This window comes from Geminisphaera colitermitum TAV2 (genome assembly GCF_000171235.2).
GTDB classification, from domain to species: domain Bacteria; phylum Verrucomicrobiota; class Verrucomicrobiia; order Opitutales; family Opitutaceae; genus Geminisphaera; species Geminisphaera colitermitum.
In genome coordinates, this window is record NZ_ABEA03000099.1 from 1 (window position 1) to 115,343 (window position 115,343).

Genomic DNA, 115,343 nt, shown 5'->3' on the forward strand with positions numbered 1-115,343 from the left:
CACCGTCGTCGGCCAGCACCGCCCCGACAGCACAAACTGGAACTCCCACGCCTGCCGCTGCTGTGGCAGCACCGGACGCTCCCCATAATGACGTTCCCCAAAACCCAGATAACGAAGCATGACGCCCAGCAGCACGCCGCGCATGAGCGAAAGAGTCAAACACATGCCCGATCCAGTGCTGGCCTTCCCCCCCCTCCCCCCTGCTACATTCCACTCTGTGCCTCTGCATCTCTGCGTGAGACCATTCTGTTAATTCTGTCTAAAAATAGAACCATCCATATGAGCACCAGCACCACCCAGTCCGGCGGACACCCCCTCCGCTACGCCCTCGTCGGCACAGGCTCCCGCGCCTTCATGTTCCGAGACGCCCTCGCCGGCCCCCACGCCGCGCAAGGCCGGATCGTCGCCCTCTGCGACATCAACCCCCTCCGTGCCGACGCCTGGCAAACCGCGACCAACGCCTCCGCCCCTGCAACGGCGACCGCGACAAAAAAACTCCCCGTTTACGCCCCCGGTGACTTTGAGAAAATGCTCAAGGACGAACGCATTGACCGCGTCATCGTCACCACCATGGACCGCACCCATCACCACTACATTTGCGCCGCCATGCGCGCCGGGTGCGACGTCATCTCCGAAAAACCCATGACCACCGACGCCGACAAATGCGCCCAAATCCTCCGCACCATGCGCGAGACAGGCCGCCACCTCCGCGTCACCTTCAACTACCGCTACGCCCCCCGGAACAGCAAAGTCAAAGAACTCCTCGCCGCCGGAGCCATCGGCGACGTCCTCTCCGTCCACTTCGAATGGATGCTCGATACCAAACACGGCGCCGACTACTTCCGCCGCTGGCACCGCGACAAACGCAACAGCGGCGGCCTCCTCGTGCACAAAGCCACGCACCACTTTGACCTCGTCAACTGGTGGCTCAACACCGTCCCCGAGACCGTCTTTGCCATGGGCGGCCTCCGCTTCTACGGACGCGAAAACGCCGAAGCCCGCGGCCAGATCCACTTCTGCGAACGCTCCAAAGACCTCCCCCCCGCCGCCCTCGCCGCCGACCCCTTTGCCCTCGACCTCCGGGCCGAACCCCGCCTCAAAGCCCTCTACCTCGACGCCGAACCCGCCGACGGCTACGTGCGCGACCGCAACGTCTTTAACGACGGCATCTCCATCGAAGACGACATGGGCGTCATGGTCTCCTACCGAAACCGCGCCGTCATGACCTACCACCTCACCGCCTATTCCCCCTGGGAAGGCTACCGCGTCTCCTTCAACGGCACCAAAGGCCGCCTCGAATACGAAGTCGTTGAAAAAGCCTACGTCAGCGGCACCGACAAAGACCACAACCTCGCCCGCAACCTCAAAATCGGAGACACCACTGCTGCGGCCGTCCCCGAACCCGTGACCCTCCTCCTGCGCCCCCACTGGGCTCCCCCCGTGCGTATTCAAATCCCGGAGACCAACGAAGGCGGCCACGGCGGAGGCGACGCCCGCATGTTGCGCGACATCTTTGAGGACGGACCCGGTGCCGAGCCCGATCCCCTTGGTCGGGCCGCCGGTGTGCGTGACGGCCTTTATTCCGTCCTCTGCGGAGCCGCCGGCAACCATTCCCTGGCCACCGGCCAGCCCGTCCGCCTCGCCGACCTCGTCCCCGGCCTCCCCGAGTAACAACCACGGAGGGCGGGTCTCCCGACCCGCCAGACGCGGCCCCGCCGCGCCCATCCGTATCGCAGAAGTGCGAGCCTTGCGTTCACGCGCAAGGCTTCGTCGTCGGCTCGTCGAGAGAGACCCGCCCTCCGTCGTAAAATATGAATTCGCCGGGGCTCAGTCCGGCCTTGCGCGGATTGTCCCGGATGTAGGCTTCACAGTGGGATAGATGAGATTCGCTGCGTACAATCCGATCCCAATAATCCTCCTGCCAAAGTGGTCCGCTGCGACCAAGCGCCCGGTTTGCCATCGTGGCGGTATAACCCTTCCACGATTTCAGTAATCGCGACAAAGCGGTATCCTCCGTCGCGTGTCGGAGGTTAAACAGCACATGCACATGGTTGGGCATCACGACAAAAGTCCGCAGTCGATAGCGCTGCCCGTCGAAGTGGAGCAGCGCGTCACGAACGATCCCCGCCATCGCAGGATTACGCAGCACGCATTCGCCCGCGCCTGCGTCGAGCCACTGTTCGAGACGCTCCGGGAATCGTTCGTTGTAGTCGTTGAGTGTGCTGGCATCCCATGGTTCGGGGTGCGCGCTCATCCATTCTTCGCGCTCCGCCATCCACACGCGCAACCGGCCTGCTGGAAGGGCGTCATCCAAGCGCCATGTCACGAAATAACAGATACCGTCTCCTCGTTGTTCCCAGTGCGGCAAACGGTGTTCACGGTACAGGATGTAATCGCGTGGGTTAAATGGCTCGAACCATGTCTGCTCCATATCTGTCAAACATGCGTACAGTGTTCGTTGTGGAAAAGATTCAATTTGGAGGGCGGGTCTCCCGACCCGCCAGACGCGGCTCCGCCGCGCCCATCCGTATCCGGAAGTGCGAGCCTCGCGCTTACGCGCAAGGCTCGTCTGGCGGGTCGGGAGACCCGCCCTCCAAATTGAAATCACGCCGCCTCCACCAACTGCCGTTGCAACTCGCGGTGGTTGATCTTGCCGGTGCCGAGCTTGGGGATGGCGTGCACCACGCGCAGCTCGCGCGGACAGGCGAGGTTGCCCAGTCCCTTGTCGCGCAGCACGGCGCGGAGGTCGGCCAGTTGCAGGCGCGATTCGTTGGTCACGGCGACGAGCTTTTCGCCCTTGTCGGCGTCGGGCGTGGCGATGATCGCCACCTGACAGCGCAGTCCGTAGCGCGGGAAGGCCCCGGCCAGCGCGTCCTCCACGGCGGTGAGGCTCACCATCTCGCCGCTGATCTTGGCAAAGCGTTTCATGCGCCCGCGGATATGCACGTAACGCTCGTCGTCGATGTGCGCGATGTCGCCCGTGTCATACCAGCCGCCGCCGCGCTGGAACTCAGCGTTGGCCTCGGGATTGAGGTAGCCCTTCATGATGTTGGGGCCGCGCACGAAAAGGCGTCCGCCGTCGTCCACGCCGAGCACGGGTTCGAGTTTGTAGTCGATGCCCGGCAGAAGCCGCCCCGCGCTGCCAGTGCCGGGCTCCATGCGGTTGGCGAGGCTGAGGATGGGGCTGCACTCGGTGGCGCCGTAACCTTCGAGGATGCGCACGCCAAACTTGCGCGCCCAGGTTTCGTAAGTCGCGGCCTGCACTTTTTCCGCGCCGGCAATGAGGAAGCGTAGCGTGTTGAAATCGTAGGCGTGGGCCTTGCGCGCGTAGCCGTTGAGGAACGTGTTTGTACCGAAAAGCACGGTACAGCAGCGGTCGTAAACGAGCGCGGGCACGATGCGGTAGTGCAGAGGCGTGGGGTAGAGAAAGGTGTAACAGCCGCGCACGAGCGGGAACAGAAGACCGGCGGTGAGGCCGAAACTGTGGAAGAGCGGGAGCGCGTTGAAAATGCGGTCGTGGTCGGTGATGTCGATCGTGGCGATGGCCTGGCGGAGATTGGCAAGGAGGTTGCGGTGCGTGAGTTCCACGCCCTTGGGCACGCCTTCGGAACCGCTGGTGAAGAGGATGGCGGCGGTGGTCTGAACCGTGACGGGGGAGCGGCGCAGGCGGCGTCCGCAGGTGAGTCGGTTGCGCAGGACGGCGGCGAGTCTGGCGGCGGGGCGGATGCGCGGGCGCAGGTCCTCCAGGTGGAGCAGCGCAATGCCGGCGTCGGTCAGCGGAGCGAGGTCGAGGCGGGCTTTTTCGAGGAACCGGCGCGAGGTAATGATTTGTCGGATACCGGCGAGTTGCGCACACTGGAGCATCGTGGCCGCGCCGCTGGTGAAGTTGAGGATCGCGGGTGTGCGCCCCGCCGTCCAGAGGCTGAGCAGGACGACGGGCATGGCGTTGATGTTAGGCAGAATGATGCCGATGGGGGAGGGGGGGGAGGGGAGGATGCGCGGCCACAGCGTGGCCAGCGCGTCGCTGGCGGTCATGAGGCGGCGGTAGGTGAGTTCGGCGTGGGTGGCGTCTTCGAGGGCGATGTGGCCGGGGATTTGGGCGGCGGTTTCGGCGATGGCGGCGGGCAGGGTTTGGGGACCGTGGGCGAGGTCGGCCTCGAATTGCTGGCGCACGAGTTGGTCGCGGAGCCAGAGGGTGGTCTTGTCGCGGGCGATGGTGTTGGCGTAGTGCTCGAAGCCGGGCGCGGTGAGCGCGGGGCTGAAGTGCGCGGTGATGCGCGGGAACCATTTTGTCCAGCCGGTGTGGCGCACGAAGGGCAGGCGGGTCGCGCCGCGCAGGTAGCAGGTGATGACGCGGGCGCGGGTCTTGTGGACGAGGAATCCGGTGCCGTCGTAGATCTTCATGAGCGAGCCGGTGCGCGTGATGCGTCCCTCGGCAAAGAGCACAAGGCGTCCGCCGGTGTTGAGGTAGTCGATCATCTCGCGGACGGCGTAGGGGGAGGTTGTATCCACGGGGAAGGTACGGCGGTTGACCATGAGGCGGCGGTGGAGCCGGCTGGTCTGCGCGGTGGTCGAGGAGGTGACGATGCGCCAGTCGTCGTCGAGTGTGGCGTAGAGAAACAGCCAGTCGAGCCACGAGGCGTGATTGGGGATGAGGAGCACCGGGCCGGGCGTGGCGAGCGATTCGGCGCCGTGGGCGCGAAAGCCGAAGAGCAGGCGGAGAAGGAGGCGGACGAGTGTTTGCATGGGAACGTCAGATCGAAGGTCGGTTCAGTTCATTGGCCGGAGGGGGGGGGAGGGGGCTGGCGGCGCGTGCGCATGAGCAGCGACACCGTTGCGATGGCGAGCGCGAGCCCGATAAAAATGCCGCTGGCGGAGAGTCCGCATTTCACGCCGGCGAAGACATAGGCCCCGGCGAGGCACATGCCGATGTTGTCGAAGAGATTTTGCACGGCGATGGTCTTGCCCAGTTTGGTCGGGTCGGACTCGGCTTGGAGGGCGGCGTTGAGCGGAATCAAAAAGAGTCCGGCGACGATTCCGGTCGCGATGAGCAACGCAGTCACGGGCAGGATGAGGTTGAGCGTGGCGAGGTGAATGACCGGGCCGCGCCAGAAGTCCAAGTGTTCAACGCTGAAGAGGAGCGCGAGCATGACCGCGAGACCGAGGCCGTAGCCGGGCGCGGCGCGCAAGTCGCCGACCTTGTGTAGTTGACCGGCCATGACACTGCCAACCATCACGCCGACACTGAGCCAGAGTCCGAGCAGGGCGATTTGGGTGTTGGTTTCGAGTCCGAGGACGCCGATACCCCAGGGCTGGAAGTTGATTTTCATCGTGGCTCCGCACACCCAGAAGAGCGCCGTGCCGATAAGCATTTTGCGGAGGCGGGGGGCGGTGCAGAGGTCGCACGTGTGGCGCGCAAATGTGCCGACGCTGGCCGAGAGGCGGATGGAGGGATTGGACGGCGTGGGCGTCATGCAGAGGCTGAAGGCGAGCGCGCCGCCGTAGAGCCCGGCGAGGATGAGAAAGGAGACGAGTATGTTGTTTCTGAATACGTCGGACAAGCACGCCCCGGCGATGGCTCCGGAGAGAATGGCAACGAGGGTGAGGAGTTCCACCGTGCCGTTGGCTTTGACGAGGCGTTCGCGCGGGAGGATTTCGGGCAGGATGCCGTATTTGGCCGGTCCATACACGCAGGCCCCGATGCCCACGATGAGGTAGCCCGCGCCTTGCCAGAATGCGGCGGAGCCGCCTGTGGAGGCCGTGGACGGAGCCGCCAGCACGACGCCGGCGGCGCAGAGGAGGGTGCCGGCGATCTTGAGGGCGTTGCCACCGGCGAGCCAGCGGGTCTTGGCGTGGCGGTCGTTGAGGTGTCCGGCGAGCGGGGCGAGGAGGACGTAGGGAATAAAAAGCAGGCTGGTGTAGAGCGTGCTGGCGGTGCGCAACCCGGCGTCGGAGAGGGTGCCGGCGTGGTTGAGGTAGGTGAGCTGCCCGACGATGACGGCGAGGATGGCGTTGTCGCCAAAGGCCCCGAGAAACTGGCCTGCCAGCAGGAGCGGGTAATTGCGCGAGGAGGTCTTCATGTGAATGTGAGCAGGTGTGGGAATGCGGAGGCCGCGAGATTACGCGAACGGGGGGGGGAGGGGGTAATTGATAAAAGCGATGCCGGTTATCCCGACAACTCGTGGTTGAGCACGCTCAACGCGTACGTCGCCGCCGTGTCGCAGCGCAACACGAGCGCGCCCAGCGTCACCGCTTGGAAACCTGCTGCGAGCGCCGCGTCGATCTCCTCCGCCGTCAGATCGCCCTCCGGCCCCACCAGCCAGATCGCGCTCTTGATAGTGCGGGTGGGGTTGGCCGCACGCGCCTCCGCCACCACCTCGCGCACATGCCGCGCTCCCGGATGCAGGCTCGCCACCAGCCGCAGTTCCGCCGCGCCGACCTCGCGCAAAAACTCGGCCAGCCCGCGCACCGGGGCGATTTCCGGCAGCCACGGGTTGCCGCATTGCTTGCAGGCTTCGAGCGCACCCGCCCGCCACTTTTCGAGCTTCTTGTCCGACCGTCCGCCGTCGAGGTGGACTTGGGTGCGCGCCGATTCGAGCGGCACGATACGCGTGACTCCGAGTTCCGTCGCGTGGCGCACAATATCGTCCATCACTCCGCCCTTGGGCAACGCCTGCGCCAGCGTCACTGCGCACGGCAGCGACGGCGCGAGTCGCCCGGCCTGCGCATCCGTTCCGACTGCAATCACGGCGGCACGCTTGTTCGCCTCGGCCAGCGTCCCGGTCCATTCGCGGCCCCGCCCGTCAAACACCACCACCGGATCACCGGCGCGCGCCCGGTTGACCACGACGAGGTGATGCGACTCGGCGGCATCCAACAAAAACCGCAGTGCCTGCGCCGAGGTATGGGCATCGGATGCGGGAGCGGAGCAGAAAACTCGAAAGTCAGGCATGCGCATCACCCTGGGGACTGTCTTAAAAATAAGCGAGTTAGGATAGGAGCCAGAGGAGGATGGAGACGAGGGAGAGCATGGCGGAGAAGGAATCGTGGAGTTTTTCGTAGCGAGTGGAGATGCGGTCCACCTTCTGAACGAAGTATAGACGCTCGTCCTTGCAGCCTCAGGGAAACATGCCAGATGCAATCAGTGATGATTTCGAACAGATTCATCGCTTTTACTGCGGTTGGTGATCTGGTGCGGTTGCCAGTTCCTTGCAGCCTTTGAGGTCGAGCTTGCCGGAGCCGAGCGTGGGGAGGGGGGAGGGGACGTGCACGATGGTCCGCGGTATCCAAAGATTGGGGACACCGGCGGCGGTGAGTTTTTCACGGACGGCGTCGGGCGTGAGCGGTTGCGTGGTGAGGAGAACCAGCGCCTCGCCTTTGGCAGCGTCCGGCACGCCAACGATGGCCACGGGCGGACCGTTGGCCGGATCGAGGTCGAAGAGTTCAATGAGCTTTTGCTCCAGCGTGCCGTGCGGCACCATCTCGCCGCCGATCTTGGAAAATCGGGACAGGCGGCCCTCGATGGACAAAAATCCGTCGTCATCAAAATGGCCGAGGTCACCGGTCACGAACCAGCCGTCGTGAAACATCTCCGCCGTCTTCTCCGGTGCTCCGAGGTAGCCGCCAAAGACATTGGCTCCGCGCAGGCAGACGAGCCCCGTGCGGGTGAGCGGGAGCGGGTCGCGTGTATCGGGGTTCAGAATACGCGCGGTCATGCCCGGCATGAGGCGACCCACGGTGCCGGTGCGGCGGCCGTCCTGGGGCTCGGCGGTGGCGGTGGTCCGGGGCGGGTCGGGCTGGTTGACGCTGGCGATGGGGGACGTCTCGGTGAGGCCGTAGCCTTGGAGAAGTTCGATGTGGAATTTTTCGAGAAAGGCGGCGTGAAGATCGTCGGGAAGTTTTTCGGCTCCGGAGATGACAACCCGCAGGCTGCGCAGGTCGCCCGACTCGGCGCGCTTGAGCAGGGGACGCAGAAAGGTGGGCGCGCCGACCATGACGGAGACTTCCTCGTCACGAATGGTTTCGGTGATTTTTTTGGTGTCGAGGGGGCCGGGCACCGTGACCGCGCGGCAGCCGCGCAACATGGGATACCAGAGGGTGACGGTGAACCCGAAGCTGTGAAACAGGGGCAGGCTGGCGAGGAGTCGCGTGGAGTCGGGGAGGACGGAGAGCGACGAAATCTGCCAGCAGTTGGCGAGGATGTTACGGTGGCTGTAAATAACGCACTTGGGCTCGCCCGAACTGCCGCTGGTGAACAGCAACCCGGCCTCGGCGTTGTTGCCGTGGCGAGGGAGGCCGAGAAGGAGTGCGATCCATTTGTTGGGTGCGATCCACGCGGCGACGAGCCAGGGAAGGATGGCGCGGGCGCCGCCGGACGATTTTATCAGCGCAACGAAATCGAGCGTATTGTTCGTCCAGGGAAATTTTGGCAAACGCGCGCGCATCGCGTCCGCTGTAATGATCGTTCGGATACCAGCGAGGCGGAGGCTGGCCTCGACGGCGGCGGGGCCGGCGGTGAAGTTGAGGTTGACGGGCGTTTTGCCGGCGCAGAGGACGGCGAGGTTGGCGATGCTGGCGGCGGCGCCGGGCGGGAGGACGATGCCGACGCGGGCGTCGTCGCGCAGGGTGCGGCGAAGGTGGCGTGAGAGGGCGGCGGAGGCGGCAAGGATTTTCGCGGAGGACCAGACGCGGCGTTCGGCGGCGGTGCGGTCCACGAGTTCCACGGCCCAGGGACGACGCGCGAGGCCGCGCACGATCTCGCGGCCGAGGTGACGCTTGAGTTGCGGGCGTTCGTCAAACGCCTCGCGTCCGAGATCAATCAGCGCCTGTCGCACACGCAGCGTGTCCGCTTCCGCCGCCGGGATGGGTTGTCCCCAGGAAACGAATACATGCGTGCGCATGATTCGCGGGGATTTGAAGAGATAGCGGTTTTCGGAAAATGAGAAGACGGAGCCCCAAAGTCCGTCGTGCGCCACGGGCACGACGGGGACGCCGGCCTTGCGCGCCATGAGTTCGAAGCCGCGCTGGAGCTTCATGAGCTGGCCGGTGCGCGAGATGGCGCCTTCGGGGAAAAGCAAAACGAGTTCGCCGGCCTGGAGCGCGCGCGTGACGCGGCGGATGGTTTCGAGGGCGTTGGCCGGGGAGACGGGGATGGAGCCGGCGAGCCAGTTGATGACGGCGAACACGGGGGAGGTTTTCGCCATGTCCTCGTGCGTGATGAAGCGGATGGGGCGCGGGCACGCGAGTTGGAGCACGAGCGCATCCACATAGGAGAGGTGATTGGCGAGCAGCAGCGCGCCGCCGTCCGGGATGTGTTCCGCGCCGCGTGTGCGCACGCGGTAGAGCAGCCGGGCGAGCCAGAAAACAGGTCGCGTCAACAGCCACGGCGCGTGGGAACGCGTGAAGAGCGGCGCCGGGCGGGAGGGTGCGGAGGCGGCGGGAGTGGCGGGGGAGGGGGGGGGAGGCATTCGTTCAGGTTTCACGGATAAATTTTTTCGTCGAGCCAGAGGTGCTTGATTTGCAGGCGGTGATTCTGGCTCACGGCGGCTTCGACTTCGAGCTTGTCGAAACGGGGCGTGCCTTTGCCTTCGGGCACGAAGTATTTTTCGATGTCGTATTCGAGCCGGAAGTGGAGTTGTTCGCTGTTCGAGCCGGTCGTGATGATCGTGGCTTGGGCGCGGACCCAGAGACGGTGGTCGTTGCGATAGGGCGGGGTGAGGCGCACTTCGTCGATAACGTGGTATTTGGCGTCGTCGGGATCGGGCTTGAGCACAACGTAAACCTCGGCGTGGCGGCGTGGTTTTCCCTCCGTGCCGTCGCCGGGTGGGAGCGCGTTCCCGTTGTCCTGAGTGTGGCGGCTGATTTCGTAGTTGAGGATCATGTAGTCGCCGCGCAGCAGGTCGCGTGGATCGACGGGCAGCGTTTTGAGCCACACGGTGCGCCCGTTGCTGCGGACGTGCTCATGGTAGCCCGCCCAGATGAGCAGAAACAACACTTGCGCGGCCACCACGAGCCAGACCCAGCGGGCGGTTCTGGCGGATGAGGCGTTTGAGGTTTTTTGTAGTGTTGTTCTCATGACGCAGCCTCCGTGTGCGTTGCGGTTTGTTCCTGTTTATGCGAGCGGACGACGGCGATCCAGACGCGGCGTTTTCGTTCCAGAAAAATGCCGAGTCCGATGACAAGCGCGCCAGTGACGATAAAAAACAATCCGCCATGCAGCATCGTGCCGAAGAGGTCGATGTAGCGGGTGACGATATTGAGGGCGATGAAGCCGATGCCGAGATTGACCCACCCCGCGCGTCCGCCGGCGAGGCCGGCGCGAATCATAAGGATGTTGAGCCCGAACAACATCACCGACGCGATCACGCTCAGCCACCAGAGCCACGGGCCGCCATGAAAAAACCCAACGGCCATGACCCCGGCAACGAGCACGGCGGGGAGCAACCCGGGCGCGAGGGAAAACAGTGTGCGGCGTTCATGAGAAACCCGCCAGGCACTCCAGCCGGCAAGGAGCAGGAGCACGGCGGCCACGAGCATGGGAACCGGAGAGGTGTGGACGATGAAGTCGTCGTCGCTTTGCCAGCTGCGCCAAGCATGGCGCGCAAAGCCAAAGGCATAAAGCGCGGAGCACACCAGCAGCGCGCCCCACTTCTCATGCATCCCCGCAAAATCCGCCCGTCGCGTGCCGCGCAACGCGAGTCCCGCCAGCCAGATCGCCGCTCCCAGCAGAAGATAAATGGCGGTAAAAACAAAGAAGACCCGCTCATCGTGGCGGGAGTCCACGTTTATGATTGCGAGCCATGAATCGGGCTGCGCCATCTCCATGCCCAGCCACAGGAGCCCTGCGACGAGACTCAAAAACTGCGCCCCCACCGAACGCACCAGCCACGGCACGGCGGCGATGCCCAGCCACCATACCAACACGCCGTTGGAGGGGCGTGAGTTGAGGTGAAAAATCTGGCTCACGAGCGCAATGCCCGCGAGCAGCAACCCTGCGCCCATCATGAAGCACGCATCACCCGTGCGTGGAAAATTCCCCGGCGCGATGGCGAGTCGCCAGCCCGCCGCGTAGGCACCCGCGAGCAACGCCACGAGTCCGCCGATCTTGGTCCAGTCGCTGATCGCCTCCCAGTTGGAGCTGATGACCAGGCACACGCCCGTGAGCAGCAACGCCCCGCCGATCATCCCGAGGATGGCGACGAACCGGTTTCCACTCCGAGCCGGCTCCGCAAGCGTGGCTGTCACAGGTTGCATTACAGGTGCATCCGCCGACTCGGGATGCCGCGCGAGCAATGCATCTCGCTGTGCGCCGGTGATGATCCCATCCGCGACCCACCCGTCGGACTCTTGCCGAAGGCGATGTTCAAAGGAATGTGTATTCATTTTTTAAAGACATTTTTTAAACCACAAGGACTCAGAACCACAGAGCACAGATCCACAAAGCGTCCCTCCCCCCCCCCCCCCCTCCCCACCACACACACACACACGTGGACACGTTTGTTCTCCGTGATTTGTCCCTTTGTGCCTCAGTGTCTCTGTGGTTCATTCTGATTCGGTTTTATCGGTTCCGTTGCCGGTTTTGTTCTCAGGTCTTTCCTCGACGATCAAGTGCCGGAATTTGTGATACGAGAATCCAACCCACAGCAACACCAGCCCCAGCACCACGAAGGCCGCGATGCGATACAGCGCCGAGTGCAGATCGACAAAAAACATCCTTGGCACACACAACGCCAGTCCCGCCAGTCCGAGCAACCGGTAGGGCCGCACGCGCGCCAGCAACCCGCACATGAAAAGCGAAATCGCCGCCAGCCCCCAGATCACCGTGACGTAGGGCGCAAACGTGTCGTGCTGTTTCCACGCCGCGAAAAACACGAGCGACAACCCCGCCGCGCCTGCCAGCCAGCGTAGCCGGTTTTTCACTACAAACGACAGTGGTTTCGGCCCTTCCCCGGCGAGCCACGGCAACGCCGCGACCAAGACCGCCAGCAACACCACCATGCCCGACTCTGGCGACATGCCTTGCACCCATCCCGCCGCCACCCGCGTAAGCGCGTGCCACCAAGCGCCCGCGCCAAGGACAAGCATGGCGGGACGCGCTGCGGTCAGTCTCCACTGGCGCAGCACTTGCGCGATGAAGAGTATCGCAAAAATAAATACGACATGCGTCCCGGTTCCCTCAAAAAACCGCGTTGCCAGAAACCACGCCGCCACCACGCCCAATCCTGCCTGCACCGGGCCGATCAGCGCCAGCCAGCGTTTTGACGGGAACGACAACCGCGTGCTCCACCACGCCGGAGTCCACACGATGAGAGTCATGATGCAGAACGAGATGTATTCAAAAAGTGTGACACTCTCTGCTGTCCGCTGCTTGTGGAACACGATTGGAAACAGCGCCGCCAACCACGCCAACCACGACGCGGCGAGCGCCGGGATCACGCCCGGTCTCCATGCGAGAAACGCCACGGCCAGCGCCACCGCGCCATACGCCAGTGTGCACAAAGGCCATACGCCGACATGTCCATGAATCGCGATGGACCATGCGATGGCCCACGCGGCGCAAAGTGTGACAACGAGTGCGCAACCCGCCTGCAACCACTCCTGCGCCGCCGCCAACGGCGCCGCCTCACGAGCAGCGCGATGCCGTGGCAACGCCGTCAGTCGCAACACCACCGGCGTCAGCCACAACAACACTGCCGCGCCTGCCGTCCACCCTGTTGCATTCCACGGAAAAAGCCTGCCCGCTGCCAGCCAGCAAACCACGCCGAGCAACGCCGCCCACGTGGCGAGCGAAGTCAACCGCCACCGCGCCGACGCCCACGGTGCGGCGACGGCCAGCGCGAACGCGAGGCCTGCCATGACCACGATAGACACGCGCGCACCGCACACTTCAAACAACACCTGCGCTCCGCTGAAAATGGCGAGCGCCCACAACCCCGGCGCGATCCGCGCCAGCCAACCCTGCGTCCGGCACGCAAGCATGATCCCCGCCGCGATGGTTGGCGCCAGCACAACCAGCGCGTTGACCACCAACCGATGCCCGTCCCCTCCCCCCCCCCCCGCCCATGCGTCGGCGCACAAAAAACCGTGCGCCGCCAGCGTGAGCACTCCGCCCATGACGACCGGCCCCGGTGTGCGAAAAACCCGCGCCGCCAGCACGCCCGCGCCTGCAAACACCATCAACGCCGCCGGTTCCCAGCCACGCGGTGACGCATGCATGACCGCCGTCACCGCGGCCACCACAGCGAGTGTTGCCCCGATAAACTCCAGCAGGCGGCCGATCTCATCCACCTCGCGCCATGCTCCGCAGCGTCGTCCGAGTCCCGCGGCGAGTAGTGAAAAACCCGTTACAAACAAAACCGCCACCGCCGCCGGAAACGACGCGACGGCGATGCCCTCAAACACATGCCAGATAAAGTAACCGTATGCCGCCAGAGCGATCAGCCCCGTCCACGCCACGAGGAACCGGGATCGCATCCGCCGCGCAATGAACAGCATCACTCCCGCCTGCACCAAAAGCTGGATCGCCATCATGCGTCCCTCGCCGACTTCGATCAACCCGAGCGCAAAAACCCCCGTGGCCTTGGCCGCAAAAACCGCCGCCACCACATCGCCCGGCATCCGCCACTGTCGCAACACCACGAGCGCGCCCATGACCACCGCCGCCGAGAAATAAAACACCGCCAGATGTTCGCGTTGCAACGACACCGCCGTCGCGAACCCGAGCGTCAGTGCGAGGCTGGAATTGAGCCCTTGGAAAAACCGTTCGCCGTATCCAAATTCCGAACCCTCACTCCGCGTTCCGCGCCAGTCGCGCGCGAAGTGCAACAAAAGCATTCCTGTCAAAAACACCCACGGCCACGCGCCCGCCGCCACCGCCGCCACCTCGCCTGTCATGCGCAACTCGCGCAACCACGACCCATGCCACACCAGCGCGTAAACCGCATACGCGCCCGGCATCGCCACCACCGACGGACCTTCCCACCGCTTCCAGCGGTGAAACACCACACCGCCCACCGCGAGCAATGCCACCGTGACAAGCGCGAATCCCGGCATCCCGCGCGTGTGCGCAAACACCGCCGACGCCACTGCAAGCGCCGTTGCCATCGTGGCGATGACAGGCGACCTGCGCCACAACGCCGCCCCGCCCATGAGCAACGCAGCCGCCAGTTGCCAGCCTGTTGCCGCCACCGGATTTTCGATGACCCTCATCGCTGGAATTGCGTGCGCCGCGAACGCACAAAAATAAAGCAAGGCCAGCCCGCCGCCAAACACCACCGCGCCAAACTTCGGGATTTTGCGCTCCAGCCACAATCCGCCCGCCGCGACGCCGACCGACACCGCCAGCAACTCCGTGAACTTAACGACCGGGTTGGCGTTGACCGAAAAGTAAACCCCCAGGAACACGATGCCGATGACGAGCAGCGCCATGCCGATGCGCGTCGTCCACCACGCTGCGAGCCGCACCTCCGTATTACTTTCGCCCGCCCGTCCGCCGGCACCCTCCGCGTCGCCGGCATAGGCGGCGGACGGCGGCCAGAGGTGGATTTTTTGCAACCACGGCTTCCAAGCCGGCGGTTCGTCGGTCTGGAGTGGCGCGGGCGTCCCGCCCGCTTTGGGAATTGAGGGTGGCGCAGGCGTCTCGCCTGCTGTTTGGAATAAAGCGGGCGGGACGCCCGCGCCACTTCCATCAGCAGCGACCACCGCCGCCTGCACTGGCAACGGCGGCGGTTCAACCACGGGAAATTCCGTCACCACCACAGGCGGCCTGACATTGGGGATTTGTGCCGTGAGATTTGGGCGCTCTTGCTCCGTCTCGCACGATGCCTCAAGCCTGGCGATGCGCTGTTTCACCTCCGCCATATTTTCTTCGAGGTAACTGAGCCGCTTTTTGAGAAGGTCGATGTCGTAGCGCAGATTCATGGCGGAAGCAGATGAGGCAGGGCAGGGGAGTTGCCCGCATTTGTCGAGTGCGGTCGTTGCGTGTCGCGTATTGGGACACTGGCTGACTGGATTCCAGGTGGCACGGTGCTGGAGAATACCTGTTCCGCCCGCATTCCAGGTAATCGATAAAATCAATCTGGCCCATTCGACACGACGAATGCCCGCTCTTCGGCCCGTCCTCCGTGTCCAATCATTTACCAATCATCGTGTCGTCCGCACCGTCGGCCCCGGCACCCATGAACTCTCGATCAACGTCCCTTGCTGAAACGGCGGCACGCCCGTCTCGTGACGGAGGATTTGACCGATCACCACATCAATCGCAGCCATGCCCGTCCACTCCAGCCGCTGCTCCATGCCAGCCACTTTGCCTCGCAACGCCTTCGGCAAATAGAGCAAGGCCACCCCAAGATCATCAGGCAGGCGCAAACCCAGGTGCCTGGCCCAGTCAAAAATGTGACCGTTCACAGCCAGGCACGCATCCAGCCGGTGCCTGCCAAGCCAGGCGGCAAAAGCCTCCGAATCCTCCCTCAAAAACGGAAGCGGATCACTGCCCGGATGTCCGATGTAGAGCACTGGCGGCGATTTTATTTTTTCCTGCTCCAGACGCGCCCGGTAACCCATTACAAACCGATGCTCCACCGTGTCGTCCACAGAGCGGGCCATGTAGAGGCCGATCCGCTTGTGGCCCAGCGCGAGAAGCTCTCCGCACGCCTGCATCGCGGTTGAGTATTGATCGTTGCTGACAAAATGAAGCGGCGGCGCCGATGGACGCGAACCAATGGTGACAAGGGGAAACTGACTCCATATCGGCTCGCTTTCATGCAACCGTGATTTCCCCGCGTCATCGAGCGAATGATACACCACGCCTTGCACATTACGTGTTCGAAAAATACTGGCCAGCCGTCCCGGACTCATCCCCTCCTCATGCAACCAGAAACGATCCAGCGTGTATCCCAATTTCCCGGCACGTGCCTCGGCCCCCGCATCCCAGCCCTCCACAATGCTCGATGGAGTCACCAGCCTGGGATCTTTCAGAGAGGCATTCACAAACGCCAGCGTGGCCACATGTCGCTGCTTTCGCGAAGAACGCAATTCGTTCATCAACCGTGCCAGCAGGGCATTCGTCTGGTAACCCATTTGTGTGGCGATTTTCCCGATACGTTCACGTTGCCTCGCCGAGATGCGTGTATGTCCGCGCAGGGCCATGGACACGGTCGATTTCGCCACACCCGCCCGTTGGGCGATTTCAGCAATGGAGGGCAACGGTGAATCGTGTGTCATGATGCGTGAATTCGGGATGGAAAATGCAGGAGGTATGTCGAACGGATCGACAACAGTGCGTTTGCCTGTGTTTCCCCGGCAAGCCTTAAGTCCCGAAGTAAATATCTCCACCCTTCGCAGTTTCCCGTATCAAGAAAGCAATCCCATGAACACGCTCCCGATCATGCATCAATCCACTGTTACATCCAATCCCCATGCCTCGCTCGTTGCAGCCCTTCGCTCCGGCGCCGTCATGACCACTGCCCTCCTTCTCTGCGCTTCCCTTGTTGCTCAGACATGGACGGGTGGAGGCGGTGACAACAATTGGGCCACGATGACGAATTGGAGCACAGGTGCCATTCCCAGCGCCTCCGACAACGCGATCCTTGGTGCTGCCGCCACAGTGCCGATTAGCATGAATACTAACCAATCTCTCAAGCGCATCACCTTTGATGCCACCGCGGTCAACGGCATCACGATCAAACTCAGCACTGCCTGGCGAATCAACGCCCCAACCGCGCCGGGGGCGTCCGACCCCGGAGGCATCGCGGTGCTGGCGGGCAACAGTTTTGACAACGTGCTCGATCTGAATGGCCGCAACATCACTCTTGGCGCTTCCGGCATGACAAACGCCCACGAACTGGCGTTTACCAACAACGGCTCGGGAGTCTTGCAAATCACCAATGTCACGGGATCAGGCTCACTGCCCATGACTTCCACCGGCGCGGCAGGTGGTTCTCTCGATCTCGTCTTCAATGGCACGGGGCGGACTGTTGTTGACGTGGCCATCGTCAAGTCATCCGGCACCAATCCCGCCACCTTCAATATCAGCCAGACCGGTTCCGGCGTCACCACGTTCAACAGAGCCAACACCTACAACGGCACAACGTCGGTGAGCGCGGGGAAACTCTGGGTCAACGGGACGCACACCGACGGCGCGGCCTACACCATCGCGGGCGGTCTTCTGGGTGGTTCCGGCACGATCACCACCGCTGGCAACGCCGGAGTGACGATCGGAACTGGCGGCAAACTTTCCGCCGGCTCTTCCGAGAACGCCATCGGCACACTGACCTTTAATCTTGGCACCGGCTCGCTCGATCTGAGCGCGGCCGTGGCGGGCGACAGCGCCTCGCTGCTGTTCCGGCTCGGCGCGACCGATGCCAGCGACAGGATCGTGCTGCAGGCAGATTCGATACTGAATCTCGGCACGGGCGTATTCGGTTTTTCTGACTTTGTTTTTTCCACGGATGAGGGGTTTGGCGCCGGAGTTTACACGTTGTTTGAAACCTCCACCTCCATTGTTGGCTCGCTGTCCGACGGTCAGCTTTCGGGCACCCTCGGAGGTTTCGAGGCCATCCTTTCCCTGGCCAATGACAACAAGTCCCTCCTGCTGACCGTCGCTGCCATTCCAGAACCTGCGACCACTGCCATCTTGCTTGGCGGTTTGGGTTGCCTTCTGGTTGCGGCGCTTCGCAGTCATCGCCGCACCTCCGTATGATTCTTCTCCGTCGCCCCCATATTCAATGTCCCCAATGTCCTCTCCTTGCCGCCCCCTTTGTCGTGGATTCACGCTGGTAGAACTGCTGGTGGTGATCGCCGTCATCGGCGTTCTGGCCGGACTGGTTCTCTCCGTGCTGCCCAAAGTAAGGCAGAGCGCGCATCGGGCCACTTGCGCGAGCCACCTTCGGCAACTCGGCGTATTGGTCATGAATTACGCGGCGGAAAACAAAGATCAGCTTCCCCGCAGTCGTGAAGGAGGCTCTTTCAGCTTTGTCAGCAACCTCCTGCCCGACATGAAATTCGGCAACAAAAAGGATCATCCGATGGGCAAACTACTTTACTGTCCGGCAGACAAATCGGGTGGCGTGGCCACCTATTCCATCACTGCTGGATACCCGGCGGACAACACCGGGGTCTATTTGCGCGACAACACAAATACGGTTGAATACGTGGTGGGCAGGCTGCCAATCCATGCCTTTCCCCGTCCGAGCCGGACCTTCCTGCTGGTCGAAGCTCCAAGCGCGGCAAGAGACTACATCACCAAGGGGAACGATTCGATCATGACGCCCAAAGGGCAATTCGACATCGGCGGCATTGGCATTCACGGGGGAAAAGGCGCCAACTATCTTTACCTTGATGGGCACGTCGCCTTCATGAACACGCCCCTTGCCTTGGGCCAGTCCTGGCCATCCACCAAACTGGAAACCTATGAAAAGTGGGACATGGGATACAAGGCCCAGTGAAATTTTGTCTGTAACCAATAATCAACTACACCAGAGGGCGTGTGCCCATCCTGCAGCCATGAACAAGAAAAACTTGAACCACCATCGCCTATATGCGGCCATATCTGTATTCGCAATTTTGATACTTGTCTTCTGTGGCGGCTTGAACCTTTCCGCAGCGGAAGAGATCGTGCTGCAGGACGATTTTTCGAAGGCGGAGCAGGAAGCGCAAACCGCGTCCATACGCAGCGAAACATTGTGGTATGGATTCTCCAGCGGCGGCGGCCGGCTTCCGGTTGTCAAGGAGGTGTCCTCGGATGCGTTTACCGGAAAGCTGCTGGAATTTTCCGCGCAAAGCCAGCATACCCTGATCGTTGGTGCGTTCCCGACAGTGGAACTGAAAAAAGAGGGGGACTTCATCCAGTTGAGTCTGGATTATCGCTACCTTTATCCCCTGAAAAGCCCGACCCCTGCGTTCATAATCGGGTTGCACGACTCTGCCGGTGCGCCGCTCGCGGCAGGAAATATCCGGAAGGGATTTGAGCCCGGGGCGGCTGGCGCCAACCATGTTGGGTACCGGCTGGCCAAGCTGCCTCTTGATGAGGCGGGAGACCTGCAAGTCGATCTGGCCTCCGGCCTGGGATCGCCGTTTCCCCAGAAAAAAATCTCAGCCGGTGACAGCGGCCAGACGTTGGGCTCGCGCGAGTTGCACACGCTGGTATTAAGAATCACACGGCAGGAAGATGGAAATCTGGCATTCGCTTGCAGTGTGAATGGAGTAACCCGGAAGTTCGTCACCACCGATCCCGCGCAGGTTGCCGCCACCCGTTTCGACGAAGTGTCCATTTGTCCGCTGGGGCGGGGTTTCGAACGAGGCCCGGGTCTCAACTACTACGTCCAGACTGCCAACGTGCGGGTGATACGCGGAACGAAATAGGTCTTTGTAGTCAAAATCCCTTACATTCTAGCTGGCCGCCCGCCTGCCTTTCGAGGCAAGACGAGTGAGCAGTATCCATTTTCAAATGACGATTATTCGAGCCCTCATGATCACCCTCCCTGTCGCCTTTGCGACGTCCATGCCTGCCGGCGCGCAAACCATGTCCGGTGACGGCCTGGTGTCCGTCAACCTGCTGACCAATGGCTCGTTCGAGCTGGGACTCGGCGCGGAGCCGTTTTATCCGGGCTGGCGGGTGACCAAGTCAGCTCTGGCGTCGAGCGACACGCCCGCGCTGCCCGTGCTGGACACGACCGTCGCGCACACGGGCAAGCAGTCGTTGAAGCTCTCCCGGGCCCAGGGAAAAAGCGTCGCCTATCTCGATTTTCAGTCGCCGCTGTTCGCGGAAAACACCGAGACTCATTTCTCGTTCTGGACCAAAGCGGGCCGGCCCGGTGTCAGGCTGCTATTCGGAGCCTGCCCGGATGACGGGAAGGGGCGGGTGCCAACCGCGCCGCGATTGTTGCAAGGCGCACTTTCGACCGGCTGGCAGTTGTGGCAATGCCCGCTGCCCGCCCGCTCCGGCATTGTCCCCCTGCGGATCGAGTTTTCCAGCGACAGCGAGGAGCCGTTTGAAGTCTGGATCGACGATGTGAGCTGGACGACGGACAAACCGCCCGGAGAAGCCGGCACACGGGCGCGGGCCGGGGCGGTCGAGGTGGTTTTGCTGCCGGCGGCGCGCAACGGTATCCATTTTGCGGACCGGCCCGTCACCCTGCGCTGGAGCGCAGACGCGGATGCGCAACGCGACGTGACCTTGACCCTGACCTTGCGCGACCTGACGCGCGGTGGAGAGGCCGGAATCGCGTGGCGGGGCTCCGCGTCCCTGTCGCCCTCCCCAAGGCAGGGCGACATCGTGCTGTCCGGCATCAAACGCGGCGCGTGGTGGGCCGAGTTGGAAGTGCGCGACGCCGCCTCGCAGACGCTGCTGGGCGTGGGGCGGGAGCGCTTCACCGTGATGGCGGACCTGCAAAAAATCCCCGCTCCCGTGGACTTTGGCGCAGGCTACCACGGCGGCACCGAGTTCGGCACCGAGATCAGTTTCAACTGGCGGGGCCATTGGACGCTGGGTGAGTTCTTCGCTACGAATTTCCAGACTGGCTTCCGCGTGCAGCGCGACATTTTTGACTGGAACAAACTTGAGCCGGAACGCGGCCGGTATGTCTGGGATTATCTGGACGCGCGTGTCGAGGTCGCCTCGAAAAACGGCTGCACGACGATCATTTGCGTGCCGCACAAACCGCTGAATCTTTCCCCGGCGGAATCTCAAAAGATTCTTGGAAATCCGGATCCCGGGTCGGGTCGCTGGCTTTACCAGACGGCTCGCGACATCAGCAGCCACGCTGTTCGTTCGGCACCCATGGGACCGTCCAGCAATCCCAACCGGCTCTTCGCGCCCGATCCCGAGGCGTTGGCGGAGTTCATGGCGACGCTGGCCGCGCGTTATCACGACAAGATCGACGCCATCGAATTCTTGAACGAGTCCAATCTCTACATCGATCCCAAGGGCCTGATCGAATACTACTACAAGCCCGGTTATCCCGCCATCAAGCGGGTGGCGCCCGACCTGCCGGTGCTCATGAATCAGACGATGGATTTCGCAGCGGACGGCAACGGCTACAGCGGACAGTTCCTGAAGCTGGGCGGACTCGACTACAGCGATGGCATTTTCCACCACCCCTACGGAGTTTCGCTTTTACAGGATAACGGCCTGGAGGGTGTCCGGACGCTGGAACGGCTCGTGAAAACCTATTCGAAGCCGGACAAAAAGATGCTGCTGGGCATGAGCGAGATCCACGGATTGGGAGGCGGTTCCCGGGCATTCATACGCGGAGAGATTGTGCAGAGGGCCTTGCTGGATTGGGCGGTCGAATGCCGCTGGAGCGCGGGCGCGCTGCTCACCCGGACCACCTTTTACGAGGGCAGCGGTCCCCGCCACTGGTTCCTGCGCGGCCCCTTCGCGCCCGGCGTCAGCGCAGTTCACATGAACGCGCTCTACGCGACTCTCGGTGGATACCGTTTTCTTCATCGGATCGAGTTGGACGACAACGTGCTCATCATGGCCTTCGAGAAACCTGATGCCGGACCGGAGGAGGCGCGCTACGCCGCAGCCATCACCGCAGCGCAATTCCCGTTGGTCGTTTCCCTGCTGAAAACAGACCTGAATGGAATCGCTTTCTCCGCCTTCGATTTCACGGGCGAACCGGTGGCGCTGCCCTCCCTCACGGATATTCAGGTCGAAATGGATGCGTTGTATCTGAAAAGTAGCGACAGGCGTTTGTTCGACCGGCTGAAATCCGGACGCATTTCCTGGGGACAGCGTGTTTCAGGAGAGATCGAGGACGTGGTCAGCGCAGAGGCGGAGAGTAACATTTACACCACCGGCGCGCCACCGCGCAGGACGCAGACATGTGGCGTCATTACCCGCTGGACGTTGCTGGACGGTATCCCCGACTCCGGCAGCACGCCCGATAAAAACTTACCTTTGGAAAAAAACCTCACCGCCGCAAATGGAGAACTCGTCTGGCCTGCAAACAAGACCCGGGTGGTCGATCATCCCCTGCCGTACGTGGTGTTGTCCGGGAAGAATGCTTCCGAGGTGGCCTGGCATCGCGCCTACACTTCCATTCAGTCCGGGCAGGCCGGGGAGATGACTTTGTATTTCAGTGCGACCGGGCCGGCGGCCATCTGGTTGAATGGGACAAACCGTATCGACTTTTCCGATCTGTCTTACGATCTGGTTGGACGCGCGTGGCGTTCGTTCACGGTGCCAATCAAGAAGGGGATGAACCATGTGCTGGTGCAGGTTGCTTCGCGAGGCGCGCCGTGCGCATTCGCCTTGAGCGCGAACAAGGAGGCGCTCAATGACTCTTCCATTGCGGTGGACGAGGAGGGTTTTGTTCGAAGGTGGAAGATGGTGGGACCGTGGAAAAACTGGCGCAACCGCGAGGGCAAATTCCAAGGCAACACCCGGGCGTTTCTCTCCGAACCGAATCCCGATTTCCTACTGCATGCCGAGGGATTGCGAAAGATGCCGCTGGTATGGTATCAGGCATCATTTGACACTCCTGTGATTCCCCATCCGTGGGTCGAGGGCGTGTCCTACGCTTACACCGTGGTGGAAGTGCCCGAAGACACGCCTTGCTTCGCTTCGCTGGGGTCGGACGACGGCTATGTCTTGTGGATCAACGGTGAATTGGCCGGGCGCAACGCCGCTTCGAGGAAGATCGAAGTCGATGCGGAGAAGTTACCTGTGCTCCTGAAAAAAGGACGTAATCGAGTGCTTTTCAAAATCGACGATACGGGGGGAGCGGGTGGATTTGTCCTGCGGTTCCTGCACGGAAATGGAAAGCCGGTGCGCCTGATTGTCCGTGATTAAACAATGAGCATCATTGATCTCCCGCTTCACTCCCGGTGGTCAGTCATTCGCAAGGTCGTCTTGCGTATGGCTGTGCTGTTGTCCGCTCCGGTCTGTCTCGCGTCCGCCGTGGGAATCACTTCGAACGGACTTGAGCTTTCGGTGGAGGCAGGTGCCATCGGCGGCGTGAGCTGGCCGGCGGCAACGGTGACGGCATTGTCCAAACGTTCGCAGGCCTTGGTGCTCAACTTGAAAACGCGCACCCTGCACACGCTTCCCCGCGCCATTGGTGATGGGGAAATCGGGCTGGCGCAGGTGGATGCTTCCGACTCCGGCATCACGCGCATCGAGGCGGTTGAGCCGGTGTTGCCGGCAACCCGCATTCCACGGGCTTTGGGAAAACTCGCTCGCGGCGAACCGCTGAAAGTGGCCGCGCTGGGAACTTCGTTGGTCGAAGGCGGCTGGGCGGCCGAGGGCTGGTTGCGGCTGCTTTTCGGGATGGGCACCGAGGAGACCCGTTATCTGGTCGGCAGAGGGAATGGCGTCACGCTGGCCCGTTACGCATTGGGTGGAAGCAACGCCCGTTACACCTTTGCCCTGCTGGGCGAGGCGGTGGCGGACGAAAATGGCGCGCGGCTGACGTCCCCGGTTTACGATAGTGATTTGGTCATCGTCGCCCTGCTGCCCAACGATGGAGTGGACCGGCTGCCGGTCTTCGAGGGCGCAGTGCGCCGGCTGCGGGCGCGGGGGATCGAGGTTTTGCTGCTCACAGATCATGCGTTTGCCAGGAAAGGCGAGGCCGACCGGCTTTGGCGTGATGGAGTTTTTGTCCGTGCCATGGCGGATCGCTATGGTTGCGCGCTCGCCGATACCGCCGCCTATGTCCGCGAGGGGGAACTGCGCGGACTGACGCTTTACAAGGATCCGATTCACTCCAGCCCGGACGGGTACCGCGTCTGGGCGCAGGCCATCGCGGGAGTTTTGTCTCCCGGAGTTCCGCTTGCGTCCGCCGTCAGTCTGGGAGCTTCGATGGAGGCGTCCAAAGGTCCCACGCTTGAAGATGCCTCCAGGGTGCCGGATGGGGCCTTGGTTGATTTCCTGCCGTCGCACACCGGCGAACTCGTTTCCCAAGCGCCTGACAACCGTCTTTTGCGAGCCTACAACGTATCCGCCGGCGGTATGCTGCGGCTTGGCGCGGGGACTTCTTTCGCACTGCGCAGTCAGTCGTTCATGGCGCTTGATTTGGTCATAGACAGTTCGTCTGTATTCGTTGCCGAAATACGCGACAAGGATCATGGCGTGGTCAAGGTCATCAATCGCCCTCCCGGGCGTCATGCCGGAACGCGCGCGCAGGTGTTGACGGCATTGTCCGCCTTCGAATCGAGAAAAAATACCAGCGCACCGGTCACGATATTTGTCACCGAAGGAGAACTACGACTCTACGCCGTAGTTTATCAGACCAAGGACAATCGGCGCTGATTTCATCTCTCTCCCGTCCCCCCCCCCCCCCCCCCCCAATTCATGAACAGAAAGATGGCAGTCAGTGTGGCCGCATTGTGTTGGATCCAATTGTTTGCGAGTACCGAGCATCATCCAAAGGAGACTCCAGAGTGGAGAACACCGTTTCCGATCAAACGCATGGCAGACACCTCCGGGCGTTTTTCGGACATCCTTTGGAAAGACGTGCCCGGCTTGCGAATTGGCGGAGAAAAAAACGATACGTTTTCAGGAACGGTTTCGCTGGCGTGGAACAACGACGGATTGTTGCTGCGCGTGCGCATGAAGGACGATTCGGTCCACGCTGCATCGTTGGCTGTCGTAAGCGATCCGGCAATCGATGCCGGTTGGGTGTTCAATCATTACGACGCGATCGAGATCAGCGTGGGAGGACGGACGTTTGCGTTTTGCCCGCTGGAAGACGGGCGGGTGGCATATTATTACGACTTTCTTGAACGAAACGAGGTGCGAGAGGCGAATGCACGTATCGTTTCAGCCGAGGACGATCACGAGCTGCTTGCGATCATTCCCTGGAGGGACATCGACGCGGAGCCGAAGGAGGGACTTTTCCTGCCGCTCATGATACGTATCCATGATTTGGATTCGGATGGGGCGGGGAAGCCGAAGAGCGCACGGCGCATCGTTCTGCCCAAAACGGCGGAGCCCGGCGTGCCGGTTTCCTATGGTGCTGCGTTTCTTGTCGGCGAGCGGCTCCCGGATGGACATGCGCCGCGCCTGGAGCCGTTGTTTGGCGTGCGGCTGGAGACGGGCGCGTACCATCGCCGGATCAGGTTGCTGCTTACCGCCGGCAAGGAGTTTGGCAGGCTGCGCGTCAGCTATGGCGGAACGTTGGACGGCGCGACGCTTTACCGAAGCTCCGTTTCTCTGGGCGAGCGGACGACGCTTGTTGATCTGCCCATCGGAAAGTCGCTTGGCGTTGTTCGTCTGCACATGACCGCACACTTGCCAGGAGGCGAGTTTGGTCCGGTCATCCTCGACTATTTTTCGCCCGGAGAAAAAGCGCTTGCAGATTACCGCGGAACCATGACGCCCCCGGAGGATTTCGATGCATTCTGGAACGGAAAACTGGCTGAGCTCGCCTCGATTCCCATGGAGACACGGATGGAAAAACTGCCAGAATCGGATGAACAAACCACTCTATGGAAAGTGCGACTGACGGGATGGCGTGGGATTCCATTCTTCGCATTTCTGGCGGTTCCGACCGACGCAGGCAGGCATCCGCTGAGGATGCGTGTGTACCCGCGTGTCCCGGTCACGACGGCAAAGCCGGAAAGGGGGAAAGTAGTGCTGGCGGTCAGTCCGCGTGGGCTGGGGCCGTCTTCGGAGTTTTCGCCGCCACCGCAGCCGGCATCCCAGCATCGTTCCGAATCGGGCAGTCCCGAGGATCTCTACATGCTCGCCAACATTTTGGATTGGATACGCGCAATCGACCATGCGCTGACCCTGCCACAAGTGGATGCGTCTCGTGTGCATGTCAGCGGAGGGAGCCGCGGTGGCTACCTCGCGCTGGCTTTGGCGGCGGTGGACTCTCGCATCACCTCCACCTATGCCGCCGTGCCGGCCTACGCCGACGTGGAGCTTTCGGCTAGCACGGGCAAGTTTCCCGATACCCGCCAGATCATTTACGGAGGATCGGCGGAGGATCGGATTCGGCAGCGTTTCGTTTGGTCTTACTTCGACGCGGTCAATCTTGCCCATCGCATCCGTTCCCGAATCCTCGTGGAGGCGGGCATGCAGGACAACATTTGTCCGGCTGCGGGGATCGTGGATGCGTTTAATCGCATGCCTTCACGCGAAAAAATTCTGCTCCTCAATCCCGAAGGCGGACATTCCTCCTCCCCCGCCAGTCTCCAGATGGAAGCGATCATCGCCGGTTGGTAAGCAGCGAAAAATGATTATTCTATCCTTATTTACCAATCATCATGCCGTTCGCACCGTCGGCCCCGGCACCCATGAACTCTCGATCAACGTCCCCTGCTGAAACGGCGGTACGCCCGCTTCCCGGCGCAGTATCTGGCCAATCACTACGTCAACTGCAGCCATGCCTTCCAACTCCGGGCGCGGCTGCATTCCGGCCACTCTGTCGCGCAGTTCCTTTGGCAGATCAAGCAAAGCCACGCCGAGGTCATGCGGCAGACGCAACCCCAGTCTGCGCGCCCAATCCAGAACATAGTTATGCACCGAAAGACAGGCATCCGGACGGTATTTCTTCACCCAAGTCTGAAACGCTCTCCCATCCTCTTCCTCGTGGCGCTTCATGGTGCCGTGCGGATGATGAAGCGTAAAAACAGGCAACTCCACTCCCTCTGCACCCTCTGCCGCCAATGACATCGCCTGCCGGTAACCGGCGACGAACCGGTGTTCCAGCACGTTGTCGAGCCAGCGTACCGTGCACAATCCGATGCGCCGGTAGCCCAGCGCCCGCAACGCATCGCAAGCGTGAAGAGCGGTGGTGTAGTGGTCGTTGCAGACAAAATGTAACGGAGGATTCCTTACACGTGTGCCGATGGACACACACGGAAATCCTTCCCAAACCGCTTCGCAGTTTTCCAGCTTCGAGTCGTTGTCGAGCGAGTAGAAAACGACGCCCTGCACATTGCGCGCATGCAGAATTCTCGCCAGCCGTTGCGGGCGCACATCCGGATCATGCAGCCGGAACGAATCCAGCGTGTAGCCAAGCTGGCTGGCACGTTCCCCGGCCCCGGCCTGCCAGTTTTCATCAATGCTGGAAGGCTGCGCCCGCGACGGTTCGAGCGGCGAGGCATTGATGAATGCGAGCGTGCCGATATACCGCTGCTTCCGTTCCGAACGCAGCTCGTGCATCAGGCGCGCGACAAGCGCGTTGGTCCGATACCCCATCTCCGTGGCGATACTGCGGATACGATCACGCTGTTGCGCCGAGATGCGCGGATGTCCGCGCAGGGCCAACGACACCGTTGACTTTGCCACGCCCGCGCGTTGCGCGATGCTCAACATTGAAGGCGGCTTTCCGGAGGATGGGGCTGAATTGCTGGGAATCATTGGATGCAAAATCGATCATGAATTGGACATATGCGCAACTGTTCGACAACACCATGTTTGTCGTCCTCTCAAAATCCACCACCCTCATTTTGTTTCCTCTCAAAAATCCATCTGTCTGCATTGCAATACGTCTCCCCTTCATCGCCCCATGAACACAACCCGCAACTCATCAACAAATCTTGCGAACCCTCTTTCACACCGCTTTTTTACGCTGCCTGCGCAGGCCTTTACATTGATCGAACTGCTGACCGTGATCGCCATCATTGGCATCCTTGCGGCGATCATCATCCCTACTGTTGGAAAAGTCCGCCAAAGCGCTCGCCAGACACAATGTGTCAGCAACCTGCGTCAAATCGCCACCGCCCTCTTGCTCTATACGGGCGATCATCGTGGATATTTTCCGCCAGGCTGGCAGATGGGACGTCCCACGGTCTGGCAGAAGGATGTCGCTCCTTATGCAGGACGCTCGGAAAACGCCTCGAGGGGAATCGATGCCTTGGGCACCATTTTTGAGTGCCCTTCTATTTCGGCTGCGGATCTGACTGTGACCGGAGCCACCAGCTATGCGGTCAATTCGCCGCTCCTCGGGAACAACGCCTCCAAAAAACCGCTTCACCAGATCGACCAACCCTCGCGCACCGTCCTTGCCGGGGATTGCAGGACTACAAACACCGATTTCCTATCGCCGACCAACATCTCCGGCGATGCAAGCACGCTTGTTTTTCGCCACCCTGATCCCAAACCGGGCGACCCGGCGGTTGTGGATCACGGAGGAGGTTTGAAAAGCAGAGGCAGTGGCCGCGCCAACGTCGCCTTTTGCGATGCTCACGTGAAAGCCTTCAAACCGTGTGAAATCGCCAAGGGTATCGACAACGGCGTCATCTGGGAACCCTGATTTATAGGAACAATCACTCTATGAAAATCCCCGCAATCCTCATGGCTGCTTGTATTGGAATTTCCATGCAGATCACCTGCGTGTCTGGAGCAAATGATTCCCCTGTCATCTTCTGGGCGCACTACATGCCCATGGTTCCGCACGGGCACATGCACGCGCATCCCCATGCCGCCGGCAATCACGACGCCTGGCCCTTCGACTCTCAGCACTCCGCCAGCAAGGACGACTACAAGGAGGACATGCTCCAGGCACTCGAAAGCGGCATCAACGGCTTTCAAATGCTCGGCTCCGTCAATCCCGCCATGTTTGACGCCGCCCGCGAAATCCACGCCGCCACCGGACGCCTCTTCTACATCGCCCCCCAATGGCTCTATCCGCGCGATTTCGACAAAAACATCGCCGCCATCGAAATCTTTGCCCGCACCTATGCCGGCAACCCGCATGTTTACACCCTTGGAGGCCGCCAAGTGCACTTCTTCTGGGAGTCCGTGAACGACGACCTCCTCGCCAAAATCCGCGACGCCTTCCTTGCCCGCGGCATCGACATTGCCCTCGTCCCCACACTCCGCGGACTCACTCCCTCCTCCCTCTCCGACACCACACTCCCGGCCATCGAATGGACCGCCGCCCAAGGCTGGAGCCACGGCGCTCTCGACCCCGCCCAAGCCGCCGCCCTCGTTGCGCGCCTCCGCCAGCACGCCCCAAAAAACTTCCTCTACATCCCCGCCATTGCCGCCGGTTACGACAGCTCCAACCGCACCGGCCAGGCCATACACGTTCCCTTCCACGGCATCGCCACCCTTCGCGACAACCTCAAAACCTGGGTCGGCCTCGGCATCCGCCAGACCATGCTCGTCACATGGAACGACCCCCAGGAATCCCTCGAAATTCCCTCCAGCCGCAACATCTGGGGCCACAACACCCTCCTCCGCTACTATCACGAAATCGCCGCCACCGGACGCAGCCCCTTTGCCACTCCGCAGCCCATTGTTTCCTATCCTGTCGAATGCATTCAGGGCGACGACCTCTTCTTTCAAATCGTCGGTATCCCAAGCACCGATACAGATATCGTCTGGCGCGCCCGCATCGCCCTCCATCCGATCCTCCCAACCACCACGCCCCTCCCTCCCCCCCCCTTCATTCTCACCGCCGACCTCCCCGCGCCCGGAAAAAACAAAGACGCCTTCCTCAACCTCGCCTGGAACACCCGCCCCGCGCTAGACCTCGCCGCCTCTGCCCTCCAACCCCGCATCACCATCGAATGCCGTCCCGCCGACGCCGCACCCCACGCCCCCTGGCAAACCCTTCACCGCGACCTGACTCTCCCTCCCGTCACCCTCCGCTACAACCTCGTCCAATACCCCGTCCCCTACGCCATCCAACTCTCGCGTATCGCGCCCAACGATACACTCACCCTCGACATCCGCCCCGCCGCCGGCATTCCCGGCAACGCCCTCTCCACCGCAACCGTCACCGCTGCCACGCCCGCGCCCATGCGCCGCCTCATCCTCAACGACGGCACCCGCAGCCTCGGAACCTTCCGCGACGCCGAACCCGCTGCCCCTGATCAACTCCGCAATCTCTATGTGCGCATCGAAGCCTCCGACCCCCTCCCCCTCTCCCTCCGCATCAACAAAGGCGCCCTCCACGACCTTTACAGTCCCTACGGCAAACTCGATCAGGCCGTGCAACCCCTCAATGCCGCCATGGCTACCTTCCCCGCCCGTCCCGCTGGCGGTGAATACCGCATGCGCGTCGTCCGCCTCACTGCCACCCCCGACGCCACCCTCACTCTCAACTACGCCCAACACCCCGACACCACCGCTCTCACCGCCACCCTCGATCAACTTGCCCGCGGCACCCTCACCCGCGCCGCCACCCTGGACGGACGCGAGCTCACCCTCGGCATGACCCTCACCACCGACGCCACCGACCCCAACATCGACTACCCCCTCCCCCCCCGTTCCACCGCCATTCGCACTCTCCCCCTTCACCCCTCCCGCGAAGGCGAACGCGTCCTCCACGCCATGGCCCTCCTTGCCGACGACACCGTTGCCATCTCTCCCGCAATCATCATCGGCGACCCCGCCCCTGAAGCCATCCAGCATGTCACCACTCAATGGATACAAACCAGCGGCACTTTTTCCGATTTCGTCCTCGGCACCTCCGAATCCTCCCTCAACCCATTCACCTCCGACCAAGTCCGGACCACTCCCCTGCGCCGCCGCGCCATCCCCTACTTCAACCTCAACTTCTCCGAAACCGCCGGGCTCCGCCTCAACGACACCGGCGCCAGCCAGCAAGCCGGACGCGGCTGGATCGAGATTGGAAAAGCCAAACGCGACGACGCCATTAGCGGCCCCCGTCCCACTGACCCTGCCAGTCGCTACCGCTGGCTTCCCGCTTCCGAAGGCCGCATTGGCTCCGCCCTCCAGCTTGGCCCCGACACCGGCATCCGCTTTCGATCCAAATCCAGTCCCGTCGGCCCCCAAACCCTCGCCCTCTGGGTTGACCTCGCGTTCCCCTCCCCCCCCCCCCCCGCCGACACTGCCGCGCCCAATCCTGCCGCGACCCTCCACGCCGGTCCCTTCCAACTCGAATTTCTTCCCCCAAAAGCCTCAACCCCCGACGCCCCCAACACCGCCCATCTCCGATTCAACCGCAGCGGACAACATTACGAACACCCATTCCCTCTCCCTCCCCTCTCCCCCGGCTGGCACCACCTCGCCTTTGTTTACGACCTCGCTGCCGTGCGCCTTTACATCGACGGCCGCGCCGCCGCCGAAATCGACGGCGTCCGCCCTCTTTACCAGCGCACACACCAATCTCCCCTCGTCCGCTTCCAGCCCGCCCCCTCCGGCACGTCCGCGCCCGCCATCGGCTTTACTGGCAAACTCGACGAACTCCAAGTCATCGGCACCGGTCTCCCCTCCGTTGATATCGCCCCTCTCGCCGCCGGCCACCCCTGGCGGCAACTCACCGATTAACCAAAATACACGCCATCTAAAAACGTATCCAAAAACATGCACAAACGAACAACCCAACGCCGCCTCCGCACCGTCCGTCGCCACCTCCTGCACATTTCAGCTGCGCTGCTCCTCCTCTGCTGCGCAACCGCGCTCAATGCCGAGGTGTTGTATCAGCAAAACTTCGACAACGGATTTAACCGCAACATTTCCCTCAGTCGCATCGCATGGCAAAGTTACTCCGCACCCGATGCCGCTGACATCACAGCCGACACACGTCTCGTCCTCATCCCGCCCAATCCAGGAAATTCAGCCGACTCTGGCGGCTTTCTTGCCTTCATCATTCCCCAAGGCACTTATGCCGCAACCGGCGTCTTTCCAAAAACCGACGCCACCGGAGCCACGATCACCTGGCGCATGGGCAATAGCCACCGCACCGCCACAGTTCGCCTCCTCGTTCGCATCGAAGACCAATGGTTTGTTTCCAGCACCACCCACAGCAATGCCGGATACGATGCCGCGAAATTTTCCGCCGCCAGTCCTGCCGCGATCACCCAAACCATCCCTGTCACGACCGACGCCAGGGCATGGCAACGCCTCACCCTTAAACCCGGTGAAACCCTTTCTCTTGGAGAACCCTCCGCCCTCCCCTCTGCCATCATTAACGGCATCGGCTTCCTTGTGGAGAACAGCGCAGGCCGCGCTATCGTCCGCCTCGATTCCCTCCTCATTGAAAAAACACACACTGATCACGCACCTTAGTCCGTATCCACCCGAAAAACACATCAATCCATAACGTCATAAAAAATGAATACACAAACTATCCGCTGTCTCCTCGCCTTGACCGCCGGATCCATATCGATCCTCGCCGCTCCACTCGGAGCCACCTCCAACGAACTGTATAAGCAAACTTTTGATGGTTTCTCGGCGCAGACCAACAAGGCCATAACCACCATTTCCGGCTGGAATGCCTATGCAGGTGCGACGGCCGGGACCGCTACGACAAGCAACGTCTATATCATTGGTGGCTACAAAGGTAATCCCAACGGGGACTACGGTTTCCTCGCCATCAACTCCGCTGGCATCACCACCCCTTACCTTGCGATTGGAACCATCACTCCAATCAACATCACTGACACCACCGTCACTTGGACGATGGGCAATGCCAGCACGGGCAGCAAAGTCCAGTTGATGGTCCAGTCCGGCGGCGAATGGTATGTCTCCTCTGGCACCTATTCCAATTCCAGCACCTACACCGCCGGCACATTTGCATCGGCTGAAACCGCCAGCGTTACACAAACCCTCAACTTCTCCACCGCCACTTGGAACGCCTTCGCACTGAACCCCGGCACCGCCATGAGTGTCGGTGCCACTGCCGCGCTCCCCTCTTCCAGCATCACGGGTATCGGTTTTTATGTTACGAATGCATCGGGTTTGGTGCGTCTCGACACTCTTACCGTTACCAGCGCTGCCGTTCCCGAACCAACCGCCGCCACCCTCCTGCTCGGCACACTCGCCCTCGTGGCTGCTGCCGCCGCCTGCAAACTCCGGCGCTAATTCCAATTTGCTCACATTCACCGGGCGGGTGTCGTTCACACGTGAGCGCTTGGAAGCGCCGGCATCCTGTCGGCATTCCGGGAGCGAGGTGCGCAGCATCCGTCCGTTCCACCATCGCGTTTTCCGCCCATCCATCTGCATGCATAAATGCGATACGCCCTCTCTTGCGCGCTGCATTTATCTGATAAAAAAGCCCGTCCCAAAGAACTGATTGTCAGCAGCATGGCTGTCCTGCCCTGCAAAAGACTCCTGTCGTCCTCTTCGCACGCGACTCCATAAGAGTTCCCCAATCGGAACGCCTTTTTCCTTCATGTCCACATCCTCCAATTCCCTCCCTGACGACATCTTTCTCTTTGGTGCATCGACTGCCCCCTACGCGCGCGGCGCCGACTGGCCCATGGAGGAGTGGGACTCCGACATGGCCACCATGCGCCGCCTCCACTTCAACACCATCCGCATCTTCGCCCCCTGGGACCGCATCGAACAAAAAGAAGGCGTATTTGATTTTTCACGACAAGATCACGCCCTCGACTGCGCCGCCCGTCACGACCTGCGCGTCATTGTCCACTTTGGCGGACTCTTCGGCTCCCTTTGCGGTTGCTTTCCCCCCCCCTGGCTCCGCGAGTCCGACCGCTGCCATGAACGCATGGCCCACCCCGAGTCACCCGCGCGCAACAACGACCTTATGAAGTCGTTTTGTCCCGACGATCCCGTTTATCGCGCCGCTGCGTTCGCTTTCATGGAGCGCACCATAAAACATCTCGCCCCCCGCGACAATCTCCTCGCCTGGATGACGTGGAACGAACCCGCCTCCCCCTTCTGTTACTGCCCGCATACACAACGAAAATTCCGCGTGTGGTTAAAAAACAAATACGCCGGAAACCTCGATCCCCTCAACGCTGCCTGGGGCGGACAATTCCCCGTCAACTACACCGCCTGGGATCAGGTCCGCGCTCCCGCCGCTCCCCTCGATCCCAACATCTGGACCGACTGGACCCGCTTCAACCAATGGCGGCTCCACGACACCCTGCGCGAGCTTCACGAACTCACCCATCGCCACGACCCGCGCCGCCGCCCCACCACCGCCAATCTCGTTTATCACCTCGCCGCCCTCGAAGGCGACGACGCCTCTCCCCGCTACGGCCTCGACGTCGGTGCCGCCGGTCAGGCCATGAGCATCATGGGCGTCTCCTGCTACACCGAGGAGCACATGCACGACGTCCGCCCCGCATGGGAAACCGCCTACAAACTCAGTCGCCTCCGCAGCACCTCCGCCGATCCGCACCGCCGCACCCTTGTTCTGGAAACCGGCGCAGGCCCCAACAAACGCACCATCACCGAAGACCGCCGTATCCAAACTTTCTGGCACCTCATCGCGCACAACGCCAAATCCATCGTCCTTTGGAACTATCGCAGCCGCATCGTCGATCTCCCGCTCGCCGCGCGTTTCAACCTCATGCAATGGGACGGCACCCCCAGCGCCCGCGCCCGTTACATCGCCGATTTCTCCAAAAACCTCCAACGCCACGCCCGCCTCCTCAACCGCGTTCACCCCACCCGCGAAGCCGCCATCCTCACACTCGAAGAAACCCAGCTCCGCACCGATCCCTATTGCGGCGCGTGGCACCCGACGACCTACCGCGACACGCACGACTCCCGTTTCGGTGCCTACAAACTTCTTTGGGACAACCAAATCCCCGCCGATTGCATCACCGAGCAAAATCTCGGCGAACTCCCCCGTTACCGTCTCCTCCTGCTCCCCATGTGCGAGCAAGTCGGCCCCGCCCTCGCCGCCCAACTCCGCGACTACGTGGTTGCCGGCGGCACGATCATTGCTGAAAGCCCCCTCGGCCTCACCGACGACGCCGGACGTCTCCAATACGCCGCCCCGTCCTTCGGACTCGACGAAGTTTTCGGCTGCCGCACCCGCGACCGCCAGACCCGCGAAACCGCCACACGTATCCAGTTTCTCAACACCGCTGTCAGTGCGGGCGACAAAGGAGAAACCGAATCCACCGTTCATCTCTTTTGGAGCGACTACGAACTCTGCGGCGGCGAACCCCTCGCCCGCTACGCCGGTTCTCCCTCCGGCACCGCCGCCGTTGTCCGCCATCGTTACGGGAAAGGCGTTGCGATCATTGCCGGCACGGAAGTTTTTCGCCAATACGCGCAATCCCCCCAGCCCGCAATGACCCGCCTCCTCCACGACGCCGTTCTTGCCTCCGGCGCCCGTCCCACTGCCACGCTCGAAGACGAGACCGACAACATCGAAGTCTCCCGCCTTACCAGCGAAGAGCACGATGCCACTCCCCCCTCCCACCCGCGTGACATCGTTTACATCATCACCAATCACAACGACACTCCGCGCCGTTTGCGTATCCATCTCAGAGATACGCACGTCGCGCCATCCCCTGAAGTCTGGCGTGATCTCCAAAGCGAAAGCGACGCCTTCATTGATTTTTCCACCGACATCACCTTGCACCCCCGCCAGGTTTTGGCCGTCAGCCGGCTTGTCACCGCAAGTTAACATTGCCTCAACATTGCCGTAACACGCTGCCGCCATACTTGCGGCATGACGTTGTTTCGCATCACCGATTTTTCCCGCGCCATCGCTCTCACCGCCGCGCTGGTCGCCGCCGCGCCCTCCGCGCTTCACTCCAACTCCCTCGGCTGGCACGCCGACGCCCTTGCCTCCCAACTCGCCTCGCAAGGCACGCTCCCCGTCGCACCCGAAGGCGTCGCCGAATTGCGTTTTGGCGACATCTATCAAACCCCCGCCGGACCGCGCGGACTCGAATTCACCGGACGCATCCAGTCGCTCGATGGCCGGCGCGTCCGTGTCATGGGATTTATGGTAAGGCAGGAGCACCCTGTGCCCCACCGTATCATCCTCGCGCCCTACGCCTTCACCACCAACGAAGCCGAATATGGCCTTTGCGACGATTTGCCTCCGGGCATCGTTTTCGTTGACGTGCCCGCCTCGCGCACCTCCGCCAGCCACGTGTCCGCCGCGCCGTTTGTTTCGCCGCTCTTCGCGCAGGCGGCCCAGTTTTGCTGCTCCACACTTCAGGGCGAAGCCGCGCGTGCCGCCGCCGTGCCCTATATGCCGGGACCGCTCTTGCTCACAGGCCGTCTCGAACTCGGACGGCGTGAGGAACCCGACGGACGCGTCTCCTATGTGCGCCTCGTCCTCGACCCAGTCCCCACCCCGGGCGACACGCTTCGCGTCGCCTCCGCCGCTCCGCCAACCCTTTCCGCGTCGGCTGTCGCACAGACCGCGGGCGTATCCGGAAAATAGAGACAAAAAATCGCATCCGTTATCGTCCACATGAAGAACACCACAACCACCACAATAACCACACCCGCCGCCGCCACCCTCTTGCGTGCGCTGGCAGGCGCGGCGCTGGTCGCCTCCGTCCTGACGCCCGCCGTCATTCAGGCCGCGCCTGTCGTGTCACGACTCACGCCGCCCAGCCTGTTGTTTAGCAACGCACTCTCCGGCTCCGACATCCCGCAGGTTTCCCGTTTCCTCGCCGGACAACGCTTCGATCTCCAGGCCACGGTGCAGCCGGACACGGGCAGCACCATCACCAAGGCCACCTTTGCCGTCGATGGCGTGGTGGTCGGCAGCACCGAGGCAGGCGAGGCCCCGGGTGGCGTTGCCAATGTCACGCTCATCCCGTGCGACGTCGTCGGCCTGCCCGACGGCACCGTGGCCCCCACACTGCGCGCCTACCAAAACACCAAGGCCGGCGTGCGCACGCTCACCGTCACCGCCGAGCAGAGCAATGGCGTCACCGTCACCGGCACGGTTACCGCCACCGGAACGTTTGAGATCATCGGCACCACCAGCAAAGGCCGCGTCGCCAAGAACATCATCTTCATGATTGGCGACGGCATGGGCATCGCGCATCGCTCCGCCGCCCGCATCATGTATCGCGGCGTGCTCTCCGGCAAAAGCCTCGCCCCGCTCGAAATGGACGACATGCCCTCGGTTGCGCTCGTGCGCACCGCCTCGCTCAACTCCATCATCACCGACTCCGCGCCCGGTGCCGCCTGTTACTCGACCGGCAACAAGGGCAACAATAACCAACAGGGCGTGTTTCCCGATGACACGACCGATGCGTTTGACAATCCCCGCATCGAACTCATTGGCGAATTCCTCGCCCGTACCCGCCAGAAGTCACTCGGCATTGTCACCACCGCCGACGTATTTGACGCCACGCCCGGCGCCTTCGGCAGTCATACTCAGAACCGCGCCGCCGGCACCGGCATTTGCGACGGCTATCTTGACGAACAAGTCGACAAGTCCGACCTCCGCGTGCTCCTCGGCGGCGGCCTCAAATGGTTCATTCCCTCCACCACCACAGGCTCCGGTCGCACCGCCGGCACCGGCGCAGTTATCGGGTCGGAACTCGCCACCGGCTGGAACATCCCGCAACGCGCGAGCGTGAACGCAATCCGCGATCTCATCGGGGATTTTGAGGACGCCGGTTTCACCTACGTGCCCACCAAAACCGACCTCGACAACACCTTCGCCGCAGGCACGCCCGACAAGCTCCTCGGCCTCTTCGCTCTCTCCAACATGAGCGTGGCCAAGGACAAGATCGACGGTCGCCGCGGCAACGCCACCGTGGTCAACACCCACGGGTATCCCGACCAGCCGCTGCTCGAAGAAATGACGGATGCCGCCCTCAAGGTATTGTCCAAAAACAGCAAGGGCTTCGTCCTCATGGTCGAGGGCGCCTCGATCGACAAGCAGGCGCACAACATGGACACCGAGCGTTGGATAACCGACACCATCGAATTCGACAAAGCCATCGGCGTCGCCAAACGCTTTGCCGAGCAAAATCCCGACACGCTCATCATCGTGACCGCCGACCATGAATGCGCCGGCGTCAACATCATCGGCGCCTCCACCGTGAGCAACGCCGAGCTTGTCGCCCGTTCGCAGAACGGCACCAGCTCCAACGCCATCGTTGGCACCTACGAGGCCGCCAAATTCCCCTGGTACGAAATGAACGAACTCGACGGGTATCCAGAAACTACTGACATCGACAACCGCATGCTCATCGGCTACGCCGCCAACTGCGACCGTTACGAGGACTGGCTGACCAACGCCTCGCCTGACACCACGCCCACCTCGCGCGACACCGCCGGCGGTTTCCTTATCACTGGCCAGGTGCCCGGCAGCCAGGCCGTGCACACCGGCTCCGACATCCCGCTCACCGCCACCGGACGCGCCTCCAGCCTCTTCCGGGGCGTGGTGGACAACACCGACGTCTTCTTCCTCGCAATGCAGGCCGCGCTCGGCGGCGCGACCAACTGAACCGACGTTCTCCGTTTCCATCCACATCGCATCCACAGAGACATCACCGATATGGAGTGCGGAACTTCAGTTCTGCTTTGGGCAGGGCGATTCATCGCCCTGCCTCTGCCGGAAGGCGGCGTGATAAATCCCGCCGTCCAAAGCGGCGATGAATCGCCGCACTCCATATGGGGCGTCGCAAAACTCCAACGATTTTTCATTCACTTCACATGACAACCACACAATTCCGCATCCTTGCCTCGGTATCCGCCATGGCATTACTTTCCGCCGCCGGAGCGATCACGTCCGCCAGCGCCCAGACCTACTCGTTGAATTTCGATTTCAACGCGTTGCCGACCGGCGTATTTTCTCCGGGCGCGCAGCCGGTTTCCGTTTCATTCAACAACGCGAAGAGCATCTACGAAACCATCTATGCCGACGAGGACGACGTGTTCGGCACCGAGGTCACCAAGTGGATCATCGACACCGAGATCGATGACGACTATCCCGTGTCGATCCTCGACGATGGCAACACGGCGGGCGGCAACGCACTTTTCGCCTATGATGGCCCGGTTATCATCTCGTTTGATCAGTTGTATGACCTGACGGCGTTTTCCACGACGCTCGATCTGGACGACAATTTTCTCTACGATGTCTCGGTTCTTTTCCTGCGCGATGGCGTGGTCGTTTCCACGCTGGCGCTCGACACCAACACGCCTGGTTATGTTGCTTCGCTGTCCAGTCCCGTGAACGGTATCAACGGTTTCGTGCTGCCCGGTTCGGAGTATTACGAAAAACTCTCGTTCACCCTGAGTGCCACTGTCGTCCCCGAGCCTGCCACCTGGGTCGCGATCATCGGTGGTCTGGCGTTGTCCGTGGCACTGGTTGTCCGACGCCGCTCTGCCCGCGTTTGTTAAGGTCTGAAGTTACACGGAGCGACGGTCTCAAAAACCGTCGCTTCGTCATTTGCATTGTCCACTATGCAGATTGGGCGATCTCGACGATGGAGCGGTCGGTGAGGATCAGCGGAGTGTTGCTGATCGGCAGGGGTTTGAAGACGCGGACGCCCTCGGCGTCAGGGTCGGGTTGCATCCACGTCTCGGCACAAGTGCGGCGGTCCATCTCGAAATGCGTGGAGTAAACCCGTTGCGTCAACGGATCAATGAGCACGGGGTTCTCAAGGTGCAGGCCGGCTTCGAGCCACCAGGTCATTTCCATTTGCTGAAGGACGGGGTCGTCCTCCACTGAGGTCGGCAGCCACCAGGCATGCACAGGGACGTTGCCGCGAATGAAGTTGACCTGCCAGGTCGCCACTTTGGTCGCGCGGGGATCATTCGTGTCGGAGAGGATGCTCATGTGGCAGGACGTCCGGCCATGGGCGACTTCGAGGGGATCGCACAGGAGCGTGGCAAGGGATTGCATCGCACGGTAGGCGGGCTTGGGCGTGCCGTCCTCAAGCCGGATGAGCCCGTAGTGGAAGGTCTCCTTGAACTCGGCGTAGTGGGCAAAATCGGCCATGTGAAAATAGCTGCTCATCGCGCAGTCGTTGCCCAGTTCGAGCAGGAAGCGGCGCAGCAACATGCGGGCCTGGATCGACTCGCTGGCTTTCATGGTCGAGAGCGCGCCCACGCCCTTCGCCCGCTCGGGCACGTGGGACTGCACGCCCGCTTCGCCCTGCCACGAGATGAGAGACGGTTTGTATTTATTCAGCAGATGCCGGAACGCCGGAAACTCCTGCGTGCTGTGACGCTCGGGAACGGATTTGTATCCGTGATAGCTTACAATGTCGATGTGCTCGGCCATGCCGTGCCTGAAGCAGTCTTCGAGGAACTTGATGCTCCACGGTGTCATGCCCCAGGCGATGGCGCCGCCAATGATTTTTGCAGCGGGTTGCTTTTCGCGGATGGCAAGGGCGGAGAGCCGGACGAAATCTGCGTATTCGGAGGCTTTGGCGAGGGGTTTCCAAAAGCTGAGGAGATCGGGTTCGTTCCAGATTTCGTAATGGGTGATGCGGTCGCGGAAGTGGGTGACGAGCGCGCGGATGTAATCCTGCCATGCGCGACGTTCGCGCGGCGTGCGGACCGGTGGGAAACCGACTCCGGCGGGATTCGTGGTTTCGGTGTAGAGCGGGTTGCCGTAGCTGAAACTGAGCCAGGGCGTGACGCCGCGCTCGATGAGTTTGTCCACGATGTCGTCGAGCCAGGCGAAGTCGTAGGAGCCGGGCTGTTTTTCGGTCTTGGCCCAGCCGGTCTGGACTCGCGCCCATTTGACGCCGAGGTCGTTGAGGACGGGCCACGCCTGATTGGCGTCCCACATGTCGCGGTCGAGGCATTCAAAGCCGACTCCGAGCCGGGAAGAACGGATTTCGGTGCTCTTTCTGTTCTTAAGTTTTCCGATGTAGTTTAGGTTTGGATACTCGTCTGGTTGCATTTCGTGGAGTGGCGTTCGGGCGGAGGGGGGGGAGGGGGAGGGGGGGGAGGGGCGGCGTTTATTCCGGGATCGTGGTGTGTGTGAGGGAGAAATCGGAGAGGCGCAGCCGGGATTGCACGTTGTCAGCGATGTTGACGGCGCGCATGACGTAGCGCAGTTGCCCGGCCAGGGGTGTGCCGGCCAGCGTCCAGGCTCCTTCGCGGGAGCCGTCCACCGACTGGGCCTTGGGGGTCAGGTTGAGCTTGTAGCCGGTGAGGGAAAGATACCAGTCGAGCGTTAGCGGGAAGCTGCCGAGTGGAAGCGTGGCCTCATAGAGTTTGTCGCCGTAACCGCCTTTGGCCTGACCGGTTTTGCGAAAGAGGTTGAGCGAGAGCGTGCCTCGATCGGTGTTGGCGGAAATCAAAAGGGTCAATGCGTCGGGCTCGCCGAAGGGGTCGGCAAAGGATGGGTTTTTCAAGGGAGCAGGGAGAAAAAAGAGGCGGGCCTCGGCGTTGGTTTTCCCTTCCGCGGCGTTGTCGAGTTGCTCGATGGTGAGGTGGAGACGCAGGGCCTGCGCTTCGCTGGCGGGAAGGGTTGGCGAGGTTTTGAGGAGTGTTTGCGCGCCGGCCCATTGTTTTGCGTTGGGGGCGGTGAGGATGAGTCCGCCTTGATTGATACTGCCGCTCCATTCCCAGTTTTCCCGACCGGCGTTGAAGCTGTCTTTGACGATGATTTTTTCGGCAACGGGTTCGGCTGCGCTTGCGGCAGGAACGGCGGCGGCGGTGAGGAGGCTGAGCAGGATGGCGGCGAGGCTGCCTGTTGTTCGGATGATTCTGGTTTTCATGTGTGCGTGGTGTTGGAGAGGAGAGCGTGGGCGGGGGGGGGGGGGGGAGGGATTGGAGACTACCAGTAGGTGAACAGGTAGGGGTCGAATATGCGGAAGGGGTCGGTGTAAAATTTGACGTTTGGCACGGCGTCCTGTCCGGGCGCGGCGGCGGCGGTAGGGGCGTCGTCGTCGGTCTGCAACTGGCACCAGAAGCCGAAACCGTTGGTGCCGGAGGCGACTTTGAGGGTGATGATGTTTTTCCCTTTTTTGAGAGGGACTTTGACTTTGAAGGCATTGGGAACGGGTGTGCCGTGGGCTTCGTCCACTTTGAGTATGGAGCGTCCGTTGACCCAGACTTGCATCCAGTAATCGACGCCGAGGAGGAGTGTCACGGTCTGGTCGCGGTCGCTGCTGATGGCGCGGGTCGCGTAGGCAACGTGGCCGTGTTTCGCGCCGCCGAGGGCTTCGGCAAGGTCAACAAAACCATCCTTGCGGGCTTCGATTGTGCGTCTCCAGTCGAGCGTCGCGCCATCGGCGCGTTTGTGAAGGGTGTTGGGGTTTTCGGCGCCCTGAATGGCGACCCACTCACCGGGAAATGTTTCGCCGAGGATTCGGGCGGCGCGGGTTTGCGCGGTGTGTTGCGGTCCCATCACGCGCCACGAGCCGAGCGTGCTCATGGAGGGGGCTTTGGGGGCAATGGCCAGACGGCTCGATATTGCAGGGGAGGGGGTGGCGCCGAGGTTGGTGAGGAGTTGCGCGATGAGACGGTGGAGGCGCTGGACGCTGAGTTGGGTGGCTTCGCGGCGATCGGAGTCGTTGGCGTGGCGGTTTTCCAACATGGAGGGGTGAACTTGAAGATAGATTTTGCGGCCTTGCCCGATGCGCCGTTCAAGGATGAGGCCGTCGGCCAGCACGCGGGTTTGGGCAGATGCGTTATCGTTATCGGGAGTGAAGGCGTTTACCTTCAGCGCGTCCTGCCAGCGGAGGAGGTTGGGGCCGATGCCGCGCAGGAGGGGCGCTGATGCATCCGGCACGGCGCGGTAAACGGTGCGGGTGGAGGTGCGGAGTCCGGCGGTGTTTAATTCCGTCGCGAGGCGGTCGAGGTGCAGGACGGTTCCGCCCGCGTTTGCAAACGCGTGGATGCGTTCTGCGGTGGCGGGTGTCGTGGTGGCGTCGCGTCCAACGATGAGGAGAGCGTTCGTGGCGGCGTCTTCGGATGTCGGGAATCCGTTGATGGCTTCGATGCCGAGTTTGTTGAGCAGCGTCTTATCCTCGTCACCAATGAGTGAATACACCGGACGGGTTGATGTCGCGTTTGCGGTTGTGGTGGCGGCAGTCTCGATCAGGTTGCGGGCGAGCAATGTAGCGGCGGGGTCGATACCGATGCGCTTGCTGAAATCGAGGGTGCTGAAATAAATGTGTCCCTTGCCGTCGCGCCATTGCAGGAGGGGCGAATAGGCGAGGTCGAACTCGGCTTCGGCGAGCGGGGTAAAGCCCGCCACTTGCGGCGTGCGCAGGGCGACGGAGGCCACGGCGTGGCGGTTGGTCCATTTGGGCGCGTGGGGCGCGTCGGAGGAAACGACTTGCTCGCCTTCGGGCAACAGATCGGGGGAGCCGCGCCAGTTGATGAGGTCGGCGGCTTCGAGGCCGTTGAAGAGGGGGCTGGTTTGGTCGCGGGCAAAAATGTGGCGGGGCATGGTTTCGATGGTGTCGAATCCGAGCGAGCGCCAGGCGAGCGGGTGTTGTTCGAGGACGAGAACGCGCAGGCCGTCGCGGATGTCGGCGGCGCGCCAAGGCAGCGGTTCGCCGGGGATGATCGCCTCGCGTCCGATGATGAGCAGGTCGATGTCGGGGGGGGGGGGGAGGGGGGAGGAGCCGGGTGTCCAGAGACGCGGGTTGATACCCAGTTTTTTCAGGTCGGCGGCGGATTTGCCGCGCGGGTCGTGGAGGGCGATACGGAGGGGGGGCGTGAGGGGCGCGGCAGGCGGAAAGACTTCGATGGTCAAGGTGTCTTGCGCGACGATTTTGCCGTCCTGCGCGGCGGTGAGTTCCAGCGACAACGGAGTGCGGCGGCTGATGTCTTTGGGAAGATCAATGCTGAAGGGAGTCAGGCGGATTTCGCCGGTGGCGAGAGTGATTTTTTCACTGCCGGTGGCGAGAATGCTCCCGCCCTGCGCGGTGTTTTTTAGTATCCATTTCGCGGTGACAGTCGTCGGGACGGCGCCATCCCAGATGGTGGCGATCTGCTTCTTCACGTTTTCCCCGGCGTGGAAGGCGTGGGTCTTGTCGGTGAAGACTGGCGCGCCCGCGAGATAAACGAGGAGGGGTTGGTTGGCCTGCTGGAAGATGTCGAAGTTGGCATTGGCCCACGAGGGTTTTTCGGTGAGGGGGGCGGTCAGGAAGTTGTAGTTGAGTTTTTCGTAGGCATCGACGTCCAGCGTGAGGTTTGGGTGCCCGTAGCGTTCGCCAATCAGCCAGTAGAGCCAGCCGGCGTTGATCCCCCAGGTGCGCCATGCGCGGTTGGTGTTGCGGACAAAGAAACCCAGAAAGTCATTGTATTTCGGATACAGGGAGAGGTCGATTTTTCCCCATTTGCCGAAGCCGTTCTGGTTGAGCAGGGCGTAGTCGATTGTGTTTTTGAGAGCGTCCTCCTTTTCGTCGAGGTAGGCTTGGTCGCCGAGATACATGGCGAGGTATTCGGTGAGGAGAAATTGTTTACCTTTCCAATAATTGGCGGAAAAGGGCGCGCCAAACTCGACCGCCGAATACGGCATGTCGCCCTGTGTTGCCCAGGCTTTGGGCCACTCTTCGCGTTCCTGGAGCGGGACAAAATTGAGATAGGTGTTGGCGGTGGAGATGTCGCCGGTGCTGCCGTCGGCATGGGCAAAGGCGAGGCGCGTGGAGTCCTGCTTGTGGAGAATGGCAACGGCGTCGTTGATGACCTTGGCCTGGCCGCGCGGGTTCGTTTCCCGAATGCCCATTTTTTCGGGTTCGATGGCGTTTTTGGGCACGTAGCTGTTGATCGCCACGACCCAGGCGAGGATCGAGGGGTGGTTGCGGTATTTTTTGAGGTGGTAGGCGGTTTCGCGTTCGTAGGCCTGGGCGACGCCTTCTTTGTGAAAATTTTCGCGCAGATAGGAGACGGACGGTACAGGCAGGGTGACGCCCATGCCGAGGCGGTCCATCTCGGAGAGCAGTTCTTCGTCAAAGATTGGTGTCTCCGACGCCCAGCGTCCGCACCACCAGAGGTCGCCGTGGGGCTGGATCTGGCCGACGTTGTAGCCAAGAAGTCGATACAGGGAGAGGCCGTGTTTGTTCGCGCCGTAGATTTCGGTGAGCCGCCAGCGGGAGGGATGGCCGTTCATGAGGAGTTGGTTGCCCTCGGTCCAGATTTCGCGGAATCCGAAGGTCACGGGCGGCGGCGCATCAATGGGGGTGCCGGCGGCTTCGAGGCGGATTTTTGCGGTGTAGAGAGTGGGCTGGTCGAGTTCCCAGGGAATGGGATCGGCCCAAGGGGCGGAAAGGGTGTGGACGGAGCGGCCCGGCGGCAGGGTCAGCGGGTCACTGGAGAGTGTGAGGACGGTTTTGTTACCGGCGTCGTAAATGGTGGCAGTCGCCCGCACGTTTTGCGCGGGCTGGCCGGCTGCGATTTCGATTTCGATGGCGAGTTGTTTTTTTCGCCACGAGGTTTTTACGAAGATGTCGGTGACGGCGGCGGTGGCGGACCTCGCAGTGAGGGTGACGGGAGCGGTGATGCCGAGGCCCCAGTCGGTCATGGGGAGTTTTTGCCGGGTGCGCACGTAGTGGCGCAGCACGTCCTGTTCGTAGTTGCGCGAGATTCCGGTGTAGTTGCGTGTCAGATACACGCGCAGGGTGTTGCGTCCGCCGAAGTCGGCGAATTGCGTGAGGTCGATTTCGCCGCCGGGGCGCAGGAGTTCGGCGACGCGGTGGCCGTTGAGAAAGATGATGGCGTCGCCTTCGATGCGGCGAAAATCGGCCGCGAGGCTTTTGCCACGCCAGTCGGCGGGCAGGGTGATTTCCTGCTCGAACCACAGGGAATGGATGTCGCGGAGACCGGCCGATTGCCAGCTTGTGCCCTGGCGACTGACGCCGTCTTTCCATGAGCCCGTCGCGCTGTTTCCCCAATCCGCAACGGCGGGCGCAACTTCGGGCGAGGTGGCGGGCTGGACTTTCCAGACGCGCGGGAGTTCGACGGTGTGGCGCAGGGCGGTGTCAGCGCACAGCGGGACGGAGGCGAGTCCGCCCGCAACGAGACAGAGTCCGCAAAACGGGAGAAACAAACGCCGGGAGGGAAACGCCATGGTTTTTAAGAGTTACGAATTAAGGGTGTGCCTAAAATTACACAGAGGGCGGGGAGTGAACGCAGAGAGCGGGGAGGTCACAACGACTCCCGTTGATCAATCTGCTTTTGGAACACCCCAACCTCTGTGCTACCTCATTGCCCTCTGTGTAATTTCTGGAGGGATTCAGCGGCGGCGGCGCAGGTGGCAGGCAACGAGCGCGAGGGCAGCGGACAGGATGAGCGCATAGGTCGAGGGTTCAGGAATGGCACCGCCGACGTTGGTCGTGACCAGCACGTTGTCGAGAAAGCCGACTCCGGGGTTGTCTCCGGCGAACAGGTTGAGGCTGATCTCGTCGAACGTGTAAGTCAGGACACTCGTCGACACCACGGTGTGGGTTTTGCTGAGAGCCCCAAACGAGTAGGTGATGGACAGGCCGTCGTTGGCGAGGCGTTCGATTCTCAGACCGATGCTGTAAGTCGTGTTCAACGCGGTGGGACTGCCGCTCGCAACGCCCGCGATCTCGGTGTTCCCGGCGCTCGACCAGCGGAGTTGCGAGAACTGGTTGTTTGAGAAGAGCGCCAGATCGTTGGCGGTTGCCGGGACTCCGGCTGCTCCGACATCAAACGCCTTGTAAGCCTTGTAGCCTTTGTCGTCCGTGGCGTTTACCGTCACGGGAGTTCCGTTCGAGTTGTAGAGTGCCAGTGACGCTCCGGTTGTGACAGTTCCTGCCACGTTGAGCGTTGTGTAGCGGACTGAATAGCTGGCTTCGATGTAGTCGTTGGCATTCGCCAATGTCACCGAAGTGAAATTCGCGGCGACGGCCGTGGGAGCGTAGCTCCATCGCAATTCGCCTGATTCGACCGTGGGTTGGGAGGCGGGGCCAATGCGAGACCAGTCCGCCGGGAAGCCGTTGCTGAAGTTTTCGTCGATCAATTTGGTTTGGGCAGAGGCATTGATTCCGGCGAAGGACAGGAGGCAGGCGACAGTCGCGGCGAACGCACGCACGGTGCGGGAGGAGGCGGAGCAGATTTGCGTTTTCATGGGTTTGGTTGGGTTGATTTTGGATGGAGCGGATTCAGGGTTGGGAAACAAAACGGACGCTGGCGGAGGATTGAGGCGGGTCGCAATGTGGTCGAATTGACTCACGAGTCATCAGGCACGTCGTCCTTTCTTTTTGTGGACGAAAAGGAGCGCGGAAAAAGCCACCGCGCCAACAATGGCCGCGCTGGCCGCGGGTTCGGGGATCATGGTCAGATACGAGTTGTAGATCGCCTGCGCGACGATCCGGTAGCCCTCGGTGTTGAGGTGGATGGTGTCGGTGCGCAGCGAGGAGGGGACAACGTCGTTTCCGTAATCGATCACATCTTGCGCCACGTTTTGGTTGTAGGACGAAACAAGCAGCGGGCGGACATCAACAAAGTGAGCGCCATAGGTCGCTTTCAGGTCAGCGTTGATGACGTTGATGTTGTTCCACGTTGTGCTGCCAGAGGGCGCGGTCGAGCGGTTGATGACGCCAACGATGAGGTAATTTTGATGCGGGAGGGCGGCGACCATTTCCGCAATGTGGCGCTGCACCCATTTGTCTGTGGAGTCGGGGTTGTTGTTTCCGGCCCAGATTATGGTGAACTCCTTCCGAAGTTCTTCGGCTTCCGGAGCGATGAGGCGGGTTCTGATTTGGCCGGAGCCTTCGCCGCCGACACCTTTGTTGATGACGGTCGCTCCGCTGAATTCAGCGAACCATTTCCGATAATGTTTTTCGCCAGCAGCGGGGTTATCGGCCCCCGTGCCGTAGGTCAGCGAGTCACCCCAGGCGACGACGGTTGCGGCCGGGCAGGATGTAATGCCGAGGATAAACAGGGCAGTTGTGACTAGGGCTCCGCTTAGCAGTGGCGTGAGTGGCTTCATGGTTTTGCGTATTTTGAGTGTTTGAAGAGGGCAGGGCAGGGGGGGGGGGGGAGGGGGGATTGGCTGGGGCGGGGAATCAGCTTGAGGGGATTTGGGTGACGCCGATTTTCACGCCGTCGCGGAGTTTGGAGTTGTCGGGCTCCGGCTTGCTCGTGGCGTGGTCCCACCATGACATGAAAAGGCGTCCGTCTGTATCGTCTTGAAGGATACGCTCGGCATGGCCGTCCAGAAAACCACAATTGATCGCCTTGCCTCCGGAGTGGCGCAGCGGAACAACTTTTTGATTGGCACCGCCCCATTGGGTCCAATTTGAGGACAACCCGTCCCACAAAAGCGGCGTGCGCGAGGGGGCGGTGTGGTGGGCATAGCTTGTTTGACCGCCGCCATTTTCGCGCACTCCGTAGTCGATGTTACTGTAGTTGCTTCCCACAGGCAGGTGCGTGCGCGTGAGGTCGGTCATCCGTCCCGCCGGGCAATGTTCCACTTTTTCAACGATCCACTGGCCGTTGGTGGTCCAAATGTAGCGTGGCCCGGGTTTGTAATAGTAGCGCAGCAAAACGAAGGCTCCCGAGTTATTTCCCTCCGCCAAAGATTCCCACTGATTGGGGTTGGAGGAGCCGATGTAGGCGGGCATGGGCTTCATGTTGTAATCGTTGAGAAACATGAGGTAGGCGGTGGTCAACTGGCGGATGTTGCTCATGCAGGCGGCGTCGGCGGCGCTGCGGCGCACCCGTCCGACGGTGGGGATGATGATCGCCGCAAGGATGCCGATGATCGCGATGACGGTGAGGAGTTCGATCAAGGTAAAGGCCGCCGGACGTGTTGCTGAGGATGTTATCAAACGGGATTTTGTTTGCATGGCGTGTGTTTGCACAAGGGCGCGGGGGGGGGGGGGGGGGGGAGGTTGGCGTAGTCGGAAAGTCGGGATGGAACTGCTGTTGCAATGTCGTTCGCCGGAGCTTTCAGAGCGGCGGGCGGGTGGCAATTGATTCGGTTTGACTCACGAGTCATTCACGGCAGACGGTCTGCGCTCATGCCCAATCAACGCGCCCTCGCAAAACACCTCGGGCTGGCACAGACAACGGTTTCGCGGGCCTTGCGAAACAGCCCGCTGGTCACTCCTGAGACGCGGACGCTCGTGCTGAACGCGGCGAAGGAAATGGGCTACCGCGCCCACCCGTATGTCACGGCATTGATGGCCAGCATCCACTCGGGGCGGACGACGCCGGGACAAGGTTGCCTGGCGCTGGTTTCCGATGTGGGTTGGAAGGAAAGGGTGAATTCGCACGAGGTCTTCCGCATCTGGTGGGAACACTTGAACCAGCGCGCCCAGTTGCGGGGTTATCGTGTGGAGCGGTTTTTTACGAAGGCCGGCGGTATGAGCGGGGAACGGGTCAACCGGATACTCGCCACCCGCGGCATCCGGGGAGTCATTATCGGAAATTGCTCGGAGGGGTTTTTTGAGGAGAACCGGCACGCTTTCGACTGGGATCACTACTCCTGCGCCACGCCGATGGAAATCTACAACAGCTATGGCATCGACTGCGTGTGCACTGACAGTTACCGCAACATGATGCTGGCCTTCCAGCGTGTCATGGGAAAAGGATACAAGCGTATCGGACTCGTGCTTCCGAAGACCGCGCTTTTGCCCCACCACATCAAAGAGTGGCTTGGCTCTTATCTCGCCTGCCAGCTTTGGGTGCCGCCGGGGCAGCGGCTGGCTCCGCTTCTGGGGTCTCCAAGAGACACAACGTTGGAAGAATTTGTCACTTGGCGAAAGCAGTGGAACCCGGATGCGTTGCTTTGTTTGTGGGGAGAGGAGATGCAGTGGGTTGATGCCTTGGGGTTGAGTTTCAGGCAACTGGCTGTCGTCTGCGTGAACCGTCCCCGCGGTTCGATTTTTTCCGGAGTCGATGAGAATAACGGAAAGGTCGGTGAAACGCTGTGCGACGTGGTCGTCAATCAGCTCACGCACAACGAGCACGGTTTCCCGAAACACAGCCAGACGGTGCATATCAAGGGCGACTGGATCGACGGAGAAACGTTGCCCGGAAAAACATAGCCGGAAGGAACACACGCAACCACCGGGGGGGGGGGGGGCGGGAATTTGGCTGACGTTGCAAACCGGCATTGGAGCGGCTCTCAACATCGTGCGGGCAACGTTTCGCCATCGAACCAGTCGCCTTCGATCAGGATCGTCTTGGGGCGCACCGGCAGGCCACGTTCGTTGAGCAGGAGTTTGTTGGCGACCATGTCGCACACCATCGCGCCAACCGTGATGTTGTTTTCGTCAATCCCCGCATACGGCGTCGGATCAATGGGACGATTCAGGCATACCATCGCAATGTCACCGGGCACGCGCAGGCCGAGCGTGTCGAGCCATTCCCGCTCGTGTCCGATGAGACCCACGAGCACGTCGGGCTTCCAATGCTCCAGCCACGCACGAAATTCGGACAGCGGCGTCGGGCCTGGACGCCCGGCAAACAGGGGCACCCGGTTGCGTCCCGGCAATGTCCGCTGCCGGTCCTGCCAGAGCAGGAAGCCCGCCTTCCAGTTGGAATCCACTCCGTCCACCGACTCGGTTGGCAGGCACATGCCGGGGCGACGGTAACCGAATTTTTGTAGTTTGTAAAAAACTACATCGGCCGCATGCCGGAAATGCGTGGAGGCCCGGTCCACCGTCGGATGTTGCCACGAGTAACTAAGCGTGGCGCAAGCATACCGCTCCCAGCGCAATGAAGGCGGGGGCGTGTCCTTTCTTTTCGGGGCCGCCAGAATGACGCCCGCGATGCCGCGCGCGGCGAAAATCCGGTCAAGCCGTGCCGCCGTCATGCCCGGTGCGCGCAGAAAAAAACACTCCGTGCGGTAGCCCCGCAAGGCGGCCTGTTCGCGGTAGCCTTGATATTGCAGCCGGTAGGTTTGCCCGCCGAGTCCGCCGCCGCGCAGCCACTCCGCCTCCGATGCCGCGTCCACTAAAATGGCGATGCAGGCGCGTTCCTCAACCCGCCGCCCGGCGCGGATGTGCTCCATGAGCGAGGCGACCATCGGATTGGGACGATATCCGAGCCGTGCCGCCGCCGCTTGCACGCGGGCGCATGTCTCGCGCGGGATCGTGGGATCGTTGCGCAGAGCCATCGATACCGTGGATTGGGCGAGGCCGAGATGCCGGGCAATTTCGCGTTGGTTGGGCATGGCGTCCAAAGCCTATGAGAATCGGTGTGTTTTGTTTGTCCCGCAAGCTTACTGATCGTGATCGGTAACGCCTTCGTTGTCGGTCTTATACCGCCACCGCAAACGTCAGCCGCATGAAAACCCAACCCGTCAAGGCAATCGTCTTTCATGGCCCAGATGACATCCGCATCGGCGATTTCGCGCTCGGAGAATGCGGACCCGACGACATCGAAATTCGCACCCTCTACACAATGGTCTCCACCGGATCGGAACTGCGCGCCCTGACCGGATTTTATCAGAACAAGGCCCCCTTTCCGCTGATCCCTGGCTATTCCGTGGTTGGCGAAGTGACGCGTGTCGGAGAACGCGCGACCGGCTTCCGTGTCGGCGACCTTGTATCCAGTCGCGCCCACAATCGACTCGAAGGCGCCTCCGCCTGCTGGGGTGGGCAGGCCAGTGCGCATATCAGTTCCACGCTCGGCAGTGGACGCCCCGTGCTGCTCCCCGCCGGGGCCGATCCGCTCGATTACGCCATCGTCGAAACCTCCGCCATCAGCCTGCGCGGTGTCGAAGGCGCGGCGCCCCGGCCGGGCGAAACCGCCGTCGTGATCGGTCAGGGCATCATTGGCGCGTATTCCGCCGCCTGGTTGCAGGCGCGCGGCTGTCGGGTCGTCGTCACCGACATAGACAAAAACCGTCTCGACCGCGCACGAGCACGCGGTGTCAGCGCCGCCGTGTCCGCCGCCGACGAACACGCCGAGTCCCGCCTGCAAGCGTTCCTCTACGGAGGCGGCGCGGACATTGTTATAGAAAGCTCCGGCAGCACGCGCGGCGTGCTCCTCGCGTATCGTCTCCTGCGCAAAAAACCGCAGTCGCATGGCGACCCGATGCACTACTACGGCGGCAACTGGCCCCGCCTCGTCATGCAAGCCACCTACCGCGAACCGGTCACGCTTGATCCCTTCAAGTTTGTGCCCGGCGAGGGCATTACGATCATTGCGCCCAAAGATCGCGGTGTGGAGGACCGCCAGAAAACCGTCGAAGCCATTCGCGGCGGGCAGATCAACTCGCGCCACTTCATCGACTCTCCTGTTGATTTCTGCGACGCGGTTCAGGCGTATCGGAATCTTCGTGACAACCCGTCTGCGCACTTCTCGCTCGTGTTCGACTGGACCCGCGCCTGATGCTCTCCTCCCCCCCCCCCCCCCACACACACACGCATAACCTCTTCCTCCCGTTTCGCCATGTTGCGTCTCGCCATTATCGGACTCGGAAACATCGGCCAGGCCCACGCCTGCGCCGTCCTCTCCGGCGCAGTGCCGCGCCTGCGTCTCGCCGCCGTGTGCGATGCCGACGCCTCGCGTCGCGCGCTTTTTCCAGACGCCGCCGGCTTCGCCACGCCTGCCGAACTTCTCGCTACAGGAAAATCCATCGCCGATCTCGTGATCGTCGCCACGCCGCATCCGTCGCATGTCGAACTCGGCATCCAAGTGCTGCGTGCCGGCCTTCACCTGCTCATGGAAAAACCGCTCGGCGTCCACGTCGCCGACGCCCGCCGTCTGCTCGATGTGGCGGCGTGTGCTCCCGGACGCTTTGGGGTGATGCTCAACCAGCGCACCGATCCGCTCTATCAACGCGTGCGCCAGCTTGTGCGCGGCGGTGAACTCGGCGCGGTGCATCGTATCGCCTGGACGGTTACAGACTGGTTTCGCACCCAGGCGTATTATCGAACCGCCGCTTGGCGCGGCACTTGGGCGGGCGAGGGCGGCGGACTGCTCCTCAACCAGTGTCCGCACAATCTGGATCTGTTGCAGTGGATTTTCGGAATGCCCGCGAGCGTCCACGCGCACGCCTGCTTCGGGCGCTATCACGACATCGAGGTGGAGGATGACATCAGCGTTTTTATTGCGTATCCGAATAGTGGATCACAACACGGAGCCACTGGCATCTTCACGGCCTCCACAGGCGAGGCTCCTGGCGTCAATCGTCTGGAAGTTTTCGCGGACAACGGCCTCGTCACGGTCGAAAACCGGACTCTGCGCTGGCAAAAAACAAGTGCGCAGGTCTCTGCTTTTTGCCGGGAAACGCCGGAGGTTTTTGGACGGCCAGCGGTCAGCGAAATCATCGAACGCTTTTCTCTGGCAACCGTGGAGCCGCATCACCGGCACGGGGAACATGCGCAGCACATCGCGCTTATGTCTGATTTTGTGACGACGATTCTTGAACCGGGCGCGCCTGGGCTCGCTCCGGGCGCCGACGGCATTGGTTCGCTTGAGCTTGCCAACGCCATGCTCCTCTCCGCGCTGGAGCATCGCCCGGTCTCCCTGCCGCTCGACGCCGCTTGTTACACGGCCCGGATTGAGGGGCTTGTCAAAGGCAACAGCCCTTGAGGAGGGCGGGTCTCCTGACTCGCCGACGGCGCGAAGCGTCGCAATTCCGGATGGCGCGGCTTTGCCGCGTCTGGCGGGTCGGGAGACCCGCCCTCCAAAGGGAGTCTGCGCGGAGCCTTACTCCGGCATGACGAGTGCGTAGTGAGACGAGGCGGAGGAACTGTCGGTCCTGCCGTTCCAGCCCACGCGGCAGGCTCCGTGGGCGTCGCCGAGCGCGCCCGCCGCCACAACCAGATCGAGATAAAACGCGCCGGCCTTTTTGTTCGATGCAGACGCGAGGACTTCGACGTCCGCCGCCGCGAGATCGAAACGGAGCGAGAAATCATAGCCGCCCTTGTCGATGCGCACCTTGAATGAGCCGGTCGCGGGCTTGATCGCGCGGCGTTCGCGGTCGAGAACCGTGATGCCTTTTTCGCGCGGGAGCAGGAAGAATTGCTTCGTGCCGCCGGCACCGTGCTCGGGACGGACAAACAACTCAATGGTTGAGGCCGTCCAGGGACTGTTTTCGGAGATTTTGACCGCGGTGTCGATGACGCGGCCATCGATCGTGAGTGTGGAGCCGGTGAGCCTGAGTTGTCCGGTGAGGAGTTTGTTGTCCATGAAGCGCACTTCGATGGGCGCGCCGTCCTTGGCGGCGGCGTTGCGCACGATGCGGCGTTCCTTGAACACGTAGTCTTTGCTGAATACACGGGCGTCGGGCGTCGAAGGAATCGCACGCACGGCAAATGACTTCGCGGCGGACACGGGCTGCAGTTTGATTTTGCGCGCGACGGTTTTGCCTGCGCCGACTTTGAGCGCGAGACTGGCGGCGGTTTTTAGCGCCACGGGTTCGGAGACGAGCGCGAGCGTGCCGTCGAAGGCGGTGTCGCCGTGGTTGGTGGCGGTGAGTTCAAATTCGATCGCCGAGCCGTCGATGGCCGCGAGGGTTTTGGTGGGCGCGAGCGACACGATGACCTTGTCCCCGGTGCCGGTGCGGGTGCGTCCGGTGTTGCGGATCGCGGGGGTGAATTCGCCGAGCAGGCCGGCTTTCTGGTGCGCCTCGATGAGGTCGTCGCACATGGCCCAGATTTTGTCGAGGGTGAGGGTGGCGGCGGCGTGTGGGTCGGTCATCACGGCGTGGTAGATGTGTTCGCGCTTGCCGGTGAGCGCGGCGGCGACGGTGAGTTCCTGCACGTTGATGTTGGTGCGGCAGATGGCGGCGAGTTGCGGAGGCAGGTCGCCGATGTGCGTGGGTTGCAGGCCCTGCGCATCGACGAGCACGGGGAGTTCCACGCAACTGCGGTGGGGGAGGTTGGTGATGAGGGCGCGGTTGGGGACGTTGCCGTAGATGACGCGCGGGGTGTTGGTCTCCATTGAGTGGATGATGAAGGAGCCGTATTCGTGGGTCTGCGGGTTGACGATGATGTCGCCGTCGTCGCCGATGAGTTCGGCCTCGGCTTTTTTCCAAGTGGCGATGATCGACTCGCAGCGGCGCAGGTATTCGTCGATGGGGATGTCGAATTGTTTGATGATTTCCTGGCCGTGATGGATGAAGTGCGGGTTGTATTCGCTTTGGTGTTCGGAGGATTCGGTGACGAAATAGCCGAGGCGACGCATCATCTCGAAGCGGACTTTGTCCTGGTGGAAGGACGGATTTTCGAGGAGTTGGAAAAGGAGCGGGTAGGCGTCTTGGCCGCGGTATTTGAAATCGAGGAAGAACGCCATGTGGTTGATGCCGGCGACCCGGTAGGTGACGTGCTCGTAGTCGAGTCCGGCGTAGCCGGCGAGTTGCTGGCTGGTGCCTTGCACGCTGTGGCAGAGGCCGACGGTGGGGACGGCGCCGTCGAGGGCGTGATCGACGGCCATGCAGAGCATGGCCATGGGGTTGGTGTAGTTGAGGAAGGTGCAGCCGGGCGCGCCGACTTCCGCGATGTCGCGCGCGATTTCGAGAATCTTGGGGATGGTGCGAAGTCCGCGAAACACGCCGCCAACGCCGAGGGTGTCGCCGATGGTCTGGAGGAGGCCGTATTTGCGTGGTATTTCAAAATCAATGACAGTGCCGGGCTTGTATCCGCCGACCTGGATGGTGCAGATGACATATTTGGCGCCGGCGATGGCCTTGCGTCGGTCGGCGGTGGCTTCGACGCGGGCGCGAACACCGAGTTTGCGAATGATGCGTTCGACCATGACGCGTGCGGTTTCAAGGCGCGCCGGATCGATGTCCATGAGGCTGATCGTGGAGTCGCTGAGTTCGGGGAACTGGAGGATGTCGGAGACGAGGTTTTTGGCGAAGACAACGGAGCCTGCGCCGATGAGCGTGATTTTAGCCATGTGGGTTTGCGTGGTTGAAATGTGATGCACACCCGGTCAATGGAAACCGGGAATCGCATCACAACAGCCAAGTAGCGCCCGCGCAGAGAAGCCGCTTTTCCTGATAGGCGATGTGCAAAAAGTGATGTGCGCTCACCTGCTATGACAGGGTGAATCGGCGGAGAAATTCATCGGGACTCTGCCCATAACACTGGCTCTTTACGGGTTATATCCGGGGACGCTGGGATATTTGCTGATGCTCCATTCGTATCGGGGGAAGCCGTTAGGGGCATTCGGCGCTGAGTAATCTTTGGTTGATCCGTTGTTATTGTTGCTGATCCCGGCAGGGCCGATTCCAACTTTCCCTACATGGCCATCCAGCAACAGCACATTGGCTTTGTTTCCGTGCCAGAATGCAAACGTTACGAATGATCCATTGCTTCCATTGGCAGGGAAACCGCCATCGTTACTCGTCTTTTGCGGACTATCCCACATGAGAACCACCTGACTGTAGGGGTAGTCGTCCGTAACCCTTCGAAATGTGTCATTACCTGGCGCAAGACTAAAATTTCCGTTCCACCCATAGCAGGTGCGGTTTGCCGTTCCGCTGGTATAAGTCGGGTGGACCTTCTCAAGATTTGGACAACGAAGAGCATATCGCTGATTTGCCGGTTTTTTACCGATGTAGGGAGCCAGATAAGTCCAGACGAGATGCTGTTGTTTGTAAAATGCCGGGGGAGCCAGTCCCTTGTTGTCGTTTATGAATAAGTGCACAGCTTGCCCGATCTGTCTCATGTTCGATGTGCATTGCGCGGCGCGCGCCGAGTCTCGCACGCGTCCGACCACTGGCAGCAATATCCCCGCAAGCACACCGATGATGGCGATGACGGTGAGTAATTCGATGAGTGTGAAGGCCGAGCGATGGAGATTTCGTGGAATTGGGAGGATGGGGGATGTTTTCATGGCATTGGAAACAGAGAGGGGGGATGGATAGGAAGAATCGGAAGAAAGATGTGCCATCAAGATACCATTTTACCTGTATGCAGACCAAGCGAACTTGCGCATTTTTACTTAGAATTTGCGCAAAAACTGATTGTTCTCTCCCCGCCTCTCGTTCCCTCCTCCCCTCTTCTTCTTCCGGCTGAGGCTGATTTCGTCGCGTCATCTGTTTCATCGCATTGTAATTTTTTTCCGATACCGCAGAGGCGACTCGCCCAGCTTGGCGCGGAAAAGCTGCGCCATGTATTCGGGCGATGAAAAACCGGCGGCGTCGGCCACCTGCGGAATCGGCAGCGTGGTTTCACGCAGCAAGTCCTTGGCCCGCGCCAAGTGTGCGTCGCGAATGTAGTCCGCCGGGCTTCGTTCCAGCGTTTTGGCAAATTTTTGTTCAAGTGAACGTCGAGAGATACCCGCCTGGCGTGCCACATCGTCCACCTGCAACGGCTCCCCAACCCTCTGGCGGATATAGCTGATCGCCGTGCGCAGAGCCGGGTCGGTGATCGCCAGCACGTCACTCGACTGCCGCGTTTTCACGCCCAGCGGTTGGATCAGGCGGACCGGTGGTGGCGATGCTGCCGGCTGCGATTTGCCCGAAAATGTGGCGGCGTGCTTCTTGCTTTTCGCTGCGGTCATCAATTCGTCGAGCATCTGCGCCGCCTCGTGCCCGATCTGTTCGCCGGGGTGCATGATGCCGGATATCGGGATGTGCGACATCTCCAGAAAAATCTCGTCGTCCGACAGCATCACCAGCGCAACCTCCTCCGGCATGCGCAGGCCCGCGAGATGGCACGCCTGCACGACCTCGCGTCCGATTGCCCACGAAAAAATCCCCACCGGTTTGGGCAGCCCGGCCAGCCAGTCGGCAAGCGCCTTGATGCTCATGTTCCAATCCGCCACGCCCCACGCGCGGTTTTTTACGCCGAGAGAAAAGAAGCTGCCGCCTGCCTGGGTTACGAATTCGCCAAAATTCGCCGAGTGCTGCGCATCCAGCGCATTTCGTTCCAGCCGCAAGTAGGCGAAATTCTGGTAGCCGCGCTCAAAGTAGTAACGCCCGGCCATGCGTGCGCAGGCGGCGATATCGCTCGTGACGGTGGGGAAAGCAATGTCGCGAAATGTGACTTGCGAGAGGTTGACGACCGGAATGTTGAGCGAGGCAAAATGGCGCGCCATGCCGAGATCCTTGATTTCGGCAATCACGCCTTCGCCAACCCAACCAGCAGGCATGCGAATGCTTTCGTTGGATCCGTGTGGCTCTAGGAAAATCTGCCAATTGTGTCCTTTGCGCAGGTAGTTGTTGATGCCATCGAGAATGGAGCGCGCCCACGTCGTGGAGGTTTCAACAAGCAAAGCAACGCGCGCATAATCGAGCGAAGTTTGACCAGAGGGGGGGGGGGGGAGGGGAGCGAGAGGCATGATGTGTGTGTGTGACGGATGCGCTTGGACTCGTTGAACGGACAGAGAGGTGATCTTGCGCAAAATATAAGATTTTATACGCAAAGCCACCTTTATCGACCCCGCCTCTCCTGATAAAGTGAGCACCGTCATCTGCGGAGCGCCCCCCTCGCCCATTCAATCCATCGCCTATGAGAACCCATATTATTTCCAGTCTCCTCACCACTCTGGTCCTGACAATCGCGAGTGCAGTGCCGCTGCATGCGTATTCGGGCAATGAAGGCATGACCCTGCTTTGGAAATGCGATGAATCCGGCGCGACTGGCACGTTCACACAAGTGGTCGATGCCACCGGTCATGGAAATCCGGGTACCGTTAATGGAACGCTCACCAGCGCGGCGAATGGCGTTTCCGGGACGGCCATTTCCGGTTTCAGCAACAACGCAGTCAACACGCTCTCGTGGGAAACCAACATGGAATGGGCACCGCGTTTCACGCTCCAACTCTGGCTGCGCAATCCGGGCAAAGCTGAGGCCAACGTCGTGGCGGTTGGCGGTGCCACGCGAAATTCCAATCGCCCGTGGATGATTTACGTCAGTGCGCCCGATGCGGCGGACAATCGCACCGTGTCGCTCGTCTTTCAGTCATGGATTGCGACCACGCAGGTATTCACCAGCGAACCTATCAAATGGGGGCGCGACACATGGTATCAACTCGCGCTCGCCTGGTCTCCCGCGCGCGTCCTCTACAAGGACAAGGAAGGTAAGGAAAAAACGGAGACAGGCGCCGGTTTCAAAATCTACCTGACTCCTGCCGGTTCTGAAGAAGTGAAATTTCTCTTTGGCGGCACCACGGCTCGCGCACGTTGCGGAGGCAAGGCATCGCAACTCTTCACCATCGGCGGCACGGGACGCGGTTATTACAAAGAGCAGCCCGCTGGCAGCTTTGGCGGGGACATCGACGAGATTGCCCTCTGGCTCGGCAAAACCCTCACCGACGCACAACTCAACGAAGGCTTAAAACTCTAACAAACACTAGCGCCCCCCTCCCGCCTTCTTCCCGCATCCCTCCCCCCCCCTCGGCACACATCGAATTAAGCAAAAACAAACCTGTATCCAAAAAAATCACTACAACCCAAAAATCATGAAAACCTCATTCAAAACGAAAAAAATCCTCGGAGTCATTCTGGCTGCGACAATGAGCCTTGCCCAAACCGCCTTTGCTGCGGATGGCACCTGGACATCCACCGCCGCCACCGCCGACTGGGACAATCTCAACAACTGGTCAGGCGGCACTGCGTTTGCCGATGGCATTGGAGCCACCGCCACGATCAACACCAACATCGCTACCGCTTCCACCATTACCCTCAGCAACGCCCGCACCCTCGGCATCCTGAACATTGGCGACACCAACAACACCCACGCCTTTACGCTCACGGGAGCCGCTCTGACCATGAATAACGGCGGTGCTGGCGCGCAAATCAATCAACGCAGCACCAGCAAAGGCGACACGATCTCCGCCAACATCACCCTTGCCGACGCTCTCACGCTCTCCAACGCCAGTGCCAACACCTTCATCCTTTCGGGTAATCTCACCGGTGCCCACGCCCTCACCATCGACTCCACCGGCTCCGGTGCCATCAGCCTTCGCGGAACGAACACCTTTTCCAGTGTCACCATCAAAAGCGGCAACCTCACACCCACCAAAACCGGCAGCCTCGGCGCGGGCCTCATCACCCTCGGCGACGCCGCCAACACCGGCAAAGCCGTCACTCTGAATTATGTCGCCTACCCCGGCGCTACCGGTTCATTTGCCAACAACATCCATGTTGTCGGCACCGGCACCGCCACCCTCTCCACCAGCAGTTGGAGTCCCACCTTTTCCGGCAGCATCACGCTCGACCGCGACCTCGTTGTCTCCACCAACACCGGTGCGAACATCACGCTTTCCGGCACGATTTCCGGTAACGGCGGCCTCATCATCAACAACGGCACTGGCTCCACCATCAACACCAACACCATCATCCTGTCGGGAGACAACAACTACACCGGCGGCACCATCATCCAACGAGGCAGCCTTCACGCCAGCGGATCGGGCAGCAGCTTTGGCGCCGGCGACATCACGCTCGGCGACGCCAATCTCGCCAACACCTACGCCGTTGCCCTCAACGTCAACGCCACCAAAACGATTACCAACAACATCAACGTTGTCGGCAACGGCAGCGCCGCCGCCACTGCCTCCATCCGCGTCACCAGCAACAACCCCACCCTTACCGGCAACATCACGCTGGCCCGTGACCTCGCCATCCTTGCCAGCAACACCAATGGCAGTGCCATCACCTTCACTGGCGACATCACCGGCACCGGCGACCTCAGCACCACTACCGTCAGCGGCACCAGCTCCGGATCGCGCATCTACCTGAACGGCTCCGTCAACCACACCGGCACCATCACCACCTCCGGCACGGGATTGGGCAACTTCAACGGACGCGGCCTCTACATCAACGGCACCATCGGCTCCAACGTCACTGACATCATCCAGACCGGCGCCGAATCCCGCCTCTTTCTTACCGGGGCCAACAACGCCTTCACCGGCGACGTGAAGATCGATGGCGGCACCCTCACCCTTGGCAGCGGAGCATCAATCACCATCGCAACCTTCCTCACCGACACCACCAACCTGTGGCTCCACACAACCGACAACTCCGGCCTCGTCCTCAGTTTCAAGGACAACACCGTCATTGAAAGCATCGCCGGTCTCTACATTGACGGCACCAAGCAAGCTGACGGACTCTGGGGCGCGATTGGCTCCATTGCCGCTGGTCTGGCCGATTTCGAATCCGCTCTCATCACCGGCACCGGACTCCTCCAAGTTGGCAACAGCATCGTTCCCGAACCCGCCACTCTTGCTCTCTTTGCCGGAGCCTTTGTTCTCGGTGCGACGATTGCCTGCCGCCGCCTTCGCGCTCGCAAGTAAACGGCAACACCAACGCAAAACACCACACGCCCCTGCGAGACATCCCCATCGCTCACAGGTGCTCGCTCACATTCCCATAACAACCCCGCCCTGCATCACCATGCGCCCATCCATCCAAACCGTCCGTAGTTTAATTGGCACTACCGCCCTTGCCATCACTGGCCTCGCACTTCTCACCGCAGCCACAAATGCGATGACACAAACCATCAAGCAACCGGGCATTGTGCTCCAGGCAAAGACATGGAACGACATCCAAGTGCAGGACGAAACCGGCAAGACGCTGCTCACGCTCAGCGGCCTTGAAGTAAAACCCAAACCACGCATCAAAACCACGGCGGGCGCCATCAAGGAAATCACCACCCCGGACGGCCTGCCCGCCATCGAAGTGGATTACACTCTCACTGGATCGGACAACACCCCCAGCGAACTCAAACTCACCGGACTCTTTGCCCCCAAACCCGGTCGTGTGGACGTCACCTACATCCTCTCCAACGTCCCGCCGGACGCCAAGATTAGCGACAGCATGTTTGGTCGCCGCCTTGCAAACGGCGCGGTCGAACTCCCTGCCGGCAAACTCGGACTCTGGAAACGCCACGCGCACGGCGGCCAGCCACAAGAACACCCCGACGGCAAAATCGCCCTCTATCAAATCGGCGATCAAATCCTTGGCCTCGCCTTTGATTCCACCAACCGCGTCAACCTCGGATGGAAAGACGCACGCGCCCACCACATCGGCTTCATCAAATCCCCCGACGCTGCGCATCCTCCCGCCACTCCCGCCACTCCCGCGGTCCCCCCCCCCCCCCCCGCGGTCCCCGCCACTTACACTGCGAATTTTTCTGTGATAATTTCCCCCAGTGACTGGCCAGTTGAATTCGTTTCCGCCCGCTGGCACGGACGCCCCGTTGGTCTGAAACTCGGCACCGACAAACTCTACAACTGGTGGACCTCCACCCCCGGCCAACCCGCTGACAAACAACCCGCGCTCACCCTCAAAAACACGCTTGCGAACACCTCACTCACCTCGCGCACCGTCACCCTAAAACACTGGGTCCGCGACTTCGCCGGCAACTACGTTTCCCGCCAGACACGCGACCTCGAACTCGCCGCCGGACAAACCCTCACCGAAGACATCAAATTCCAACCCTCCCCCGATTCCATCGACCCCACGCGCGACATCTTTTTTGCCGAAGTTTCCATCGCTGACAAAACCACCGGGGAAGAACTCGCCTTTGCCCGCACCAACCTCGCACTCCTCCCACCGCACGAGTTCAAAGGCACCTCTGCCGAAAGCATCTTTGGCATCGCCGCCTACTGGCCCTTTCCCGACGAAACCTCCGTGCAAAGCCTCATGGAACGCATGGGCGTCCGCTGGTATCGCCAAGGCAACACCCACGACTACAAAAACATCACCGCCCTCCGCCACACTCAGATCCCCAAGAAAACTTACGACGAAGACACCGCCGCCGGCGACAAATGGATACGGGAGCAACTGCAACTCTGCGTCGATCACGCCAACCCCGCCTGGGAATTTGGCAACGAAATCAACTACGCCGTCATGAGTATCGGCATGGGCGATACAGTGAAAGACCAGGAACGCGCCAAACGCGTTGCCAAATATCTCGGCTGGGTAAAAGCCATCCGCCGTATCCAAAAAGAAATGGGCGCTCCTGCCGCCGACGTGAAACTCCTCAGCGTGGGACTCGCCGGCATGGACGTTAAATTCGCCGACGCCATTCAGGACGCCGGAGGCTGGAAACTCCTCGACGGACTGGCCGTTCACCCCGGACGCGGCAACTTCACGCCCGATTATCCCGTCTCCGAACCTTGGCAAAACTGGACGCACGGCGCTTACGGCAACTACTGGAACTACTACGGCTCCGTCCGCACCGCCGCCGAACTCGTAAAAAAATACGGCGACACTCCGCAAAAACCCAAGGAACTCTGGCTCACCGAAGTTTACGCCTGCGCCTATCCCAACAGCTTTTGGGAAGACTCCCTGCGCCACGGCACCGAAAACGCCATCCTCTCCTTTGGCCTCGCCATGAGTGCCAACGTGAAAGCCCTCATGTGGTATCAATTATTTGATACAGTCTGGTTCGACAAACTCGGTGTGAACCCAAAAGACCGCGAATATTATTTCGGTCTCATCAACCGCGACCTCAGCCTCAAGCCCGCGCTCCTTGCCTACGCCGCCGCCGCCGAGGAACTCGACCAGGCAAAGTTTGTTCGCTGGCTCAAATTCCCCAAGTCCGCCAACGGCGAAGAAAGCAAAACCCGTGGCCTGCTTTTCGACACTCCGCGCGGCCCCATGACGATCCTCTGGGATCGAACCGACGGCTACGTTCTCAGCGAAAAACAAAAAGACTTCGCCTCACCCGAAGCCTGGACCGATGAATGGCGTAGTCGCGTTTCCACTACACTTCCCCTTGCGCACGGCCAGACGACGCTTACCGCCATCAATTCGATCGGACAGCGCAAACAAGTGCCTGCCGATGCCGCCAACAAAAGCACCGTTACCCTCAAACTCACCGGCGCCCCGGTGATCGTTTACGGACTCGACGTTACAAAGCTCAAATAACACCTGCGCGACATTTCTCGTTTCCCTCCCCCCCCCCCCCCCCGGTAGGGAGGCCTCTCCGACGCCTCCGCTCCGACGCCTCCGCTCCCCGATACATCCGCCCACCACCACGCATCACCCACCAAAGATAAGCGCTATTTTTCACCCTGCATTGCGGAGGCCTCGGAGAGACCTCCCTACCGTTTATGCCAGCAACGTTTACCGAAACAAATTTCCCCGCCGAAACCACCTCACGTGCCGCTGCCGCTGCAAGTATCGCTGCCGCCGTTCGCGATTTCATCCAAGCCAATTGGAACGCGACCCTTCGCTCGCACACGCAAGACGAAGGCACGCTGCTCGGCCTCCCGCATCCCTACACCGTGCCCTGCCGACGCGCGATGTTTCAGGAACTCTATTATTGGGACACTTATTTCACGGCGTTTGGACTCGTTGGCAGCCCCGACACACTCCCCCTTGCGGAGAACAACCTGCGCAATTTCGTTCACGAAATTGAGCGCCACGGATTCATTCCCAACGGCAACCGCAGCTACTACCTGAACCGCTCGCAACCGCCCTACTTTGCGCCCTTCGTGATCTTGCTTCGCAAGCACGGCTCCTTCGAACGTCCCGGCGGACTCGACATATCCACCGTGCTTCGCGCCCTCCGTGCCGAACACGCCTTTTGGACCACCCGACGCGCCACCCCTGCTGGCACACCTGCCGCCGGACTTTCCCGCTACGGGCACCAAGCCGACCCCGACTACGTGATGCAGTTTTTCCGCGAGATCAAAGACCGTGCCGGACTCCCCGGCGGCGACGAAGCGGCCTGCCGCGAACAATCCGGTCACATGCTCGCCGAATGCGAATCCGGCTGGGACTTCACGCCGCGCTTCGACAAACGCTGCGAACACCACTGCCCCGTTGATCTCAACAGCAACCTCTACGTCCTCGAAACCACGCTGGCCGAACTCACCGCTGCATCTGACGATCCCGCTGCGCGCACCGAATCTACCACCTGGCGCATCCGTGCCGATGCGCGCCGCCATCTCGTTCACGCGCTGAATTGGGATGCCGGGCAAGGGATGTTTTTCGATTACGATTTTGTTAACCAACGCCGCAGTTCCGTTCTATCAGCCGCCACCCTGCATCCCCTTTGGGCGGGCCTAGCGACCGAGCAGCAAGCCGCCTCTGTTGTCGCGCGTGCCCTTCCTCAACTCGAACGCACCCACGGTCTGACAGCCTGCGCTCCGTGTGCGCCTGTTGACTCCCTCCCCCCCCCCTCTCTCGCAAGTTCATCCATTCAGCAATCCCCATTCAGCAATCCGCATTCCTACCAATGGGACCACCCAAACCTCTGGCCCTGCCTGCAAACCATCGCCTGGCGCGGCCTGCAACGCTACGGTTACCATGTCGAGGCACGCCGTCTGGCGGAAAAATACGCTGACACCGTTTGTCGTTCATTTTCGGATACGGGAGACCTTTGGGAAAAATACAACGCTGACACCGGTACACATCACGCCAGCAACGACAATAGTTACGAAGCCCCCGCCATGATGGGCTGGACCGCTGGCGTCTTCCTCGACGCACTGGCTGTGTTGGAGAAATAAGCGGCAACCTTTTTTCAGGTTCTTCGCTGTTTTCAGTGGGAAGCGGGGAAGTTGATGTGGCGCGGTGAGAGCTATGCTTCAACTTGCTGTTCCCTGTTTGTTCCCGATTTTGTTCCCTGTTTGTTGCTCATTTTGGCACCAAACGGCGGAAGTCCACGGCAAAACTTTTACCTATGGGGGAGGGGGATTTCTCTCTTTTTCAGAGGGGAAATGGTCGGGGTGGAGAGCATTAAACGGTTACTTATATTTGATTACGCTATTTTTCCCTGAGTAAAATCGTATGTTTTGAATCAAGTATTTAAAATAGTTTCCCCCATGTCCGTTTCCAACGAGGAAGAGGTGGTTGGGTTGGCTTCATTTCAATCAGTTTTGTGAGCGGGTTATTGGAATTTTGGATACCGATTCCCTCTGCTATGCGGAGAAGGCTCAGACTGCCTTAAGCATGGAGACTTGCTGCACCGTCTCAGGTGGCGCCAGTTGATAGCGCACCGCGTTTGTTTTGCCCGATACGGTTACAAGATTGCTGGCGCGGAGACGAACCAGTTTGCGAGTAACTGTCGCGGAGGACATTTCCAGCGCCACCTGAAAATCCTTGGGGGACGCCGTGCCAACCACAGAAAGGTAGCGCAGTATCCGTTTCTCTGACTCGTCGGAGACGAAGTCGGCGGGATCGAATCCACCTGCTATCTTCTGGCCCGGATTACGTGGAAACCGGGCAGGTTTTTCAAACTCCTCCGGGTGGAGGTAGCGATAGCGGATGACAGCGGTGACGAGCAGTTCGCCGACCCGGCGGATGCGCTCGTCTTCGGTGAGGTTTCGGTTTCGTTCAAAGGGACGCATGGGATTGGAATTTTGTTGGTTGGTGATGAGGTTTAGACAGCCATCCGCATGGTCGGCATGGCTTGAATCACTTCCGAGGCGTCCATGCGCACAGTTACGGGTATGCGAGAGCACCGCTGACGCTGATACAGGATTTGGCGAATTGAGTTCGACTAAAATCATCAATGATGACTTAACTACGAAAAGTCAAGATCAAATGAATCACCACTTCACAGCCCCCCCCCCTCGCGGGGATGGCTCTACGCTGGGAAATTCGAGCCTCAGCGAGGCATCGCCGACGAAGCTGACTCTTCGTTTGGGCCAGCCCCAAGATGATCGAGTAGCTGGCGGAAGCGATCGCAATGAGCCATGATGGCCTCGTCGCCACGAGCATCGATGGGCAGGGAAAAAAGCACCGGTAGCGTGGAGTGGCCAAGCGACGTATAGTCGAGGCGGCGACGCCACTCGATGGCCTGCAACTCGGGTGATGAAGCGGAGAGATGCACGTCGTTGAGCAAGGCGTTCAATTGCTCCAGCAATCGAAAGATTTCGGACCAAGGCACCCAAGCGGGAAAGGTCGGTCCTTGCGACATCGGCCAAGTGGCAAGGAAGCGCCATTCATCAGCGAGGAGTGAAAAATGCTTTTCCCTGCCCTTGCGCAGGGACCGGACATGGCCGGAGCGTTCCAGTTCGTTGAGGGTGATCTGAACGGACCGGCGGAAGTACCCGATCTGACGCGCGATTTCGGCGGGGTGGCCGGCCTCGTGCGCTAGCAACCATGCCATGACCTCGGCGCGCGATTGCCGGCCAAACAAAGCGCGAAGCTTGAGCAGTAAGTTGCCGGGGTGATCCATGCGTGGCGCGACGGACAGGCCGCGATAGCGCACCGGACCGCGCAGCCAGCCTCCCGCAAGAAAGTCCTGATCCGCGGTTCCGAAGTGTCCATCCTCGGGAAAGAGCGGCGCAGGGGAGCCAGAAACCTCGACGGACGATTTTTCCATGGCCTTCCATTTTTTGTGCGCGGGCAAGCGGGCCAAACGTGTCGCGATTACGGACAGGATTGAGGCGTCACCGAGCACGTGGTCTTTGTGCAGGCGGGCGAGGCGCTGAAGATTGATCCAATCGGCCTGGTCCTGAAGCCAGTCGAGCATCTCGTCGAAAAGACGGGCATCCATCCGGCCGAGCGTCGTTGACGCGAGGAGCAACGCCTCGGGATCCAAGATGGCTTTGCCGGATGCCTGGGCGGCATGGCCGGAAACGCCCAGCGTGATCCACTGACGCCAGAGAAGGTCGAGGATGGCAGAGCGAGCCTCGTTTTTAAAGTTGAGCAGCAAGGTCGGCATGGCCCAAGTGGCGGAGGAGATCGGAAAGCACGAAGAGAAAACCCTCCGACGGATCCTGCAGGCAGGTCCAACGAGCGGCGGCAAGCAATTCGTCAGCGGTTGGATTCAGGTCGCGCAAGTCCGCGACATGGCGTCCTGGTCCTTGATCGGCAGCGGCATAGAGTTTGAAATGAATCTGGTCGTAGCGGCCGACAAACCCGATGGTGAGAACCGGACCATAGGAGCGGTTTGTAAGGCGATCCTCGATTCCGGTTGGGAAACCTAACAGGAAGAAAGAATCGTCGGCGGGTCCGGTGTTAAACCAATCGGCAGGCAGATTGAGTTCGGAACGGACAGCGTCAGCCGCCGTGATTATTTCCGGTGGCAAGGGCTTTGCTTGCACTAGACGCCGTGCTTCGAGCCTGGCAAGCACGTCCACGTCTCGTGTCGCCGTGTGACTGATCAACCCAAGGGCGAGCAGGGACGAGCCGCCACAAACCACAAAGTGGCAGGACGGATGGCCACGACTGGCCAAAACCTCGCCAAGCAGGCTCAGTGCCCGTTCCAAAGTATCTTTGCCAAAACGATTCATTTATGACACTTGAACTACTCGATATGGGTAGTTCAAGTAGTATTTCATACTGCAGATCTATTCGTTTTCCACATGTCTTGGTGCGATTTGGTAGTTATCTAGTGCCACCGCGGAAGCGCAGTTCCTTTTGGAGAAAATCAGAATCTTGCGTTGGATTCCCCATGGCACCACCTGCCCCCACGCGATAATATTCAGGTATGGAATCATTGTTGATCAGCTTTCGGTGTATAACGGACGACAAGCCGCCAACGGGAATCTCGCTTCACTAGTTCAATGGAAAGGTCCGGATCGGCCAACGCTTTTCTTAGGGGATCAAGTTCGCTCCAGCGGAACGTGGGATCGTTGGACAGACTCGCTTGGTGACAAAGCTCGAAAGAAGCTAGCGCATGTCGTTAGGATTATCCTAGATTCCACAGTTGAGTATGGGAGAAGAGGGAGAAGGAGAGAAGAGGAGGTCCAATGCGGCGCAGTTGAACGCAGCCAGAGGATAACGCGTTGGTAGCTGTGTTTTAGTTGTTGCCACCATGAGCCTTGCGCGGAGATGAGCAGGGATGTTTTTCTGCTGGATTTGACGAGTTTGGCACCGATGATCATGAACCAGCGACGGGAACCGGAGGCTTCGATGTGCCTGCCGGGTTCAAGCAAGCGGGAAAACAAGCACCATAGGTTGTAAACGAGCAGGAGCAATTGCGCGGCCGGCGCAGTCACTCGGCTTTTTTTGCACAAAAGCCGTTGAAGCCCCATTGATTTTTGAGTTCGTCGAAGACGTTTTCGGCGTCGCCCCTGTCCCGATACAGGGCTTGGATTTGCCAGCCGTTGCATTGGGAGGGCCGCAGATTGGTTACGTAAGCGGCCGTTCGTATTTGTGTTCTGTCCAGAAGCGTGCCTGCGCATTGGCCGGCATGGGGCCTTGCAATTTGCGGGCGAAGACCCCCCGTCGCTCGCAGGTCCACGAGGGCAGGCGCACCCGCGCCTCGGCGACCTGCCAGACCCCCTGTTTGCCGGGTCCGTGCCAGTCGTCTTCGCGCACTGAGGCCATGGCTCGTTTCACGTTCGCGGTCAGCTTCAGTTTGAACAGGTAAGCAGGCCGTCCCGGGGCCTGCTCGTGCCAAGCCATCACTGGGTCTTGTCCCAAACCGATGTCGCCACGGTTCAGCCACACCTGGCGACCGTATGTGTTCGCCAGCGCTTCCTGCGCAGCCTTGCTCCATTGTGTCGAGGTCACCGTATTCCCGCTGCGAAACCGGTAAGCCGCGCATAAGCGTGTTCCGGTCGCCACCGCCACCAGCGGATGGAAGCTGCACCTGCCGGGCTTGGTCGGATTATAGCCCACTTGCGCTCCCTCTTGGTGGCCATACTTGGTCTGCACCGTCGAATCCCAATCCAGAATGAGCCGTTCGGGCAGCGCCTTCCACAATCGTTCCTCCGCCGCTCTTACCCAGCCCGCTGATTGCTCCCGATCTATCGATGCAAAAAAACGCCGGATCGTGTCGTCACTGACCACCGCCTTCATCCCGAATAACTCGCACAGACTCGGGTCTTCCCTCAAGCGCTGCACATGCACAAAACGCCTCCCGTCGGTCACCGCCGTCAAAAAAAAACTCTACAACACGTCATGCACCGATGCCGCGTTCGGACTTGTCCTCTTCACCGGACAAGTCTCCACCAGCTTCTCCATTATCCCTATGTGACGGCAAAACGCCGCCCACGGCACCAGTCCCCCATACGGCGTGAGTGCCTCCTCACTCACCCTCAACGACACCTTCCCTCCAGGAGTTTCGAACTCCAACTCGTCTTCACCCAATAGGTGAAATTCTGATCCTATGACTTTTCTCATTTATCTCTCATCATACCAAAAACTTCAACCTCCAGACAAATCTACCAACTGCGGAATCTAGGATTAGTCGGTGCTGAGGAAGGGCGGTATTAAGCGAGTTTGAAGCATGGCGAGGTGCGCAAGGCGGGAAAAAGCGCGAGCAGAAGGCGGGAAAAAAAGGCCAAAAGGAAAGCCAGGAGCTTTCCGAAGTTCATCGCGGCGGCGCTGAGGATGGCATTGACCTTGTCTCCGATCAATCCGCGTAACTTGTTGCGCTCCATACGATGTTCATTCTTGAGATGTCCGATTGTCGGCTCAATGGCGGCACGGCGTTTCATCCAGCGCCAGACTCGTTTGGGGATTTTCCCTCGCCTGCGTTTGTCCACGATCACCTCCACCGGCCCCTCATAATTGTGCCCTCGATAACCCATGTCCACGTGCGCCGTTTTCGGCCCCTGTTTTTCAATATAGAGCCGTTTTACCTGCTCCATTTGCGCTTCAAGCGTGTGCCCATCATACGGATTGTCTGGCATACATAACGCTCCCAACAGCCAGCCTCCCTTGCTCGTCGATGCCACACTTACCTTCTGTCCAAATTCATATTTCTTTCCCGATTTCCCTTTCGATATGCATTTCACCTTTGGCTCATGCACACTATACACTTTGTTTTTGTCTGCTGTCTTTTGTTTGTAAATTTGCTTGCTCGTCTCCAGCAACCCTTGCAATGCCGCCACAGGCTTTTGTCTCTCTATCTCTCGTATCACACGGCCCAGATTCGTCCTCAGTTTCCTCACACATGCCTTCGTTCTCTTCATCTTTCGGCTATGCATATAGCGCCCGGCCATCATCAATAATCCCCTCCCTACCCGTTCATAACTCTGCTTCACTTTCAGCCCGGCTTTCCGCGCTTCCTTCACCAGCCTCTCCCTCGCCCGATCATACGATCTCGCATCGGTCGGATAACGTATCTCCTTGGTTTGCACCGTCGTGTCAACGTTGATATGCACCACCTGCACCGGCTTTAACCCCTTCATCCTCACCGCGCTCTCTATCGTCTGCTTGAGCATCTGTTCGGCTCCACTCTCCCCCAATCTCTTCCTCCACCTCGTCATGCTCGACGAGTCTATCGGCTTCTCATGCTCAAAATACTGCATCCCCGATAAATATTGCCAATATGGATTCTCCACCCAATGCTCCAGCACCTCTTCGTCGCTCAGATCATATTGATACTTCAAATAATGTAACGATACCATCAACCTCGTCCCCAACCCGGGCTGCCCCAACCTCTCATGATACGTCGGCCCCAAATGCTTGTCAAACTCGGCCCAGTTTATATTCCCGGCCAGCTTCACCATCGGATGGTTCATGTTCACCAACATTATTAACTCCATCTTGAACATTTCCCTCTGTTTCTCGTGCTTGTTTTCCTTTGGCTTCATCTTTTTCCCAGATTTTCTTTATAAATTGCCCTTTTCTGGGAAAATTTCACTCCAGTCTCAAGCGTTAACTTGCTCCTTGATAGGAAATTAAATGGTTCTTCAGCACCGACTAGGATTATTAAATACAGTGCCACTATGCCAGCGATAGACACGCTTCCAACTGATAGTGAAATCGTCATCGAATCCTGCTGCGCTAGGGATACACTAGCAAGAAAGAGGGCGAATGTGTTGAGAATAACGAAGGGAAGCCGAAGCGAAAAAACCTCCACAGTCGGCTTTGGCCTGGCATGATTCGCATGCAGGCATATAGATATTTTTCCAGTCCGAGATTGACTTTCGGGCGAAAGGATGAAGTGAAGGAGGCAGCAGGCAAAGCTGATGATTATAGATAAACACCCGTATGCCAGCATCGAAGAGAATGTTAATTGCATCCTCCAATTCGACTTGATACTCAACCGGATCGATCCAGAGTCTGTCCAGATTTGTTCGGGCATATCCCATCAGCTCAAGGCCCATGAAGACTACTTGATCAACAAAGGGAAGATTGCGGGCAACGAATTGAGCATATTGCGCGAGGCGTGCGTGTGTTTCTCGATGTATTACCATCCGAAGCTCTATGCGGATACCTGTCCTGGCAAGATTGAGTATCCCGAACAGGGTCTGTTCAAATGCCCCTTTTGCCTGAACGACGAAGTCGTGAACACTGGCAGTATCCGCATATAGAGGGATACCGATCATGAAATCGGGATGCTTGATGTCGGCAAGACTGCGGGCATATCGTAAATACGAAAATAGCCTGCCATTGGAAAGCATATGCAGTGAGGTTTTTGGGAGATGCTGCTTCACGGACCGGATCACCTCCATGAGTTTCTCATGCAAAAGTGTCGGTTCTCCTCCGGTAATACCAAGTTCCGGGGTATCCTTGGACATCCATGGGATCATTTCAAGAATGTCATCTATCAGGTAAGCATCGTCTATATCGCGGGGTGGCTGCGAGCACATCAGACATCGGCTGTTGCAACGCTCCGTGAAAAACAAAAAATTATGTTGGCTCCGTTTTCGATACAAAATTCTGGTTTCACGAGAGATCGGATTGAAGCGTACGATATCACCCTCTTCAAGAAACGCACTTTCGGTAGAAAGAATAATTTCGTCACCTGCAGGTATCTGTTGATCGCTTCCAATACACAGATGCATTTTCATCTCACTATGACCTAGATTGCGGATAACAAACAGGCTGTCATTAACCCGTTGTTCAAGAAGGCCGACAAAGGGTTCTCCGCCAAATCCAAACAACGCACGATCAGCAAGTTTCATTGTGCCCATCCTCTCAATATACGCGCAGCTGCGGGATCATCCTCAAGCAGTTTAACAAGGTGACGCATAATTCCCATGTTTCGTTGACAAAACGCGCTTGTTGGTTTGTGGCCCACCATATCTCCCTGTGTTGTGTGATGACGAACAGGATCACTCCCGCACCACAGCTGGAAGGCACAATCGACACATCCCGGCATCCCCTCCGTCATGGTGCGATAAGCAATATCCAAGATAGGACTCTTTGTGAAAAGGTCATCCCAACTATTCTCGTAAACAGTACCAAGTCGGAAGGTCGTATCTCCCATTTCGGCAAGCATACGTCCTTCATCGGATGCATAGACTCCACCGTCGTAATTGTAAACGAGAGCTGCAAGGCCAGTCCCGGTAGGAGACTGCAAGTCAACATATCCGGTTGGATATGAGGTCAGCATACGCCGCAATAGCAGTGATGCATAGACCTCGCGAACAGGCACACCCTCACCGTTAAGATGAAGAATATAGGCGAGGCCCCGGCGATAAAAATCAAGAAATCGTTCTGCCTCGTAGCCAATCCGGGCCGCCGAGCGAATGGCGAAGCCATATGGGCTGATATGCCTCAAGAATATCTCCCGGAAGCCTTGTTGAACGTATTCATCAATGATGGCTTCAGGCTGTTCCAAGCTGGCGGCTGAACTGGTCATCAATGCTGATACTGAATCCGGTCCAAGTCGTTCACGGCACCGTTTTATACCGGTAATCGTTCGTTCATAAGCGTCCTTTCCTAGTCGTAGTCGATTGCTGTTATGCAGGGAGGCAGGCCCATCCAGAGATGTAGAAATGAACACTTGGTGGTCTGCAAAATAATCTAGCATCTCATCGGACAAGAAGGAGAGATTGGTTGCGACGACAAAGGCAATTTCACGGTCAATTGCTTTTTCCTCCACACGCGCAATTATGTGCTTTATTAATGGAAAATTCAGCAAGGATTCACCTCCCTGAAACTCGATCTTCAGAGCCGGTGAGGGGCCTTGGAGCATGATATCAACCGCCCTGTCTGCAACTTCTTCAGACATATCAAATGCATTGCGATCTTCCGAAACTCGGGAAACTTGGCAATATGCGCATGAATGATCACAGCGTAGTGTGACAACGAACATATGCAACGCCGTCAGATCAGGTAGCCGAGAGTATCGGGTACGAAGCTGCGCGGCAAGCAGCTCCATATGTGTGTCAGCCGCCCCTCGACTGATCAGATGTCGTGCCTCCAGATCCCGAAGAACCGGGGCATCAGGAGACAGGCGTTTCTCGATCAATGCAACCAGTGTCTCATTCGGGACGACAATATGCTCGCCAGCTGCGTTGGTTATTACCTGTCGTTGCTCATCCAGCTTCATGAAGCGAAAAGGAAGCAGCGAGTAGGAAGGCGATTGCTCGTAATAGGCCGGTAACTGAAATCCGCGCAAGGCTTTCATATATCCTGCTGCTCGTCCATTTGGATTGCGGCCTCAAGCGATAGGCGAAGTGCCGCCACCATGGAGGCGGCAACACGATCATTATCGAAAGCTGCTACAGGTAGGCTGGCCTCTTTGAGGCCGGCAGATTCCAGAGCTGCCGGCAAATAAAATGGGGGATCAAAACGTAGGTATTTTGAGTCGGTCGGGGATAGAGACATAGGCGGGATCCTCCTGTGGGCTAGAGTCTTCCAAATCGGGACGAATAAATGCAACGCGTGAGAGTGCATGAGCCATCAATAAATCCCGAGTTTTGGCAGTTTCATCTGCTACGATTTTCCTTAACCGTTGATCAATAAGGTTATTAAAAAATTCCCTAATACAGACATCGGTATCATCCTCCGGCCTTTTGGTTCGTAGCCGAATCTCCAGCCTGTGCTGATCCACCGTTTGGAGATGCAGGAAGCATTTTCCGGTCAAGGCATAGGCCGCAGCGAGAACAGTCTCCATGCCATAAACAGTGAGGTCGATGCAAGCCAGTCGATCACGACCTTCAATTGTAATAGGGTCATCTGGAGATGTCATAGCGGGATAATTCTAGCTGATTTCTCCCCGCTACTTTTCGTTTCGACAGGAGGGTCATCGGGGAATGCAAGTATTTTCTGGGCTCCACCCAGTTGCTCGATGATGTCTGTGTTCAGCACAGGCAGAGGAGACTCTCCAGTTGCGATTTTGACCACTGCATGTTGAGGCTTGATTTCTAGCAGACGGATCTTGGTACCAGCGTTGAATTGGACGACGCCAATAACATTGCTTCCATCCAGAATATTAAACCGGCTGACTTTTGTCAGTCTGACCTCTTCGGGCCACCGGCTTCGTATTTTTGGGAGTTTTTTCAGAACTTGGGAGAGGACGGGATCAGTTGTTTCTGTGGAAGGGCCCGGATTCTCCAATTCCACAGTCGGTACCGAGGGGGATGTGCTCGGTGCCACGGGAGTAGGACTCGCCGGAGCCGGGGGCGGCGGAGGGTTCGGACGCGGTGTAACTGGATAAGTCGGTGTAGAAGGAGTACTATAGCCTCCTCCCCCGGAACCGGAGTAGTGCGACGAGTGGGAACTATGGGACGAGTGCGAGCGATGCGATGAGTGGGAACGATGGGCCGCCAGTTGCGGGTTACCTGCCCGGGCAGTACCAAAGACAAGTTTCCCTGTTTGCTGCTCCTCTGTTCTGGAGAATGTTGGCTTGTCCTGGATTCCGACTACAGGTTCTTCTTGGGAAATAAAAGATTTCCCATCAGTCGCTGACATTGTTGCCATAAGCGGAAACAGTCGCCGAAGGAGGCGGGCTACGACTCGATTCATGAGATTTACTTAACATTCCTGCGATATTCGTCAATCTTGGTTCAAGGCCAATTTTGAGGAAATGAAATGGTTATTGCAGGGATATGTCCTTGTTGGTTTTCGTAACTTATAATCAACTTGACTCTCTTTCAGTCAAAAGTTCCCGCCTCTTGATCTAGAAGCATAATAACTTCTGTTCTACCTGAAACTTAGGTAAAAACTATGCGAAAGAGGCCAATGATCAGCTGGAGAAAGGGCCGGGGGCCGATATCGAGGGGCCATCCCAAGACACTTCTTTGCCTTCCAATGATAATCTAGGGGCAGTCGGTCCCTCGCTCTCGACTCAGGCACCCCGACTGGTGATGGCAGTGCCAGCCGACTACCCGCCTGCTGCAATCAGGGACGGAAGGGAGGCGGATGTGCTCATTTCCTGCACGGTATCGGTCGAGGGTAATGTGAAAGATGCTGTCGTAGAACGATCGTCAGACAGCCGTTTCGACAGCTATGCGCTGGATGCCGCCCGAAAATGGTATTTTCGCCCTGCCCTGTTTCAGGGCAGACCGGTCGAATTCCCTGTGAAAATTCCGATGCGGTTCAGGCGGACGAGAGAGGACTGACCATATTGGCGTACCGCATCCCGTTCAGTTTCTGGCCGGGTTCCCGGGCTGCCCCGGCAATATTCGGCGCAAAACGTCCGGGGACGGCAGTTCGTAGCGTATTGCCCGCGTCTTGCCTGAAGCAGTTACGAGATTCGCAGCGCGAAGGCGTGCCAGCTTCCGGGTCACCGAAATGCGAGAGATTCCGAGCGCCACTTGGAAATCACGCGGAGCCGCCGCACCGATCCGGGAGAGATAGTTCAGTATCCGTTTTTCGGACTCATCGGAAACGAGATGACCCGAATCGAAGGGCGCAGAGGTTTCGGGCCTTCCGGAACCGCCCCAAGCGTGGGCGATCCGGAAACTCTTCCGGATGCAGGCGACGGTAACGCATGACGGCGATGGCGAGCAGTTCGCCGATACGCTGGATGCGTAAGGTTCTGGTTTCGATCGAATGGATTTACGGGAACCGGGTCGGATGATATTGCGGAATTTCGGGCGGCTGTCGGGACACGACTTTCCAAAAGGCTTCGGATCGTCGGGCACCGATGCGGTTGTTGCCACCGTCCAAGCGGACAGTGGAAACCTCTTTCACTGGCTGTCGGACTGCGATCTGGGTAAAGCGTCCCGGATCGTCTATCTAGCATTGACATGGCGAGCCAAGCAGCTCGTCGGGCAATGCGGTATCTCCGATCGGTTGTCCTGTTTCGGTTTGCCCCGGCACTACAAGCGTTACGTGGAAAGCTCCACGGCACCGATGACATCAATACAGGATCAGGCGAGTCGGATCGTGCAGTCGATCAAAACTTGCATCACTGCTAAGTCAATAAAAAATTGATACGTGTGGTTGTTTTTCGAATACAATTTTGATGCGTATGGCGTCATGGAACTTCCCGTTGAGCCAGGAATCCTGGATATTTTATATCGGGAGAAAAAGGCACCTTTACGGCAGCGAAATCTGTTTCTCGCCTGAAACAACCGGTAATGGGAAATTCATCACATCCGGAACTGAAAGCCTTCCTGAAAAGAATAACCTTGTTGACTCACGAAATGAAGAAATGGCCGAACGAAACAGAAATTCAGCTATCAAAACCCGTCGAAAACAGAGAAACTCCCCATCCGAAATTCGAAAAGATAGCTGGAAAAAATTCTCTCCGGACAAAGGCATCCGCCATGAGGTTTAAAACTATTGTGACAAGGACACGCCACCCCTGGCTTTGGCCAGGAGGACGACCACTTGCCGACCGACAGGCGGATGGCTTTCTGCCGACAGGCAACAGCCTGTTTTTACCGCAAAATTCCGGCCCGGTTTTTCCGGATAATCCATTGCTTTATCCATTTTATCTTAACTACGATTTTGAGAGATGCCATGCAAAAAGAATGAACTCCGATCTGTCCAGATGGGTGCTGGACTTTGCCAACCGGCTTGAAATCCAGCCGGTTCACCCCAGCCGCCTGCTTCCCCTTCGCGAGGCAATCCTGGCCTTCCGCGCGAAGAACTACAGTTACGAACGCATCGTCGGTTTTTTGAAGCCGCAGGGCATTATCATCTCCGGCTCATCCGTCGGTGCCTTTTGCCGCAAACACTGTCCCGCTTCCGAAGCCACCTGCGCAAAAAAATGCCGACAGCGAAAACCATTCGCCTGCCGCACCGGAACCACCGCCTGCCACCGGCAAGGCTCCGTCGCGCCCGTCCTCATCGAGCAGCCAGCGCGGCCCGAAAATCGCCCGCGATGACTTCTAACCCGACACTGTCCGCCGGTCCGGAGTCGTGGCCGTCGAAACGCCTGATCCTCTGCCCGCAGGACAAGGGCGGCATCGGCAAGAGTTTTATTATGACGCTGCTCTACGACTACTTGATCGACCACGAGGTGACGGTTCGTGCTTTCGACCTGGATCATGCCAACTCGACCCTGCGCCGGTTCGTGGAAATACCTTGTATTAATAATTATTTAGTCGCCTTTCCCGGATGCCAACCATGGCTCTGCACGGAGGGGAATTAACTAGGATGGGCCGCCGCCATTGATGAAACCAAACTCTGGCGGCGGCCCGCGTTGGCGGGGGATCAATCCCCCGCGTCAGGCGGCAAGGCGGAGTTTTTTTTCTTCGCCCGACCGGTATGAGGCCGTCCGGCGGTCGCACGGCAGCCACCCGGTGAAGTCCAGGTATTCGTCGGCGATGTCGCCGGGCCTGCGCAGCCGCAGTTCGTGCAGTATCAGTTCGCCGAGTTCCGGTGCTTGGTTTTTCATTTTTCTGACCAGGATGGTCCTGGCTGCCGCATAGACGCGTCGCTCCTTTTCCGGAACGACCAGCGTGAAGACAGCTGGTTTGTTGGTTTTCATATCATAGTTTTGTTTCCTTATCGGGTTGTCCGAGTGTCTCGGCGCGCAGCCTCACGGAGGCTTCCGAGTATTGTAACTCAGGCGTCGTCTGACAGTTCGGGAGTAATGGGGTGACGTTAATACGTCTCCATCGGCCCGACTGCGCATTCCGTCCACCTTATCATGCAATCAGTCCATTTTGGGCGGGATGAAAGACCGGGGAGTGGCGTTGAGCATTTTTCTGAAATGCCGGTCGATGCCGCTTTGATCGCAAAAACCGCAGGCATAGGCGGCCTCGGCCACCGTATAACGTCCTGTCTGCAACAGATCGCGGGCATACAAGACACGCAGGCGATTGATATAGTCCCGCGGCGTCAGTCCGGTTTCCTTCTTGAATGCCTCAAAAAAGCAAGTGCGGCTCATGGCTGCAATCCGGGCCAGCAAGCTTGGCGGCAATTCCTCGGCCAGATGCTCTTCGATATAAGCCTTGAGCCGCAGCAACGTGGAGGAGTTCATGAGCCGAAGCTCTCTTCCGCGCCGCACGGATTTGCCATGCGCAGCCAGCAATTCATGAGCCAGAGCGGCGCCGAGGACAGCCGCATGGTCGTACTCGTTTGCATCCGGATGCCGACGGCAAAACTGCCTCAACCGATGCCCGAGGGCGCCGATCAACGGTTCGACAAGCTCATGGCGGCGGAGCGATTCGATGAGTATCTTGTTATCGGATACAGATGTGATTTTTTCAGCCCAGTCCGCTTCAATGTAGAGAACAACCAAAGCCGACTCACGCTTCCAGTTGAGCGCATGCGTTGTGCCTGATGGAATGGCCCAGACGTGATTGCCAGGCAGTTTTTGCCATGTGCACTCTCCATCCAGACACCAGCCTGCTTCGCAATCGGCATCCGGCGGCGTCATCAGCACCTGCATCTGCTCGTGGTGATGCCAGTCCAAAGAGATGCACCGCAGCGTTGTCGCCAGAACGGACACCTTGTGATGAGTGAAAACATGCCGGCCAAGAAAGCGCGCCGTTTGTGGGAAAATGACTGGACAAGGAGATCCGCGGACTGCTGGCCTCCATGAGGGGGGCTTGGTTTGAAGCAATGGATAAAGGGAACGCTTTTCCCGATCGGAACCAGGGTTATATTAAAAGTGACGGTATTCATGGGGAGAAGCCCTCCGATAATCCCCGGCCAACCGGTCCTTCAGGCTGGCCCACGATTTTTTCGTGAATCAAGCGGAGGTAAACAAGCATTGCCTGATGAATTTTTCTTCCGGGAAGTCCAATGGTTTTCAACGTATCCAGTTTCCCATTTTATTGCTGTCTATTATTTCATTACCGCCTCTCGCACAGTCGTCTTGAGGTCGGCGGGGTTTTGGGGAGTGAGCACGAGGAAGGGCACGTCGAATTTTTCGTAGCGCTGTTTTTCGACGGGGGTGATTTCATCGAGGCCGATGGCGAGGATCGTGTCCTTGCAACCGGCTTGGCGCAGCGTGCGGGCCACACGCAGGCCGGAGCCTTCCGCCGTCTGGTCGTGATCGACGATGACCACGTCGAAGGGCGTGCACTCCGCCTTTGATTTTTCCGACAGCGCGACCGCCTGCGCCGCGTTGTCAGCGTAGGTCCATGTGCAGTCCACGTCCTGCATCAGGTACCAGACGACCTTGCGCGAAAGCCAGTGCGACTCCACGTAGAGCAGGCGCAGGGGACGGGGCGAAGCGGTCGGCGGAGACAATTTTTCAGAGTCGTGCTTCATCAGACGGTTTTCAGTTCGGCTTCGGTGAAAAAGAGCGCCGGCTTGCCGACGACGGCGGGGGCGACTGCAAGATCGCCAGCAGGCTCTGTGCCTGCCGGCCCAGTTCGGAGAGCTGGTAGCTGCGGAGACGCCCGTGCTGGTGGCGGGAGTGCTCGATCAGCCTGCAATACATCAGCAGGTGCAGGCAGGCGCTGGCACTGGCGCCGGGGACCGTTTTGACCCAGGATACGAACTGTTCGCCGACAAATTCTTCGGCAGGCATCCGGGCCAGCAATGCCATCGCTCCGCGCTGGCGCAGCAGCCTTCGGATGACCCAGGCGACGCCGCGCAGTTCGCCACGGTCATTGCTCCTGCCTGCGGGCAATCCGGATTTCCGGCAGAAGGCATCGAGTCGCCGGAGTTCGGTTTGCAGGATGTCCAGCAACCGCCTGCCCTTCGCAGTCAGCACGTGACGGCTGTCCTGTCCGGCTCCATCCGGCTCCAGGCGTTTGAGCAGACGGGCGCGGACCAGCAGTTGCACCAGCCGGTTGGCGATTCCTTTTCCCAATCCGGGGGTCAGGCCGGGCAGATCGACGGGACGGCGCGGACGTCTGCGGAAGCGGCGGAAGGCGAGCAGATAGGTCCGGCGGCGCAGCAGGTAGTCGAGGGCCTTCCAAAGACTCGCGGCAGGCTGCTCATCGACGACGCTCACCCCGTGTCCCTCCATTCACAGCTCCAAACCTCCACCACGGGGGCCTTCATAAAAAGTTTGAGCAGACGCCGGACTTCGTCGTCGTGCACATGCGCGACGACCAGGCGCAGCAGCGTTTGGTAGCTGTTGGCCGCGCCGCATTCCTCAAAGGCAAAGGCATTAAAATCGCGACTGCCCCGGTGCACGGTCGTGCGCAAGGCTTCCAATATATCCATCTTCTCATTGCATTCCGGGCAGGCCCCGCTCAGTGCGTTTTCAATTACCAGCATCAGCGCGGTGTGCACAATCCTGTCTTTGACAAACGTAAGATGACGGCGGGGGTAATCAAACGGCCCCTTCATCACCCGCAACACCGGGCCGGGCCGGTAGCGCCTTTCTCCCAGTTCCTCCTGCAACGAGTCAAGAAAGCCGGGCTCGCGGCGCTCAATCGTCCCATGTCCCTCCGCCCGCCGATGCGGATCATACGCATCGAGCATGTCGGCCAGCACAAAGTAACTGGTTGCGCCGAGCACCTCCCGGCTGCACAGAACCGGATAAAGCGGAGACTCCGCCTTCGAGCGCAGCGTAAACAGCGCCGGAAAGTCTGGATACACCGACTGAAGCAACGAAAACGTATGGGCAATCATAGGAACTAGAGCCGCTTTCCGGCGGTTGTGGTTGCTAATTATTGGTTGTTAGAGTCCGAAAATCGACAGGGACTCCGTCGTCCAGCGAGCGCCTGTTGTTTTCTATTTCCCAATACACTCCCAAGGTCAGCATCCCGACCGTGAAGGCAATGATCATCACCCTGCGGATAACAATGTTGTTAAAAAGGGTTTTTATTCCTATTCTAGTTTTCATGTGATTTTTCCTCAGAAATGGGGGAGGCAAAAGCAAAATGGTCAGTGGGAATTCAGTGGTGAAGCTGGGACCATCGCAATGGGCACGCCCGCTGTAGTTGATTTTCCTGACACCGCAGGTTTTAGCGATTCACTAGAAGTTCGAGATGTATGTTTGGTGTCATCATCCGCCGGTGGAGGCGCCTCCGGACCGTAACCGATCATTTCGACCCTGAACAGGGTCGGCAAGGCTTGCGCGGCCGCCGACGGGGCGGACCGGTTGGCGGCTTCCGTCGCGGCGGCGGCGACCGATCCCGCCGTGTTCGCTGCCGCGGTGATCGCCCCGACGTTCGGGGCCGCCACCACGGGAATGCCGCTGGCCGTTCCCTGCACCTGGATGTTGTCGGCGTTGATCACCTGGAGCGCGGCGAGGTTGAGGTTGCCTGACACGCGGATGCCCGCGTCGCCGGCGTCGATGTAGCCAGACGGCGCGATCAGATCGACATCGCTCGGCAGCACATCCGCGCGCGTCTGGAGCACGCCGATGCCGCCGCCCGTCGCCAGGCCGCCGAGATCGAGGATCGCGGCTCCGGTTTCGGGATTGATCACGTAGCGGGCGGGCGACGCGGCCTGCAGCGTCTTGGAGGCACTGCCGGCCGCGATGTCGCCGACCGTGGACCAGATGACCTCGTTGCCGCCCCGGAAGGTGAAGATGCGGGAGGTACCGACCGTCACACTGTCATGGGCGAAGATCGAGATGTTGCCGCCGCGCAGCGTCATGAGGCCCTGATCGAGCGGCTGGCGGCCACTGAGATCGAAACCCACCAGCAGCCCTCCTCCCGGCGTCAGCAGGTTGATGTCGCCGCCGCTCTCGGTCTTGATCTCGCGCGCGGTGAGGGAGATGCTCCCGTTCCAGGCTTCGCCGGGGAACAGCTTGGCGATCGCCTCGTAGCCTGCTTCGTAGTTCCTGCTGCCGTTCGGCGCGTCCGGATCGTTACGATCGCGCCCCGCGTCGCGCAGGACGAGATAGAAGATGTCGAGCGCGTAGATCTCCTTCTGAGCGTCCGACTTGGCGTTGAAGGCGTTCCAGATGGCCTCATCGCTGGCGTCCGTCAGGCCGAGCCGCGCGCCGAGCGCCGGCAGATAGCGGTCCGCGTGCGCGCCAGCCGTCGCCGGGTCGAGGAAGCTGGAGACGAAGGCGGCAACATCGAGATTGCCCGACAGGCCCGCTCCCGACGGCACTCCAAGGCCGGCGGCGGCGATGATGTCGGCGCCGTCAGTGTCCGGCAGATAAGGGTTGCGGAGATTGCCGATGCTGACGATGCCGCGCGCCAGGCCGTCACGGCTGAACTGCGTCGCAAGAGTCCCATTGGCGGGCGCGCCGCCCAGGTCGAGGTTGCGGCCGGCCAGCACCTCGAGCGTGCCCGGACCGCCAATCGAGATATCGCCGGGCGCGGGACTGGCGGTGCCCAAAAGTCCGGGCATTCCAAGGGCAAGCCGCCCGGGCGATCTTTCATTGAATGGCAGGATATCGCGACCGGCGACGACGCGGCTGACATCGTCCGCCCTGAGGTTCTGAAGGTAGAAGGCGACATCGGTGATGTCGTTGCCGGCGTAGATCCGGGTGGCCTTGGGCGAGAACAGCGTCAGGCCGGAGATGTCGCCGCTCCCGGCATAAAGATAGACGGGGTCGGGATCGTCGAGGTGCAGCAGGCCGGCGTCATGCAACGCCTGCTGCGTGGCGCCGGAGACCCGTTTCGTCGCGCCGGTCTCGGTGAACAATGCGGTGAAGGCCTGCGACGATATCGCCGGACTGATCACGGGCTTGTTGATGGAGTCCAAAGGCAAAGGAGAGGGGGAATAGACCAGCCTCATGGGCGAGCGGATCCCGGGAACAAGGTTCGGATCCACGTCGGAGAGATTGATCCTGCCGGTCCTGTAAACGTCGCCACTAACTGGGCGGGAAAATTTATGAAGGCCGTTGATCGATCCCGCGGCAAAGAGGTTGACTGTCCCGTTTGGCGACGGCGCGAGGGTCAGCGTGCCGGCGACACCGATATCACCGGAGTAGGCGGCAACCTCCAAGTTCGGCGGCATCAGCCCGATCTGGCCGCGATAAATGTTCTCGATAGACGGACCGGAACCCGTTCCGGCGACGGTGACCCGTGCCGGCCAGACGGCAATGGCTCTGCCATTACGAAGCTCGGTCAATCTGAGCCACGGCCGCCGGTGGCTGGTGCTGTTGGTGCTTTGCCAAGCCAGCACGTTCCCAAACCAGGCGGTGAGCGTGCCTGCTTCCGCCTCCTGGCCTGATTCCAAAATCCCGACCTTGAGCGTCACATCGCCAGTGAGCGAAGACACCGAGACGCTGTTCTCCGCGTCATAGGTGGAGAAGTAGGACCTGGCCCAGGTGCCGTTCAACACGCCCTGCGGCAACAGGAAGGGGTTGGCGACAGAGCCGAGCAGAACATCGCCATGTGCGCTCAGGTCGAAGCCGCCCTTGCCGAGGAACAGCGTCGTCGGCAGCCAGTCGATCGGATCCGACGAGTAGTTACCTATCGTCCCCGCATTGGTGGTCGCGCTGCGCGTCGCGTTGGTCAGAATGCCGCCGCCGGCGCCAAGGCTGCCCCGTCCCCGCTCGACATAGTAAACGCCGGCGTCGATGTTGCGACCGGCGTTCACCACCAGGTCGCCGCCGCCATATTCGAACAGCGGCTGGTTGGCGGCCAGATCGTCGATTGTTCCGTCGGCGCGGATCGTTCGGTAGGGCATCCAGGCATTGGTCGGCGCCACGGCGTCAACGTTCTTCACGTCGCGCCCGGCGGCGAGGGTGAGATTGCCGCCGCCGAGCGTGCCGACGCCTTCAAAGAAATTGCTGAAATCGACCCACCAGGTGGTCGAGCCCATGTCGCCGAAATAGCCTTGCGTGAACGCGCCGTTCTCGACGCTGCCGCGGCGATAGAGCCAGTTGACCGGCAGTTGCTGGGATGAATCGTCAAGCCAGGCGGCCCCCTGGGACCGCAGACGGATGATGTCCTGCCCGGCGGCGACGGTGATGTTGCCGCCGCCGTTGCTGTATTGGGGCGTCGTGAAGGGGACGCTGGCGAGCTGGTTCTGGGCCGGATTCCCCCCCGACTGACTCCACCTCCCATCGCTGCCCGGAACCGGCATGTCGAAGACGTAGGTGTTTCCCGATGCATCGGCGGCCGGCAAGGCGACGGTCGCGGGCGCGCCGCCGTTGAGCGACAGAACGCCATTCGCCGCCGCGGTGACGGCGCTGCCCGCCGGCAGCGCTATCGGCGTCCCCGCGGGGAGCGGCACGGTGGCGATGAATTTTGCCGGTATAAATCCGGTGGCCGGGTCGGGGGTGGATATGCTGCCGCCGGCGGGATCGACAATCCGCAGCGTGCTGCCGGCGGGCAGAAAAGGAAATTCGAGCGAAGCGGTGGACGCTTTCAGCGTGTAAACGCCGGCGGGAATGATGAGGGTCGCCGTCCCGGCGCCAATCCTGGTCAGCGCGCCGCCGCTGGTGAGGACGATGTAGTCCCCCCTGCCATTGATATCGCCTCTGAGCAGGGGCAACGGATCTCCGGCGCTGAAAGGAACAGCGGTGTATGTCTGGTTGGCGGCGCCGATATTCTGCGTCATAAGATAGGCGATCCCCGGGCCGGACGCGGTCATGGCGCCTGCGGGGAGGTTGTTTTGGACGCCGCCGACGGTGATGCTGTTGCCGCCGATGATAATCTTCGCACCGGGTCCAAAGCCGCTGATCTCGCCGTCCGATGCCGGCAACCTCACGGTGGCGCCAAGGACCGTCGTGCTGATTTCCGCCTGCAGGGCCCGAACTCCGACAACTTGTGAGATCGTGACGTTCGGGGGGCTAAAGCCTTCCGGGAAGCTGTAGATCGTGCCTGCGGGCAGTTGCAGATCGTTCGCCCCCCCGTTGTTGATCGAGACGATGCTGTCGATCGTCGCGGTGATGGTCCCCCCCTCCGTGCCGTTCGGGAAGAGCAGCGGCAGATCGGATCGCATGTTGACGGCGCCGCCCGGAGCGAGGGTCGCGGTCGTGGTGTTGCCGGGTATGACCCGGCTACCCGCCGTGTAGATCGTGGAAAACTGACTCCGGATCTGCACGTCGCGGCCGGCGGCGATGTCGATGTCGCCCGTCCCGGTGCGGATCAACTGGTCGAAGCCCACCTTGAGCGCGGCGGTGGTGGAAATGCTGTTAGGGATTTGGTTGTAACCCGGACCAGACCTGCCGAGCAGGAGCGAGCCGGTGCTGCCGCCGAGCTGCTCAAGCGGAAGGACCTGCCGGAACTCGGCGCCGCTGAGATCGGCGCCGGCGACGAGACGGTAGGACCAGGATTCGGATCCGGCCGGCAGCAGGGTGTCCGTGAGCGTGGTGTTGTTCGGGCCCGGCAGGAAGCCGTCGCTCAGCGAGCCCTGGAGGACGAGATCGCCGGACGCGCGCAGCGTCAGGATGCCCGGCTCGCCCGAGCCGGGGACGGCGGGATCGGCGCCGGGGCCATAGCGCAGGGTGGACAAGTCCCAGACCTGCGTCGCACCAGTCGTGTTACCCAGCATGAGGTCTCCGCGGCTGACGAGCTCCACGCCCGGGCGCAGATAGAAGGCCGGGCCGGCAAGCCCGGCGTTGGCCGTGCCGGCCAGCAGGCGGCTCCTGATCGCGGCCGTGTGGTCGGTGAACGCCTGCGCGTTGGCATGGGCATCCGACTGCACAGCCGGCGTGACAACGCCGCCATCGGTCAGATCGAACACCTGGAAGCCTTCGACGACCACGCTCGAGGGGTTGAGGATCGCGCCGTTGAGCGGTTTGATCGCCAGATCGTCGCCGCCCGCCACGCTGTTGACCAGGGTCGGGATCGGATTGCCCGCCGCGTCGATGCCGGTGATCTGCGGGGCGCGCAGATGCAGCCTGCCGCCGCGGCCGCCGGCGACCGACAGGTCGATGGCCGAGCCCGCCTGAAGGTCGATCCAGCCAATTCCAGGCGTCAGAACGCCGGCGATATCCTTGGCCTGTCCGGTCTCGATATCGACGGCGCCGCCCTTGCCGGCGGCGTCGAGCTTCCTGGCGGCGACGGTCAGCCGGGAGCCGTCGGCGAGCGTGACGCCGTTGTAGCCGTAGAGGCCGATATGGCCGCCGGTCTCGCCGGAGGCGTCGATGCTGCCGGTCACGGTGATGGCGCCGTCATCGGCCGCGAGCAGGAAGCTCCTTGCCTTCGCCGATCCATCGGCAAGGACATCGCCGGTCCGCACGCGGACGGCGCGCGCCGCATCGAAGCCGCCGGCATTGAGCATGGCATTGAGCACGGCAAGCGTCTGCTGGCTGCCGACATCGAGCGCGAACGCGCCGCCGGTGCCGCCTTGGCCGGCGTGCCCGCGCAGCGTCCCCGCAGCCGTGAAGGTTCCCTTTGCCGCCGTGACCGTAAGGCTGCCGGCGTTGCCGGCTTCCGGCCTGGCGGCGACATCGACGATGCCCGATGCTTCGAGACGAACCGAGCCCGCATCCGACTTCAGAACCACTTGGCCGCCGCTCGTATAGCGGATCTGATCGTGGAAGGCTTTTTCGGTGCCGCTGACGTCGAGCGTTCCGCCGACAACGACATCGGAGCCCGCTGCCGTCCCGGTGGCGTGCAGCGTGAGCAAACCGCCCGGCAGCCGGATGGTGCCATCCACGCCGACGCGCGAGCCGGCCAGCACCAGTTCGGCGCCGAGGCCGCCGATGATGGATGCCGCCGGCTCGCCGGCCGCCGCGCTGACGGTCAGCACGCCGTCGGACGTCAGGCCCTGTCTGGCGCCGGCGCTTCCCGTGACCACCGATGCCGCGACGGTGAGGTTGCCCGCCGTTGACAAGCCGCCCCTGCCGGCCAGCAGCACGCCGCCGGAGGCCTTGAGATCGAGGTCGGCGTAGCCGGTCACGTTGACCGCATTGGTGCCGATCGTGACGGTTTCCGTGTTGAAGACGAGCGCGCCGTTCAGGGGGTCGCCGACACCGGCGACAGGCGCGCCATTCGGGCTGTTGTCGATCACGACGTTGCGGGCGTTGAAGATCACGCTGCCGCCGTTGGTGTTGAAGCCGCGGATTCCGGGCGTGTGCAGCGTCAGGCTTTCGAGCGTGGGCCGCCCGGCCGCATCGACCGTCCCCACCGACCCCGTCCCGTAGAGATCGATCGAGGAATAGCTGAGCAGCGACAGCCCGCCGATGGTGCTTTGCAGGTCACGGAGCACGGCGCTCGACAGCACGAGGCCGGTGCCCGGCGGCGCGCCGGCGCCGTCGAACAGGAGGTTGATCTGTCCGCCGCCCAGCGTCAGGGCGGTGGCGGTGAGGCGCGCCGAGGGATCGAAGGTGGTGGCGTCCGTCGAATCGAGGATGACGCTGGAGCCGGTGATGCGGGCGTTGCTCCCGACCGTCAGGCTGCCGGACGCCAGCGGCGTCACGCCGGAGCGGACGATGCCGGCCGAGATGTCGCTGCTGACGCGCAGCAGCGCGCCGTTGCCGTCGATCAGCAGCGTTTGCGCCGGGCTGGAGAGCGTGCCGAGCTGCGCGATGGCGGCGCCGTCGCGCAGCGTCACGCCGCCTTTCGAGGCAAGGATGATCTCCGGCCCGTGGAGGAGGCTCGCCTCGTCGTTGTCGAGCTCGATGCTTGCGGTCGTGACGTTGACCGTGGTTCCCGCCGCCGTGCTGCCGCGGATACCGCCGATGAGCAGGCTCTCCGCGCCGAACGCGCTGAGGCCGGTGGCGTTGATATAGAGCGTGCCGGCGGCGGCGCCCGTTCCGCTGTTGTTGATGACGATGTCGCTCGGAGTTCCGATGTCCACCAATCCGCCGAGACCGCCGGACGGCGCACTCATCAGAGTCTGGCCCTGGATGTTCAAGGACCGGGTCGCGGCCAAGACCAGCTGACCCGCGTCAACCGGCAGGCGCGGCACGGCCGCGTCCCTGGCGAGAGCGCCCTCGCGCAGGGCCACGTTGGCTGAGTAAGTGTCATACTGTGCACGGGCACGCACGACCGTCTCCGAGGCGACTTCGAACAGGATCGGCAGCGGGGCGCGCCACTGCGTCAGAGCATTGCCGCGATAGCCCGACACGGTGCTCGATCCGTCAGGCCGCCGGACGCTGACGCTGGCGGCGGCGGATCCTCCAGGCGTGACCAGAAAGGCTCCGGGCAACAGCGCATAGCGCGCGGGCAACAGGGTGTAGTAGCCGGCGGGAAGGCCGCTGCTCGCCTCAAGCCAGACCCGGTCGCCGATGGAAAGCGCGCCGTTGCTCCAACCCGCTTGGAACGTCCTCGAACCGGCGGTGTTGGAGCTGGCGATCGAGACCAGCGGTGCGTAGTCGGCTTGATAGCCGGGCAGGATGGCGAAGCTCGAGGACGAGGCGAGGATGTCCCTGCTGCCACCGAGACCGCCGACCCAGTTGTAGGCCGTGAGATCGCCGCCGCCGCGCAGGTCGATCGTCGCGCCTTCGCCGATGTCGATGGTCTGCCCCGCGAAGGTGACGGTCTTGGCCGGCCCCCCCTCGGCGGTGATGTCACTGCCGTGGGGATCGATCCAGGCGGTGCCGTTGAGCATGGTGCCGTAGGGAAGCGTCAGCGCCTCGCCCGTGCGCGGATCGACCGCCGAGACCGAGGTGACGCTGCCCGCTCCAAGGCTCAGGGTCGTGGTCGTGGCGTAGGTCTGCAGGGCGCCGCCCGCGTTCCGTGGAACCGCGCCGACCTGTGCCGTGGTGCTGCCGACATTGATGTTGCCGAGCGGCGCCCGCAGCACGCCGTTCTGGTGGATCTCGCTCGCGAAAATGTTGAGGGTGCCGCCGGCCGAAAGCGGCAGCGCGCGGGGGGCTCCGGGATTGATTGTGATCGTGCCCGGCGTGCCGCCATGATCGAAGGCGGCGATGGTGAACATCGCCACCGTGGTCGGATGGAGCTGCCCCGCCGTCAGCGTGATATCGCCCGCCGCCGTGAACGTGCCGTAGCCCCGGATGTCGCCGCGGGAGGCGTCCAGATGAACCTGCCCGATGTCTTGCAGCGCCAGATCGCCGACGTCGATCAGCGACGCGGAAATGTTGAGCGAGCCCGTGCCGAAACGCGGATCGGCCACGACTCTCTCGATTTGTCCGAAAGCGCCGATGCGGTGCGCCGTCGAGGCGAGCAAGACGGGCTTGTTCGTGACGGGATCGAGCTCTTGCGGCGCGTAAGGCCATCCGAGCGCGACATAGGGCGCGTCGAGATTGACGGCGCCGTCGGCAGTGATGAGACCGGTCGTGGCGAGGGTAATGCTGCGGCGGGCGGTCACGGAAACCGATCCCGCGAAACCGACATTGCCGTGCAGCGTCAGTGAATCGAAACCGCCGTCCTCGAATGTATCGATGGCGAAATGGGCCGCACTGGACGCTACGGCGGCCAAGCTTTGATTGACAATCAGGTTGGGCTCGATCGTGGCACTATACCCGTCCTTTGCCACCACAAGACTGCCGCCCATCCCCGAAGGGTCGCCGGCAGCGCCGCGCAACGTCGCGGCAATCGAGAGCAATTCGTCGCCGTCGAAAACGATTAAGCCGCCGTTGCTATCGACCCGCAACGGTGCGTAGCCGCCGCCAGCCAGCGACGACAGGACGGACGGAACATCGAGCGTGCCGCCCGCCCCGGACACGTCGAGCACGGCGCCGGCACGGGCATCGATATTGCCGGCCACGGTGATGACGCCTCCATCCAGAACCTTGCCTTGACGAAGACCAAACGCATTGGGAGCGAGAACGGTGGTTCCGGCCGTCGAAACCACACTGTTCTCGCCGAGAATGACTGCTACTTCGCCAGAGAAATCCCCGCCCCGGTCACCCTTGATCGAAACCGCGCCGCCCGGCACGACGATCGATCCCTGGATATCGGCCCGACCACCGTTGGCGTCGATGCTGACCTTGCCGGTTCCGGCAAGCGTCGGATCGAGCCGGATCGATGCGCCCTCGGCGATCACGATGTCGGCGCTATGAAACCCCGTGCTCGACAGATAGCCCCTGGCGTTGAGAGAGAACGCGACCGCCGACCGCAATTCGGGGGCGAGAAACGTCGGCGCAAGCACCAGGCTCGCATCCGTTGGCGTGAGAGCGTAGCTTTGCACCTCCGGCGCGATGTGCGTGCCCGCGGCGATCTCGATGCCGCCTCTGCTCGTCAGCGAGTAGCTCGAAAATCCGCCCGTGCTGAAAAAGTCCGGCGAGAGGAGAAGCGTGCCGGCGCCGGCCGCGCTGCCTCCGACCTGAATGCGCCGGGCCACCGAAAGGGCCAGCGAGCCGCCCTCGCCTGGCGCATAGCCTTTGAGGGTTGCATCGAGAGTGAGTTGACCGGTCACCAGATCGGGATTGATCAATGGGTCCAGACCGCCGCGCAAAGCAAGTCTGCCGCCATCGCCGTTGGTCGTCTTGCCGCCTGCATGGATCGCGATACCGCCCGAGACGTCGATGACGCCACCCCGTTGCAGGTCGAGGTGAAGCCCGTCGAGAGAAATCGAACCGCCGTCGAGAGCAAGCGGCGGCAGGTCGCCGCCGGCATACCTCCTCTGATCGACGATCAGGCCGGCGGTGCTGAGAATGACATTGCTTCTGACCGTCAGGGTTCCGCGCCCTGCGACATCGTCGGCGTCGCCCGTGCCGCCCACGATGGTCAGATCGCCAGGATCGACATTGGCGGTATTGAGGTTCAGCGTGCCGCCCGCCAGCGTGATGCCGGCTGCGATATCGATGTTTTTGCCGGTGAGCGTGAGCGATCCGCCCGCTTGGCCGGAAAACGCCGACAGCACTTGGATATCGCCGTTGCCGCTGGTGATCGACAGATCGACGAAGCCGCTGGCCGCGAGCAGATCGGGCGACAGGTAGATCGGCTTGGCGGGATCGAGCGTGAACGGCGCATCCGGGTTGAACGGCGCGGCGGGCTGGCGGGTGAAATCCGATTGGAAGATCACATCCTGGGATATCGGCACGGAGATGCCGCCGCCGCGGAGGGCGCCATCCAGCGAGAACGAGCTGGCCTTCGGCCGGACCTCTCTCTGGCGCTCCCCCGAGACGACATGTCCTTGCAACAACCCATCGAGCGCGACGGTCCGCGCGTGAATGGAGATCGCCCCGCCATCGCTGCCGTGGATGTATCCTGCTTGGTAGACACCGTGCCGAGCCAGCGGCGATGTCCAGGTTTCGGTGATGCCCCAGCGCTCGCTCGAGCGTGACCATTCACCGGCGAACCCGACATAGACGCGATCGGGCGTCGCCTGGCTGATGTCATAGATTCCGCCGTCGGCGCCGCGCAGGCGCGTGGTGTGGACGACGCCGCCCTGATAGTCGATCCACCCGTTCGAGACGTTGACCGATGCGTCCTGCTGCATGACCACCGAGGCGCCCGCATTCAGCGTGACGGAGCCGCCGGCGGTGGTCAGCTCGCCGACGTTGCGCTGGATCAGGCCGACATAGCCCGAGGCATCCGCCAGCGGCGTTCCGACCCAGACGGAGCCGTCGGCGCGGCGACCGGTTTGGCGGATATCGACATAGATGGTCCTGCCGCGCAGGAAGCCGCTGCGTTGGAGCGGAGAATCCGCGAGCTGGGCACCAAGAAGCTCGACGCCGACGATGTTGTCGGAGACCTGTCCCTGCACGATCGATCCGAACACATCGATCGCCGCGCCGCTGTCGAGGTAGATCTGCCCGTCGTCGTATTGAAAGTTGCCGCCGTTGTCGTGCGTCCCGCTCCTGATCGTCACGTCGCCGCTGGGCGCCAGGATATGCGCGTTCTCGCCGAGATAGGCGGCCAGGCCGGTGATGTTGACCTGCGAGTTCAGCGCCAGACTCGTCCCAACCACCTTCTCCGTGCTGCCGTATTCGGGCAGGATCTGCGTCAGGCTTGCGGTGCCGAGCGTGACCAGGCCTGTGCCACGGGGGATAATCCTCACCTGCGCCGTCTGACCCGATCCGACCGTGAGCAACTCGACGGCGTAGACCGCCTGCAGATCGACGCGGCCATTGAGCGACGCCGAGGTCGTGGCCTGCGCCACCCCAAGCTGATTGATGGATGCGCCCGCCATCGTGATGTTGCCGCGCTCCGCCACGATCAGTCCGCTGTTGGTGGCCAGGCCGGTGGCGATGCTGCTTGCCGCAGTCAAGGACGGTGAATCGACACCAATGCTCGGCGCCCAGATAGAGCCGACATAGACGTCGAGGCCGCGCAGGCTGGGATCGTCGGATGCGTGCGGCAGAAGCAGAACCTGCTGGCCGGCGGCCAGGATGACCTGGCCGTCAGGCGTCAGAATCGTGCCCCGGTTGGTCACCTCCGGCCCGATCAGCACCACGCGTCCGCCGTTGCGGTCGGACGTGGAGATCAGGGCTCCCTCCTTCACGAGGATCTTGCTGGTCTGGGACTGGGCCGTCGCGGCCGTCGCTTCGAAGGCATCGACCGAGCCGCTTGGGCCTGCCGCCTCGCTATAGGCCGAGAACGTGAACCTGTGGTCGGAATTGCCGTAGAGAGTATTGGCGTTGAGCAGCGCATCGTTGATCGGCAGCGCCGAGGCCACGAGCGTGCCTACGTTGACCTGGCTGGCACCGCCGAAGATGACGCCGTTGCGGTTGATGACATAGACATGGCCGTCGGCCTGGATGGAACCGAGGATTTTGGAGGGCGAGGCCTGGGCGTCGGTGACGCGGTTGAGGGCGATCCAGTCGCGGTTGCCCTGCTGGTCGAAAACGAGGTCGGTCTCGCGGCCGACATTAAAACTGTCCCAAGTGAGGATGGTCTTCTGGGTGTTCTGGTCGATCTTCACGACCAAGCGGCCGTTCTGACCGGAGGTTTGCACGGGGCTGGCCGCGCCGGTCCAGAGGGAGGGATCAGTATCCACGCTGGCGGCGACCTGCAGGCCGCCCGCGCCGAGGCCGTTGGGAACGGTGGTCTGCACCTGCAAGGCGGCGGCGCGGGCCGCGGCCTGCGCCTGCTGCATGGCGTGGAGCACCTGGGTGCTGCGCACGAGCGACTGCCGCTGCGACTGAAGCTGCCGCGCGAGGGCGGCGCTGGCCGACGAGGCTCCGGCGGCGGAGGCGTCCCCGCCGGAGGCTGTGCCACCGGAGGCCGGCGTCGTTCCTCCGACAAAGCTGCGCGCCTCCAGCGTGAGTGTGAACACCGAGGAGAACTGCAGGCACAGCAGAATGGATACGCCCGCGCGCATGGCGCGGATCACGGGATGGGATCGGGTGGGATCGGAGAGGAACATGGCGGGACGGTCCGGTTGACTGGCTGGAGGCGGGCGGGAAGAACGGTTATTTGGCGGAAGCGGCGGCGGAGGCCGGCGCGAGCACTTGCGAGAGGGCGAGTTCGTTGATGGTCACTGGATTTTTCTCCAGGAGGCGGGCGAGATGGGTCTGGCGGTTGGCCTGGGCGCGCTCGGCGCGGAGGCGCTGGGCGAGTTGCGAGCGCACTTCGTCGAGCGTCAGCGGACGGGCCTCGCGAACTTCAAGGGCCTTCAAAATGTGCCAGCCGTCATCGAGGCGCAGCGGCTCGCCGACCTGACCGGCGGCAAGGTTTTTTAGTGTATCGAGGATCTCAGGACGAAACTGCCCGTCTGTCAGCCAGCCGAGTTCGCCACCGTTGGCGGCGCTGCGCTTCTCGTCGCTTTCCACGCGGGCGAGCGCGGCGAAGTCAGCGCCCTTCTGCGCGAGCTTCTTTTTCACGTCGTCGAGGCGGGCGCGGGCCTCGTCCTGAGTGGCGGAGTCGGCCGAACGCGGCGCGGCGATATAGATCTGCGCGAGGCGCACTTGGCGTGGGGCGGTGAGCGCGGCCCGGTTGGCCTCGTAAACGGCCTGGAGGTCGGCCTCGGAGGGAAAATCCGCCGGGGGCTGCGAGACCGATTGCAGGTAGCTCTCGATCAGGGCGTTTTCGCGGAGCTTTTCGAATTGGGCTGTAAAGGCGGGATGCTGGTCCCATTTTTGTGCGAGGGCCTCGTTGAGGACGACGCGGCGGGCCAGCAGCGAGCGCACGGTCTGGTTGAGCAGCGCAGGATTGGCGGCCAAGGCGGCCTGATCCTGCGGGCTGAGGTTTTCCAATGACGAACGGATGTCGTCGATCTTGACCTCGGTGTCGCTGACGCGGGCGAGGATGCCGGCGTCGGCAGCGGCCGACGCGGAAAAGCTGAAAGCTGACGCAGCGCAAAGCGCGAAGATGGCATTGCCGGAGGCAATGGCCCGAAGGGCCGACCGAGGCGGGCGCCCCTTGGGCGGACGATGGAGCAAAGATGAGAGAAGGAGTGTGGTGGATTTCATGAGTGGGCGGATGAGTTTGTCGTAGTCCGGAGCTTCAGCCCGGACCGGATGACTTGAGGTAATCGCAGCGTTTACGGTGCGGGCTGAAGCTCCGCACTACGGCTGGCGGCGGACCCGGGCTTGACGCGGCCGTCGAGGAGCTGGTCGCCGTAGCCCTGGACGAGGAGTTGCAGCTCGACGCGCTTCTTCCCGACGAAGGGCTCGCGGGCCTTGATCGCGTCGCCCAGACCGAAGGATTCGAGGCGGTTGAGGATTTCCGATCCGGCCTTGAAGAGGGCGACATTCTTGGCCTCGCGGTCGGCCAGAAGCCGTTCCGTATCCGTCAGCCGGAGGGCCAGGCGGGCGCGCTCGGCCTCGGTCGTCCGGGCCAGCTCGGTGGCCTCGCGGTTGGCGCTTTCCCACTTGGCGACGGTTTCGGTGAGCGTCTTTTTTTCGGCCTCCAGCGCGGCGAGGCGTTTTTCGAGGGCGGCGATATTCTTGCGCGAGGCGTCCTGCTCCTCGGCCGCCTTCTGCGCGAGGGACTTCACCTGGGTCTGCAGACCGGCCTTGTCCTTGAGCAGGCCGTCATGGGCGGTTTGCAGGCTGATGCGCTCGTTCTCCGAGGTGCGCAACTGGAGCGTGGTGGCGCGGAGCGCCTCGCGGAGGCGCGCCTCGGAGGGAGTGGTCTCCTGCTGCGCGAAGGCGGCGGAGCCGGCGACCGCGAGGACGAGGATGCTTTTCAGTAGTGATAGTTTCATGACATTTTAAAAATCCGGGAACCGGCGGTGGCTAATTTCAGCTTTTCAGCGTTTCCATTTAGAATCTGGCGTTGAGGTCGAACTGGAAGACATCGACCGAGTAGGGAGACCCGCTGACGTTGTCGGCGCTCATCCAGCGCAGGCGGGTCCACACATGCTTGGAGAGGGCGAGACTGCCGCCGATGAAGTAGCCTTCGAGGTTAGTGCCCCCGAGGCCGAAGTCGGAATCGGTGAAGCCGTCCACGACAGCGTCGGTTTCCAGATATTTGTAGCCGACGTTGACCTGCCAGTCCCAGCGTTTCTCTAGGACGGGGTCGCCGAGGTTGAGGCGCAGGAGCCAGCCGATGTCGCCGCCGTCCACGTCGTTGGAGGGAAGCGGTTTCAGGTTGTTCTGCGCGCCGTAGCGGTTGATGCGGCCTTCGTCGTAGGCGAGGTTTTTGACGAACTCGGCGTCGAGCGAGACGTGGAAGGGGTGGAAATGCTTGATGTCGAGCTTGGCCGTGAGGGCCAGTTCGCGGAAGAGAGTGGCCAGGCCGTAATACTGATAGTCCCTGGTGTCGAAGGCCGGATCGGTGGGCAGATACTGGTTGTTGCGCAGCTTCATGTAGGTGTTGCCCTTTTGCGCGAAGGCGGGCCGGGACGAATCGGTGTCGCCGGGAAGCGTGGAATCGGTGATCGGGCTGGAGAACCGACCCTCGATGTCCACGAAGTCGTAGTAGGCCGCGCCGAGCTTGAGGCTGAGTTTTTTGCCGAGGTCGATGTCGGCGCCGAACTGCGCGCCGAGGAGCCACTTGTCGTCGCTCTTGAACTTGTTCGGCTGGTTGCTGGAGAGGTTGAAACTGGTGTTATAGACGGGAAACGCACCGGCCGTAAGGAAGGGTCGGATACGCCCCGCGGTATGCCGGTAGGTTGCCGCCAGACCGTCGAAGCCGAGGTCGTCGTCCCAGATCAGGTCGGTCGAGAAGAAGGGATTGTCGAAGCGGCCGGCGGTGAAGGTGAGTTCGCGGCCTTCGAGTCCAGGCGTTTCGTAGCGGAGAAAGGTGCGGTCGAGCCAGATGGCGTATTTGGCGCCGAGACCGTCGGAGCCGAGGCTCTGGTTGGTGGAGACCGGGGAGTTGTCCGAGCCGGTGGCAATGCGCGTGCCGACGTAGAAATTTTCCCCGAGGTCGATCTCGGCACCGAGGCGGGCACGCAAGCGAAGGCGGTTGCGGTCGGCGTCGGTGTTATACAGCGGCGGATACCCGTTGCCGAGGTTGGCGTCGAAGGGGGAGCCGTGGTTGATGGCGTTGAAATCGACCTGGGCGGTCGGGTCGTTGTCGCCGGGAAAGCCGACGGTCTCGAAGCGGAGGCGCACGTCGCCGAAGGGCCGGAAGCGGGTGGTCCACTCCGGGAGCGAGCGGGGCGCGGCCCAGTTTTCTTCGCGGGCCTGGGCCATCACGTCCTGCTTGATCTCCTCGCGCAGTTGGGCCTTCACGCTCTCGGGCACGTAGCGCACGTTCATGCGGCCGGGGACTTTTTCGGCCTCCGCCGTGGTGGCGGCGGGAGCCGGAGCGGCCTGCGCGGCCCGCTCGGCGGCGGCGGCCTGGAGAAGAAGCTCGCCCTGCTCGGGCGTAAGCGTCTTTTGCTCGACCAGCATTTGCACGAGCTGGCTCATCGCGCTGGGCGCGGGCTCCACCGACGCGGAAAAGCTGACAACTGAAAAGCTAAAAGCTAAAACAAGAGTCAGCAGTTTGGAAACAGGTCGGAAGCGGGTGGTGGCCAGCCGGATGGAATCGGTGTTCATCGGATTGTCGGTAGGTGGATTTTCAAAAAGGAGGGAAAAGGCTTAGTTCGGGCGCAGCCCGAGGATGCGGATCAAGATGGGTTGCGGCATGTCGACGGGGGGCGGCTCGCGCATGACAAGGCCGGCGAGGACGTCGCGCCGGAGCACGCGGTCCAGTTCGGCGTCGCCGGTAGTGCCGACGAGTTGGACATGGGTGATGCGGCCGGCGGTGTCGGTCCAGAGGCGGACGTTGATATCGAGGCCGACGGTGCGGGTCTTGTCGTTGTCCTGGAGGGCGCGTTCGATGCGGCTTTGCACGTGGCTGGCATACCAGCCCCAGCGGCTGCCGCCGCCGCGACCGCCGCCCCCCCCCCCCCCGATGATGCCGCCGCCGCCCCGGCCGGAGAGGCCGAAGGCGTTGGGCGAGCCGTCGCCCTGGATATTGGTGCCCATCGCCTCGCCGACGGGTCCGGGAAGAGCATTGTCCGGCTCGGATGCGGGGGCATCCGGCGGGGGCTGATCCTGCGCGGTCACCGGCTCCTGCACGATCATCTCATCGGCGCGGGGCGCCTGTTCGGGACGAGGCTGCGGCTCGGGCGGACGGGGTGGCGGAGGCGGCAGCGGACGCGGCGCGGTGATCGCCACCACGCGCTCGACCGGAGGCACCTTGCGCATGGGCCGCGGCTCGCGGTCCGCCATAAAAAATGCGCCCACGCCGGCCAGCACCACCGCGGCCACGATCAGCTTGATCCGGTGCCGGATGATGAAGTGCTTCTCGTCCTCGTCTTCGATCGGGTCCATCGGCGTTTATTTGGATGACTGGGTGGCGAGGCCGACCTGGCTGAGTCCCACCAGGCCGACAACGTCGAGGACGTCCATGACGCCCTGGTATTGGGTCGCGCGGTCGCCGCGCACCACGACGGGGAAGTCCCCGTGCCGGGCCTTGTGCTCCTGGAGCCGCTGCTGGAGCTGGTCGAGGGTGACGGGCACCGTATCCAGAAATACCTTACCCTGGTTGTTCACGGTGATGGCCCGGCTCTTGGATTCGGCCAGCGCCGGCTTGGGACTGCTTTTGGGCAGCTCGACCCTCATCCCCTGGACGCCGGCCGTGGTCATGATGATAAAAATCAGCAGCAGCACGAGATAGAGGTCCACCATCGGCGTGATGTTGATGTCGTCGTAGTCCTTGTTGTCGGAACCGGCGTCCATGGGATTACTCCTTTTCTTCGGTGGTGGCGGCGGCGCGCAGCACGTCGCCCTTGGATGGATAAAACTCGGCCATCTTGGCGATGAACTCGTCGATGAACGTCCGCATGCTGGAGGTCAGGCTCTTGATGCGCGTGTTCAGGTAGCTGTAGATGAACAGCGCGGGGATCGCCACCAGCAGGCCGGCCACCGTGGCGAGCAGCGCCGAGGCGATGCCGGGAGCGATGGAGTTGACCTCGACTTCGCCGGTCTTGGCGATGACCGCAAAGGTGATCATCACGCCGACCACCGTGCCGAGCAGGCCGACATAGGGCCCGCCGGCGATGCTGATCGTCAGATAGACCAGACCGCGGTTGAGCCGGTCCGTCTCATGGGTGAGCCCCGAATCGAGGCTGGCCTTGATCGCCTGAATCGACCGGGCGGAAAGGCCGGCGAAGCCGCCTTTGCGGGTTAGCCGGTGGCGGATCTCCTCCGAGCCGATCTGGTAAACGTGATAGTGCGGACTCTGCCGGATGAGTTTCTGCGTGGCCGCGCTGGCCGTGCCGCCCAGCGACTGGACACTCTCGGCGTTGTTGTGGTCGAGCGCGGTCAAGTCGGAGGAGACTTCCTTCCACTGTTTGATGAACGATTCCGAGCCTTTCTGGATTTTGTTCAGGTAGGAAAACTTCGCGATCGCGACTGACCAGCCGACGATGATCATGATGATGCACACGAACACCGCGATCCAGCCGTCGAACATCATGTTGTTGGCGATGTCCCCGAAGAGGGAGACGTGCTCCATCGCCTCGCCGAGGCGGCTGCCGTGGCCGGAGCCGGAGACCTCGGCCTGACCGAGCGTGACGAGCGCGGCCTCGCCGCCCTGGCTGAGGGCCGCGAGCTTGAGGAAACCGGCCGACCGGGCGGTGCGGGCAATGGTGAGTTCGTCCACTTCGCCGATGAAGCCGATGGCTCCGGACTGGGTGTCGCCACCGAGGATCGCCGGGCCGTTGAGCGCGGGCAGCGAGGCGTTGAGCGTGGCGAGCGAAGCATCGTCGAGATAAAGCGTGACACGGGAACCCTCGGCGGTCACGGCGAGGTGGTGCCAGCGGTCGGGAACGAGCTTGTCGCCGGACGGACTGCGGGTCGTGCCAGTGGCATCGGTGATGGCGACATACGGCGCACCCTGGTCCACGCCGACGACGAAGGCGGCCTGCGATCCGTCGCGGCGGGAGAAGAGAACGGCGTTTTCCTGCGGGGCGGCGGCCTTGATCCAAGCCGACCAGGTGAGCGGCCCGCTAACGGGCCAGGCGAAGGACGGTGTGCCGGGAATGCGCACCGGGGTGGAGCCGTTCAGGAACAGACCGGTGCCGCTGAGGGAACCTTCAACGGCGAGGCCCCCGGTCTCCGCGTGGTTGCCCGCCGGGCTGTGGTCGCGGGCTGGCTGGCTGCCCTCGCCGAAGTGATAGACGAGGATCGTGTCGGCATCCCACGCGCCGGTCACGCTGGAGGGGGCGGCGATGGGGTTGCCGTGGTAGAGCCAGAGTTTTGTTTGCGCGCCGGGGGCGACCGCAGGCACGCGGACCCACACGAACGCCTCGCCGATCAGCGAGTCGTATTTCTCGACCTGATACGGAAGCTCCGTCTGGTCGTCGGCCGCGACGAAGCGCAGGTCGCCGCCGTCCTCACGGGCCGAGGCGAAGTCGAAATTGTTCACGTGCAGACGCACGAGAACCGGCGTGGAACCGACCGGCTCGGAGACCGCCGTGGAGGTGTCCACCGTCAGCGGCGTGCGCTGGGTCCATTCTTTGTTCCACCACGCATGGGCGGGAGTGGAGAGGCTGATCGCGGCCAGCAGGCCGAACAGCGCGGATTTGAGGAGAGCTCGTTTCATGATCATGGTTGTGGTCGAAGACGGGAAATTTTTAAAAGTCGGCCCAGACGCGGAAGGTGACGCGCGGGTCGTAGTGCTCGGTGTTGCCTTCGCTGCGCAGCGGCAGGCCGACATCAACGGAGCCGTGGAAGTGCTTGCGGTAGTGCAGCGTCAGGCCGGCTCCGACGCTGCCCAGGAGGAAACGCGAGTCTTGGTCGGGCAGCGCGTCGTTGAGGATCAGTCCCGCCCAGTCGGTGAACACGCGAGCGCGCACTTCGTCGAAAAATCCGCCGAGGGTGAGGGGCGGCGTGCGCAGTTCGAGCGTGGCGGCAAAGCCGCTGTCGCCCATCGCCTCGCTTTCGAGATAGCCGCGTACGGTGCCGAGTCCGCCCGCGCCGAACTGTTCGGAAGAAATCAGCGGGCGGGAGGAAAGCTGGCCCTGGAGTTTGCCGAAGAGCTGCCAGTCGTCGGGCAGGGTCTGCGTGCGGGCGATGTCGCCCCGAAAATAAAAATAGCTGCCGTCGGCTCCGTAGCGTTTGTTGGCAAATTCTTCCGAGTCACTGCCCATGCCGCGGATGTGGAAATTGAGCCCGGCGTTGAGCTGCGTGAGGCTCTTTTTTCCGAGGTGCGTGCCGGAATACGTGACCGACAGGGGGTAATAGGTGATCGGCGTCTGCGTGCCGTCAGTCGTGCCTCCGAGGGTGAGCAGTTCGTCGAAGTGCTTGTAGTCGATGCCGCCGGTGAGGCCGTGCGACCAGGTGGTCGTGCCAGGCAGGGAGACGATGGCCTGGATACCGAGGTTTTCGCCGCGACCGGCAACATCGAAGGTGCCAAGCGTGGAGATATCGCTGTCGTGCTTCATCCCCTGCACCATCAGCTTGACCGGAGAGTTCGGGACCGGGACGAGGTAGTAGGCCGAAAACACCTTCGCGTCGTCGAGCCGTTCCGGCGCGATCTGGAAACTCAGGCCAAGGGTGTGCTCGCGCTGCCAGAGATTGGCGTAGCTGACCGAGCCGTTCAGGCGAAGTTCGGTCGTATTGGCGCTGTGACGGTTGTTCAGTTCGAGATTGCCGTGGAGGGGCGAGGTGTCCTCGACGTTGAGGTCGATGTCGATCGTGCCCGGCTCCACACCCGCGCGCAGCGCAGGCGTGACCCGGCGGTCGGGATGCTGGTTGAGCGCCATAATGTCAGCGGTGACCGCATTGAAGTCGGGGGTCGTGCCTTCTACCAAGGACGGCGCGTCGGCCTTGATGCGCTCAATGTCGAAGTAGCGCGAGCCGTGCACGCGCAGGCGCCCCACCGTGCCCTCCACCACTTGCAGGCGCACCAGCCCGCCAGTGACTTCCTGCTGCGGTATCTGCACCGAGGCCGTCTGATAGCCGGCCTCATGGTAGGCTTTTTCCAAGGCGGCACGCGCATGCTCCACGTCCTCTGCGGTGCGCGCCTCGCCCAGATACGGATACACCGCCTTCTCCACCACCTCCTCCGGCAACAGGTAAATGCCGTCTATCTGATACTCAAAAATATCCACCCGTTGCGCATCAGCCGCCGCCCCGAACGCGGGGAGCGGAGCAAAAAACGCGAGACAGAAGACGAGAGGAGCGAGAGGAAAAGGAACTAGATTCACACAAAATAAAAAATGCTGGAAACTGGTTTGCACATTGATGTTGCCGCCTTCCCGATCGACTTCCCCGGCTTGTTAGAGCGTTTTGTTTAAAACTGTTACCCATGTCCCGGTACACCTGTTACCCATGTGTTGACTCCATACACTCCGAGGCCTCCCTACCTGTTAGGTGATGGCTACAGATTTTTTGAAAATGCTCTAAGGCCCAAAAGCGCGGCCCGCTTTTCAAGGCAGGCCGCGCTTTGTTGAGCCTCGCACAAGTGTTCGGGAGAACGGGAGGGCGGACTTCCCGGCCTCAGCCGCGTCTGGCGGAGACGCGGCGGCGGACCACGGCGAAGGCAAGGCCGAACGCCCCGGCAATCAGCACGTAGGTGGAAGGCTCCGGCACGGCCGCCACGGAACCGTTGAACGAGAAGCTGTTGATCATCACTCTCTCCGCAGAGGCGATTGCGTTACCATTGTAACCATAGAGGCGAAACTCGATGAGCTCGCCGCCCCCTTCGATGTTTTGGAACTCGGAGCCGAAGCTAACCGTTTGAACAGGATACGCGCCTGGGGTGAGGACGGAGGGGTCGCTGGCGTAGGTGCCCTGAACATTTGCGATGTTCGATGTGAAGCCGTCGAGGCTGGAGCGCAAGACGAACTGAAGCTCCGCATGCACACCTCCAGCCTGAGGCGTCAAGTAGCCCAACGAAATCTCGAAGCTGGTCAGCGAGAGCGTGTAGCCTGCCTCGGGGGCCAGCGACCAAGTGAAATAATTGTCCTCGGCGATGGCACGGTCAAGCGTGTTTCCTCCAGTAGTGCGCCAGCCAAAGGCACCGTAGACGCCCGGGCTCTTGTAATTCTCACTATCAGGGCCCTGAGAGGGGTTAAGGTAGTTGCTGATGCCCGCGCCGCGGCCCAGACCGGAAACGGTCAGACCGGTGACGACCTGCTGGTCGTCGGTGAGGGGATTGTGCATGCTGGGATTGGGTGAGCCGGGGGGGGGAGTCACGGCGGGCTCGCCGGGGATGTCGTTTTGCCAGACGAATTGAGCTTGGGCCGAGAGGCCGGCGGCGGCGAAAATGGCCACCGCGAGGAGGATCTTGTTCTTTGTCTTCATAACGGATGTGGTATATTTTCTTGTTTAAATGCCGGAGAAGCGAAGGAGTCCCGTCCCCCGGCAAAGTGGTTTCCTGAGGTGCCAGGCTCGCACCGGGCTGGATGCCGGTAGAAACAGCATCAAGGCGGTCTGACAGCCGGCGGCGAGGTAGAGTCTTCCAAGCACGGTTCGCCCCCGTCCGATGTCGTCGGATATGCGCACTTCACCGGGATATGGATACACTGCCCGTTCGGCGGTTTCCTCCGGTGGCAGGCAAATCCCGCCGGTGCGCCGTCTCTTCGTATCCACCCGCCAAGCTTCCGCGGCGACCCCGGCCGCGGAGAGCGAAGCGAGAGCCACGAAACCGAGGCGGACAGCGGAAAGTGAGAGAAAAAATGGCAAGCGCACTGGATCGGAGAAAAAATCGGAGAAATTGAGCCTTCATATATAAAGTCGGGGTTTTCTCCACGGATGCACCTGTCCCGAATGTTACAAATGTGTTACCATTTCTTCAGTGATGGGAGGGGCGCCGTTTTTCCATTCTGACGATGCGTGTATTAATTATTCGGATATGATCATCCGCGAACGGTGGTCCTCCTCGCGTTCGACGGACTCGGGCATGCCGGGAAAACATCGTGCCCGGATTCGGAACCTCCCGTTCTCTATCATTCCGAGGTGAAAGCGTTCCGAAAATCGGGTGCTATCATCCAAGCCCGGACGCCCGGTTCTCCGTATTGTGACCAGCTTTAAGGCGTGTTGCCCAGATCGGACACGAGCATGAGCGACATCGAAAAAATCACCAACGAACGCAACCCCAAGGCGTGGGCCGGGTTTGTGAACCGGAACATCCGAATATGGGTCTCCGAATTCAGCTTGAGTCCTTGTTACGTTTTCATACCATAAATAAAAAAGTGAAAATGAAACGTAACTCAGGCACGCGACTCAAGAAGGCAGGTGACCGCGCCCGCAGACTCGGGATTTTCCGTGCCCGCGATATGGTCGCCGCCGGTTATCCGCGAGAATACCTGCGCCGCCTCGTCGGACAAGAACAGGTGCGTCAGCTCGGACGCGGACTTTACGCCTCGGCGGATTTCGACGGAGACCAAAACCTGACATTGGTCGAGGCGGCCAAGCGGGTGCCGCGTGGAGTGGTTTGCCTTGTTTCGTCCCTGCAATTCCATCGGATCGGAACGCAGTCGCCGCATCAGGTGTGGCTGGCTCTCCCGCGAGGCAGCAATTTCCCGCGCGTTGACGATCTGCCGCTCCGCTTCTGCAAGTTTTCGGATACGGCCTATGCCTTCGGAGTCCAGGAACATGCTATCCCGGGAGGCATCGTGCGGATTTACTCGCCAGCCAAGACCGTGGCCGACTGCTTCAAATACCGGCACAAGTATGGTCTCGATGTAGCGGTCGAGGCGCTGCGTGAAGGATGGCACGGAAAGAAGTTCACCCTGTGGGAACTATCCGCCGCCGCCGCCGTTTGCCGCGTGGGCAGGGTTCTGCAACCTTATCTGGAGATGCTGACATGAGCGCGCCGAAAAACATTGCGGCGTCGGTGAAAGCCCGCCTGCAAAACGCGGCCAGCCGACGCGGTGAGGATTTCAACCTTCTGCTCATGCGCTATGGCATCGAACGCCTGCTCTTTCGCCTGAGCCAATCCGCCCACGCCGACCGCTTCCTACTCAAGGGGGCGATGCTGTTTGTTGTTTGGGACGAAAAAACCCATCGCCCCACGCGTGACCTTGATCTCCTCGGGTTTGGTCCCTCGGAAAAGGAGGATCTGCAAAAAATCTTTCAGGCGGTGGTGAGCACGCCGGTGGTGGACGACGGCCTCGTCTTCGATCCCGCGTCGGTGCGGGCCGAGGAAATCAGGGAAGACAACGCCTATGGCGGCGTTCGCATCCGGCTGATGGGCAAGCTTGGAACGGCGGAAGTCCCGGTCCAGATTGATGTCGGCGCCGGGGACGTGGTCACGCCCGCGCCGGAGACGGCGGCGTTTCCAACGCTGCTGGATTTCCCGGCGCCGAAAATCCGCACATATCCGGTTTACACCGTCGTGGCCGAAAAATTCGAGGCGATGACGACGCTTGGCCCGGCGAACACGCGCATGAAGGACTTCCACGACGTGTGGTTTCTGGCCCGGCGCTTCAACCTCGATGTCGCGATCCTCCGGCAGGCGATCAAGGCAACGTTCGCCCGCCGGAAAACCTCGCTGCCACAATTTCCCGAACCCCTCACCGAATCGCTTGCGAATGATCCGGCCAAACAAGCCCAATGGACGGCGTTTATTCGGCGCAACGGCCTCAGCGGCGTTCCGGGTCAATTCAGCGAAGTGGTGGCCGCATTGCGAACATTCATCGCGCCTGTGCTGCGTCCTTCCGGTCGCTTGCCGCAGTGAGAAAGTGCCAGTCCAGTTTAATGACGTGACCGCATAACGGACGAGCGACGTTTGTTAAGATTCGGTGACGAACCGGGGTGACCGCGAGTTTGGCGTTGGCAGCGGTCGCGCGCGACGGCTTGACTGCATAGGCCTTTATTTGGGCAGGCGGCACTGTCCGTCGGCTCCGGCGCAAGGGATCTTTTTTAGAAAAATTTTCGGCCGGGAATGGTGCATTCATGCCGGAAAACCGGACTTTATTTATGTATGGTATGCGCTGAAACATTCCTTCCTCCGAAACGGGAGGCCGGACGCCAGGGGCTCCCCCGGCGAAGCGGGCGCATATTGGGATGTCTGCTGTGCCTGATACTGTCCGGCGGCGCACTGCGGGCCGAAACCTTCGACTACTTCGCGGACCGCACGCTCACGGTGACGACGGTGGACATCTCGGCCATCTCCTCGCGGACCGCACGGCTCGCCGAGGTCCTGGCTCTCGTCCAGAAGCAGACGAATTTCGAGTTCGTCTACATGGCGAAACAGATTCCGCTCAATGACCGGATTTCGTTCGAATCGGACCGGACCATCACCCTGGCCCGGCTTTTTTATTCGGTTTCGAACATCACCGGCGTCGTGTTCACCCGACAAAACCTGAAGGTTATCGCGCGACAAAAACGACCGGACGACAGGATTACGCCCGGACTGGTATGGGAGGGAAAGCTAAACATGCCGGCTCTCGCCTGGGTCACGACACCGTCTGCATGAACTCCGCATCCGGTAACGACGACGAGTGGATGGCGCGAATTCGCGAGGGTGACGAACATGCGCTCATCCTGCTTATGCGGAAATACCACACGCACCTGTGGAAATATGTGCGCGCCGTGCTCGGACAGGCAGATCTGGCGGACGAGGCGGCCACCAATGTCTTCCTCAGCCTGTGGCGGCGAAGGGAGTCGATCCTCATCAAAACCAGCGTCCGCCACTACCTTTTCAGCGCGGCGGCCAAGCAGGCGGCGAACTTCCTGCCGGGCGTGATCCGCCGCAATGCGCTGCTCCCGCTCGAAGAAGTGGCTCCGGATGTCTTGCTGATCCCGAATGAGGCGCACGCGTCCCAGCTCTACGAGGAATTGCAGGCCGAGGTTGACCGCCTGATCACCGCGATGCCCAGACAGCGGCAGCTCATCTTCAAAATGAATCGACTTGAAAACATGCAATACAAGGAAATCGGCCGCATCCTGGGCATTTCCGTCTTCACCGTGCGCAATCACATGGCCAAGGCCATCGAGGCGATCGAGGCGGCGCTGCCCGGCATTCGCAGACGGCTGCGCGGCGAAGTGCTCCCCGAGGAATGAAACCGCTTGTCACGTTTCTGTGGCATGGACTAGTCGATTTTTCCCACCAGACCGGACTTAATATATAGAGTGAGTTACCTTCCCACCAACGAAGAAAAAAGGGCCTTTTTGAGCCTGACAACCCGCTACCTCCTCGACGAAGCCTCGGCGGCGGAACGCGAACGTCTGGTGGAACTGCTCAAGCAGCCGGTCTGGCGCGCCATGTTCGACGAAATGTCCGATGGCTGGAATTGCAGTTCGGCCAACTGGCTGGAAGGCTCCGACGTGGAGGGAGAAGTGGAGAAATTGAAAAGGGTGATCGCCGCCGAGTTCGATCCCGACGCGGCGATGGGGGCCGGGGAGGATGCTCCCGAGACGAGAAACGAACCTCCGGGCCGCTGGAGTCATTCGCGGCGCTGGTTCGCCCTGGCCTTCGCCGCATCGATGGCCGCCGTGGCCATCCTCATTGTGTATCCGCTGTTCCACCGTAGTGGCCATCCGTCCGATTCCCAACCGAACCGCACTTGGGTCAGACAGAGCAACGGCGACGGCGAACGGAAGGAAATCGCCTTGGAGGACGGTACCAGAATCACACTCAACGCCGCCAGCGACCTGAGCTATCCCTCGGCTTTCGATACGAATACGCGCGTCGTACGCCTGACCGGTGAGGCGTTCTTCGACGTGGCCCACGACACCGGCCGCCCCTTCATCGTCGAGACGAGCACCCTGCGCATCAAGGTGCTCGGCACGCAGTTCAACGTGAAAGCGTTCGAGGACGGCACCGTGGCCCAAGTGACTCTTGTCACCGGCAAAGTCGAGGTCGTCCCGCTCGGCCCCGGAACGGCGCACGCTCCCGTCACCCTCTCCCCCGGAATGCAGTATTCAATGGCGGCCGACACGGGCGAAAGCAAGCTGCTCGCCGGCGCGGCGCAGGCCGCCGTAGGCTGGATGAGCAACCACATTGTGTGGGAGGAGGAACGGCTGCCGGAGGCGATGAAAACCTTGGAGCGCCGTTATGGTGTCACGATCGAACTGCGCGACGAGGCGCTACGCGACGAAACGGTCACGGGACGCTTTCAGTCGGAAAGCCTGCCGGAAATCCTCGGCATGCTCCGGGCCACCGGCGGGATCGACTTCTCCATCAAGGAGGACGGAGGAAAAATCAAAACCGTCGTGCTGCGCAAGCCGGACAACCCGCCGGCCCGTGTGAATCCGTGATTAACCTATAATAGTTCCTTCGCTGTTTTCAGCGGCAAAGGAGGACGGACTCTCCTGTCCGCCGCCGGCTCATTGCCGGCGATCCGGACACGGCTGGACGCGCCGGTATCTTCGACACGCTCTCCGCTGCAAACATCCCAACGAGGGTTAGAGGTTCGAAGCAAAGGAACGATTATCGGTAATTCATGAATCTCCCGGCCGGAATATCAAAAATGGAGGCCAGGAGCTTCGACTGGACAAACGCCTTCCATCCCGCCCGAACGGTCCGGGACTAGCGTTTCTTCTTCGTCTTCGCCGCCCTCGCGGCTGCCCTAGCCTTGATCGACTGTTCGCGGACGGCGTCGTTCTTTTCCTTCGTGAATTTCGCCAAGGGCTTGAACAGGGTCTCCACTGGCGGGAGCGAGCGGATGAGTGCGCGCAGGATGTAGCTGCGGCTCATTTTGATCCGCTTCATGTCGAGTTCATCCACGACGTCATCGAGTTTGCGGCTGTCGTCGCCGGGGATGATCACGCTGAACCGGGCATCGACCATCTCGCTTTCGCGCGGCCCGCCTTTGCCTTCGTCGGCCTTGAACTGGATGATGGAGCGCGCCAGCAACTCCGACTCCGAGGTGATGTGGATGATGCCGCGCACCGTCTTGGCGGTGTCGATGCGCAGTCCGAGCCCGCGCAGTTTGCGCCGCAGTTCGCGGAGCGCATCGAGGTCTTCCGTGTAAAGGGAAAACGTGGTTCTGACCGGGGGAATTCCGTCCGTGAGGTTTGGTTTCATGTCTTCGGATAGTATTTACATACGATATTACGGCAAGACTAAAATAAAAACTTAACCGGCTATCAGCGAACCGGTGACTGTTCACCGGCAATCTACCCGCAAACGGGCGATCGCCAGGCGGTCAACGAACGGTTGCCAGTCAGTGATAGGATCACCGACATATCTCCGCCGCAGACTCACGGGTTGAGGGAAAGCAACGGCGAAATCGACGGACCGGGAAGCATTCCCGTTTTCCGGCACCATTACGCGGTCCTCGTAGCGGATGAAATGGCGGATGTGCTGGAGAGTTTTCCGGGATTCACAGGCTGATTTGAGGGCATGAGTGCAAGGTTCGTTCCACAGCGGCACGAACGCGCGGAGTCGGAATGCGGCGCAGTGCAATACCCTTGGACGGTGATTCGTGTGGAGCAGCACCACTCTTACATGGCTGCCTTGGAGAAGGCTTCCGTGCCAGCACGACATCGGAGAGTTTACGCGCTTTGTGGCTGCGGAAATGTCAGCCTCAGCAAAATTGAAAGAACCGAAGCGTTGGAGCGAATTGACATCAGTCAGAGAAGGAGCGGGTGCGTTACTTTCCTGAAGGCTGGGGAAGGGGGGCGTCCGGCTGGGCGGGAGCCGCTGGCCGGACGACGCGGCCCCGCTTCGCGCCGGATTCCGGCGCTGGCCGCTGCCGGGCGGGGCTGCCGCGCGTTGCGCGGCTGCGTTCTTCAAAACATATCAAGTCCTTGGTGCACTCACTGGCGACTGACGAAGTCGGAGAGTGCAACGTGGTAATGAGAGGCGTAAAAATCCTTTCTGCTTGTCCCATAGGTGAACTTGTAAGATATTTCAATGACTCTTCTGTTTATCCTGAATGATTACCGTTGAACTAGTTAAGCAATGGATTGCGTCCGGTGAATCGGAGCTCGCTTGAGTTCAAGCGCACTACGGGAGAACGACGAGAGGCGGTCCAAACGATCTGCGCTATGCTCAACCACCGGGGGGACGCGTCATTTTTGGTGTAGAACCCTCGGGGCAGGTTACGGGGCGGATCGTTTCCGATCAGACCATTCAGGATATTAGCGGAGAAATTCAACAGATCGAACCTCCAGTCTTTCCGGCTATTCATCGCATTGACTTGGGTAGAGGAAAGCAACTCATCGTTGTCGAGGTCGCCAGCGGACCGTCCCAGCCCTACTCCTATCGGGGGGTAGCCTATAAGCGTGTAGGAAACACCACCCTCACCCTTTCCCGCGAGGAATATAACCGGATACTCTTGGAGCGTCTTCACAGCCAGCAGCGTTGGGAGAATATGCCTGCCGAGGGATGGACCGTGGAGGACTTGGATGCCAGCGAGGTCATCCGGACTCTTGAGGAAGCAATTCGGAGAGGGCGGCAGGGGGACCCAGGCACTCGTGACCCCGCTGAAATTCTTCGTGGCCTTGGGTTGGTGCGCGGCGGGGTGATCCAGCGGGCTGCCGTCGTTCTTTTTGGCAAACAGCTCAAATTGGCGGCAGAGATGTCCCAATGCCTTCTGCGCGTGGCAAAATTCAAGGGGACCACTAAAAGCGAATTCCTCGATAACAAGCAATACCGCGGAAATATCTTCGAGCTACTGAGCGCCGCCGAACAATTCCTGATTGATAGGCTGCCGATTGCCGGACGTGTAGTTCCCGGTTCGATTGAGCGAGTTGATGAGCCGCTTTACCCGCCCGAGGCCCTCCGCGAGGCTTTGGCGAATGCTTTTTGCCATCGGGACTATTCTGTCGGCGGTGGCTCCGTTTCGGTGGGAATCTACGATAACCGACTGGAAATCACATCCTCGGGCGAACTCCATTTTGGCCTCACTCCAGAAGCCTTGTTTGAATTACACGAATCCCAGCCGTGGAATCCGCTTATCGCCGATGTCCTCTATCGGAGGGGGATCATTGAACAGTGGGGACGTGGTACCCAAAAGATGGCTGAACTGACCCAACGTGCGGGCTTGCCCAGACCGACAATTACTCAAACAGCAGGGTGCGTGATGGTCACTTTTTATCCGTCACAGTATATCCCCCCACAGAGGATTAATCACGATTTGTCGGCTAGCAGCCTGTCGGACTTGAGAAGGAGAAGGAGGAAGGGATGAGGAGAAGTGAGGGATGAGCAGGCAGATTGTTGGAGAAGGAAGGAAGGTGAGCGAAGGTGGCGGACTGGTGATGGATGAAGGAGGGGCACACCGCCGGGCGGATTTACACGGGACGCAGGTTTGCGCGGAGGCGGTGGAGGCGTTTGAGGTTGTAGGCCAGGCAGACCAAGTCCCATTCGAGGGAGACTTTTGCCTGGCCGCGCAGACTGAAGCGCCGCAAGCCCATCGCTTGTTTGATGATGCCGAAGATCGGTTCGATGGTTTGCTGCCTGAGTTTGTAGAGTGCACGCCCGGCGGCGGTGGCCGTGCGGTGGCGCATGCGTTCGGCAAAACCGGCCTGCGGCCCGGGTTCGGGCGGGTCGTCGCGTTTCTCCAGTTGCGCGACCGTGCGTCCATGGGGTTCGCGTTGCATCGCACAGTGCACGGTCAGCGCGGTGCGGCGGCCTTGTTCATCCACCTCGACCGCGGTCACGGCCGCTTCGCCGGCAAAGCCGCTGTCCACCAGCACCACACCGGGATCCACATGCCTGCGCACCTCGGCCAGGTCCGCCACCAGTTCCAATTTGTCGTTGGTGGCCTGGCTGACCCGCTTGCCCACGATCAGCCGCGAGGCGACGTCCGCCCCGGCCTGCGCGTTGAAGGCCTGCTGGAAGCCGCCCTGCGTCGGCATGATCCGGCTGTCCGCATCGGTCAGGTTGACCTGGTCCTCGGCGCGCGGCGCCGGATCGGGCTGCTTCGGTGGCCGTCCTTTCGGCGGTTTGCCCTTGGCCGCCTGCGCGGCTCGCCGGGCCTGTTTGGCCTCGTAGTCGGCTTGCCCGGCCTGGAAGCGCGCGTAGGCGCGCGCCTCCATCTCGGCCTTGGCCTGCAAGAGCTTCGCCTTGCGCTCCTGCCGGCGGGCCACCTCGCCCTCGATGGTCAACCCGTCTTGCAGGGGCGTCGCGTCGGCCTGTTCGGCTTTGGCCAGCAATTGCGCAATCTCCCCGTCGATCACCCTGAGGGTCTTCTCCACATGCCCGTGGCTGAGCGCGGTGTGCTTGCTCGCGTTGGCCAATACCTTCGTTCCGTCGATGGCCACCGTTATCCCTCCCACCTTCAGTATCCCGCACCCGGCCGCCAACTCCAGCACCTGCGCGAATGCTCGGTGCAACAGCGCGCCGTTTTTGCGCCGGAACACACACAGCGTGTCGTGATCGGGATGCGTGTCCGCGCACAGCAGCCTCACCGCCACGTTCTCGTAAGTCGCCCGCTCGATCTGCCGACTCGAAAACATCCCTGTCGCATAGCTGTAAACCAACAACCCCAGCAGCAGTCGCGGCGGATACTGCGCGCTGCCCGTGCCTCGCTCGTTCACACTCGCCTCGCTCACGTCGATCAGCTCCATCGCATCCATCACAAAATGCACAAGGTGATCCGCCGGCACCCACTCCCTCAGGTTCGGCGGCAACAGCATCTCCGTGTCCCGGTCTATATTGATGAACTTTGCCATATCAAATCGCCTAGCAATTATTAGACCAAGTTGCGACCTAAGTCCGACAGGCTGCTAGGACGCTGCAAATGGTTAATAGCGTGGGCTACGCTAAGAGCGCAAGATGGAACTTATTGAAGTAGAACATCTTGATTTGAACGTGATTTAAACGTTCCAATCGCGTTCAAATTGACTAGCTCGCTCGCATGCCGACCTTCGCCTAAGCTGCCTGTTCATCCGCGGCGGCGCAGGCAGATAACAACGAAGGCTGGCCGGCACGCCTTTGCAGACGTGTAAACTCCGTCATCTGTTTTTCCACTGGCAGTTCGGCCAAGGCCTTCATCCGGTTCAGGCTGAAGATGTACAGGTCCGACCGAGTTTTCAGATTGAGCAGGAACGTCTGGATCGGCGCAGCCAGTCGCAGCAGTTTCAGGTAATACGTCAGCGTGGCGGACGTGACTCCCGCCTGCCGGGCCAGTTGCGCGCGGTTCACATCGGGCTCACTTGTCAGTTGCCGCGACCACGCCAGCGCACGATGCATCGGATGAAGGTGGGCAGGCACCGGCTTGGCCGTCGGAGCGGCCGATTTCCGGGCGATGCGCAGGAGCCGCAGATCAGGGGTCAGAAGAACCACCGGCGTGGCAGCGTTCATGTTGTTGACCACAATCGACGTCTCCAGCGTCAGAAACTTGTTCGACTGGCCGCGACACGGCGCTTCGACCATCATACCATCTCCCATGCCTTCAACGAGGTTAGGAACGTGGAGTTTGACCCGCAGCGAAAAGGCCCGGCCGGGCAACTTGTGGCCGGTGCCTTCCGTGCGCAGCGACGATCGGGCCGCCGGACGGATTTCAATCCGATCCGTAATCAGGGTGACGAAGTCGCGTTGCTGTTCCTGCTCCAGGGTCGGAAATACGTGGTTGAACCGCTCCAAAGCATGGCGAATGGCCTCGGTGTCCGGGGCTTTCTCTTCGCAGGCGGCAAGATCCTGCCGCAGGCGCTCCCGTTCGACGAGTTTTTGTTGTTTTTCCTCGCGCAGGGCAACTGCCCGGTCGCGCAGTTCCTCGGTGAGCACGTCAAGGCCGCCCGCCGTGACGACTTCGGCAAAATTGCGCAGGTGCCGGTCGAGTTCGGCCAGCGCCCGGTCGGTTTCGGCCAGGGCCGCGCGCACGGATGCCTGCTGCGTCCCGCTGTGTTTCCGGGAAAACTCCATCGCGGAGGCGAGGATGGTAGGATGCCGGCAGCATTCGCCGAGGAAACCGATGTAGGCGGCTTCCAAGCCGGCGGCGGAGACACGCCGCACTGGGCAGACCGAGTCGGTGCGCTCTTTATGCAGGTGGCAGCAGGTGTAATAGCGGTAGGGCTTGCCATCCGGGCCACGCTTGCCGCTGGCGTCGGGAATCATCGCGCGCTGGCAGCAGCCGCAATGGACCACCCCCTTGAGCAGATGAAAATGCTTGTCCGAGGATCGCAGTTGCCGACGGCGGGCAACAACCGGCTTGTTGGCCGCTGCGTTGGCTTCCTCCCATAGTTCGGCGGACACCAGCGCCTCGTGCCGGCCCGGAAAACGCTCCCCGCGCATCCGCACCTGCCCGGCGTAGATCGAATTGCCAATCATGCGCCGCAGGACAAAGCTGTTGAAGCGCACGCCTCCGACCTCCCGCCGGTTGCCGTCGCGTTGCTTGTAGAGCCGGCGGCGCGTGCGAATGCCTTCGGCGGAAAGCGCATTGGCAATGTCCGTCAGCGAGACAAGCCGGGCCGCCTCGGTGAAAATCCGGCGGACAATCGGCGCCTCCTCCGGGTGGGGGAAAAGCATCTGCGAATCGGTGTCGTAGTCGTAGCCGAAGGGAACGAGGCCGCAGGACCAGAAGCCGCGCTTGGCCTGTTCCATGAGTTTGGCGCGGACCTTGGCGCTGGTGTTGAGCCGCTCATACTCGCCCACGCTGACCAGCAGGTTGTTCTTCAAACGTCCCGAGGGCGTTTCCTCCGAAAGGTCTTCCGTCGCGCTGACCAGCTGACAATTGTGCTTTTCCAGAAAAGAGCGCAACGGCACCCATTCGTCCGTGCTGCGCAGCAGGCGCTCAAGTTTGAAAATGAGGACGACCTTGATCTCCTCCAGCATGATCCGGCGCATCAGCGCCTGAATGCCTGGGCGGTTCAGCGTGCCGCCCGAGTAGGCCGGATCGGTGAAACAGGCCGCCTCGAACCAGCCCTCTCCGACGTGCTTCTGGAGATAGTCGCGGCAGATCGCCACCTGACTTTCGCAGGAATCGAAGCGGCCGCCAATTTGATTGAAGGTAGAAACGCGCGCGTAGATCGCCACGGGAACAGGGGCTGCGCCGAGCGCAGACGCAAGGATACGGTCATGGATCGCTGACATGGAAAACCTCCGGTTGGATGGTGGGAGGGCGATCCTATTGGCCTCGGCCCCGGTGCTTTGTTTGACGAAAAACAGCGTGGAGATTCTTCCCAAAAAATCAATCCGACATTTTAAATGGCAGGGCCTCCCAAGCCCCAAATTCAGGCTTCCGGGAGTAGTTTTCCTACTGCCTTCCGAACTCTCGCCAAAAACATCTAAATTTTTATAATTCCGTTACTGGCTATTTTTTAGCGAGTTGCGTAATTTCTGAAATGTTTTTCCGCAGAGTTACCTCTCAGGAAGAAATGGTCGGGCTGGTGAGATTCGAACTCACGACCTCTTGCACCCCATGCAAGCGCGCTACCAGGCTACGCTACAGCCCGAACTATCAAAAGGGTGGTCAGAAAGGCCGATGCCTCGCCGGGAAGCAAGCGGTTTTTTACTTTCTTCAAAAACCGTGCAAAAATTACCCCGCTTCCGCACTCAAATACTCCTTTCCATCTCTCCTCCCCCCCCCTCCACGCGCACTGCGGCACATCCCTGATGGGTCTTGTTTTTCCCGCTGGCGAACGACTGCTCGATGGAACTTATGGGCCGTTTGACATCATTCCGGCGAGCAGCCAGTAACGAATCGGCCCAACCACAAACGTCTCCCGCGTCAACTCACCCTCAACCTTCACACCATGAACTGGCAGGAACTGGTCACCCAACGCTCCACTTCGCTGGCGGGATATTATGCGATCCTCTGTGCATGGATGGGCGGCGCAGTCCTCAGCGCACGCATCAGCCGCCTGCGGGCGGATCTCGTGCCGTGGGTCAATCTGCTTAGCCTCGTGGCTGGTCCCGTTGGCTGGTTGGTGCATCTCGGATCACACATCGCGGTGTGGCTATCCGGCATGAGTCGCAAGGGGGCGGCGGGAGGCTATGGCAACACCGCCTACGGCATCCTGTCCGCGGCGCTCGAACGCGGCGCGAGCGACATCCACATCGAACCCCAGGAAGGCGGCTATGTGGTGCGCTTCCGCCTCTTCGGATTACT

79 protein-coding genes, 1 tRNA gene and 2 pseudogenes (1 of these 82 running past the window's edge) are annotated in these 115,343 nt (G+C 61.0%); 33 read left to right on the top strand and 49 right to left on the bottom strand.

Annotated elements, in window-relative coordinates; translation table 11 throughout:
- The first annotated feature begins 279 nt into the window (after positions 1-279).
- Entirely contained in the window at positions 280-1,671 is a 1,392-nt protein-coding gene (locus OBACDRAFT_RS11450; RefSeq protein WP_043585739.1) for a Gfo/Idh/MocA family oxidoreductase, read from the top strand.
- Between the two features lie 82 nt (positions 1,672-1,753).
- Here the strand turns inward: OBACDRAFT_RS11450 and OBACDRAFT_RS11455 are convergent, their stop codons facing one another.
- The 9 genes from OBACDRAFT_RS11455 to OBACDRAFT_RS11495 form a co-directional block, all read right to left on the bottom strand.
- Positions 1,754-2,431, bottom strand: a complete 678-nt coding sequence (locus OBACDRAFT_RS11455; protein ID WP_043585741.1) for a transposase — start codon at positions 2,429-2,431, stop codon at positions 1,754-1,756.
- Positions 2,432-2,604: 173 nt separating this feature from the next.
- Positions 2,605-4,746, bottom strand: coding sequence for an AMP-binding protein (locus tag OBACDRAFT_RS11460; protein ID WP_043585743.1), 2,142 nt, complete (start codon positions 4,744-4,746; stop codon positions 2,605-2,607).
- Positions 4,747-4,775: 29 nt separating this feature from the next.
- Positions 4,776-6,080 (bottom strand): MFS transporter, encoded by a 1,305-nt coding sequence (locus OBACDRAFT_RS11465; RefSeq protein ID WP_043585745.1) that lies wholly within the window; start codon positions 6,078-6,080, stop codon positions 4,776-4,778.
- Positions 6,081-6,166: 86 nt separating this feature from the next.
- Entirely contained in the window at positions 6,167-6,952 is a 786-nt protein-coding gene (locus OBACDRAFT_RS11470) for an RsmE family RNA methyltransferase (RefSeq protein WP_043585881.1), read from the bottom strand.
- Positions 6,953-7,172: 220 nt separating this feature from the next.
- The gene (locus OBACDRAFT_RS11475; RefSeq protein ID WP_232767034.1) at positions 7,173-9,482 is read right to left on the bottom strand and encodes an AMP-binding protein; all 2,310 of its coding nucleotides are present in this window, start codon (positions 9,480-9,482) and stop codon (positions 7,173-7,175) included.
- Positions 9,479-10,075, bottom strand: a complete 597-nt coding sequence (locus OBACDRAFT_RS11480; RefSeq protein WP_043585749.1) for a GDYXXLXY domain-containing protein — start codon at positions 10,073-10,075, stop codon at positions 9,479-9,481. The genes OBACDRAFT_RS11475 and OBACDRAFT_RS11480 overlap by 4 nt, the downstream gene beginning before the upstream one ends.
- Positions 10,072-11,382 carry a DUF2157 domain-containing protein gene (locus tag OBACDRAFT_RS11485; RefSeq protein ID WP_081721978.1) on the bottom strand — a complete coding sequence of 437 codons (1,311 nt, stop codon included), beginning with the start codon at positions 11,380-11,382 and terminating at the stop codon, positions 10,072-10,074. Before OBACDRAFT_RS11485 ends, OBACDRAFT_RS11480 begins: the two co-directional genes overlap by 4 nt.
- Positions 11,383-11,541: 159 nt before the next feature.
- Complete coding sequence (locus OBACDRAFT_RS11490; RefSeq protein ID WP_043585753.1) at positions 11,542-14,919, bottom strand: DUF2339 domain-containing protein; 3,378 nt, start codon at positions 14,917-14,919, stop codon at positions 11,542-11,544.
- Positions 14,920-15,141: 222 nt separating this feature from the next.
- Positions 15,142-16,332: a LacI family DNA-binding transcriptional regulator gene (locus OBACDRAFT_RS11495; RefSeq protein WP_157837031.1), complete on the bottom strand. Its 1,191-nt coding sequence runs from the start codon at positions 16,330-16,332 to the stop codon at positions 15,142-15,144.
- 34 nt (positions 16,333-16,366) lie between these two features.
- Here OBACDRAFT_RS11495 and OBACDRAFT_RS11500 point away from each other — a divergent pair, with 34 nt between their 5' ends.
- The 6 genes from OBACDRAFT_RS11500 to OBACDRAFT_RS11525 all read left to right on the top strand — a co-directional run bounded on the left by OBACDRAFT_RS11500 (position 16,367) and on the right by OBACDRAFT_RS11525 (position 26,173).
- The gene (locus tag OBACDRAFT_RS11500) at positions 16,367-17,698 is read left to right on the top strand and encodes a PEP-CTERM sorting domain-containing protein (protein WP_043585757.1); all 1,332 of its coding nucleotides are present in this window, start codon (positions 16,367-16,369) and stop codon (positions 17,696-17,698) included.
- Between the two features lie 34 nt (positions 17,699-17,732).
- The gene (locus OBACDRAFT_RS11505) at positions 17,733-18,443 is read left to right on the top strand and encodes a type II secretion system protein (protein WP_198529887.1); all 711 of its coding nucleotides are present in this window, start codon (positions 17,733-17,735) and stop codon (positions 18,441-18,443) included.
- Positions 18,444-18,501: 58 nt separating this feature from the next.
- The gene (locus OBACDRAFT_RS11510; protein ID WP_043585761.1) at positions 18,502-19,359 is read left to right on the top strand and encodes a hypothetical protein; all 858 of its coding nucleotides are present in this window, start codon (positions 18,502-18,504) and stop codon (positions 19,357-19,359) included.
- Positions 19,360-19,444: 85 nt separating this feature from the next.
- Complete coding sequence (locus OBACDRAFT_RS11515) at positions 19,445-22,795, top strand: beta-galactosidase (RefSeq protein ID WP_112787776.1); 3,351 nt, start codon at positions 19,445-19,447, stop codon at positions 22,793-22,795.
- Between the two features lie 3 nt (positions 22,796-22,798).
- Positions 22,799-24,253 carry an SGNH/GDSL hydrolase family protein gene (locus tag OBACDRAFT_RS11520; RefSeq protein ID WP_157837032.1) on the top strand — a complete coding sequence of 485 codons (1,455 nt, stop codon included), beginning with the start codon at positions 22,799-22,801 and terminating at the stop codon, positions 24,251-24,253.
- 159 nt (positions 24,254-24,412) lie between these two features.
- Positions 24,413-26,173: an acetylxylan esterase gene (locus tag OBACDRAFT_RS11525; RefSeq protein WP_157837033.1), complete on the top strand. Its 1,761-nt coding sequence runs from the start codon at positions 24,413-24,415 to the stop codon at positions 26,171-26,173.
- Between the two features lie 39 nt (positions 26,174-26,212).
- Here OBACDRAFT_RS11525 and OBACDRAFT_RS11530 read toward each other — a convergent pair whose 3' ends face one another.
- Positions 26,213-27,265: a LacI family DNA-binding transcriptional regulator gene (locus OBACDRAFT_RS11530; protein ID WP_157837034.1), complete on the bottom strand. Its 1,053-nt coding sequence runs from the start codon at positions 27,263-27,265 to the stop codon at positions 26,213-26,215.
- A 196-nt stretch (positions 27,266-27,461) separates the two neighbouring features.
- Here OBACDRAFT_RS11530 and OBACDRAFT_RS27555 point away from each other — a divergent pair, with 196 nt between their 5' ends.
- From OBACDRAFT_RS27555 to OBACDRAFT_RS11570, 8 genes are all read left to right on the top strand, one after another.
- Positions 27,462-28,208, top strand: coding sequence for a DUF1559 family PulG-like putative transporter (locus OBACDRAFT_RS27555; protein WP_052361772.1), 747 nt, complete (start codon positions 27,462-27,464; stop codon positions 28,206-28,208).
- Between the two features lie 20 nt (positions 28,209-28,228).
- On the top strand, positions 28,229-31,195 hold the full coding sequence (locus OBACDRAFT_RS30695) for a LamG-like jellyroll fold domain-containing protein (RefSeq protein ID WP_043585770.1): 2,967 nt from the start codon (positions 28,229-28,231) through the stop codon (positions 31,193-31,195).
- 36 nt (positions 31,196-31,231) lie between these two features.
- A complete protein-coding gene (locus tag OBACDRAFT_RS25290; protein WP_052361775.1) occupies positions 31,232-31,936 on the top strand; it encodes a hypothetical protein in 705 nt (234 codons plus the stop codon).
- A gap of 45 nt (positions 31,937-31,981) precedes the next feature.
- Positions 31,982-32,731, top strand: coding sequence for a hypothetical protein (locus tag OBACDRAFT_RS11550; protein WP_043585773.1), 750 nt, complete (start codon positions 31,982-31,984; stop codon positions 32,729-32,731).
- A 310-nt stretch (positions 32,732-33,041) separates the two neighbouring features.
- Positions 33,042-35,258, top strand: coding sequence for a beta-galactosidase (locus OBACDRAFT_RS11555; RefSeq protein ID WP_043585775.1), 2,217 nt, complete (start codon positions 33,042-33,044; stop codon positions 35,256-35,258).
- A gap of 45 nt (positions 35,259-35,303) precedes the next feature.
- Entirely contained in the window at positions 35,304-36,029 is a 726-nt protein-coding gene (locus OBACDRAFT_RS11560; protein WP_198529888.1) for a hypothetical protein, read from the top strand.
- Positions 36,030-36,059: 30 nt separating this feature from the next.
- Positions 36,060-38,060 (top strand): alkaline phosphatase, encoded by a 2,001-nt coding sequence (locus OBACDRAFT_RS11565; RefSeq protein WP_088179299.1) that lies wholly within the window; start codon positions 36,060-36,062, stop codon positions 38,058-38,060.
- 209 nt (positions 38,061-38,269) lie between these two features.
- Positions 38,270-38,956 (top strand): PEP-CTERM sorting domain-containing protein, encoded by a 687-nt coding sequence (locus OBACDRAFT_RS11570; protein ID WP_043585777.1) that lies wholly within the window; start codon positions 38,270-38,272, stop codon positions 38,954-38,956.
- Between the two features lie 61 nt (positions 38,957-39,017).
- Here OBACDRAFT_RS11570 and OBACDRAFT_RS11575 read toward each other — a convergent pair whose 3' ends face one another.
- The 7 genes from OBACDRAFT_RS11575 to OBACDRAFT_RS28890 all read right to left on the bottom strand — a co-directional run bounded on the left by OBACDRAFT_RS11575 (position 39,018) and on the right by OBACDRAFT_RS28890 (position 48,494).
- Entirely contained in the window at positions 39,018-40,469 is a 1,452-nt protein-coding gene (locus OBACDRAFT_RS11575; protein ID WP_043585779.1) for a GH39 family glycosyl hydrolase, read from the bottom strand.
- 58 nt (positions 40,470-40,527) lie between these two features.
- Positions 40,528-41,292, bottom strand: coding sequence for a hypothetical protein (locus OBACDRAFT_RS11580; protein ID WP_043585781.1), 765 nt, complete (start codon positions 41,290-41,292; stop codon positions 40,528-40,530).
- Between the two features lie 59 nt (positions 41,293-41,351).
- Positions 41,352-45,596, bottom strand: coding sequence for a glycoside hydrolase family 2 protein (locus OBACDRAFT_RS11585; RefSeq protein WP_043585783.1), 4,245 nt, complete (start codon positions 45,594-45,596; stop codon positions 41,352-41,354).
- A 165-nt stretch (positions 45,597-45,761) separates the two neighbouring features.
- On the bottom strand, positions 45,762-46,619 hold the full coding sequence (locus OBACDRAFT_RS11590) for a PEP-CTERM sorting domain-containing protein (protein ID WP_157837035.1): 858 nt from the start codon (positions 46,617-46,619) through the stop codon (positions 45,762-45,764).
- Between the two features lie 111 nt (positions 46,620-46,730).
- Positions 46,731-47,483, bottom strand: a complete 753-nt coding sequence (locus OBACDRAFT_RS25295) for an SGNH/GDSL hydrolase family protein (RefSeq protein ID WP_052361779.1) — start codon at positions 47,481-47,483, stop codon at positions 46,731-46,733.
- 76 nt (positions 47,484-47,559) lie between these two features.
- Positions 47,560-48,342: a type II secretion system protein gene (locus OBACDRAFT_RS11600; RefSeq protein ID WP_081722000.1), complete on the bottom strand. Its 783-nt coding sequence runs from the start codon at positions 48,340-48,342 to the stop codon at positions 47,560-47,562.
- Complete coding sequence (locus OBACDRAFT_RS28890; RefSeq protein WP_198529889.1) at positions 48,321-48,494, bottom strand: hypothetical protein; 174 nt, start codon at positions 48,492-48,494, stop codon at positions 48,321-48,323. Before OBACDRAFT_RS28890 ends, OBACDRAFT_RS11600 begins: the two co-directional genes overlap by 22 nt.
- A gap of 22 nt (positions 48,495-48,516) precedes the next feature.
- Between OBACDRAFT_RS28890 and OBACDRAFT_RS11605 the strand changes: the two genes are divergently transcribed.
- Complete coding sequence (locus OBACDRAFT_RS11605) at positions 48,517-49,545, top strand: LacI family DNA-binding transcriptional regulator (RefSeq protein ID WP_043585787.1); 1,029 nt, start codon at positions 48,517-48,519, stop codon at positions 49,543-49,545.
- An 80-nt stretch (positions 49,546-49,625) separates the two neighbouring features.
- Here OBACDRAFT_RS11605 and OBACDRAFT_RS11610 read toward each other — a convergent pair whose 3' ends face one another.
- Positions 49,626-50,675, bottom strand: coding sequence for a LacI family DNA-binding transcriptional regulator (locus OBACDRAFT_RS11610; RefSeq protein ID WP_043585789.1), 1,050 nt, complete (start codon positions 50,673-50,675; stop codon positions 49,626-49,628).
- A gap of 113 nt (positions 50,676-50,788) precedes the next feature.
- Between OBACDRAFT_RS11610 and OBACDRAFT_RS11615 the strand changes: the two genes are divergently transcribed.
- Complete coding sequence (locus OBACDRAFT_RS11615) at positions 50,789-51,838, top strand: zinc-dependent alcohol dehydrogenase (protein ID WP_043585790.1); 1,050 nt, start codon at positions 50,789-50,791, stop codon at positions 51,836-51,838.
- Between the two features lie 60 nt (positions 51,839-51,898).
- Positions 51,899-53,044, top strand: coding sequence for a Gfo/Idh/MocA family protein (locus OBACDRAFT_RS11620; RefSeq protein ID WP_052361783.1), 1,146 nt, complete (start codon positions 51,899-51,901; stop codon positions 53,042-53,044).
- Between the two features lie 1,032 nt (positions 53,045-54,076).
- Here the strand turns inward: OBACDRAFT_RS11620 and melA are convergent.
- From melA to OBACDRAFT_RS11630, 3 genes and pseudogenes are all read right to left on the bottom strand, one after another.
- Positions 54,077-55,354, bottom strand: a pseudogene (gene melA / locus OBACDRAFT_RS31350) (alpha-galactosidase); the annotation flags it as partial.
- A 198-nt stretch (positions 55,355-55,552) separates the two neighbouring features.
- Positions 55,553-56,296, bottom strand: coding sequence for a prepilin-type N-terminal cleavage/methylation domain-containing protein (locus tag OBACDRAFT_RS26530; RefSeq protein ID WP_081721982.1), 744 nt, complete (start codon positions 56,294-56,296; stop codon positions 55,553-55,555).
- A 207-nt stretch (positions 56,297-56,503) separates the two neighbouring features.
- The gene (locus OBACDRAFT_RS11630) at positions 56,504-57,745 is read right to left on the bottom strand and encodes an AraC family transcriptional regulator (protein ID WP_043585794.1); all 1,242 of its coding nucleotides are present in this window, start codon (positions 57,743-57,745) and stop codon (positions 56,504-56,506) included.
- Positions 57,746-57,915: 170 nt separating this feature from the next.
- Here OBACDRAFT_RS11630 and OBACDRAFT_RS11635 point away from each other — a divergent pair, with 170 nt between their 5' ends.
- The 4 genes from OBACDRAFT_RS11635 to OBACDRAFT_RS11650 all read left to right on the top strand — a co-directional run bounded on the left by OBACDRAFT_RS11635 (position 57,916) and on the right by OBACDRAFT_RS11650 (position 64,867).
- The gene (locus OBACDRAFT_RS11635; protein ID WP_043585796.1) at positions 57,916-58,752 is read left to right on the top strand and encodes a hypothetical protein; all 837 of its coding nucleotides are present in this window, start codon (positions 57,916-57,918) and stop codon (positions 58,750-58,752) included.
- A gap of 115 nt (positions 58,753-58,867) precedes the next feature.
- Positions 58,868-60,700, top strand: coding sequence for an autotransporter-associated beta strand repeat-containing protein (locus OBACDRAFT_RS30700; protein WP_043585797.1), 1,833 nt, complete (start codon positions 58,868-58,870; stop codon positions 60,698-60,700).
- A gap of 100 nt (positions 60,701-60,800) precedes the next feature.
- Positions 60,801-63,281, top strand: a complete 2,481-nt coding sequence (locus OBACDRAFT_RS11645) for a hypothetical protein (protein WP_081721983.1) — start codon at positions 60,801-60,803, stop codon at positions 63,279-63,281.
- Positions 63,282-63,466: 185 nt separating this feature from the next.
- Positions 63,467-64,867: a trehalase family glycosidase gene (locus OBACDRAFT_RS11650; RefSeq protein WP_052361785.1), complete on the top strand. Its 1,401-nt coding sequence runs from the start codon at positions 63,467-63,469 to the stop codon at positions 64,865-64,867.
- Positions 64,868-65,293: 426 nt separating this feature from the next.
- Here the strand turns inward: OBACDRAFT_RS11650 and OBACDRAFT_RS11655 are convergent, their stop codons facing one another.
- From OBACDRAFT_RS11655 to OBACDRAFT_RS30705, 9 genes are all read right to left on the bottom strand, one after another.
- Positions 65,294-65,707 (bottom strand): helix-turn-helix domain-containing protein, encoded by a 414-nt coding sequence (locus OBACDRAFT_RS11655; RefSeq protein WP_043585802.1) that lies wholly within the window; start codon positions 65,705-65,707, stop codon positions 65,294-65,296.
- Positions 65,708-65,967: 260 nt separating this feature from the next.
- Positions 65,968-67,029 (bottom strand): hypothetical protein, encoded by a 1,062-nt coding sequence (locus OBACDRAFT_RS11660; protein ID WP_052361787.1) that lies wholly within the window; start codon positions 67,027-67,029, stop codon positions 65,968-65,970.
- A complete protein-coding gene (locus tag OBACDRAFT_RS11665) occupies positions 67,004-67,600 on the bottom strand; it encodes a hypothetical protein (RefSeq protein ID WP_157837036.1) in 597 nt (198 codons plus the stop codon). Before OBACDRAFT_RS11665 ends, OBACDRAFT_RS11660 begins: the two co-directional genes overlap by 26 nt.
- Positions 67,601-68,441: 841 nt before the next feature.
- The gene (locus tag OBACDRAFT_RS11670) at positions 68,442-69,185 is read right to left on the bottom strand and encodes a transposase (RefSeq protein ID WP_232767052.1); all 744 of its coding nucleotides are present in this window, start codon (positions 69,183-69,185) and stop codon (positions 68,442-68,444) included.
- Between the two features lie 341 nt (positions 69,186-69,526).
- The gene (locus OBACDRAFT_RS11680; protein ID WP_043585808.1) at positions 69,527-70,855 is read right to left on the bottom strand and encodes an IS5-like element ISOpb2 family transposase; all 1,329 of its coding nucleotides are present in this window, start codon (positions 70,853-70,855) and stop codon (positions 69,527-69,529) included.
- A 204-nt stretch (positions 70,856-71,059) separates the two neighbouring features.
- The gene (hxsC, locus tag OBACDRAFT_RS26540) at positions 71,060-72,172 is read right to left on the bottom strand and encodes a His-Xaa-Ser system radical SAM maturase HxsC (RefSeq protein ID WP_157837037.1); all 1,113 of its coding nucleotides are present in this window, start codon (positions 72,170-72,172) and stop codon (positions 71,060-71,062) included.
- Positions 72,169-73,623 carry a His-Xaa-Ser system radical SAM maturase HxsB gene (hxsB, locus tag OBACDRAFT_RS11695; protein ID WP_043585814.1) on the bottom strand — a complete coding sequence of 485 codons (1,455 nt, stop codon included), beginning with the start codon at positions 73,621-73,623 and terminating at the stop codon, positions 72,169-72,171. Before hxsB ends, hxsC begins: the two co-directional genes overlap by 4 nt.
- Positions 73,624-73,782: 159 nt before the next feature.
- Positions 73,783-74,187, bottom strand: coding sequence for a His-Xaa-Ser system protein HxsD (hxsD, locus tag OBACDRAFT_RS11700; protein ID WP_043585817.1), 405 nt, complete (start codon positions 74,185-74,187; stop codon positions 73,783-73,785).
- Positions 74,184-74,594 carry a hypothetical protein gene (locus OBACDRAFT_RS30705; RefSeq protein ID WP_198529890.1) on the bottom strand — a complete coding sequence of 137 codons (411 nt, stop codon included), beginning with the start codon at positions 74,592-74,594 and terminating at the stop codon, positions 74,184-74,186. The genes hxsD and OBACDRAFT_RS30705 overlap by 4 nt, the downstream gene beginning before the upstream one ends.
- A gap of 710 nt (positions 74,595-75,304) precedes the next feature.
- Between OBACDRAFT_RS30705 and OBACDRAFT_RS31250 the strand changes: the two genes are divergently transcribed.
- From OBACDRAFT_RS31250 to OBACDRAFT_RS11715, 3 genes are all read left to right on the top strand, one after another.
- A complete protein-coding gene (locus OBACDRAFT_RS31250) occupies positions 75,305-75,559 on the top strand; it encodes an energy transducer TonB (RefSeq protein ID WP_081721988.1) in 255 nt (84 codons plus the stop codon).
- A gap of 963 nt (positions 75,560-76,522) precedes the next feature.
- Positions 76,523-77,275: a hypothetical protein gene (locus OBACDRAFT_RS29715; protein ID WP_232767037.1), complete on the top strand. Its 753-nt coding sequence runs from the start codon at positions 76,523-76,525 to the stop codon at positions 77,273-77,275.
- Complete coding sequence (locus OBACDRAFT_RS11715; protein WP_043585823.1) at positions 77,272-77,541, top strand: P-loop NTPase family protein; 270 nt, start codon at positions 77,272-77,274, stop codon at positions 77,539-77,541. The genes OBACDRAFT_RS29715 and OBACDRAFT_RS11715 overlap by 4 nt, the downstream gene beginning before the upstream one ends.
- Positions 77,542-77,616: 75 nt before the next feature.
- Here OBACDRAFT_RS11715 and OBACDRAFT_RS11720 read toward each other — a convergent pair whose 3' ends face one another.
- From OBACDRAFT_RS11720 to OBACDRAFT_RS28215, 15 genes are all read right to left on the bottom strand, one after another.
- Entirely contained in the window at positions 77,617-77,880 is a 264-nt protein-coding gene (locus OBACDRAFT_RS11720) for a hypothetical protein (protein ID WP_043585825.1), read from the bottom strand.
- A 168-nt stretch (positions 77,881-78,048) separates the two neighbouring features.
- Positions 78,049-78,846 (bottom strand): helix-turn-helix domain-containing protein, encoded by a 798-nt coding sequence (locus OBACDRAFT_RS26555; protein ID WP_157837040.1) that lies wholly within the window; start codon positions 78,844-78,846, stop codon positions 78,049-78,051.
- A 338-nt stretch (positions 78,847-79,184) separates the two neighbouring features.
- Positions 79,185-79,613, bottom strand: coding sequence for a transcriptional regulator (locus tag OBACDRAFT_RS11730; RefSeq protein WP_043585827.1), 429 nt, complete (start codon positions 79,611-79,613; stop codon positions 79,185-79,187).
- A gap of 10 nt (positions 79,614-79,623) precedes the next feature.
- Positions 79,624-80,304 (bottom strand): hypothetical protein, encoded by a 681-nt coding sequence (locus tag OBACDRAFT_RS11735; protein WP_157837041.1) that lies wholly within the window; start codon positions 80,302-80,304, stop codon positions 79,624-79,626.
- Entirely contained in the window at positions 80,301-80,930 is a 630-nt protein-coding gene (locus OBACDRAFT_RS11740) for a hypothetical protein (protein WP_043585831.1), read from the bottom strand. The genes OBACDRAFT_RS11735 and OBACDRAFT_RS11740 overlap by 4 nt, the downstream gene beginning before the upstream one ends.
- Positions 80,931-81,185: 255 nt before the next feature.
- Positions 81,186-93,377, bottom strand: coding sequence for a filamentous haemagglutinin family protein (locus tag OBACDRAFT_RS11750; protein WP_043585835.1), 12,192 nt, complete (start codon positions 93,375-93,377; stop codon positions 81,186-81,188).
- Positions 93,378-93,423: 46 nt separating this feature from the next.
- Entirely contained in the window at positions 93,424-94,422 is a 999-nt protein-coding gene (locus tag OBACDRAFT_RS11755) for a peptidylprolyl isomerase (protein ID WP_043585837.1), read from the bottom strand.
- A gap of 71 nt (positions 94,423-94,493) precedes the next feature.
- Positions 94,494-95,159, bottom strand: a complete 666-nt coding sequence (locus OBACDRAFT_RS11760; protein ID WP_043585838.1) for a hypothetical protein — start codon at positions 95,157-95,159, stop codon at positions 94,494-94,496.
- A gap of 58 nt (positions 95,160-95,217) precedes the next feature.
- Entirely contained in the window at positions 95,218-96,942 is a 1,725-nt protein-coding gene (locus OBACDRAFT_RS11765) for a putative porin (RefSeq protein ID WP_052361795.1), read from the bottom strand.
- 42 nt (positions 96,943-96,984) lie between these two features.
- The gene (locus OBACDRAFT_RS27300) at positions 96,985-97,620 is read right to left on the bottom strand and encodes a TonB C-terminal domain-containing protein (RefSeq protein WP_232767040.1); all 636 of its coding nucleotides are present in this window, start codon (positions 97,618-97,620) and stop codon (positions 96,985-96,987) included.
- 108 nt (positions 97,621-97,728) lie between these two features.
- The gene (locus OBACDRAFT_RS11775; protein ID WP_043585842.1) at positions 97,729-98,130 is read right to left on the bottom strand and encodes an ExbD/TolR family protein; all 402 of its coding nucleotides are present in this window, start codon (positions 98,128-98,130) and stop codon (positions 97,729-97,731) included.
- Between the two features lie 4 nt (positions 98,131-98,134).
- Complete coding sequence (locus OBACDRAFT_RS11780) at positions 98,135-99,997, bottom strand: DUF2341 domain-containing protein (protein WP_052361819.1); 1,863 nt, start codon at positions 99,995-99,997, stop codon at positions 98,135-98,137.
- A gap of 31 nt (positions 99,998-100,028) precedes the next feature.
- Positions 100,029-101,603: a ShlB/FhaC/HecB family hemolysin secretion/activation protein gene (locus tag OBACDRAFT_RS11785; RefSeq protein ID WP_198529891.1), complete on the bottom strand. Its 1,575-nt coding sequence runs from the start codon at positions 101,601-101,603 to the stop codon at positions 100,029-100,031.
- Between the two features lie 292 nt (positions 101,604-101,895).
- Positions 101,896-102,702 (bottom strand): PEP-CTERM sorting domain-containing protein, encoded by an 807-nt coding sequence (locus OBACDRAFT_RS11790; RefSeq protein WP_043585843.1) that lies wholly within the window; start codon positions 102,700-102,702, stop codon positions 101,896-101,898.
- A 24-nt stretch (positions 102,703-102,726) separates the two neighbouring features.
- Complete coding sequence (locus OBACDRAFT_RS28215) at positions 102,727-103,083, bottom strand: hypothetical protein (RefSeq protein WP_157837042.1); 357 nt, start codon at positions 103,081-103,083, stop codon at positions 102,727-102,729.
- Between the two features lie 515 nt (positions 103,084-103,598).
- Here OBACDRAFT_RS28215 and OBACDRAFT_RS11795 point away from each other — a divergent pair.
- The 5 genes from OBACDRAFT_RS11795 (at position 103,599) to OBACDRAFT_RS11815 (ending at position 107,604) form a co-directional block, all read left to right on the top strand.
- On the top strand, positions 103,599-104,210 hold the full coding sequence (locus tag OBACDRAFT_RS11795) for a type IV toxin-antitoxin system AbiEi family antitoxin domain-containing protein (RefSeq protein WP_043585845.1): 612 nt from the start codon (positions 103,599-103,601) through the stop codon (positions 104,208-104,210).
- Positions 104,207-105,079 carry a nucleotidyl transferase AbiEii/AbiGii toxin family protein gene (locus OBACDRAFT_RS11800; RefSeq protein ID WP_043585847.1) on the top strand — a complete coding sequence of 291 codons (873 nt, stop codon included), beginning with the start codon at positions 104,207-104,209 and terminating at the stop codon, positions 105,077-105,079. The genes OBACDRAFT_RS11795 and OBACDRAFT_RS11800 overlap by 4 nt, the downstream gene beginning before the upstream one ends.
- A gap of 324 nt (positions 105,080-105,403) precedes the next feature.
- Complete coding sequence (locus OBACDRAFT_RS25310; RefSeq protein WP_157837043.1) at positions 105,404-105,820, top strand: hypothetical protein; 417 nt, start codon at positions 105,404-105,406, stop codon at positions 105,818-105,820.
- A complete protein-coding gene (locus OBACDRAFT_RS11810) occupies positions 105,817-106,407 on the top strand; it encodes an RNA polymerase sigma factor (protein WP_043585849.1) in 591 nt (196 codons plus the stop codon). Before OBACDRAFT_RS25310 ends, OBACDRAFT_RS11810 begins: the two co-directional genes overlap by 4 nt.
- Positions 106,408-106,476: 69 nt before the next feature.
- Positions 106,477-107,604, top strand: coding sequence for a FecR family protein (locus OBACDRAFT_RS11815; protein WP_043585851.1), 1,128 nt, complete (start codon positions 106,477-106,479; stop codon positions 107,602-107,604).
- Between the two features lie 271 nt (positions 107,605-107,875).
- Here OBACDRAFT_RS11815 and OBACDRAFT_RS11820 read toward each other — a convergent pair whose 3' ends face one another.
- On the bottom strand, positions 107,876-108,373 hold the full coding sequence (locus OBACDRAFT_RS11820; RefSeq protein WP_043585853.1) for a hypothetical protein: 498 nt from the start codon (positions 108,371-108,373) through the stop codon (positions 107,876-107,878).
- Positions 108,374-109,364: 991 nt separating this feature from the next.
- Between OBACDRAFT_RS11820 and OBACDRAFT_RS31255 the strand changes: the two are divergent.
- Positions 109,365-109,583: pseudogene (locus OBACDRAFT_RS31255) on the top strand (AlbA family DNA-binding domain-containing protein); the annotation flags it as partial.
- 45 nt (positions 109,584-109,628) lie between these two features.
- Positions 109,629-110,480 (top strand): ATP-binding protein, encoded by an 852-nt coding sequence (locus OBACDRAFT_RS11825; protein WP_198529892.1) that lies wholly within the window; start codon positions 109,629-109,631, stop codon positions 110,478-110,480.
- 103 nt (positions 110,481-110,583) lie between these two features.
- On the opposite strand, the gene OBACDRAFT_RS11830 is transcribed toward OBACDRAFT_RS11825, so the two are convergent.
- The 3 genes from OBACDRAFT_RS11830 to OBACDRAFT_RS11840 form a co-directional block, all read right to left on the bottom strand.
- Entirely contained in the window at positions 110,584-111,966 is a 1,383-nt protein-coding gene (locus tag OBACDRAFT_RS11830) for a transposase (protein WP_043585855.1), read from the bottom strand.
- A 199-nt stretch (positions 111,967-112,165) separates the two neighbouring features.
- On the bottom strand, positions 112,166-114,325 hold the full coding sequence (locus OBACDRAFT_RS11835; protein WP_043585857.1) for a recombinase family protein: 2,160 nt from the start codon (positions 114,323-114,325) through the stop codon (positions 112,166-112,168).
- Between the two features lie 285 nt (positions 114,326-114,610).
- Positions 114,611-114,687 (bottom strand) — tRNA-Pro (locus tag OBACDRAFT_RS11840).
- Between the two features lie 300 nt (positions 114,688-114,987).
- Here OBACDRAFT_RS11840 and OBACDRAFT_RS11845 point away from each other — a divergent pair.
- Positions 114,988-115,343 carry the beginning of a GspE/PulE family protein gene (locus OBACDRAFT_RS11845; protein WP_043585858.1) on the top strand. The gene runs 1,204 nt beyond the window's last position, so the window shows 356 of its 1,560 coding nt (coding positions 1-356); it begins with the start codon at positions 114,988-114,990; its stop codon lies beyond the right edge, outside the window.

Excerpts from the sequence above, each read along its gene's own strand:
- OBACDRAFT_RS11450 (WP_043585739.1), top strand. The coding sequence starts at position 280 with ATGAGCACCAGCACCACCCAGTCCGGCGGACACCCCCTCCGCTACGCC.
- OBACDRAFT_RS11455 (WP_043585741.1), bottom strand. The coding sequence starts at position 2,431 with ATGGAGCAGACATGGTTCGAGCCATTTAACCCACGCGATTACATCCTG.
- OBACDRAFT_RS11460 (WP_043585743.1), bottom strand. The coding sequence starts at position 4,746 with ATGCAAACACTCGTCCGCCTCCTTCTCCGCCTGCTCTTCGGCTTTCGC.
- OBACDRAFT_RS11465 (WP_043585745.1), bottom strand. The coding sequence starts at position 6,080 with ATGAAGACCTCCTCGCGCAATTACCCGCTCCTGCTGGCAGGCCAGTTT.
- OBACDRAFT_RS11470 (WP_043585881.1), bottom strand. The coding sequence starts at position 6,952 with ATGCCTGACTTTCGAGTTTTCTGCTCCGCTCCCGCATCCGATGCCCAT.
- OBACDRAFT_RS11480 (WP_043585749.1), bottom strand. The coding sequence starts at position 10,075 with ATGAGAACAACACTACAAAAAACCTCAAACGCCTCATCCGCCAGAACC.
- OBACDRAFT_RS11485 (WP_081721978.1), bottom strand. The coding sequence starts at position 11,382 with ATGAATACACATTCCTTTGAACATCGCCTTCGGCAAGAGTCCGACGGG.
- OBACDRAFT_RS11490 (WP_043585753.1), bottom strand. The coding sequence starts at position 14,919 with ATGAATCTGCGCTACGACATCGACCTTCTCAAAAAGCGGCTCAGTTAC.
- OBACDRAFT_RS11500 (WP_043585757.1), top strand. The coding sequence starts at position 16,367 with ATGAACACGCTCCCGATCATGCATCAATCCACTGTTACATCCAATCCC.
- OBACDRAFT_RS11505 (WP_198529887.1), top strand. The coding sequence starts at position 17,733 with ATGTCCTCTCCTTGCCGCCCCCTTTGTCGTGGATTCACGCTGGTAGAA.
- OBACDRAFT_RS11510 (WP_043585761.1), top strand. The coding sequence starts at position 18,502 with ATGAACAAGAAAAACTTGAACCACCATCGCCTATATGCGGCCATATCT.
- OBACDRAFT_RS11515 (WP_112787776.1), top strand. The coding sequence starts at position 19,445 with ATGACGATTATTCGAGCCCTCATGATCACCCTCCCTGTCGCCTTTGCG.
- OBACDRAFT_RS11520 (WP_157837032.1), top strand. The coding sequence starts at position 22,799 with ATGAGCATCATTGATCTCCCGCTTCACTCCCGGTGGTCAGTCATTCGC.
- OBACDRAFT_RS11525 (WP_157837033.1), top strand. The coding sequence starts at position 24,413 with ATGGCAGACACCTCCGGGCGTTTTTCGGACATCCTTTGGAAAGACGTG.
- OBACDRAFT_RS27555 (WP_052361772.1), top strand. The coding sequence starts at position 27,462 with ATGAACACAACCCGCAACTCATCAACAAATCTTGCGAACCCTCTTTCA.
- OBACDRAFT_RS30695 (WP_043585770.1), top strand. The coding sequence starts at position 28,229 with ATGAAAATCCCCGCAATCCTCATGGCTGCTTGTATTGGAATTTCCATG.
- OBACDRAFT_RS25290 (WP_052361775.1), top strand. The coding sequence starts at position 31,232 with ATGCACAAACGAACAACCCAACGCCGCCTCCGCACCGTCCGTCGCCAC.
- OBACDRAFT_RS11550 (WP_043585773.1), top strand. The coding sequence starts at position 31,982 with ATGAATACACAAACTATCCGCTGTCTCCTCGCCTTGACCGCCGGATCC.
- OBACDRAFT_RS11555 (WP_043585775.1), top strand. The coding sequence starts at position 33,042 with ATGTCCACATCCTCCAATTCCCTCCCTGACGACATCTTTCTCTTTGGT.
- OBACDRAFT_RS11560 (WP_198529888.1), top strand. The coding sequence starts at position 35,304 with ATGACGTTGTTTCGCATCACCGATTTTTCCCGCGCCATCGCTCTCACC.
- OBACDRAFT_RS11565 (WP_088179299.1), top strand. The coding sequence starts at position 36,060 with ATGAAGAACACCACAACCACCACAATAACCACACCCGCCGCCGCCACC.
- OBACDRAFT_RS11570 (WP_043585777.1), top strand. The coding sequence starts at position 38,270 with ATGACAACCACACAATTCCGCATCCTTGCCTCGGTATCCGCCATGGCA.
- OBACDRAFT_RS11575 (WP_043585779.1), bottom strand. The coding sequence starts at position 40,469 with ATGCAACCAGACGAGTATCCAAACCTAAACTACATCGGAAAACTTAAG.
- OBACDRAFT_RS11580 (WP_043585781.1), bottom strand. The coding sequence starts at position 41,292 with ATGAAAACCAGAATCATCCGAACAACAGGCAGCCTCGCCGCCATCCTG.
- OBACDRAFT_RS11585 (WP_043585783.1), bottom strand. The coding sequence starts at position 45,596 with ATGGCGTTTCCCTCCCGGCGTTTGTTTCTCCCGTTTTGCGGACTCTGT.
- OBACDRAFT_RS11590 (WP_157837035.1), bottom strand. The coding sequence starts at position 46,619 with ATGAAAACGCAAATCTGCTCCGCCTCCTCCCGCACCGTGCGTGCGTTC.
- OBACDRAFT_RS25295 (WP_052361779.1), bottom strand. The coding sequence starts at position 47,483 with ATGAAGCCACTCACGCCACTGCTAAGCGGAGCCCTAGTCACAACTGCC.
- OBACDRAFT_RS11600 (WP_081722000.1), bottom strand. The coding sequence starts at position 48,342 with ATGCAAACAAAATCCCGTTTGATAACATCCTCAGCAACACGTCCGGCG.
- OBACDRAFT_RS28890 (WP_198529889.1), bottom strand. The coding sequence starts at position 48,494 with ATGACTCGTGAGTCAAACCGAATCAATTGCCACCCGCCCGCCGCTCTG.
- OBACDRAFT_RS11605 (WP_043585787.1), top strand. The coding sequence starts at position 48,517 with ATGCCCAATCAACGCGCCCTCGCAAAACACCTCGGGCTGGCACAGACA.
- OBACDRAFT_RS11610 (WP_043585789.1), bottom strand. The coding sequence starts at position 50,675 with ATGCCCAACCAACGCGAAATTGCCCGGCATCTCGGCCTCGCCCAATCC.
- OBACDRAFT_RS11615 (WP_043585790.1), top strand. The coding sequence starts at position 50,789 with ATGAAAACCCAACCCGTCAAGGCAATCGTCTTTCATGGCCCAGATGAC.
- OBACDRAFT_RS11620 (WP_052361783.1), top strand. The coding sequence starts at position 51,899 with ATGTTGCGTCTCGCCATTATCGGACTCGGAAACATCGGCCAGGCCCAC.
- OBACDRAFT_RS26530 (WP_081721982.1), bottom strand. The coding sequence starts at position 56,296 with ATGAAAACATCCCCCATCCTCCCAATTCCACGAAATCTCCATCGCTCG.
- OBACDRAFT_RS11630 (WP_043585794.1), bottom strand. The coding sequence starts at position 57,745 with ATGCCTCTCGCTCCCCTCCCCCCCCCCCCCTCTGGTCAAACTTCGCTC.
- OBACDRAFT_RS11635 (WP_043585796.1), top strand. The coding sequence starts at position 57,916 with ATGAGAACCCATATTATTTCCAGTCTCCTCACCACTCTGGTCCTGACA.
- OBACDRAFT_RS30700 (WP_043585797.1), top strand. The coding sequence starts at position 58,868 with ATGAAAACCTCATTCAAAACGAAAAAAATCCTCGGAGTCATTCTGGCT.
- OBACDRAFT_RS11645 (WP_081721983.1), top strand. The coding sequence starts at position 60,801 with ATGCGCCCATCCATCCAAACCGTCCGTAGTTTAATTGGCACTACCGCC.
- OBACDRAFT_RS11650 (WP_052361785.1), top strand. The coding sequence starts at position 63,467 with ATGCCAGCAACGTTTACCGAAACAAATTTCCCCGCCGAAACCACCTCA.
- OBACDRAFT_RS11655 (WP_043585802.1), bottom strand. The coding sequence starts at position 65,707 with ATGCGTCCCTTTGAACGAAACCGAAACCTCACCGAAGACGAGCGCATC.
- OBACDRAFT_RS11660 (WP_052361787.1), bottom strand. The coding sequence starts at position 67,029 with ATGCCGACCTTGCTGCTCAACTTTAAAAACGAGGCTCGCTCTGCCATC.
- OBACDRAFT_RS11665 (WP_157837036.1), bottom strand. The coding sequence starts at position 67,600 with ATGAATCGTTTTGGCAAAGATACTTTGGAACGGGCACTGAGCCTGCTT.
- OBACDRAFT_RS11680 (WP_043585808.1), bottom strand. The coding sequence starts at position 70,855 with ATGAAGCCAAAGGAAAACAAGCACGAGAAACAGAGGGAAATGTTCAAG.
- hxsC (WP_157837037.1), bottom strand. The coding sequence starts at position 72,172 with ATGAAACTTGCTGATCGTGCGTTGTTTGGATTTGGCGGAGAACCCTTT.
- hxsB (WP_043585814.1), bottom strand. The coding sequence starts at position 73,623 with ATGAAAGCCTTGCGCGGATTTCAGTTACCGGCCTATTACGAGCAATCG.
- hxsD (WP_043585817.1), bottom strand. The coding sequence starts at position 74,187 with ATGACATCTCCAGATGACCCTATTACAATTGAAGGTCGTGATCGACTG.
- OBACDRAFT_RS31250 (WP_081721988.1), top strand. The coding sequence starts at position 75,305 with ATGGCAGTGCCAGCCGACTACCCGCCTGCTGCAATCAGGGACGGAAGG.
- OBACDRAFT_RS29715 (WP_232767037.1), top strand. The coding sequence starts at position 76,523 with ATGGGAAATTCATCACATCCGGAACTGAAAGCCTTCCTGAAAAGAATA.
- OBACDRAFT_RS11715 (WP_043585823.1), top strand. The coding sequence starts at position 77,272 with ATGACTTCTAACCCGACACTGTCCGCCGGTCCGGAGTCGTGGCCGTCG.
- OBACDRAFT_RS11720 (WP_043585825.1), bottom strand. The coding sequence starts at position 77,880 with ATGAAAACCAACAAACCAGCTGTCTTCACGCTGGTCGTTCCGGAAAAG.
- OBACDRAFT_RS11730 (WP_043585827.1), bottom strand. The coding sequence starts at position 79,613 with ATGAAGCACGACTCTGAAAAATTGTCTCCGCCGACCGCTTCGCCCCGT.
- OBACDRAFT_RS11740 (WP_043585831.1), bottom strand. The coding sequence starts at position 80,930 with ATGATTGCCCATACGTTTTCGTTGCTTCAGTCGGTGTATCCAGACTTT.
- OBACDRAFT_RS11750 (WP_043585835.1), bottom strand. The coding sequence starts at position 93,377 with ATGTTCCTCTCCGATCCCACCCGATCCCATCCCGTGATCCGCGCCATG.
- OBACDRAFT_RS11755 (WP_043585837.1), bottom strand. The coding sequence starts at position 94,422 with ATGAAATCCACCACACTCCTTCTCTCATCTTTGCTCCATCGTCCGCCC.
- OBACDRAFT_RS11760 (WP_043585838.1), bottom strand. The coding sequence starts at position 95,159 with ATGAAACTATCACTACTGAAAAGCATCCTCGTCCTCGCGGTCGCCGGC.
- OBACDRAFT_RS11765 (WP_052361795.1), bottom strand. The coding sequence starts at position 96,942 with ATGAACACCGATTCCATCCGGCTGGCCACCACCCGCTTCCGACCTGTT.
- OBACDRAFT_RS27300 (WP_232767040.1), bottom strand. The coding sequence starts at position 97,620 with ATGGCGGACCGCGAGCCGCGGCCCATGCGCAAGGTGCCTCCGGTCGAG.
- OBACDRAFT_RS11775 (WP_043585842.1), bottom strand. The coding sequence starts at position 98,130 with ATGGACGCCGGTTCCGACAACAAGGACTACGACGACATCAACATCACG.
- OBACDRAFT_RS11780 (WP_052361819.1), bottom strand. The coding sequence starts at position 99,997 with ATGAAACGAGCTCTCCTCAAATCCGCGCTGTTCGGCCTGCTGGCCGCG.
- OBACDRAFT_RS11790 (WP_043585843.1), bottom strand. The coding sequence starts at position 102,702 with ATGAAGACAAAGAACAAGATCCTCCTCGCGGTGGCCATTTTCGCCGCC.
- OBACDRAFT_RS11795 (WP_043585845.1), top strand. The coding sequence starts at position 103,599 with ATGAAACGTAACTCAGGCACGCGACTCAAGAAGGCAGGTGACCGCGCC.
- OBACDRAFT_RS11800 (WP_043585847.1), top strand. The coding sequence starts at position 104,207 with ATGAGCGCGCCGAAAAACATTGCGGCGTCGGTGAAAGCCCGCCTGCAA.
- OBACDRAFT_RS11810 (WP_043585849.1), top strand. The coding sequence starts at position 105,817 with ATGAACTCCGCATCCGGTAACGACGACGAGTGGATGGCGCGAATTCGC.
- OBACDRAFT_RS11820 (WP_043585853.1), bottom strand. The coding sequence starts at position 108,373 with ATGAAACCAAACCTCACGGACGGAATTCCCCCGGTCAGAACCACGTTT.
- OBACDRAFT_RS11830 (WP_043585855.1), bottom strand. The coding sequence starts at position 111,966 with ATGGCAAAGTTCATCAATATAGACCGGGACACGGAGATGCTGTTGCCG.
- OBACDRAFT_RS11835 (WP_043585857.1), bottom strand. The coding sequence starts at position 114,325 with ATGTCAGCGATCCATGACCGTATCCTTGCGTCTGCGCTCGGCGCAGCC.